At 73.3% G+C, this 114,497-nt stretch carries 98 protein-coding genes and 4 pseudogenes (1 of these 102 running past the window's edge); 51 read left to right on the top strand and 51 right to left on the bottom strand.

Going from position 1 to position 114,497, the window contains the following annotated elements; translation table 11 throughout:
• Positions 1 to 35, bottom strand: the beginning of a protein-coding gene (locus AB0D46_RS03395; RefSeq protein ID WP_362875570.1) for a hypothetical protein. It extends 433 nt beyond the left edge of the window; only the first 35 of its 468 coding nucleotides appear in the window; its start codon is at positions 33 to 35; its stop codon lies off the left edge, out of view.
• 154 nt (positions 36 to 189) lie between these two features.
• Between AB0D46_RS03395 and AB0D46_RS03390 the strand changes: the two genes are divergently transcribed.
• On the top strand, positions 190 to 789 hold the full coding sequence (locus tag AB0D46_RS03390; RefSeq protein WP_362875569.1) for a TetR/AcrR family transcriptional regulator: 600 nt from the start codon (positions 190 to 192) through the stop codon (positions 787 to 789).
• A 114-nt stretch (positions 790 to 903) separates the two neighbouring features.
• Here AB0D46_RS03390 and AB0D46_RS03385 read toward each other — a convergent pair whose 3' ends face one another.
• The gene (locus AB0D46_RS03385) at positions 904 to 2,319 is read right to left on the bottom strand and encodes a lamin tail domain-containing protein (RefSeq protein WP_362875568.1); all 1,416 of its coding nucleotides are present in this window, start codon (positions 2,317 to 2,319) and stop codon (positions 904 to 906) included.
• A 411-nt stretch (positions 2,320 to 2,730) separates the two neighbouring features.
• Here AB0D46_RS03385 and AB0D46_RS03380 point away from each other — a divergent pair, with 411 nt between their 5' ends.
• The gene (locus AB0D46_RS03380; protein WP_362875567.1) at positions 2,731 to 3,564 is read left to right on the top strand and encodes an SDR family oxidoreductase; all 834 of its coding nucleotides are present in this window, start codon (positions 2,731 to 2,733) and stop codon (positions 3,562 to 3,564) included.
• Between the two features lie 25 nt (positions 3,565 to 3,589).
• On the opposite strand, the gene AB0D46_RS03375 is transcribed toward AB0D46_RS03380, so the two are convergent.
• Complete coding sequence (locus AB0D46_RS03375; RefSeq protein ID WP_362875566.1) at positions 3,590 to 3,835, bottom strand: hypothetical protein; 246 nt, start codon at positions 3,833 to 3,835, stop codon at positions 3,590 to 3,592.
• Between the two features lie 186 nt (positions 3,836 to 4,021).
• Between AB0D46_RS03375 and AB0D46_RS03370 the strand changes: the two genes are divergently transcribed.
• From AB0D46_RS03370 to AB0D46_RS03360, 3 genes are read left to right on the top strand one after another with little or no spacing between them, the layout of a single operon-like run.
• Complete coding sequence (locus tag AB0D46_RS03370; protein WP_362875565.1) at positions 4,022 to 4,834, top strand: alpha/beta hydrolase; 813 nt, start codon at positions 4,022 to 4,024, stop codon at positions 4,832 to 4,834.
• Between the two features lie 16 nt (positions 4,835 to 4,850).
• Complete coding sequence (locus AB0D46_RS03365; protein ID WP_362875564.1) at positions 4,851 to 6,140, top strand: SpoIIE family protein phosphatase; 1,290 nt, start codon at positions 4,851 to 4,853, stop codon at positions 6,138 to 6,140.
• Positions 6,137 to 6,493, top strand: coding sequence for an STAS domain-containing protein (locus AB0D46_RS03360; protein WP_362875563.1), 357 nt, complete (start codon positions 6,137 to 6,139; stop codon positions 6,491 to 6,493). The genes AB0D46_RS03365 and AB0D46_RS03360 overlap by 4 nt, the downstream gene beginning before the upstream one ends.
• A gap of 10 nt (positions 6,494 to 6,503) precedes the next feature.
• Here AB0D46_RS03360 and AB0D46_RS03355 read toward each other — a convergent pair whose 3' ends face one another.
• The 9 genes and pseudogenes from AB0D46_RS03355 to AB0D46_RS03315 form a co-directional block, all read right to left on the bottom strand.
• A complete protein-coding gene (locus tag AB0D46_RS03355) occupies positions 6,504 to 7,127 on the bottom strand; it encodes an NAD(P)H-dependent oxidoreductase (protein ID WP_362875562.1) in 624 nt (207 codons plus the stop codon).
• 33 nt (positions 7,128 to 7,160) lie between these two features.
• The gene (locus tag AB0D46_RS03350; RefSeq protein WP_362875561.1) at positions 7,161 to 7,598 is read right to left on the bottom strand and encodes a YjbQ family protein; all 438 of its coding nucleotides are present in this window, start codon (positions 7,596 to 7,598) and stop codon (positions 7,161 to 7,163) included.
• 56 nt (positions 7,599 to 7,654) lie between these two features.
• A complete protein-coding gene (locus AB0D46_RS03345) occupies positions 7,655 to 8,359 on the bottom strand; it encodes a restriction endonuclease (RefSeq protein WP_362875560.1) in 705 nt (234 codons plus the stop codon).
• 92 nt (positions 8,360 to 8,451) lie between these two features.
• Positions 8,452 to 8,892, bottom strand: coding sequence for an ATP-binding protein (locus AB0D46_RS03340; protein ID WP_362875559.1), 441 nt, complete (start codon positions 8,890 to 8,892; stop codon positions 8,452 to 8,454).
• A 113-nt stretch (positions 8,893 to 9,005) separates the two neighbouring features.
• A complete protein-coding gene (locus AB0D46_RS03335) occupies positions 9,006 to 9,368 on the bottom strand; it encodes an STAS domain-containing protein (protein WP_362875558.1) in 363 nt (120 codons plus the stop codon).
• Between the two features lie 26 nt (positions 9,369 to 9,394).
• Positions 9,395 to 9,853, bottom strand: a complete 459-nt coding sequence (locus AB0D46_RS03330) for a response regulator (RefSeq protein ID WP_362875557.1) — start codon at positions 9,851 to 9,853, stop codon at positions 9,395 to 9,397.
• The gene (locus tag AB0D46_RS03325) at positions 9,853 to 11,601 is read right to left on the bottom strand and encodes an ATP-binding protein (RefSeq protein WP_362875556.1); all 1,749 of its coding nucleotides are present in this window, start codon (positions 11,599 to 11,601) and stop codon (positions 9,853 to 9,855) included. Before AB0D46_RS03325 ends, AB0D46_RS03330 begins: the two co-directional genes overlap by 1 nt.
• Entirely contained in the window at positions 11,583 to 12,863 is a 1,281-nt protein-coding gene (locus AB0D46_RS03320) for a SpoIIE family protein phosphatase (protein WP_362875555.1), read from the bottom strand. The genes AB0D46_RS03325 and AB0D46_RS03320 overlap by 19 nt, the downstream gene beginning before the upstream one ends.
• Before the next feature lie 108 nt (positions 12,864 to 12,971).
• Positions 12,972 to 14,169: pseudogene (locus tag AB0D46_RS03315) on the bottom strand (PP2C family protein-serine/threonine phosphatase).
• A 104-nt stretch (positions 14,170 to 14,273) separates the two neighbouring features.
• On the opposite strand from AB0D46_RS03315, the gene AB0D46_RS03310 reads away from it, so the two are divergent.
• Positions 14,274 to 14,771: a MarR family transcriptional regulator gene (locus AB0D46_RS03310; RefSeq protein ID WP_362875554.1), complete on the top strand. Its 498-nt coding sequence runs from the start codon at positions 14,274 to 14,276 to the stop codon at positions 14,769 to 14,771.
• A 42-nt stretch (positions 14,772 to 14,813) separates the two neighbouring features.
• On the opposite strand, the gene AB0D46_RS03305 is transcribed toward AB0D46_RS03310, so the two are convergent.
• From AB0D46_RS03305 to AB0D46_RS03285, 5 genes are all read right to left on the bottom strand, one after another.
• A complete protein-coding gene (locus tag AB0D46_RS03305) occupies positions 14,814 to 16,178 on the bottom strand; it encodes an NAD(P)/FAD-dependent oxidoreductase (RefSeq protein WP_362875553.1) in 1,365 nt (454 codons plus the stop codon).
• A 59-nt stretch (positions 16,179 to 16,237) separates the two neighbouring features.
• Entirely contained in the window at positions 16,238 to 16,843 is a 606-nt protein-coding gene (locus tag AB0D46_RS03300; protein ID WP_362875552.1) for a copper chaperone PCu(A)C, read from the bottom strand.
• Positions 16,840 to 19,152, bottom strand: a complete 2,313-nt coding sequence (locus AB0D46_RS03295; RefSeq protein ID WP_362875673.1) for a heavy metal translocating P-type ATPase — start codon at positions 19,150 to 19,152, stop codon at positions 16,840 to 16,842. The genes AB0D46_RS03300 and AB0D46_RS03295 overlap by 4 nt, the downstream gene beginning before the upstream one ends.
• Positions 19,153 to 19,247: 95 nt before the next feature.
• On the bottom strand, positions 19,248 to 19,541 hold the full coding sequence (locus AB0D46_RS03290; protein ID WP_362875551.1) for a hypothetical protein: 294 nt from the start codon (positions 19,539 to 19,541) through the stop codon (positions 19,248 to 19,250).
• A 67-nt stretch (positions 19,542 to 19,608) separates the two neighbouring features.
• Positions 19,609 to 19,797, bottom strand: a complete 189-nt coding sequence (locus AB0D46_RS03285) for a hypothetical protein (RefSeq protein ID WP_362875550.1) — start codon at positions 19,795 to 19,797, stop codon at positions 19,609 to 19,611.
• A 123-nt stretch (positions 19,798 to 19,920) separates the two neighbouring features.
• Between AB0D46_RS03285 and AB0D46_RS03280 the strand changes: the two genes are divergently transcribed.
• The gene (locus AB0D46_RS03280) at positions 19,921 to 20,043 is read left to right on the top strand and encodes a hypothetical protein (protein ID WP_362875549.1); all 123 of its coding nucleotides are present in this window, start codon (positions 19,921 to 19,923) and stop codon (positions 20,041 to 20,043) included.
• A 155-nt stretch (positions 20,044 to 20,198) separates the two neighbouring features.
• Positions 20,199 to 21,158, top strand: coding sequence for an SDR family oxidoreductase (locus AB0D46_RS03275; RefSeq protein WP_362875548.1), 960 nt, complete (start codon positions 20,199 to 20,201; stop codon positions 21,156 to 21,158).
• Here the strand turns inward: AB0D46_RS03275 and AB0D46_RS03270 are convergent.
• Complete coding sequence (locus AB0D46_RS03270) at positions 21,149 to 22,258, bottom strand: WYL domain-containing protein (protein WP_362875547.1); 1,110 nt, start codon at positions 22,256 to 22,258, stop codon at positions 21,149 to 21,151. The genes AB0D46_RS03275 and AB0D46_RS03270 overlap by 10 nt on opposite strands.
• Before the next feature lie 465 nt (positions 22,259 to 22,723).
• Between AB0D46_RS03270 and AB0D46_RS03265 the strand changes: the two genes are divergently transcribed.
• On the top strand, positions 22,724 to 22,918 hold the full coding sequence (locus AB0D46_RS03265; protein WP_362875546.1) for a hypothetical protein: 195 nt from the start codon (positions 22,724 to 22,726) through the stop codon (positions 22,916 to 22,918).
• Positions 22,919 to 22,963: 45 nt separating this feature from the next.
• Here AB0D46_RS03265 and AB0D46_RS03260 read toward each other — a convergent pair whose 3' ends face one another.
• The gene (locus AB0D46_RS03260; RefSeq protein ID WP_362875545.1) at positions 22,964 to 23,587 is read right to left on the bottom strand and encodes a TetR family transcriptional regulator; all 624 of its coding nucleotides are present in this window, start codon (positions 23,585 to 23,587) and stop codon (positions 22,964 to 22,966) included.
• A gap of 100 nt (positions 23,588 to 23,687) precedes the next feature.
• On the opposite strand from AB0D46_RS03260, the gene AB0D46_RS03255 reads away from it, so the two are divergent.
• Positions 23,688 to 23,873, top strand: coding sequence for a hypothetical protein (locus AB0D46_RS03255; protein ID WP_362875544.1), 186 nt, complete (start codon positions 23,688 to 23,690; stop codon positions 23,871 to 23,873).
• Positions 23,873 to 24,220 (top strand): DUF4190 domain-containing protein, encoded by a 348-nt coding sequence (locus AB0D46_RS03250; RefSeq protein WP_362875543.1) that lies wholly within the window; start codon positions 23,873 to 23,875, stop codon positions 24,218 to 24,220. Before AB0D46_RS03255 ends, AB0D46_RS03250 begins: the two co-directional genes overlap by 1 nt.
• Positions 24,221 to 24,373: 153 nt before the next feature.
• Here AB0D46_RS03250 and AB0D46_RS03245 read toward each other — a convergent pair whose 3' ends face one another.
• On the bottom strand, positions 24,374 to 25,330 hold the full coding sequence (locus AB0D46_RS03245; RefSeq protein WP_362875542.1) for a helix-turn-helix domain-containing protein: 957 nt from the start codon (positions 25,328 to 25,330) through the stop codon (positions 24,374 to 24,376).
• A 116-nt stretch (positions 25,331 to 25,446) separates the two neighbouring features.
• On the opposite strand from AB0D46_RS03245, the gene AB0D46_RS03240 reads away from it, so the two are divergent.
• Entirely contained in the window at positions 25,447 to 26,553 is a 1,107-nt protein-coding gene (locus AB0D46_RS03240; RefSeq protein WP_362875541.1) for a saccharopine dehydrogenase NADP-binding domain-containing protein, read from the top strand.
• A gap of 42 nt (positions 26,554 to 26,595) precedes the next feature.
• Positions 26,596 to 31,284 carry a HEAT repeat domain-containing protein gene (locus AB0D46_RS03235; protein WP_362875540.1) on the top strand — a complete coding sequence of 1,563 codons (4,689 nt, stop codon included), beginning with the start codon at positions 26,596 to 26,598 and terminating at the stop codon, positions 31,282 to 31,284.
• Here AB0D46_RS03235 and AB0D46_RS03230 read toward each other — a convergent pair.
• A complete protein-coding gene (locus tag AB0D46_RS03230; protein ID WP_362875539.1) occupies positions 31,260 to 31,715 on the bottom strand; it encodes a GNAT family N-acetyltransferase in 456 nt (151 codons plus the stop codon). The two genes, AB0D46_RS03235 and AB0D46_RS03230, sit on opposite strands and share 25 nt — an antisense overlap.
• 223 nt (positions 31,716 to 31,938) lie before the next feature.
• Between AB0D46_RS03230 and AB0D46_RS03225 the strand changes: the two genes are divergently transcribed.
• Positions 31,939 to 32,463, top strand: a complete 525-nt coding sequence (locus tag AB0D46_RS03225) for a MepB family protein (RefSeq protein ID WP_362875538.1) — start codon at positions 31,939 to 31,941, stop codon at positions 32,461 to 32,463.
• A gap of 100 nt (positions 32,464 to 32,563) precedes the next feature.
• Positions 32,564 to 33,055, top strand: coding sequence for a flavin reductase family protein (locus AB0D46_RS03220; protein ID WP_362875537.1), 492 nt, complete (start codon positions 32,564 to 32,566; stop codon positions 33,053 to 33,055).
• Positions 33,056 to 33,247: 192 nt separating this feature from the next.
• On the opposite strand, the gene AB0D46_RS03215 is transcribed toward AB0D46_RS03220, so the two are convergent.
• The 5 genes from AB0D46_RS03215 to AB0D46_RS03195 form a co-directional block, all read right to left on the bottom strand.
• Positions 33,248 to 33,520, bottom strand: coding sequence for a DUF4404 family protein (locus AB0D46_RS03215; protein WP_362875536.1), 273 nt, complete (start codon positions 33,518 to 33,520; stop codon positions 33,248 to 33,250).
• Between the two features lie 509 nt (positions 33,521 to 34,029).
• The gene (locus AB0D46_RS03210; RefSeq protein ID WP_362875535.1) at positions 34,030 to 34,296 is read right to left on the bottom strand and encodes a DUF4235 domain-containing protein; all 267 of its coding nucleotides are present in this window, start codon (positions 34,294 to 34,296) and stop codon (positions 34,030 to 34,032) included.
• On the bottom strand, positions 34,293 to 34,781 hold the full coding sequence (locus tag AB0D46_RS03205) for a DUF3618 domain-containing protein (protein WP_362875534.1): 489 nt from the start codon (positions 34,779 to 34,781) through the stop codon (positions 34,293 to 34,295). The genes AB0D46_RS03210 and AB0D46_RS03205 overlap by 4 nt, the downstream gene beginning before the upstream one ends.
• Positions 34,778 to 35,191 (bottom strand): phage holin family protein, encoded by a 414-nt coding sequence (locus AB0D46_RS03200; protein ID WP_362875533.1) that lies wholly within the window; start codon positions 35,189 to 35,191, stop codon positions 34,778 to 34,780. The genes AB0D46_RS03205 and AB0D46_RS03200 overlap by 4 nt, the downstream gene beginning before the upstream one ends.
• A gap of 181 nt (positions 35,192 to 35,372) precedes the next feature.
• On the bottom strand, positions 35,373 to 36,437 hold the full coding sequence (locus AB0D46_RS03195) for a YihY/virulence factor BrkB family protein (protein ID WP_362875532.1): 1,065 nt from the start codon (positions 36,435 to 36,437) through the stop codon (positions 35,373 to 35,375).
• Positions 36,438 to 36,711: 274 nt separating this feature from the next.
• Here AB0D46_RS03195 and AB0D46_RS03190 point away from each other — a divergent pair, with 274 nt between their 5' ends.
• A complete protein-coding gene (locus AB0D46_RS03190; RefSeq protein ID WP_362875531.1) occupies positions 36,712 to 37,194 on the top strand; it encodes an ATP-binding protein in 483 nt (160 codons plus the stop codon).
• A gap of 24 nt (positions 37,195 to 37,218) precedes the next feature.
• On the opposite strand, the gene AB0D46_RS03185 is transcribed toward AB0D46_RS03190, so the two are convergent.
• The 3 genes from AB0D46_RS03185 to AB0D46_RS03175 form a co-directional block, all read right to left on the bottom strand.
• Positions 37,219 to 38,109: a YihY/virulence factor BrkB family protein gene (locus AB0D46_RS03185; RefSeq protein WP_362875530.1), complete on the bottom strand. Its 891-nt coding sequence runs from the start codon at positions 38,107 to 38,109 to the stop codon at positions 37,219 to 37,221.
• A gap of 65 nt (positions 38,110 to 38,174) precedes the next feature.
• Positions 38,175 to 38,996, bottom strand: coding sequence for a DUF1206 domain-containing protein (locus AB0D46_RS03180; RefSeq protein ID WP_362875529.1), 822 nt, complete (start codon positions 38,994 to 38,996; stop codon positions 38,175 to 38,177).
• Entirely contained in the window at positions 38,993 to 39,451 is a 459-nt protein-coding gene (locus AB0D46_RS03175; RefSeq protein WP_362875528.1) for an SRPBCC family protein, read from the bottom strand. Before AB0D46_RS03175 ends, AB0D46_RS03180 begins: the two co-directional genes overlap by 4 nt.
• A gap of 502 nt (positions 39,452 to 39,953) precedes the next feature.
• Here AB0D46_RS03175 and AB0D46_RS03170 point away from each other — a divergent pair.
• Positions 39,954 to 41,156, top strand: coding sequence for a mechanosensitive ion channel domain-containing protein (locus AB0D46_RS03170; protein ID WP_362875527.1), 1,203 nt, complete (start codon positions 39,954 to 39,956; stop codon positions 41,154 to 41,156).
• Between the two features lie 92 nt (positions 41,157 to 41,248).
• Here AB0D46_RS03170 and AB0D46_RS03165 read toward each other — a convergent pair whose 3' ends face one another.
• Complete coding sequence (locus tag AB0D46_RS03165) at positions 41,249 to 42,403, bottom strand: aromatic acid exporter family protein (RefSeq protein ID WP_362875526.1); 1,155 nt, start codon at positions 42,401 to 42,403, stop codon at positions 41,249 to 41,251.
• Between the two features lie 367 nt (positions 42,404 to 42,770).
• On the opposite strand from AB0D46_RS03165, the gene AB0D46_RS03160 reads away from it, so the two are divergent.
• From AB0D46_RS03160 to AB0D46_RS03150, 3 genes are read left to right on the top strand one after another with little or no spacing between them, the layout of a single operon-like run.
• The gene (locus AB0D46_RS03160; RefSeq protein ID WP_362875525.1) at positions 42,771 to 43,436 is read left to right on the top strand and encodes a HemK2/MTQ2 family protein methyltransferase; all 666 of its coding nucleotides are present in this window, start codon (positions 42,771 to 42,773) and stop codon (positions 43,434 to 43,436) included.
• Positions 43,420 to 43,728, top strand: coding sequence for a CDGSH iron-sulfur domain-containing protein (locus AB0D46_RS03155; protein WP_362875524.1), 309 nt, complete (start codon positions 43,420 to 43,422; stop codon positions 43,726 to 43,728). The genes AB0D46_RS03160 and AB0D46_RS03155 overlap by 17 nt, the downstream gene beginning before the upstream one ends.
• A complete protein-coding gene (locus AB0D46_RS03150; RefSeq protein ID WP_362875523.1) occupies positions 43,725 to 44,753 on the top strand; it encodes an iron-containing redox enzyme family protein in 1,029 nt (342 codons plus the stop codon). Before AB0D46_RS03155 ends, AB0D46_RS03150 begins: the two co-directional genes overlap by 4 nt.
• Before the next feature lie 415 nt (positions 44,754 to 45,168).
• On the opposite strand, the gene AB0D46_RS03145 is transcribed toward AB0D46_RS03150, so the two are convergent.
• Together AB0D46_RS03145 and AB0D46_RS03140 are read right to left on the bottom strand one after the other, a co-directional pair.
• Positions 45,169 to 45,609, bottom strand: coding sequence for a hypothetical protein (locus AB0D46_RS03145; RefSeq protein ID WP_362875522.1), 441 nt, complete (start codon positions 45,607 to 45,609; stop codon positions 45,169 to 45,171).
• A gap of 188 nt (positions 45,610 to 45,797) precedes the next feature.
• A complete protein-coding gene (locus tag AB0D46_RS03140; protein WP_362875521.1) occupies positions 45,798 to 46,013 on the bottom strand; it encodes a DUF6243 family protein in 216 nt (71 codons plus the stop codon).
• A gap of 505 nt (positions 46,014 to 46,518) precedes the next feature.
• On the opposite strand from AB0D46_RS03140, the gene AB0D46_RS03135 reads away from it, so the two are divergent.
• Positions 46,519 to 47,655: a phospholipase D-like domain-containing protein gene (locus AB0D46_RS03135; protein ID WP_362875672.1), complete on the top strand. Its 1,137-nt coding sequence runs from the start codon at positions 46,519 to 46,521 to the stop codon at positions 47,653 to 47,655.
• Positions 47,656 to 47,699: 44 nt separating this feature from the next.
• Here AB0D46_RS03135 and AB0D46_RS03130 read toward each other — a convergent pair whose 3' ends face one another.
• Positions 47,700 to 48,572 (bottom strand): LysR family transcriptional regulator, encoded by an 873-nt coding sequence (locus tag AB0D46_RS03130; protein ID WP_362875520.1) that lies wholly within the window; start codon positions 48,570 to 48,572, stop codon positions 47,700 to 47,702.
• A 70-nt stretch (positions 48,573 to 48,642) separates the two neighbouring features.
• Here AB0D46_RS03130 and AB0D46_RS03125 point away from each other — a divergent pair, with 70 nt between their 5' ends.
• Positions 48,643 to 48,996: a nuclear transport factor 2 family protein gene (locus AB0D46_RS03125; RefSeq protein ID WP_362875519.1), complete on the top strand. Its 354-nt coding sequence runs from the start codon at positions 48,643 to 48,645 to the stop codon at positions 48,994 to 48,996.
• A 27-nt stretch (positions 48,997 to 49,023) separates the two neighbouring features.
• Here AB0D46_RS03125 and AB0D46_RS03120 read toward each other — a convergent pair whose 3' ends face one another.
• The 7 genes from AB0D46_RS03120 to AB0D46_RS03090 form a co-directional block, all read right to left on the bottom strand.
• Positions 49,024 to 49,917, bottom strand: coding sequence for an oxygenase MpaB family protein (locus tag AB0D46_RS03120; RefSeq protein ID WP_362875518.1), 894 nt, complete (start codon positions 49,915 to 49,917; stop codon positions 49,024 to 49,026).
• A gap of 287 nt (positions 49,918 to 50,204) precedes the next feature.
• Positions 50,205 to 51,281, bottom strand: a complete 1,077-nt coding sequence (locus AB0D46_RS03115) for a class I SAM-dependent methyltransferase (protein WP_362875517.1) — start codon at positions 51,279 to 51,281, stop codon at positions 50,205 to 50,207.
• Positions 51,278 to 52,519 carry a glycosyltransferase gene (locus AB0D46_RS03110; RefSeq protein WP_362875516.1) on the bottom strand — a complete coding sequence of 414 codons (1,242 nt, stop codon included), beginning with the start codon at positions 52,517 to 52,519 and terminating at the stop codon, positions 51,278 to 51,280. Before AB0D46_RS03110 ends, AB0D46_RS03115 begins: the two co-directional genes overlap by 4 nt.
• Entirely contained in the window at positions 52,516 to 53,349 is an 834-nt protein-coding gene (locus AB0D46_RS03105; protein ID WP_362875515.1) for an alpha/beta hydrolase, read from the bottom strand. Before AB0D46_RS03105 ends, AB0D46_RS03110 begins: the two co-directional genes overlap by 4 nt.
• A 3-nt stretch (positions 53,350 to 53,352) precedes the next feature.
• A complete protein-coding gene (locus AB0D46_RS03100) occupies positions 53,353 to 53,607 on the bottom strand; it encodes an acyl carrier protein (protein WP_281204746.1) in 255 nt (84 codons plus the stop codon).
• Between the two features lie 161 nt (positions 53,608 to 53,768).
• Positions 53,769 to 58,475 (bottom strand): beta-ketoacyl synthase N-terminal-like domain-containing protein, encoded by a 4,707-nt coding sequence (locus tag AB0D46_RS03095; protein ID WP_362875514.1) that lies wholly within the window; start codon positions 58,473 to 58,475, stop codon positions 53,769 to 53,771.
• Between the two features lies 1 nt (position 58,476).
• Positions 58,477 to 65,622 (bottom strand): SDR family NAD(P)-dependent oxidoreductase, encoded by a 7,146-nt coding sequence (locus AB0D46_RS03090; protein ID WP_362875513.1) that lies wholly within the window; start codon positions 65,620 to 65,622, stop codon positions 58,477 to 58,479.
• Between the two features lie 470 nt (positions 65,623 to 66,092).
• On the opposite strand from AB0D46_RS03090, the gene AB0D46_RS03085 reads away from it, so the two are divergent.
• Positions 66,093 to 66,305 carry an I78 family peptidase inhibitor gene (locus AB0D46_RS03085; RefSeq protein WP_362875512.1) on the top strand — a complete coding sequence of 71 codons (213 nt, stop codon included), beginning with the start codon at positions 66,093 to 66,095 and terminating at the stop codon, positions 66,303 to 66,305.
• A 70-nt stretch (positions 66,306 to 66,375) separates the two neighbouring features.
• Here the strand turns inward: AB0D46_RS03085 and AB0D46_RS03080 are convergent, their stop codons facing one another.
• Positions 66,376 to 67,206: an endonuclease/exonuclease/phosphatase family protein gene (locus AB0D46_RS03080; protein WP_362875671.1), complete on the bottom strand. Its 831-nt coding sequence runs from the start codon at positions 67,204 to 67,206 to the stop codon at positions 66,376 to 66,378.
• 288 nt (positions 67,207 to 67,494) lie between these two features.
• Between AB0D46_RS03080 and AB0D46_RS03075 the strand changes: the two genes are divergently transcribed.
• The 4 genes and pseudogenes from AB0D46_RS03075 to AB0D46_RS03060 all read left to right on the top strand — a co-directional run.
• Positions 67,495 to 67,869, top strand: a complete 375-nt coding sequence (locus AB0D46_RS03075; protein WP_362875511.1) for a hypothetical protein — start codon at positions 67,495 to 67,497, stop codon at positions 67,867 to 67,869.
• Between the two features lie 124 nt (positions 67,870 to 67,993).
• Positions 67,994 to 68,740: a hypothetical protein gene (locus tag AB0D46_RS03070; protein WP_362875510.1), complete on the top strand. Its 747-nt coding sequence runs from the start codon at positions 67,994 to 67,996 to the stop codon at positions 68,738 to 68,740.
• A gap of 477 nt (positions 68,741 to 69,217) precedes the next feature.
• Positions 69,218 to 71,401, top strand: a complete 2,184-nt coding sequence (gene helR, locus AB0D46_RS03065) for an RNA polymerase recycling motor ATPase HelR (protein WP_362875509.1) — start codon at positions 69,218 to 69,220, stop codon at positions 71,399 to 71,401.
• 17 nt (positions 71,402 to 71,418) lie between these two features.
• Positions 71,419 to 71,553 (top strand): annotated as a pseudogene (locus tag AB0D46_RS03060) (polyketide cyclase /reductase); the annotation flags it as partial.
• 124 nt (positions 71,554 to 71,677) lie between these two features.
• Here the strand turns inward: AB0D46_RS03060 and htpG are convergent.
• Genes htpG through AB0D46_RS03045 form a run of 3 tightly spaced genes read right to left on the bottom strand, consistent with a single transcriptional unit; the run spans position 71,678 to position 75,900 of the window.
• Positions 71,678 to 73,591, bottom strand: coding sequence for a molecular chaperone HtpG (gene htpG, locus AB0D46_RS03055; RefSeq protein ID WP_362875508.1), 1,914 nt, complete (start codon positions 73,589 to 73,591; stop codon positions 71,678 to 71,680).
• Entirely contained in the window at positions 73,584 to 75,230 is a 1,647-nt protein-coding gene (locus AB0D46_RS03050; RefSeq protein WP_362875507.1) for an ATP-binding protein, read from the bottom strand. Before AB0D46_RS03050 ends, htpG begins: the two co-directional genes overlap by 8 nt.
• Entirely contained in the window at positions 75,223 to 75,900 is a 678-nt protein-coding gene (locus AB0D46_RS03045) for a response regulator transcription factor (RefSeq protein WP_362875506.1), read from the bottom strand. The genes AB0D46_RS03050 and AB0D46_RS03045 overlap by 8 nt, the downstream gene beginning before the upstream one ends.
• 135 nt (positions 75,901 to 76,035) lie before the next feature.
• On the opposite strand from AB0D46_RS03045, the gene AB0D46_RS03040 reads away from it, so the two are divergent.
• Both AB0D46_RS03040 and AB0D46_RS03035 read left to right on the top strand, forming a co-directional pair.
• Positions 76,036 to 76,662, top strand: a complete 627-nt coding sequence (locus AB0D46_RS03040) for a hypothetical protein (protein ID WP_362875505.1) — start codon at positions 76,036 to 76,038, stop codon at positions 76,660 to 76,662.
• 441 nt (positions 76,663 to 77,103) lie between these two features.
• Complete coding sequence (locus tag AB0D46_RS03035; protein ID WP_362875670.1) at positions 77,104 to 77,838, top strand: NPP1 family protein; 735 nt, start codon at positions 77,104 to 77,106, stop codon at positions 77,836 to 77,838.
• Positions 77,839 to 77,862: 24 nt separating this feature from the next.
• On the opposite strand, the gene AB0D46_RS03030 is transcribed toward AB0D46_RS03035, so the two are convergent.
• Both AB0D46_RS03030 and AB0D46_RS03025 read right to left on the bottom strand, forming a co-directional pair.
• Positions 77,863 to 78,366: a cupin domain-containing protein gene (locus tag AB0D46_RS03030; RefSeq protein ID WP_362875504.1), complete on the bottom strand. Its 504-nt coding sequence runs from the start codon at positions 78,364 to 78,366 to the stop codon at positions 77,863 to 77,865.
• A 210-nt stretch (positions 78,367 to 78,576) separates the two neighbouring features.
• Positions 78,577 to 79,713: a glutamate--cysteine ligase gene (locus AB0D46_RS03025; RefSeq protein WP_362875503.1), complete on the bottom strand. Its 1,137-nt coding sequence runs from the start codon at positions 79,711 to 79,713 to the stop codon at positions 78,577 to 78,579.
• 514 nt (positions 79,714 to 80,227) lie between these two features.
• Here AB0D46_RS03025 and AB0D46_RS03020 point away from each other — a divergent pair.
• The 9 genes from AB0D46_RS03020 to AB0D46_RS02980 all read left to right on the top strand — a co-directional run bounded on the left by AB0D46_RS03020 (position 80,228) and on the right by AB0D46_RS02980 (position 93,511).
• Positions 80,228 to 81,454, top strand: coding sequence for an MFS transporter (locus AB0D46_RS03020; protein ID WP_362875502.1), 1,227 nt, complete (start codon positions 80,228 to 80,230; stop codon positions 81,452 to 81,454).
• 245 nt (positions 81,455 to 81,699) lie between these two features.
• A complete protein-coding gene (locus AB0D46_RS03015; RefSeq protein ID WP_362875501.1) occupies positions 81,700 to 85,575 on the top strand; it encodes an amino acid adenylation domain-containing protein in 3,876 nt (1,291 codons plus the stop codon).
• Positions 85,572 to 86,942: an ATP-grasp domain-containing protein gene (locus tag AB0D46_RS03010; protein ID WP_362875500.1), complete on the top strand. Its 1,371-nt coding sequence runs from the start codon at positions 85,572 to 85,574 to the stop codon at positions 86,940 to 86,942. Before AB0D46_RS03015 ends, AB0D46_RS03010 begins: the two co-directional genes overlap by 4 nt.
• Before the next feature lie 2 nt (positions 86,943 to 86,944).
• Positions 86,945 to 87,916, top strand: coding sequence for a peptidase (locus AB0D46_RS03005; protein WP_362875499.1), 972 nt, complete (start codon positions 86,945 to 86,947; stop codon positions 87,914 to 87,916).
• A gap of 38 nt (positions 87,917 to 87,954) precedes the next feature.
• Positions 87,955 to 89,754 carry an asparagine synthase (glutamine-hydrolyzing) gene (gene asnB / locus AB0D46_RS03000; RefSeq protein ID WP_362875498.1) on the top strand — a complete coding sequence of 600 codons (1,800 nt, stop codon included), beginning with the start codon at positions 87,955 to 87,957 and terminating at the stop codon, positions 89,752 to 89,754.
• 9 nt (positions 89,755 to 89,763) lie between these two features.
• Positions 89,764 to 90,585, top strand: a complete 822-nt coding sequence (locus AB0D46_RS02995; RefSeq protein ID WP_362875497.1) for a hypothetical protein — start codon at positions 89,764 to 89,766, stop codon at positions 90,583 to 90,585.
• A gap of 10 nt (positions 90,586 to 90,595) precedes the next feature.
• Positions 90,596 to 91,510, top strand: coding sequence for an aminotransferase class IV (locus tag AB0D46_RS02990; RefSeq protein WP_362875496.1), 915 nt, complete (start codon positions 90,596 to 90,598; stop codon positions 91,508 to 91,510).
• A complete protein-coding gene (locus tag AB0D46_RS02985) occupies positions 91,498 to 92,448 on the top strand; it encodes an AEC family transporter (RefSeq protein WP_362875495.1) in 951 nt (316 codons plus the stop codon). Before AB0D46_RS02990 ends, AB0D46_RS02985 begins: the two co-directional genes overlap by 13 nt.
• 100 nt (positions 92,449 to 92,548) lie before the next feature.
• Positions 92,549 to 93,511 carry a TauD/TfdA family dioxygenase gene (locus tag AB0D46_RS02980; RefSeq protein WP_362875494.1) on the top strand — a complete coding sequence of 321 codons (963 nt, stop codon included), beginning with the start codon at positions 92,549 to 92,551 and terminating at the stop codon, positions 93,509 to 93,511.
• A gap of 19 nt (positions 93,512 to 93,530) precedes the next feature.
• Here AB0D46_RS02980 and AB0D46_RS02975 read toward each other — a convergent pair whose 3' ends face one another.
• Entirely contained in the window at positions 93,531 to 94,550 is a 1,020-nt protein-coding gene (locus AB0D46_RS02975; RefSeq protein ID WP_362875493.1) for a PP2C family protein-serine/threonine phosphatase, read from the bottom strand.
• 178 nt (positions 94,551 to 94,728) lie between these two features.
• On the bottom strand, positions 94,729 to 95,391 hold the full coding sequence (locus tag AB0D46_RS02970) for a deoxynucleoside kinase (RefSeq protein ID WP_362875492.1): 663 nt from the start codon (positions 95,389 to 95,391) through the stop codon (positions 94,729 to 94,731).
• Positions 95,392 to 95,849: 458 nt separating this feature from the next.
• On the opposite strand from AB0D46_RS02970, the gene AB0D46_RS02965 reads away from it, so the two are divergent.
• The 12 genes from AB0D46_RS02965 to AB0D46_RS02910 all read left to right on the top strand — a co-directional run bounded on the left by AB0D46_RS02965 (position 95,850) and on the right by AB0D46_RS02910 (position 110,103).
• Complete coding sequence (locus AB0D46_RS02965) at positions 95,850 to 97,112, top strand: MFS transporter (RefSeq protein ID WP_362875491.1); 1,263 nt, start codon at positions 95,850 to 95,852, stop codon at positions 97,110 to 97,112.
• Complete coding sequence (locus tag AB0D46_RS02960) at positions 97,109 to 99,064, top strand: prolyl oligopeptidase family serine peptidase (protein WP_362875490.1); 1,956 nt, start codon at positions 97,109 to 97,111, stop codon at positions 99,062 to 99,064. Before AB0D46_RS02965 ends, AB0D46_RS02960 begins: the two co-directional genes overlap by 4 nt.
• Before the next feature lie 276 nt (positions 99,065 to 99,340).
• Positions 99,341 to 101,242 carry a RiPP maturation radical SAM C-methyltransferase gene (locus AB0D46_RS02955; protein WP_362875489.1) on the top strand — a complete coding sequence of 634 codons (1,902 nt, stop codon included), beginning with the start codon at positions 99,341 to 99,343 and terminating at the stop codon, positions 101,240 to 101,242.
• Between the two features lie 25 nt (positions 101,243 to 101,267).
• Positions 101,268 to 101,927: a DUF5825 family protein gene (locus AB0D46_RS02950; RefSeq protein ID WP_362875488.1), complete on the top strand. Its 660-nt coding sequence runs from the start codon at positions 101,268 to 101,270 to the stop codon at positions 101,925 to 101,927.
• Positions 101,928 to 102,115: 188 nt separating this feature from the next.
• On the top strand, positions 102,116 to 103,213 hold the full coding sequence (locus AB0D46_RS02945) for an AI-2E family transporter (RefSeq protein ID WP_362875487.1): 1,098 nt from the start codon (positions 102,116 to 102,118) through the stop codon (positions 103,211 to 103,213).
• Positions 103,214 to 103,585: 372 nt separating this feature from the next.
• On the top strand, positions 103,586 to 104,758 hold the full coding sequence (locus AB0D46_RS02940) for a protein kinase (protein ID WP_362875486.1): 1,173 nt from the start codon (positions 103,586 to 103,588) through the stop codon (positions 104,756 to 104,758).
• Between the two features lie 147 nt (positions 104,759 to 104,905).
• Positions 104,906 to 105,331: a DUF6003 family protein gene (locus AB0D46_RS02935; protein WP_362875485.1), complete on the top strand. Its 426-nt coding sequence runs from the start codon at positions 104,906 to 104,908 to the stop codon at positions 105,329 to 105,331.
• Positions 105,332 to 105,891: 560 nt separating this feature from the next.
• A complete protein-coding gene (locus AB0D46_RS02930) occupies positions 105,892 to 107,292 on the top strand; it encodes an ATP-binding protein (protein ID WP_362875484.1) in 1,401 nt (466 codons plus the stop codon).
• A 1-nt stretch (position 107,293) separates the two neighbouring features.
• Complete coding sequence (locus AB0D46_RS02925) at positions 107,294 to 107,701, top strand: roadblock/LC7 domain-containing protein (protein ID WP_362875483.1); 408 nt, start codon at positions 107,294 to 107,296, stop codon at positions 107,699 to 107,701.
• Positions 107,698 to 108,054 (top strand): DUF742 domain-containing protein, encoded by a 357-nt coding sequence (locus AB0D46_RS02920; RefSeq protein WP_362875482.1) that lies wholly within the window; start codon positions 107,698 to 107,700, stop codon positions 108,052 to 108,054. Before AB0D46_RS02925 ends, AB0D46_RS02920 begins: the two co-directional genes overlap by 4 nt.
• Positions 108,035 to 108,658: an ATP/GTP-binding protein gene (locus AB0D46_RS02915; RefSeq protein WP_362875481.1), complete on the top strand. Its 624-nt coding sequence runs from the start codon at positions 108,035 to 108,037 to the stop codon at positions 108,656 to 108,658. Before AB0D46_RS02920 ends, AB0D46_RS02915 begins: the two co-directional genes overlap by 20 nt.
• On the top strand, positions 108,655 to 110,103 hold the full coding sequence (locus tag AB0D46_RS02910; RefSeq protein ID WP_362875480.1) for a cytochrome P450: 1,449 nt from the start codon (positions 108,655 to 108,657) through the stop codon (positions 110,101 to 110,103). Before AB0D46_RS02915 ends, AB0D46_RS02910 begins: the two co-directional genes overlap by 4 nt.
• A gap of 85 nt (positions 110,104 to 110,188) precedes the next feature.
• Here AB0D46_RS02910 and AB0D46_RS02905 read toward each other — a convergent pair whose 3' ends face one another.
• From AB0D46_RS02905 to AB0D46_RS02895, 3 genes and pseudogenes are all read right to left on the bottom strand, one after another.
• Positions 110,189 to 111,220 carry a hypothetical protein gene (locus AB0D46_RS02905; RefSeq protein ID WP_362875479.1) on the bottom strand — a complete coding sequence of 344 codons (1,032 nt, stop codon included), beginning with the start codon at positions 111,218 to 111,220 and terminating at the stop codon, positions 110,189 to 110,191.
• 287 nt (positions 111,221 to 111,507) lie between these two features.
• Positions 111,508 to 111,897 (bottom strand): annotated as a pseudogene (locus tag AB0D46_RS02900) (methyltransferase); the annotation flags it as partial.
• Positions 111,898 to 112,088, bottom strand: a pseudogene (locus AB0D46_RS02895) (aldo/keto reductase); the annotation flags it as partial.
• Positions 112,089 to 112,621: 533 nt separating this feature from the next.
• Here AB0D46_RS02895 and AB0D46_RS02890 point away from each other — a divergent pair.
• Positions 112,622 to 114,367, top strand: coding sequence for a putative Ig domain-containing protein (locus AB0D46_RS02890; RefSeq protein WP_362875478.1), 1,746 nt, complete (start codon positions 112,622 to 112,624; stop codon positions 114,365 to 114,367).
• Positions 114,368 to 114,497: the final 130 nt, after the last annotated feature.

The raw sequence follows: 114,497 nt of genomic DNA, 5'->3' as shown, positions 1-114,497 counted from the left end.
GAGGTGGAGGGGGAAGGGGAAGGGGTCGTGGTCATGGGGCGAATCTCCCTGTGGGCTTGGCTTGTTGGAACGCCGGTGTCCCCAAGCGGAGGAATCTCCGGTTGGCTGGTCGCCACTCTAGGTGGAGAGTTCTCCGATTCTCAAGGGGGAACCGGAGAACTCTCCGCTCCGTCCGTTAGGCTGCTCCGCATGACCGCCCCCACCGAGCGCGCCGATGCCGCCCGCAACCGCCTGCGCATCCTCGACGCCGCCCGGCGGCTGCTCGCCGCGGACGGCTTCGCCGGTCTGTCCCTGGACGAGGTGGCCAAGGAGGCCGGGGTCGGGGTCGGGACGGTCTACCGGCGGTTCCACAACCGCGCCGGGCTCGTCTACGCGCTGATCGAGGACAACGAGACCGCCTTCCAGGAGGCGTTCGCGCTGCGCTGCGCGGACGGGTCCGCCCCGTCGGCCCCCGATCGCCTGCGCGCCTTCCTGCACGGCATGGTGGAACTCGTGGACGACAACCGGGAGTTGTTGCTCCTGGCCGAGGCGAGCGCGCCGGCGGGACGCTATCGCAGTGCCCCGTTCCGTCGGCACCACGAGCAGGTCGTGGGCATGGTCACGGAACTCGCCCCCGGCGTGGACGCCGCCTACCTGGCCGACCTGCTGCTCATGGCGTACACGCCGGGCCTCTTCAACCACCAGCGCACCGAGCGCGGTTGGGACGCGGACCGCGTCAAGCGCGGACTCGACGTGGTCGTCGCGGGCATCGGGGCCGTCGGAGCGGGCGATCCCGACCAGCCGCGGTAGCGGCCGGCCGGCCCGGCGGAGGTCTCCCGGACCAGCGCTCCGCAGCGCCCGCGGGAACGGAGCGGGCCCGGGAGGGCGAGTGATCCACCTTCCCGGGCCGCGAGCCGCGACGGGTCAGCAGGCGAGGGTGCCCCCGCGGAGGGCGTGGCCGCTCGTGTTGCTGTCGTCGGACCAGTGGACGGGCTTGGTACCGGCGACGCATTCGGATGCCGGGGCGATCGCGAAGCCCTCGTTGTTCAGGTTCGACAGGCCGGTGGGCCGGTCGTGGACGGCCGTCGTGGCGAAGGCGCCCGAGGCGTCGACCCGCAGGGTGCGGTGCCGGCCGTCGCAGGTGTCGTCACAGACGGCCCACAGCCGGGAGGCCTGCGGTTCCCACTGCAGTTCCATCACCGCGGACAAGCCGCTGGGCAAGGCCGCCACCCGGGTGTAGCCGCCCGAGTCGGCGAGGACGTAGCCGTAGATCATGCCGGTGCCCTCGACGCCGACGAAGAACACGCCTCCGGAGTGGGCTCCGTAGCGGGCGGGATCGTACGCGGCGCCCGTCGAGGCGTCCTTGAAGCCGGCGCCGGTCAGGTAGCCGTCCGGGACCCAGGTGACCGCTTCGAGGCCGAGGTTGGAGCCGACCGAGGGCAGGTCGGAGGTCAGGTTCCACTCCCGGCCGGCGGTCAGGGTGGCCGCCGAGCCGCTCACGTCGTAGCGCAGGACGGACAGCCGGCTGGTGCCGGAGGCGTCGCCGTTGCGCTCGGAGGCGACGTACACCCCACCCGCGGCGCCCGAGCCGGTGACGGTGACGCCCTCACCGTCCGGCGCGCCCGAGCCGCCGGGGAAGCGCAGGGTCTTGCCGGCGGACCAGCCGCCGGTGGTGTCGGGGGCCCAGCCGCCCGAGCCGTTCGGCACCAGGCGCCACAGCTTCCCGGAATTCTGGGCGCCCCACATCACGGCGCCGTCCTGCTGGAGTCCGCTCAGGTCCTGGCCGAACACGTTGGAGGCGTCGGCGTTCGCCACCGAGGCACCGCCGGGCCAGGCCGTCGGGGTGGTGCCGCCGCCGGTGCCGCAGGAGTTGGCCGCGCCCAGGGTCGGGGCGGCGGCCTTGAACGCTCCGGTGCCGTCGGGGCAGCGCGACCACGACGGATCCGAGTGCTTGCTCCAGGTGAAGCTGTCGACGAGGGTGCTGCCGTCCGGCAGGTACAGGCGCGCCTTGTCGGAGGAGCCGAGACCGAAGGCCGAGTGGACGTCGAAGGAACGGAAGGCCCCGGCAGCCAGGGTCGTGCCCGAGGCGATCTTGTACTTCGAACTGTTGCTGTCGTCCTTGAGGATCCAGCCCGAGACGTCGACGGCGGCGGCGCCCTTGTTGTACAGCTCGATCGAGTCGTCGACGTCGCCGGTCGTCACCACCTCGTTGACGCGGATGTCATCGGCGGGCGCGGCTTGGGCGGGGGCGCCCGTCAGGGTGACGGCCAACGCCGGGGCGGCGACGGCGAGCCGGAGGGCAAGGGTGCGGCGCCGACGGGGTGCGCGCGATGCGGTCACGGTGTACTTCCCGAGGATCGAAGAGCTCGTTCGTGAGCTCAGGACCGCCCGAGGTTCGCGGCCCGGACCGAACAACCGCCCCCCGCGACATGGGCGGATCATGAACGCCGACGGAACGCGTCGTACGGCGGCATGACCCCCGCTCTTCTTCGGGACGGACGCGGCGGACGCCGGCCGGCGCCGTGCGCCCTGACGTGCGCCCGCGCGCCTCCGCACGCCCCCACGGGAGGGATGGCCGCCGTACGCAACCGCCCTGACGATGAACTGCCGTCGCGTTCCGGCCGGCCGGAACGCGACGGTTCGCCTTCGGACGGTTCGCCGTCCGGCGGTTCGCGCGGCACGCCGCGATCCGGCCCGCCGGGCATCGCGGCGCACCACTCCTTCCGGCACCACGACCACGACGGGGGAACGATGGGACGACGCTGGCTGATCACGGGATGCTCCTCAGGACTCGGGCACGCGCTGGCCACGGCCGCCGCCCGGGCCGGGGACGAACTCGCGGTCACCGCCCGCAAGACCGCCGACCTGGAGGAACTGGCCGCCGCCTGGCCCGGCCGCGTCATCCCGGTCCCGCTGGAACTACGGGACGCCGCCTCCTGCGAGGACGCCGTCCGTACGGCGCTGGACCGTCTCGGTGGCATCGACATCCTCGTCAACAACGCCGGCGTCGGACTGTTCGGCGCGGTGGAGGAGGTGTCGGACGCCGAACTGCACGATCAACTGGAGACCCTCGTCGTCGGCCCCTGGCGGCTCACCCGCCTCGTCCTGCCCCTCATGCGGGCGCAAGGACACGGCCACATCGTCAACGTCTCCTCCGTGGTCGGCCGCATGGCCTTCCCCGGCCTGGCCGCCTACGTCGCCGGGAAGCACGCCCTCGAAGGCATGAGCCTGGCCCTCGCCGTCGAGGCCGCCCCGCACGACATCCGCGTCACCGTACTGGAACCGGGCATGTTCGCCACGCGCTACGGAACCTCCATGGCCGAAGCCCGCCACCGGGTCCCCGCCTACGACGCCACCAACCGCGAGATGCTCGAAGGAGCGCGCGGCCTCGCCGACAACCCGGAGACCGGCCGTCCCGAGGACTTCGCGGCGCGGGTACTCGCCATCGTCGCCGCCGACACCCCCACACCCCTGCGCATCCCGATCGGCGACGACGCGTTCGGCTACCTCGACCTGGCGGAGCAGGCCGCCCGCGAGGAGTTCGCCGCGGCCCGCACCCTCGTACAGGGGCCGCCGCCGCCGTGACGACCGTCGCGACGCGCCGGGGCGGTCAGCCCGCGGTCCCGCCCGGGCCCCCGCCCGGCCCCGGGAGCCCCTTCCCGCCCGTCCCGCGGCGCCGCTCGGCCGCCCGCGCCGCCCAGGCGGCCGAGTCGACCTCCGGGCGGGCGCCGCCCTCGCGCTCCGACGCGTCCAGCTGGACCGCCCACACCCACATGACGAAGGCCGCCGGCAAGAAGGAGCCCGCCAACCCCAGGGGCGAATCGATGTCCTCGGACAGGGACTCCAGACCGGCCACCGGCCTCACCTCCTCACCCGATCGGCCCCCGGGCGTTTCCCCCAGGACGGCCTCCCTCCAGCCTGCGTCCCCCACGGCGGCCCTACCGCTCCGCACGGCCGATCGGGTGGGCCCGGGGAGGAACACCGCCTCCACCGCCCCGGCGTCCGTACGACGGGCTGCCCGTGCTCTGGGAGGATGAGCCCCATGGGTGTCCGGAGCAAGAACCATGTGAAGGTCAGCGGCCGCGCGGGGGGCCCCGTCGTGGTGCTCGCGCACGGCTTCGGCTGCGACCAGAACATGTGGCACGCGGTACTCCCGGACCTGGAGCGCGACCACACGGTCGTCCTGTTCGACCACGTGGGGGCCGGCCGGTCCGACCCGTCGGCGTGGAGCCGGGAGCGGTACTCGGCGATGGACGGGTACGTCGAGGACGTACTGGAGATCTGCCGGGAGGCGGCGGCAACCACCCCCGTGGTCTTCGTCGGCCATTCGGTGAGCGCCATGATGGGCGTCCTCGCCGCCGCCCGCGAACCCGAACTGTTCGCGGGGCTGGTCCTGTTGGCCCCCTCGCCGTGCTTCATCGACGACCCGGCCACCGGTTACCGGGGCGGGTTCAGCGCCCCGGACATCGAGGAACTCCTGGAGTCGCTCGACGCCAACTACCTCGGCTGGTCGGGGGCGATGGCCCCCGTCATCATGAGCAACCCGGAGCGCCCCGAGCTGGCGGAGGAGCTGACGAACAGCTTCTGCCGCACCGACCCCGAGGTCGCCCGCGTCTTCGCCCGGGTGACCTTCCTCTCCGACAACCGGGCCGACCTCGCGCGGGTGACCGTACCCACGCTCGTCGCGCAGTGCTCCCACGACGCGATCGCCCCGCCGGAGGTCGGCCAGTACGTCCGGGACCGGATTCCCGGCAGCCGGCTGGTCACGCTGACCGCGACGGGACACTGCCCCCAACTCAGCGCTCCCGCCGAGACCACGGCCGTGATCAGCGCCTTCGTGGACTCCCTCCGCTGATGCGCGGAGCCGCCTGATGCGCGCGGAGGGCGATGCGGGGGCGGACCCCGGGCCCGGGCCCGACGCGTCCGGGAACCCCGAGCCGCAACCGTTCTCCGCCTTCCTGGAGGACAGCGTCGAGGACCTGTACGAGAACGCCCCCTGCGGCTACCTCTCCACCCTGCTCGACGGACGGATCGTCAAGGTCAACGGGCGGCTCCTGAGCTGGCTGGGCCACGCCCGCGAGGAACTGGTGGGCCGCCGGACGTTCTCCGACCTGCTGACGGTGGGCGGCCGGATCTACCACGAGACGCACTTCGCCCCGCTGCTCGCCATGCAGGGCGAGCTCAGCGGGATCGCCCTCGAACTCAAGAAGGCCGACGGCGGCCGGCTGCCCGTCCTGGTCACCTCGACCGTCAAAACGGGCAGCGACGGACGGCCGCTGCTGATCCGCACCACCGTCTTCGACGCCCGCGAGCGCCGCGCCTACGAGAGCGAACTGCTGCGGGCGCGCCAAGAGGCCGACCGGGAACGCGAGCGCCTGAAGCGCCTCAACGCCATCCTCCAGCAGACGTTGCTGCCCCCGGCCCTGGCGAACGTGCCCGGTCTCGACGTCTGCGCCCACTACCACGTGGCCTCCGCCGACGAGGTCGGCGGCGACTTCTACGACCTCTTCCCCCTCGCGGCCGACCGCTGGGGCATGTTCCTCGGCGACGTCTGCGGAAAGGGCGCGGGCGCCGCGGCCGTGACCTCGTTGACGCGCTACACCCTGCGCGCCGCAGCCGTCTACGACTCCGATCCTGCGGGGGTGCTCGGCAACCTGAACACGGTCCTCACCCACGAGTACAACCAGCACGACCCGCGCTTCTGCACCGTCGTCTTCGGTCTCCTGACCCCCGACGCCGCCCGGGGCGGATTCCGGATCACCCTCGCCGGCGGCGGACACCCACCGGCCCTGCTGATGCGCGCCGACGGCGGCGCCGACTACGTACCCACCCCCGGAGGGCAGCTCATGGGCGTCCTGCCGGACGCCCAGATCGTCACCACCGAGGTCCACCTGGCGCCCGGCGACACGCTCCTGCTGTACAGCGACGGCCTGACCGAGGCCCACACCGCCCTGGCCGGTGACCGCCACGGGGACCGGCACGACGACCGCTACGGCGACGAGGCCCTCCTGGACTTCGCCGAGAGCCTGGCGCCCACCACCGCCGACGAAGCCGTCGCGGCGATCCGCGGCCTGCTCGACACGTTCGGCGCCGGGGTGGACGACGACACGGCCGTCCTCGCCGTCCACGTACCCCGACCCACCGACGAAGAGCAGCCGTGAACCAGCTGATCATCCGAACCCGCGCCACCCCCGCCGGCCCGGTCGTGGAGCTGACCGGAGCCCTGGACCACCGCAGCGCCCCCGAGGTACGGGCCCTGCTGCCCGGCCTGGCGCTCGACGCGGGGCAGCAGCTCGTCATCGACCTGTCCGGCCTGACGTTCTGCGACTCCAGCGGCATCACCGTGATGATCGCGGCGCGCAACCACGCGGTGGGAGCCGGCGCCGGCATCGCCCTGGCGGCCGTTCCCGACCGGGTCCACCGCGTCTTCCGCATCGTCGGCCTGGACCGGGTCTTCACCACCTACCCGACGGCGCGGGCAGCCGAGGCCGCGTGGCGACCGCCGGGCTGCTGAAACCCGTCGATCAGGTCGCCGGGTACGGGGCGGCCTTGAGGCGGCGCGCCAGGTGGGCCGTGTTCGCGGCGAGGGTGGCCGTGGTGCCGGTCGTGGCCTCCGGGGTCTTGTCGAGGTCCTGGTAGTCGGTGCCCTGCATGGCTTCGCCGACCCAGTAGGTGACGGCGTTCGGGGCGAGGCTGAACCCGACGTCGTTGAGGCCCTGGAACAGGTCGGCGCTGACCTTGTGGGCGCCGTCCTCGTTGCCGACGACGCAGACCGCGGCGACCTTCCCGTAGGTGAGCAGCCGGCCCTCGTCGTCGGTCTCGGAGATCTCCGCGTCCAGGCGCTCCAGGACCCGCTGCGCGATGCTGGAGGCGTGCCCCAGCCAGATCGGCGTCGACAGGATCAGGATGTCGGCGCCCAGGATCGTGTCCCGGATCCCCGGCCAGGCGTCACCGTCGCCCATGTCGGTCTCCACCCCGGGCTTCACGTCGTGATCCGCGATCCGGATCGTCTTGCCCGTCACCCCGTGCTCGGACAGGGCGGCCATGGTCTGCTCGGCCAGCAACTGGGAACTCGACGGGGCCGGGGACGGGGACAGGGTGCAGACGAGCGCGACAGCGCGCAGCGGGGTGGTTCCAGTGGTGTCCATGGGGCGCGGCTACCCGTGCCCCGGGCAAAGATGTCAGCCGGTGGGGGAGTGCCCCATGAAGGTCAGCCGCACCTGGCGCCGCGGATTGTCCCGGTTGGTGTCGACCAGGGTGACCGACTGCCAGGTACCCAATTGGAGGACCCCGCCGATCACGGGAAGCGTCGCGTGGGGCGGGACGATCGCGGGCAGGACGTGGTCCCGTCCGTGCCCGGCCGACCCGTGCCGGTGCCGCCACCGGTCGTCCGCCGGCAGGAGGGTGCCCAGGGCGTCCAGGAGGTCCTCGTCGCTGCCCGCGCCCGTCTCGATGACGGCGAGGCCGGCCGTCGCGTGGGGCGTGAAGACGTTGAGCAGCCCGTCCCGGTCCGGGGCGACCTCCCGGAGGAAGGAGCCGATGACCTCGGTCAGGTCGAGGACGGTCTCCCGGCCCCCGGTGGTCACGTCGACGGTGCGCGAAACGAAGCTGTCGGCCATGGATCCATCCTCGCGGCAGGGGCCCGTACGCGTACGGAGCCGCGGCCCGTGTCGACCTACGGGGTGCGGGCTTCCCACGGGGGAGGGGCGCTCTGGTCCGTCCAGGCGGCCAGCCCGTCCGCGTCGACGCACAGGATGTCGCACGTCGCGGCGTACTCCGCCGCGGGCGAGGTGAAGGAGCTGGTGGTGACGACGATCGCGACGTCCGCCTCGTGGACGGCGAAACAGGTGCCGCCGAAGCGCTGGAGGTCCTGCGAGCCGACCCGGTTGTCCTCGGCGTAGTGCTTGCACTGGATCACGATCCGCTGCCCGTCCGCGGTCGTGGCGATCACGTCGGCGCCCAGGTCACCGGCCCCGCCGACCACCTCCACCGGGGAACAGCCGTCGCGCGCGCACAGCGCGGCCACCGTGTGCTCGAAGCCGTCGGCGTCGACCGCGGCGTGGTCCAGCGCCTCGCCCCCCACGTCCGGGAGGTCGGCGAGCGGGGCGACGTACGGGTCCGGGCCGTTCGGGAACCGCCGGCGCGGGCGGCGGCGGACGGGTGCCACGCTCCACTTCGCCAGGGCCACGCCGATCACCAGGACGGCGACCGTCGCGACCGGGACCAACGGCAGCCCGGTCCCGGCCGAGGCCGTGGTCTTCAGGAAGACGGCCAGCCCGCCGGCGCATATGCCCAACAGGCCCACCGCGAGCACCATGTCCCGGCCCACGGAAGCGGATCCCCGCACGGACGCCCTCGCGTCCTCCTCAGGTGTCGTCATCCGGAAGTCCCCCCATCTCGATCACGCGCACCAGGAGGGCGCACTTCCTCGTGTGACCGGGAAGCCGCCGCTGAAACGCGGAGGAGGAGGAATCAGCGCAGGTCGGGGAAGTCCGCGGGACGGTCCGCCGCGTCCAGCGGCATGACGACCTCGATGCGCTTGCCGCCCTGCGGCGTCGGCCTGATCGTCACGCTCCGCGTCAGGCGGCGGATCAGGGGCCAGCCGAACCCGCCGGCGCCGACGGAACCGGGCGGCCGGGGCAGCGTGACGGGGTGGTCGGCGTTGGCGTCCGTGACCGCGAGCCGGAGCCCGTCGGGCGCGACGGCGGCATGGAAATCGACGATCCCGCCCCCGTGCCGGATCGCGTTCGTCACCAGCTCCGACGTGACGAGCAGCGCGTCGGTCAGGGTGTCGGCCGCCGCCCCGCCGTCATCCACGATCCCGGACGCCTCGATGAGCGACCGCACATGGTCCCGAGCCTGCATGGCGTTGATCGGTACCGGGTACGGCGGTGTGCCGTTGTCGGACAGCACCGTTCACCTCCTCATCGGGCTCGTCACGGGCGGACCGTGTCCGTCTGCCCCGCACCGGCCCCGGCAATCGCAGAGGCAAACACCTTCGCCGCCGCGCTCGATGCGGACACGGCTCAGCCCCGGCGGGGCGGGAGCGTCACGACCGTCGCCTCGGCCACGCTGGGAGAGGTGGCGAACGCCCGACCGGCGCCCGTGACCTCCAGCAGCCGTGCGAGGCGGCTCGGCACTGTCCCCGCCAGTACGACCGGCCGGTTCAGGGCGGGTTGCAGCATGATGCTGAGGGCGGTCGAATCCACGAAGGTCACACCGGATACGTCCAGGACGAACCGCTCGATGCCGACGACCTCGGGATCCATCGCCGTCCGCAGTTCCCCCACCGTGTCCATGTCGAACTCGCCGGCCATCACGACGATCCGTACGTTTCCGTCGGCCCGCGTCTCCACGTAGTTGCGGGCGTCGCCGCTGTGCGTGTCCATGTTCCCCACTTCCGTTTTCCTCGCTTTCAGATGGCCCGGGGCAACTTCACCACGGTGACGAAGAAATCGTCGATCTGCTGGATCGCCTGAATGAACTGGTCGAGGTCCACCGGCTTCGTCACGTAGGCGTTGGCGTGCAGCTTGTAGCTGCGCAGGATGTCCTCCTCGGCCGCCGAGGTGGTGAGCACGACCACCGGGATGTGGCTCAGCTCCGGGTCCGTCTTGATCTGTTCGAGGACCTGCCGACCGTCGTACTTGGGCAGGTTCAGGTCCAGCAGGATCAGGTCCGGGCGGGGCGCCCCGGCGTGCGCGCCGCGGCGGTAGAGGAAGTCCAGCGCCTCCAGCCCGTCGCGTACGACGTGCAGGACATTGCCGATCTTGTTGTCCTCGAACGCCTCGCGGGTCATGAGTTCGTCGCCGGCGTCGTCCTCGACGAGCAGGATCTCCGCGGGCGCCGTCGACTCCCTGGAGGGGGGTGTGGTCATCAGTTGGTTCCTTCGTCGACTGCGGATTCGGGTGCGGAGGACGGTCCGGTCACGACCTCGTCCGCGGCGAGCACGGGCAGGGTGAACAGGATCCGGGTGCCCGGAGCGTGGGCCGTGTCGATCCAGATGCGCCCCCCGGAGTGCTCGACGATCTTCTTGCAGAGCGAGAGACCGATTCCGGTGCCACCGTACGTCTCCCGGGCGTGCAGTCGTTGGAAGATGACGAACACCTTCTCGGCGAACTCGGCCGGAATGCCGATGCCGTTGTCCGTGACGGCGAAGGTGTGGAAACCCGGCTCCGTCGCGTCCCCTTCGAGCAGCGAGACCTCCACGTGCGGGACGAGCCCGGGGGAGTGGAACTTGACGGCGTTGGCGACCAGGTTCTGCCAGAGCATCGTGAGCAGGGTCGGATCGCCCAGCACCTCGGGGAGCCGCTCCGGCCGGGTGACCTCGGCGGAGTGTTCCTCCACGGCGGCGGCCAGGTTGCGCATGGCCCGGTCCAGGGTGGAGTCCAGGGCGACCGTCTCGCGGGCGTCCTGGACCCGACCCACCCGGGAGAAGGCCAGCAGGTCGTTGATGAGCACCTGCATCCGCTTGGCACCGTCGACGGCGAACGCGATGTACTGGGTACCGCGCTCGTCCAACTGCTCCCCGTAGCGCTTCTCCAGCAGCTGGCAGAACGAGGCGACCTTGCGCAGCGGCTCCTGCAGGTCATGGGAGGCGACGTACGCGAACTGCTCCAACTCGGCATTCGAGCGCCGCAGCTCGCCCGCCTGCGCGTCGAGTTCCGCGGCCGTGCGGTTCAACTCCCGTTCGTTGAGCTGCGAAGCCGTCAGCTCCGTGACGGTCCGCCGGCGCATGGCCTCGACGGCCTCGGCGAGCGAACGCAGATCGGCCGGGCCGCGGACCGGAATCTCCTCGTCGAAGGCGCCGTCCGCCACCCGCTGGGAGGCCGACCGCACCAAGGAGAGGGGACGCAGGACGCCCACGTGGAGCAGGAACCCGAGGCAGGCACCCGCCAGCAGGAACAGCACCACCATCGCCAGCAGGACGCGGTCGCGTTCGGTGCGGGCCTCACCGAAGGTGGTGCGGGCGTCCGTCTGGACCCGGTCCAACCGGGCCTGCTGCTCCGCGAGCCGCACCCGGACCGCGTCGAACTTCTCCTTGCCCACCTGGACCGAGGGCGGCTCGCCGCCGCCGCGCACCGCGGCGATGGCCGGGGTCGCGAACTCGTCCTGCCAGACGCGCACGGCGTCCTGTACGGCCACCAGGTCGTCCCGCACCCCGCCGTCGTCGTCCAGGACCCCTGACAGCCTCCTGCTCGCCTCACGCCCACTCTCCAGGCCGCGGTCGTACGGATCCAGCAGGGCCGGATCGCGGGCCAGCAGGTAACCGCGGACCCCGGTCTCCTGGTCCAGCAGGGCCGCCTCCAGCCGGAGCGCGTCCCGCTGGGCCGGGAGGATCCCGTCGACGAGCCGGTTACCGGCCTCGGTGGTGTTCGACAGCAGGGCCGCTCCGACCATGCCCGTACCGACGACCATGAGGGCCAGCACGGCCAGGACGGTCGTGAGCCAGGCCCGCAGGCTCGGACCGCCGTGACCGGACCCGCCGTCACCGGACCCGGCGGGCGCGGCCCCGGCCGGTGCGGCGCCCGCGGCGGGCGGCTCGGTGACAGGGGTCTCGGCGTCCGGGGTCTCGGCGTCCGGGGTCTCGGTTCGTTCTCGGGCGTTCACGAGGGGGTGTTCCATTCGAGGTGGAGTACGGCGACGTCGTCGGCCAGGCCGCCCCAGTCCGCGGCCGCGCTCTGCGCCGCGTGGATGACGGTGTCGACGAAGGTCTCGGCGGGCAGCCCGGTGTACTGGCGGGCGATGGCGAGCAGACCCGTCTCGTCGAGGCGTTCCGAGCCGGGGCCGACGCGCCCCTCGATCAAGCCGTCGGTGAAGAGCACCACGGCGCCGTCCGGCTCCATGGCGACCTCGGTCACGGGCCAGACCGCGCCCCAGCCGGGCATGATGCCGAGGGCGGGCCCCCCGGGCACCTCCAGCAGGTCCACGCCGGTCGCCGACCTGACCAGGAAGCCGGGGTGCCCGGCGCGCTGCACTGAGATGCCGGTCGCGCCCGGGGAGCGGGTGACGGCGATGAGTGTGGCGAAGATCTCGGGACCGGACCGCTCCGCGAGGAGGATCTCCTCCAGCAGCTTGAGCAGTTCCTCACCCCGTGCGCCCGCCATCACGAAGGCGCGCCAGGCCACGCGCAGGCACACCCCGAGGGCCGCCTCGCCCGGCCCGTGCCCCGAGACGTCGCCGACCACGGCGTGGGTGGCCCCGTCGCGGGTCTGGACGACGTCGTAGAAGTCCCCGCCGAGCAGTGCCTGGGCTCGGCCGGGCCGGTACCGGGCGCACACCGTGACGGCGTCGTCCAGGAGCAGCGGCGTCGGCAGCAGGCCACGCTCCAGACGGGCGTTCTCCTCGGCGCGCAGCTTGCTCGCCTGGAGGGAGACGGCGGCCAGCTCGGTCCGCTTGCGCTGGATCGCGTACCGGATGGCGCGGACGAAGACGTCCGCCTCCAGGCGGCCCTTGACCAGGTAGTCCTGGGCCCCGGCCGCCACGGCGGCGAGCCCCGCCTGTTCCTCGGAGAGACCGGTGAGGACGACCACGGCGGCCTCGGCGGAGGCGGCCAGCACCTTCGTGAGGCCGTCGAGCCCTTGGGCGTCGGGGAGGTGCAGGTCGAGCAGGACGCACTGGGGCGGTTCGTTCTCCAGCAGCGACAGGGCGTCCGCGAGGGACCGGGCCCGGCCGAGACGCAGGTCGACCCCGCTGTCCTCGACCAGTTCCTCGACGAGGAGGGCGTCGCCCTCGTCGTCCTCGATCAGCAGGACGTACGGCGGGAGGCCGCTCCACAGGGCCAGGGACCGGTCCTCCTCGACGGAGGTGGCGGGCCGGGGCGGGGTCGCCGCAGGCGGCGTCTGGCCGGCGGAATGCGTTGATCCCAGGCCGATCGTGCTCCCCATGGCGCGCCTTCCCCTTCTCGCCACGGAGCGCGTGCGTCCGGGGGACGCCCGGTTGCGTCGGGGGTGAGCTTAGAATGATCATTTGCCGTTAGGCAATATTTGAACCGGTCAATTACCCTGTGCGCTGCTCCCGTGCGCCCGCGCGCCGGGGCGGCCGTGCCAGTCGAGGCAGAGGACCAGGGCGTCGTCCGAGGCCTGGATCCCGCCCCGGTGCCCGGCCAGCTCCTCCAGGATCGCCTGGGGCACCTGGGAGGGCGGAAGCAGCCGGGTGTTCATGATGGCCCGGCCCAGCGCCTTCAGACCGTACGGCTCCCCGCCCGGCGAAGCGACATCGTAGACGCCGTCGCTCAGCAGGAAGAGCCGGTCCCCGGGTCGTACGCGGAAGCGCTCGCAGGTGTAGACGGTGTCCTCGAACATGCCGAGCGGGAGCTGGGCCTCCAGCTCGACGCGCTCCACCACGCCCTGCCGGAGCCGCCAGATCCGCGGTGACCCCGCGTCGATGACCTCGACCGCGCCGGTGGCCAGCTCGAAGCGGAGCAGGAGCATGGCCAGGTGCAGGCGCCCCCGGTACTGGCCGTGGATCGCCTGGTCCGCGAGGGAGGCCTGGTCGACGAGGTCGAGGCCGCTCCGGCGGGCATTGCGCACGGCGCTGACGGCGAGGCTGGTCAGCAGGGCCGCGTCGATGCCGTCGCCCATGCCGTTGTTGACGGTCAACGTCAGGTGCTCGGCGGACGCCGACCAGTCGAAACAGTCACCGAAGATCGCGTAGGCGGGCTCCAGCTGGCCCCCCAGCGCGTACTCGGGCCGGGAACAGGATCGGCCGGGCAGCAGCTCCCACTGCATCTCCGCGGCCAGGGTGAGCCGGGTGGCCCGTCTCGCGCGCAGGAACACGTCCGTGTCGCGATCGGCGACGAGGATCTCGTGTCCCAGGGCGTCGGCGACGTCCCGCAGCCCGTCGAGCAGCCCGGGCGCGTACGCGTCCGCCGGGAAGTCCACGCTCAACACCGCGAGGCGGTCGCCCCGCACGCTCACCGGCAGGTGGACGCTCACCTCGGCCCCCCCGGGTGACCACGTGTGCCTCCTGCGAGCCGAAGGCCCGACCCGGAGCGCCCGTACGCACCGACACGGATCGCGCGTCGTCCGGGCCGTCCGAGACGGGTCGCAGGCGGGCCAGGGCGTAGTCCACCATCAGCAGCTCGGCGGCGGACGCGCGGTAGCGACGGGCCAGCAGCTCGCGGACCTCCTCGACCAGCGCGTGCGGCGCGGCACGCCGCAAAATGCCCTCCACGTCCTCGGGTCGTACCACCGTCCTGGATCCTGCCTCTCCGGTGAGCTGTTTAGATGGGGGAGCCACGAAGCCGCCGGGTCCGCCCGTGAAGGGCCGCCAGTACGTCCGGTAGGGAGTGTCACATGAGCCAGGGGCCGAACCACTCCCCCCGCGCCCCGTCGGCGGTCGTGGGGATGAGCGATCTGATCGAACTGCTGGAAATCGTCTGGGAACGGGGCCGCGACTCGGTTTGCGCGCCTCCGGTCTCCTCCTCCCAGGCCAGGGTCCTGTTCCTGATCGAGCGGAACGAGGAGATGAACCTGCGCATGCTCGGCGAACTGCTGGGCGCGGCCCCGCCGTCGGTGACCCGACTGTGCGACCGCCTCCAGGCCGCCGGGTTCCTGGAACGGCACACGCGGGCCGACGACCGCCGCGAACTGCGGCTGGAGCTGACGCCCGCGGGGCGCAGGTACCTCGACGAGCTGCGGGCCCGGCGGGAAGCCGCCCTGACCGAAGCGATGGCCACCATGCCGGCTGCCTCCCGCGCCGCCCTGGCCCTCGGTCTCGCCGACTTCCACGCCGCCGTCGCCGGACCGCTGCGGCTGGCGCCCCCGCAGAGCCCGACGGCCCGGAGCGCCTGACGGCGCGGACCGGGCCGCTCGTCGCGGAGGACCGACGGGGGCTCAGTCGGCGGTGCGCAGGCCCTGGGTGTGCTCCCGTACCTGCGCCGGCGTCAGGTAGCGGTCGGTCCGCTCGAACTCCCGCAGCGTGGGCGGCCGCCCCGACTGGAAACCGGTCCGCACGAAGTCGTCCCCGGCGACCGCGTTGAGCAGCCAGTTGGTCATCACCCGGGTCTTGGCCACGTTCGTACGGAGCGCCGACCAGTGGTACCCCCGCGCCACCGCCTGGGCGGCGATGCCGCGCAGCGGGATGCCGAGCGGCTTGGACACGGCGTCGGTGCCCCCGAGGTCGACCACCAGGCCGAGGTCCTTGTGCACGTACGGCCGCAGCGGCCGGTCGCGCAGCGAGGCGATCACGTTGTCGGCCAGGGTGCGGCCCTGCCGCAGGGCGTGCTGGGCCGTGGGCGGGCAGATCGCGGCGCTCCCGCCCTTGGCGAGGTCGGGTACGGCCGCCGCGTCGCCCAGGGCGAAGACCCCGGGAGCGTTCGGCACGGTCATTTCGGGGGTCACCACCAGGCGTCCCCGCTCGGTCTCCGCGTCCAAGGTGGCGATCAGGGGGCTCGCGGCGACGCCGGCCGTCCAGATCAGGGTCCGGCTGGGCAGGACGCGCCCGTCGGTCAGCGTCAGCTCCTCGGGACCCGCCTTGGCGACGCTGACCCCCAGCGACACCTCGATGCCGCGGCGCCGCAGGATGTCCAGGGCCGCCTGCCCCAACGACTCGCCCAGTTCGGGCATCAGCCGGGGCGCCATGTCCAGCAGGTGCCAGCTGATCTGCCGCCGGTCCAGCCGCGGGTAGCGCTTCACCGCGTGGTCGGTCAACCGCTGGAGGCACGCCGCCGTCTCGGTGCCCGCGTACCCGCCGCCGACCACGACGAAGCACAGCCGGGCCGCCCGCTCGGCCTCGTCCTGGCTGGCGTCCGCCAGGTCGAGCTGCGCGATCACGTGGTCGCGCAGGTACGCGGCCTCCGCGAGGGTCTTCATGCCCCGCGCGTGCTCCAGCAGCCCCGGGATGTCGAAGGTGCGGGTGACGCTGCCGGGCGCCAGGACGAGGTGGTCGTACGCGTGGTCGGTCACCTCGCCGGTGATCTTGCGGACGACGCAGACCTTGGCCCTGGTGTCGATGCCGATGGCCGTCCCCGGGACGATCCGGGTCCGGTGCCGGCTGCTGCGGCGCAGGGAGACGGCGATGGACTGGGGCGTCAGGACCCCGGAGGCCACCTGGGGCAGCAGGGGGAGGTACAGCTGGTAGGAGTTCGGCGTGACGACGGAGATGTCGGCCTCACCGGGGGACAGCTTGCGCTCCAGCCGGCGTACGCATTCCACCCCCGCGAAGCCTGCGCCCACCACGAGGATCCTCGGTCGTGTCACGGTTCGCGTCCTTTCTCGGGGCAGCCGGGTCACCGCACGCCTGCCCAGTCCCACGGGGTTCAGTTGTCGAACGGCACCACGAATGCGACGGCGCTCACGGGACCGCCGCGCCGGAAGTGCAGGACGAACGGGACGGTGTCCCCCACGCGCAGCGGGGTCCGTACCTTCACCACCAGGTCCAGGGAGTTCGGCGTCATGGTGAGGGTGCGGCCCGCCGGGACGGTCACCGACGTCACCGGGCGCGCCCCGTCGGCCCGCTCGCCCGTCCCCGCGTCGACCTGATCGTGGCGGGTCAGCACGGCCTCCTCGGCGGCCGGGGAACTCACGGAGAGCAACTGGTCGGGGGCGTCACCGAGGTTCGTGATCCTGAAGACCGCGGTACTGCGGTCGTCGTCGGCCCGCGGGAGACGCAGGTGACCGACGCCGGCTTCGATCCGCGGCGGGCTGCCCGCCGCCCCCGCCGTGGTCCACGCCGTCAGACCGACCAGCGCCGCCAGACAGACCGTCACGGGGACGACCGCCGCGACCAGACCGTCGCGTACGCGACGGCGGACGAACGGCCGCCCGTCGGTCGTCGGCGTCGAGTCGGGGGAGCCGGTCGTCGTTCCGGGGGAGTCGGTGGTCGTCGCGAGGGGCTCGGTCGTCGTTCCGTGCGGGTCGGTCATCGTCCCAAGGCCTTTCGTACGGGGGCCGGCAGGCGGTGCGGTGTGGGCTGCCAGGCCCGCAGGCGCAAGCTGTTGGCCACGACGAGCAGCGAACTGGCGGACATGGCGGCGGCGGCGACCATCGGCCCCAGCCACCCCACGGCCGCCAGCGGGAGCGTGACCGCGTTGTAGCCGAACGCCCAGACGAGGTTGAGGCGGATCGTCGACAGCGTGCTGCGGGCCAGCCGGACCGCGGCGCCGACCACCTCGACGTCACCCCGTACGAGCGTGACGTCGGCCGCTCCGATGGCCGCGTCCGTGCCGGAGCCCATCGCGATCCCGAGATCGGCCTCCGCCAGCGCCGCCGCGTCGTTGACGCCGTCCCCGAGCACGGCGACCCGGCGGCCCCGCCCCTGCAACTCCCGCACCAGGGCCGCCTTGCCCTCCGGGGAGCAGTCGGCGTGCACCTCGGTGATGCCGAGTTCCGCCGCGACGGCGCGCGCGGCGCCCTCGCGGTCGCCGGTGGCCAGGACCGGTTCCACGCCGAGCGCCCGCAGCCCGTCCACGGCCCGGCGGCTGCCGGGGCGCAGGACGTCGCCCAGCGCGATGAGGGCCTCGTCGACACCGTCCACCCGAACCAGGACCGGGGTCAGCGCGGCGGCCTCCGCTTCGGCCAGAGCCGCCGCCAACGCGTCGGACAGCCCGTCGCCCGGGGCGCGCACCTCGACGCGGTGACCTTCCACGACCCCGGTGACGCCGGCGCCGGGGGTGGCCAGGAAGCCGGTGACGGCGGGCAGCGGGACCCCAGGCAGGGCGCGTCGCGCGTATGCGACGAGGGCGCGGCCCAGCGGATGTTCGGACCCCTGCTCCACCGCCCCGGCGAGCCGGACGACCTCGTTCCCGGCGGTGCCGCCGGCCGGGACGGCCTCGTTCCCGCCGGTCGGGCCGCCGTCGGCGCGCGTGACGCGCACGACCGACAGTCGGCCGGTGGTGAGGGTGCCCGTCTTGTCCAGGACGATCACGTCGACGTGCCGCAGGGCCTCCAGCGCCCGCGGCCCCCGGATCAGGATGCCGAGCCGGGCGCCCCGGCCGGTGGCGGCCATCAGCGCGGTCGGGGTGGCCAGGCCCAGCGCGCACGGGCAGGCGACGACGAGGACCGCCACGGCCGCGGTGACGGCCGCCTGCGGATCCGCGCCGGCGCCGAGCCAGAACCCGAGGACCGTGGCGGCCAGGGCGAGTACGGCCGGGACGAAGACGCCCGCCACCGTGTCGGCCAGCCGCTGCGCGCGCGCCTTGCCCGCCTGCGCCTCCGTGACCAGGTGCGTGATCCGCGCCAGCCGCGTGTCGGCGCCGACCGCGGTGGCGCGTACGAGGAGCAACCCGCCCGCGTTGACCGCGCCCCCGACCACCGCCCGGCTGGGGCCCACCTCGACGGGGTCGCTCTCCCCGGTCACCAGCGAGAGGTCCAGGGCCGAGTTCCCCGCCACCACCACCCCGTCCGTGGCGACCCGTTCGCCGGGCCGGACGACGAACTCCTGGCCCCGCAGCAGCGCTTCGATGGGCCGCCGGTGCTCCTCGCCGCCCTCCCGGACGATCACGTTCTTGGCGGCGAGCCCCGCCAGGGACCGTAGGGCCGCGCCGGTGCCGTGCCGGGCCCGTGCCTCCAGGTGGCGGCCGAGCAGGACGAACAGAGGGACGCCGACCGCCGCTTCGAGGTAGACGTGCGCGACCTCCGACCCCGCCGAGGGGAGGAGGGTGAACGGCATCCGCATGTCCGGCTCACCGGCGCCGCCCAGGAACAGCGCGTACAGGGACCAGCCGAACGACGCGAGGACCCCGAGGGAGACCAGGGTGTCCATGGTCGCCGCGGAGTGCCGCAACCCGCGCGCCGCCCGGCGGTGGAAGGGCCAGGAACTCCACACCGCGACGGGGGCGGCCAGCACCAGGCACAGCCACTGCCAGGAACGGAACTGCAGGGCGGGCACCATCGACAGGACCAGGACGGGCAGGCAGAGCGCGGCGGTGATCAGCAGGCGTTCGCGCTCGGCGCGCGCGGGGTCGTCGCTGCCGTCGCCGTCGCCGTCGCTCTCGCGGCTGTCGGGCGGTGCGGTGGGCGGGGCTGCGGACGCCACCGGTTCCGCGGTGTACCCGGCGCGCTCCACGGCGGCCACCAGCTCCGCGACGGTGACGTGCGCCGGGTGACGCAAACGGCCCCTCCCCGTGGCGAGGTTGACCGTGGCCGTGACGCCGTCGAGCCGCGCCAGCCTCTTCTCCACCCGGCTCACGCAGGCGGCGCAGGTCATGCCCCCGATGACCACGTCGGTGGTCATCGGGGTCGCGCGCGTCGCTTCCGCGCGCGTCGCTTCCCCGGTCGGCGCCGTCGCCGCGGTACCCGCCGCCCCCGTGGTGCCCGCCGTGTTGGCCGTCACCGCTCACCGCCGGCGGAGCCCGTACCGGCCGGGCCCGCGCCGCCCATGTCGCCCTCGTGCGGGACGGAACTCCCGGGGGTGCCGGTGCGGTCCGGTCGGATGCCCGGCGCCACGGGGCCGGCGGCCGCTCCGACCCCGTACGACAGGGCGAACACGGCGAGCAGCAGCAGCACGAACCCGGTCAACGCGGGTGGTGGCGACCACCGTTGGACGCGAGCGGACAACCGGGCTGCCGCTACGGACAGTTGCTCTTCGACCATCGACGTTCCCAGCTTCGAGGACACGAACACGGAGCCCCCACCCGATGGGCTCCGCGCAGGTGGTCGTCCTGTGGCGGCGAGGAGTTCCCGGCGGGGTTCAGCCGATGCCGCGGCCGTCGACGGCCGCGGCGGTGGGATCGGCGATGAACCAGTAGTCGCCCGCGGCGAGCGGCCGCTCACCGCGGCCCGCCTCGCGGGGCAGCCGGAGGGTGACGGCGCGGGTGTCTCCCGGTAGGACGACGGTGATGGCGGTGGGCTGGTCCTCGTACGGCTTTCGTTCCGGCACGCTGTGCTCCTCGGGGACGCAGGAGAGACCCAATGGTCACTCCGGGTGTCGTTCCAGTGTGCGCCCTGTGACTTTCCGTGTCAGTTTGGAGGTCTGGACCACCGGCACACCAAGGAGAGTCCGATGGGCGGCACGCACGACGCGCTCACCGACGACATCGTCGACGACGCCCGGCGTCGCGACGACGACGATCTTCCCCCCGACGACCCGGAGGACGGCGCGGAGGATCCCTACGACGCCCCCTGAGGCGTCCCGAACCGGGTGTCCGGCCGGCGTCGACCACCCGGCCGGGCATCCGCTCCGTCACCCGCGCGGCGGCTCCGGTGTCCCGAGTCGGCGAACCGCCGAACTGTCGAGAATAGGTGACGTGAACTGTCAGCTTTGGCGTTCACCGTGGAGACATGCAGACCCACAAGGACACCCAGCACATCGACGGCCACGGCCCGCTCACCGGCCGGATCGCGCTCGTCGCCGGCGCCACCCGCGGAGCGGGACGCGCCCTCGCCGTCGAACTCGGCCGAGCCGGCGCCACCGTCTACGTCACCGGCCGCACCACCCGCGCGAGCGTCAGCGAGGTCGGCCGGAGCACCGAGACCATCGAGGAGACGGCGGAACTGGTCACGGCGGCCGGCGGCGTCGGCGTCGCCGTCCCCACCGACCACCTGGCCGAGGACCGGGTGCGCGCCCTCGTCGAGCGGATCGACCGCGAACAGGGCCGGCTCGACATCCTCGTCAACGACCTCTGGGGCGGCGAACACCTCCTGTCCGGATCGGTCTTCGGCAAGAAGAGCTGGGAGACGCCGCTCGCCGACGGGCTTCGGATCCTCGAACTCGGCGTGCGCTCGCACGTGATCACCGCGGCCCTCGCCCTGCCGCTCCTGATCCGCTCCGACGCACCGCTGCACGTGGAGGTCACCGACGGCACCGCGGTCTCCAACCGTCGCTACCGGGAGAACCTCTACTACGACCTCGCCAAGAACGCCCCGATCCGCATCGCCTTCGGGCTGGGCGAGGAACTCGCGGAGTACGGGGGCACGGCGGTCGCCGTCACCCCGGGCTTCCTGCGCTCCGAGCAGATGCTCAGTCACTTCGGCGTGACCGAGGCCAACTGGCGCGACGCCCTGGCCCAGGAGCCCGCCTTCGGCATCGCCGAATCACCGCACTACCTTGCGCGCGCCGTCGCCGCGCTCGCCGGTGACCCGGACCGGGCCGCCCGCTGGAACGGGAAGTCCACCTCCAGCGCGGAACTGGCCAAGACCTACGGCGTACGGGACGTGGACGGCAGCCGACCGGACGCCTGGGCGTACTTCGAGGACGTCGTGTACGGCGGCGGGAGCGGCTCGCCGGACGACTACCGCTGATCGGCCGGGTCGGCCGGCTCGGCCGGGTCGGTCGGATCCGCCGGAACCTTCGGATCCGCCGCGTACAGGGCGGTGAGGGCCCGGGCGCGCTCGCGGAAGCGGGCCCGCAGGCCCTCCGGGGCCAGTACCTCCGCGTCCGCGCCCAGTTCGGCCAGCGTGGCGAAGGCGACGTCCTCGGACTCCACCGGCAGATCGAGCGTGACGCGCCCGGCCGGGTCGGGGGCTCCCGCGCCGGCCAGCGCTTCACCGATGCCCGCCGGGTCCGCCACGGCGGGCAGTCGGCGCAGCCCGCGTTCGCTCAGGCGCAGGGTGACGGTCGCCCGCAAGAGCGCCCTGGCGAACCCGGCGGAGTGGGCCTCCCAGTGCGCGGCGAGGTCGAAGGACGGGTCCCGGACGAAGGGCGCGGCAGGATCGGCGGCGCCGGTGGGGGAGGGTTCGGTGAGCGCCGTGGCGCGGTCCACGCGGTACGTGCGCCAGGCGCCGCCGGACCGGCCCGCGCCGGCGCCGTCCGCCTCGTCCGGTACGCGGCCCACGACGTACCAGACCCCCGCCTTCAGGACGAGCCCGTATGGCTCCAGCAGGCGGGTCACCGCGCGGGGCGGTGCGGCGTCCCGGCCCGGCCGGGCGTACGCAAGCTCGACGCGGCGGTCGGACCACACGGCGCGGGCCAGCTCCGGCAGCAGTTCCGGCGCGGCCGGCTCGCGGAACCAGGCGGGCGCGTCGAGGTGGAAGCGGCGTGCCGAGGACTCGGCCGCCGCGCGCAGGGACGGCAGCATGGTGGCCGACAACTTCAGCCGGGCCGTGCTCGCGGCGTCCGACAGCCCGAGATCGCGCAGGGCCGAGGGCAGGCCGGAGAGGTAGAGCGTTTCCGCCTCGGTGGGGTGGAGCGTGGTGAGTCGGGTCCGGTGGCCCGGTGCCAGGTGGTAACCACCCGACCGGCCGCGCTCGGACCGGATGGGGACACCGGCCTCTTGGAGGGCCTGCGCGTCGCGGATCACGGTGCGTTCGGAGACCTCCAGCTCCCGCGCGAGGGCCGCTGCGGTCAGCCCGGGGCTCGACTGGACGAGGAGGGCCATGCGGATGAGACGGGCGGCACGCATGCTCCCCATGATCGTCGAAGTGGGGGCCGGGGGCCGGGGGCGGCCCGGCGCGGCTCGCGGCCAACGCCTCCTGTTCGACGACCGGGGGTCGCCGGCGATGTCCGGGAAGCGGTGCGCGAGCCGATCGGCGACGGACAGCGCAGCCGGGCGTACGCCATCCGGGCGAGGCCGCCGCGCTCCACCGGGAGGCGCCGCTTCGTGACCGTGCCGCGCCCTCCTCGTTCCGCGCACGGTGGCCGGGACCGGACGGCGAACGCGTCCTCCACGACCGGAAGCGGACGCCGGTCGAGTGCCCGCCGGGCGGCGGGGTGGCCCTCGTGCCGGATCGGGGTCCCGGCCGGCGGGTTGTCCCGACCCACCCGCTTGCCCCGCCGGACGGGAGTCGGGCGCCCGTCCGGGCGGTGCGGCGCATATGTCGGACGGTCAGGGGCAAACGGGCGGTAGTGACGGTCGGTTGCTGAGGAGGTGGCGGCGGTGCGCCGTGCGAAGGTGTTGGAGTCCTTTCCCGCCGGTGATCCGTACGGCAGTTGGCCGGCGGAGGAGTACGCGGCCCGCTGTCGATCGCGGGGCGAGCGGGCGAGCGTCGTGATGGATCTGGAGCGGGACGCCTTCCTCGTCGTCGCCGCCGACGTGGACGCGGCGGAAGCGGCGGCCGCGTAGCGAACGAACCCCGCCCCGGTCCTGCCGGGGCGGATCTCTCCTCGGTCAACTCGCCCAGTGCGCCCGTCCAAGGTGGATCAGACGGAGCTGCTTGCGGGCGGTGCCGGTGACGGTCGCCCAGTCCTCGCCGCGCAGTGACGCGGCCAGGCACGCCGAGGCCGTCATGAACATGTGGTCCACCAGGAGCCGCGACAGCATCGTCAAGTCGTCGGCGTTCCAGTCCGAGCTGACCGGATCGGCCGCCAGTGCGGAGCCGATCTCGCCTGCGAAGGCGTCCAGTTGACCGGCGATGGCCTCCCGTACCGCCGTGACTCCACCGTGCCGCTCGCGGACGAGGAAGCGTACGTGCGTCGGCCGGCTGCGGACCAGCTCGGCGACCAGGCGCACCGCGGCATCGCCGCGCTGGTCCGCGTCGCCGGTCGAGTCGAGGATGTCCCGCACCGTCTCGTGCAGGCTGGCCAGCGCTTCCTCCACCAGTGCGATTCCGAGCTCGCCCATGTCCCGGAAGTGGCGGTAGAAGGCCGTGGGGGTGACGCCGGCCGCCCGGGTCACCTCCCGGAGTCCGAGGCTGCTGAGGCTCTGCTCCTCCAACTGCGACAACGCCGCGTCGAGCAGGGCGCGTCGGGTGCGGCGGCGCTGGGCCTCGCGGACACCGGTGTTCTGGCTCATGAGGGTAGTCAACCGCGTCACACTCGCGGTCCGCCGGCATGAGTCGTACTGTACTGGGTAGTCAGTGGACAACTGTTACCTCGAAGTAGGAGGAACTCTCGTGCTCTTCCTCGTAGCCGCACTGCTCGTCATGGGCGTCGCCCTGGGAGCAGTGGCCCACGTACCGGTGCCGGTCAGTTTGGCGGCGGGCCTCGCGATCGCCACCTGGCTCGCCCTCTTCGCCGCCCGCGAGCGCCTGTCGGGCCGCCGACACGGCCGCGTCCGCCACAGCCGAGGAGGTCTGTGATGCACACGGACACCGACATGCACGCGGACGCGGACACGGAAACGCGCCCGGACGCGCGGACCACGGGCGAGGCCCCGGCCGCCCCTCGCACCAGCACCCGCACCCGCTCCCGTGCGCGTGACGCCGACGCGATGGCGGTCACCGCGTTCGTGCTCGGTTTGGCCGGGCTCCTGGTCATGAACCTGATACTCGGTCCGACCGCCGTCGTCCTCGGCTCCCTCGCCCTGTGGCGGAACACCGCACGGCCCGGCCGCGCCCGCCTCGGCATCGCCCTCGGCGTCGCCGACCTCGTGATCCTGGCCTGTCTCGTCACCGCCGACGGCACGTGGTCCTGGAGTCTGTCCTGACCCCTCGCGCCCCCGTGTGCGTCAGGCGCCGTTCCTGAGCCGGTCGCGCTGGACCTGACGCGCGCGAGCGCGCGGCGTACGGGGGCCGCGCCGGCCCGCGAGGGGGTCACTCTTCGATGCGCGAGGGGAGTCGAGCGGTGTCGGAGAGCGGGCTCAGGCGTCGGCCGGGCGGCTCCGCGCGCGGAAGGTGCGGCGGTATGCGTCCGGAGGGACGCCTACCGTGCGGTTGAAGTGCCGGCGCAGCGTGGTGGCGGTGCCCATGCCGGTCGAGTCCGCGATGGCGTCGACGCTCGCGTCGGTGGTTTCCAGCAGCTCCTGCGCCCGGCGGATGCGTTGGGTGAGCAGCCATTGCAGCGGGGTCGTCCCCGTCGCCACCTTGAAGTGCCGGCCCAGGTTGCGCGAGCTCATCCGGGCCCGCCGGGCGAGGTCCTCCACGGTCAGCGGCCGGTCGAGCCGCTCGATCGCCCACGGGAACAGCTCGGTCAGCGGGTGGTCGTCCTGGGCGGGTACCGGAGCGGTGACGAACTGGGCCTGGCCCCCGGCCCGGTGCGGGGGTACGACCAGTCGCCGGGCGACCTTGTTGGCGACCGCCGAACCGTGGTCGAGGCGCACCAGGTGCAGGCACAGGTCCATCGCGGCCGCCTTGCCGGCGGAGGTGAGGACCCTGCCGCTGTCCACGTAGAGCACGTCCGGATCGACCTCGACGCGGGGGTGGCGGGTTGCCAGGACCTGCGTGTGCGCCCAGTGCGTGGTCGCACGTCGGCCGTCCAGCAGCCCGGCGGCGGCCAGCACGAACGCTCCCGTGCACAGGGAGGCCACCCGCGCACCCGCCTCGTGGGCGGCGCGCACCGCGTCGACCAGATCGGCGGGCGGATCCACGTCGACATCGGCCCAACCCGGGACGATCACCGTGTCCGCGCGGGCGAGTCGGTCCAGCCCGTGGTCCGGCTCCAGCCGGAACCTGCCGAACCGGACCGGGCCCGGTCCGCAGACCGTGACGTCGTACGCGGGGTCGGCCGCGCCGGCGGAGTCGGCGCCGAAGACCTCGTAGGCAACGGAGAGTTCGAAGTGCAGCATCCCGTCGGTGACGGCCAGCGCGACAGTGTCCATGTCCGAAAGTGTACGGGTCACGGCGTTCCGGACACTGGTGGAGGATCATCCCCGGCGAGAGGATGTTGACAGTTGAACAAGCGGGACCGGGCGAGCGAGAACAGTGGGAGAACGCGATGGGATCGAGTCACACGGTTGCGGTGTTCGGCGCCTACGGGCACACCGGACGCTTCGTGGTGGCGGAGTTGCTGGACCGGGGATTCGTCCCCGTCCTGACCGGACGGGACGCGGCCAAGCTGCGCGCCTTCGCGGCGTCCCTCCCGGGGCCGGAGGCCGACGTCCGACCGGCCGCGGTCGACGACCCGGCCGCCCTCGACCGGGCGCTGGCCGGAGCCGCCGCGGTCATCAACTGCGCGGGGCCCTTCGCCTCGACCGCCGCCCCGCTGATCGAGGCGGCGCTGCGCGCCGGGATCCCGTACGTGGACGTGGCCGCCGAGATCGAGGCCAACCTCGACACGTTCGCGCACTTCGCGGACCGGGCGAGCGCCGCGGGAATCGCCGTCATCCCCGCGATGGCCTTCTTCGGCGGCCTCGGCGACCTGCTCGTCACCGCCGCGATGGGCGATTGGACGACGGCCGACGAGGCGCACATCGCGTACGGGCTCAGCGGTTGGCACCCCACCGCCGGAACCCGCACCGCGGGCACGGTGTCCCGGGAGCGCCGGGACGGCCGACGCCTCGTGTACGGCAACGGGCGGTTGGAGTACCGCGACGACGCCCCACCGATCCTGCGGTGGGCGTTCCCCGAGCCGATGGGAGTCCGCTCCGTGATCGGGGAGTTCACCATGGCCGACGTCGTCACCGTCCCCAGTCACCTGGCCATCCCCGAGGTGCGCACCTACATGACGGTCGAGGCGGCGCGCGACCTGGCGGCTCCGGAAACACCGGCACCGGCCGCGGTCGACGACCACGGGCGCTCCGCCCAGACGTTCCTCGTCGACGCCGTCGTCCGCTCGGGCGGCGAGGAACGACGCGCCGTGGCCACGGGGCGGGACATCTACGCCGTCAGCGCGCCCCTCGCGGTGGAAGCGCTCCACCGGGTCCTCACGGGCCGGACCAAGGCGGTCGGCGTGGCCTCCGCCGGCGCGATGTTCGACGCACCCGCCTTCCTCCGCGCCCTGGCACCGCACATCACGCTCGCACCGCCCGGGGTGACCGGTGCCGCCGACCCGGCCGGGTCGATCGCCGACCTCCCCTCCACCGAGGCGTCCGAGGCGCCGTGAATCTCGCTGGTGGGGCCCGGCACCCCCGGCTAGCATCCGACGATGATCACGCCGGAGCACGGACCCTTCCACGACGCGGTGTGCCGAGCCGACACCAGCCGGCTGACCGACCACCTCGATCCGCGGCTCTGCTCGCCGGCCGCCTTCGAGACCCTCGTACGGCACGAGGACCCACACGTGCGGCACCTGGGGCTGGTACTCCTCGCCGAGCGCGTCGCCTCCGGCAGCGCCGGCGGTGAACGGGAGGCGGTCGAACTCGCGGAGCTGCTGCCCGCGCAGGTCGACGGACCGCCGGAGGCCGCCCTCGTCCTGGCGCGGCTGCACGAACGACTGTGGCCGTACCTCCCGCCGGAGCGCCGGCCGGCATGGCGCACGGCCGATCTGCCGGCGCGGGTACGGATGGCGTGGCTGCGCGCCGAGTTGCTGAACGAGCCGACCGTGCTCCGCCGGGAGCCGCCGAGCGAGCTGCTGCACCAGGCCGTACGGGAAACGAAGGCCACCGAAGCCCGCCGACCCGAGCAACTCGTCGGCGAGCTGCTGGCGACCGGCGATCCCGAACTGCACGCCGCGGCGCTGCGGCTGGCCCGGGAGGGGCTGCACGCCGGAGTGCTGGGTCCCGCCCTGGTCCGCGGCCACCTGATCGGCCTGCTCGGCGCCGACGGCGCATCCCTCGTCGTCGCGGCCCTGAATGAACTCGCCGAGCCGTGGGCGGTGTTGGAAACCCTGCCGGCCGGGCTCCTGTTGCCCCTCCTCGAGGCCGACGCGGTGGCCGCACGCCCCGAGCCGGCCGCCGCAGCGCTCGTGGCCGCGGCCCGGCACGGGCACAGCGAGCTGCTGTGGCAGGTCATCGAGGACACGCAGTCGCCGCCGGCGCTCCGTCGGCGCGGGATGGAACTGCTGGGCGACCTGGCGGACCGCGGTGACATCGACGCGTTGACGGCCGTCGCCGCCCGCGATCCGCTGTTGTTCGGCGGCCCCGCGCTGACCTGTCTGCGCGGGCTCCACCGGCGCGGGCACTTCCCCGACGCGCCGCACGTCCCGTCCCTCATCGACCTGGCCCTGGCCGACCACTCGATCCCGGCCCAACAGGTCGCGACGATCCTGTTCACCTGTCGACGGGCGCTGTTCCAAGCCCTGGTGGAGGCGCCCGCGGACGACCCGAACTGGCCCCGCCGACTGGACCTGTTGGTGGCACTGGCGGGCCAGGGGACCGGCGAGCTCCCGATCGGGGACGCGATCACCCGACTCCTCGCCTCGGCGCCCGCGCCCGTACCCTTCCTCCGTGCGATCCGCGCCGTACGCCACACGGACGCCGAGGACGCCGTGATCGCCCTCCTGCCGACAGCGCCTGCGGCGTCCCTGGACGCCCTGGAGGCCATCGGCGGCGACCGTACGGTGACGGCGCTGCGCGACGGACTCGGCCTGACCGCGCAGGACGGCGCGGGCGTGATCGCGCCGCACCTGCGCACCGTCCGCAACCGGGCCCTCGAAGTGCTGTGGCACCTGACCCACGAACCGGCGCAGCGACGCGCCCTCCTCGTACGCCTCGATCCCACCGACCTCCCGGTACGCGTCGCGGCGGACCTCGCAGGCCCCGATGAGCGGGAACTCGCCCTCCTCAGCTCCCACTTGGACCCGGACGAGCCGGTGGCGTCCCTGTGTCGACTGGCCGCCCACGGCAGCGCCGCCACCCTGCCCGCCATCGCGGACCTGCTCCTGCGCGTCGTGACCGAACTGGCCGCCGCCGCGGAACCCGGAGCGAGCGGACTCCCGCGCCCCGAGAACGGCGCGCCCGCCGGGGAACCGGTCGTACCCCGGGAGATCGTGGACGCCGTCCACGGCCTCGGACGCCGTCTCCACGACCGGGGACGCGTCAGGCCGTCCTGCCTGCTCGACGTGTCGACCGCGCAGGAGGCCGGACACGCGCTCGTCGCGACGACGGCCCTGGACCTGCTGGACCGGCCCGGACTGACGAACGCCGAGCAGGCGATCCTGTGCGAACTCCTGCTCCGCGCCCCTTGGACGGGCACCCGGGCGCGGGCGCACCACCTCCTGCGCCACCGCGACCGCCACGTGCGCAAGCACGTCATCGCCCTCCTCGCCCGCGACGCCGACGGGGACGGCGCACAGGCACTGTCGGCGTCCCTGATCGCGCTCACCGCCGCCGGCGACATCCAGACCGTCCGGCAGGCGCTGTGCGCCCTCGGGCAGGCAGGGGCCCGCTGGGCCGCCGGCGCGATCGCCGCACGTCTCGACCACCCGAACATGAACATCAAGAAGACCGCCGCCGAGGTCCTGGTCCACGCGGGAGCGCCCGACGCGGTACCGGCACTGCTCCGGGCGCTCGGACGATACGACAATCCGGCTCTGCGCGACGCGCTCGTCAAGGCACTGCGCGCCGTCCTCGGTCCCGCGTACCCGGCGACCGTCCTCGCCGCCGCCGAACACGGCGAGGGCGGCCGCGGTCGTGAACGGCTGCTGGAAGGACTGGACGGCGCACTGTCGGCCCGGGCGGTCCTCGCCCTGCACCGCCAGGCGTCCCCGGTCGCCCCCGGTCTGCTCGCCCTGGTGGCCGAAGCCCGGCTCACCCTCGCGTCCGGGAGGGTCGAGGAACTGTCGACGGCCCTGGCCGGGCACGGGATCAGCAGGCCCGCCGCACCGTGGACGGCCCCGCGCTGGGCAGCGGACCCCGACGTCGACTCGCTACGGACCGCGGGTTGGGATCCGCTCATCGCCCTCCGCATCGCCGCGAGGGACGAGCTGCCGCGTTCCGGGCGGCTCTACGGGCTGCGGGACATGCTGGCGGACTGCCTCCGCCTCGCCGCGTCCGAACCCCTGACCCGGGGCCGCGTACTGCGCCTCACGCTGCGGCTCTGCTCCGCACCGTGGACGACGGACGAACTGGCGGCCTTCGCGCGGCGCGTCGGCGTCCTCCTCGACGGACTCGCCGAGGCCGGGGCCGCCGACCGGGACGACCTCGTCGCCGTACTGGAAGCGGTCGCGCCGACCCTGCCGGCGGTCGCGCGGCCGGCCGTCGTCGAAACGGTACGCGCGTTGCCCGCCGTACCCGGGGCACGCCGGTCCACCCTGCCGCTCCTGCGCGGCCTCGGCGCCGTACTGGTCCGCGCCGACCTGGACCGGGCCCTCGCCTCGGCCGCGCTGGACACCGACCCCCGGCGGGCCGGGACCGCCGTGCTACGGGAGGCGTTCGCCACCGCGCAGGAGACCGCGCAGGAGACCGCGCACGCCGGGCCCGCCCCGGCCGAGGCCGACGCCGCAGCGGCCGCCCGGACTCGGGCGTGGCGGGCCGCGCTGGCCGGCGCCGCGCGCACCCCCGCCGCCCTGGAGGAATTCCGTCGCACCTGCCGCCCGGGGGAACAGGACGAGGTCCCGGGCTCCAGGGACCGCCTGGCCGCCCTGATCGAGGCGCACGGCTCCGCGGGCCCCGAAATCCGCTCCGCCCTCGTCGACTGGATGACCTCCCTCCAGCCCCTCGACGCACCACCCTGGACCCTCACCGAGCCCGTCCGCGCGCCGGCCCGCCGACCTCGTACCGTGCACATCGACGACCTGGACCAACCCCGATCGACCGCCCTGCGGGAGCGGCTGCTGGCCATGCTCCGGGCACCCGACCCGGACCGCCGGCACACCGCGGCCCGGACGCTCATGGAGTGGCCCGAGCCCGCCGCCGGGCTCCCCGTGCTCCGGGCGTTCCTGCGCGGCGACATCGACGTACCCGTCGGCGCCGACCTCGCCCGCCACCTGCACGCCATCGGCGAAGCCGAACTCCGCGCGGACGGCGTCCTGCACGACAGGGTGGCCCTCGTGGCGGGTCACCTCGACCCGGAAGACCTCGAACCACTGGTCCCGCTGCTGCTGCAATGGTGGGAGTCCGACCCACCGGCCACCGGCGCCGCCGCCGGCCTGGCCCTGCGCCAAGTACCCGCCGACGCGCTGGCCGAACACCTGCGGCCCCGCATCGACGCCGGCGCCCGGGGACTCCTCGACCTGCTCCGCGGACGCCCCCTGCTGCGCACCCCCGCGCTGACCCGGACCTGCCGGCGGCTGCGCGCCGAGGGCCGGGACGACCTCGCGGACGGACTGCTCCTCGTCGACGGCCCACTGCGCCACCCGGACTCCGCCCGCCAGGACGCCGCCGCGCAGGCCGCGCTCCGGGACCGGACCGCGGCCGCCTCGGCGGCGAGCCGACAACCCCCCTCCCGGCAGGAGCTGTTCGAGCTGGCCCGCACGGGCGACCCGGTACGGATACGCCGCGCGCTCACGCGACTGGCCGAGGGACACAGCGGCCCGGACGCCGACCGGGACCCCGAACTGCGCGAGCTGATCGGCGTGTTGCTGCGGCACCCCCAAGCCAAGGTGCGCGTGCACGCGCACCGGACCTCGCGGGCCATGCTCGATCGGCCGACCCACCTCCACCACACGTCGATCCTGCTGGACGATCCCCGACCGGATCTGGTGCGCACCGCGATCCGCACCCTCTGCCACGCGACGTGGGAACCCGCGATCCCCGCCGTGACCGGGCTGCTGGACCACCCGCATCCCGTCGTGCACAAGGCCGCGGCCGAGGGACTGGTCGCCCTGGGCGGGCCGGCGGTCCCCGCCCTTCGCTACGCGGTGGACCACGCCCGTCCCGACAAGCGGCCCCGCTACACGGACGTGCTCGACCGGATCACGGGCGCCGAGGATCAGACGCCGGGAGTCATGTCGTAGGTGACCCCCATGGTCCGCGTGGCCACCTGGTCGTACTTCGACCGCGCCCGGTGGTTGTCGTCGGCGGTGATCCAGCGCACCACGCTCCAGCCGCGCTCGGCGGCGATCCCGCGGAGCGCGCCGAGGAGCAGGTCGGCGGCGCCCGAACCGCGGTGTTCGGGCGCCACGAACAGGTCGTCGAGGAAGCCGCCCACGGTCGCCGACAGCGGCCGGGCGTACGGACGGAAGTGGGCGAGTCCGAGGAGCCGTCCGTCGGCGTCCTCGGCGACGAGCGCCTCGACCTCGTGGCCGGGATCGTTCACCCACGACCAGACCGTCCGGGCCGCCTCCTCGGTCTGCTCCACCCGGTAGAAGTCCGCGTAACCGCGGTACAGGGCGCGCCACTGCGCGAAGTCCTCGGATCGGACGGCTCGGACGGTGATCTGCGGCATGTGCGGGGCTCCAGGTGGGACGGGTGGGGCATGACCTCCCCTTCGGCAAGGGCAATCGATCATCCTGCAATCGGTGTGCCGCCGGATGTGCCACGGTGTCGAAAGGCCGCCCGCGCAAGCACCTGAATGGACAGGTGAGGGGCCCCTCCCGCGGTGTCGTCGACCGTCCCGCGCGTCAAGGTACCCGGCCGTCGGGCCCCACACCGGATGGCAGGATGGAGGGATGCCGTCGAACCCGCCCTGGACAGGAATCCACGACGACTTGATGGAGGCGAAGTCACGGGTGTACGACCCCGGTGGCTTCACCTGCTCACCGCCGGTGTCCGAACCGGAGGGCGCCGAGTACGCGGCCCGGGCCTTCACGCTCGACGGGCTGGCGGTGAGGTTCCGCGTGGCCAGGACCACTCCGACGAAGGCAGGCCAGTTCGTCACCGTGTGGGTGAGGTCCGTCGAAGGACCGATCCGGCCCTTCGACGCCGAAGACGGAGTCGATCTCGTCGTCATCAGCTGCCGGGACGGGGGCGGCTTCGGACAGTTCGTGTTCCCGAGGGACGTGCTGTGCGAGCGCGGCGTCATGTCGCGGAACCGCATCGGCGGCAAGCGGGGCTTCCGCGTCTACCCGCCCTGGGTGACGACGACCAACCGCCAGGCCGACAGCACTCGGAGTTGGCAGGTGGAGCACTTCCTGGACCTCGGCGGACAGGGCCCCGCCGACCTGGTACGTGCCCGGAGTCTGCACCGGTCGTAGCCACGTGCCCCAACGCTCCTCACGCCCCCGGGGTTCGGCGGGGAGGCGCGGGGTAGGCAACGCCCGGCGGGGCGGAGCGGTGCGGACGGAGGGATCGGTCATGGCGCGGACGCGGCTCGACGCATTCGCCGAGGTCCTGGACGGTCCCGTGTACGTGGTCACCGTCGCCTCGGCCGGCGAACGGTCCGGGTGTCTGGTGGGCTTCGCCTCGCAGTGCTCGATCCGCCCGCCGAGGTTCATGGTGTGGCTGTCCACGCTCAACCACACGTTCCGCGTGGCCCGCGGCGCCTCCCACCTGGCGGTGCACGTTCTGGACCAGGACCAGCGCCCGCTCGCGGAACTGTTCGGTGGCGAGACGGGCGACGCGGTGGACAAGTTCGCCGGAGTCGACTGGCGCCCCAGCGCCGACGGAAGCCCCCTGCTGGCCGACGCCTGCGGCTGGTTCGTCGGCCGGATCGAGTCCCGGATCGACGGGGGAGACCACGTGGGCTTCCTCCTGTCGCCCACCGAGGTGTCCGAGCCGGCCCCGACCGCGCCGACCCTGCTGCGCTACGGCGACGTGCGGGACATCGCCCCGGGTCACCCCGCCTGACAGCGCCCCCACCTGCCGGCGGGCGCTGCTCTCGGCTCCACAGGGGCTCCGTCGGCTTCTTCCACCTCGCGGGGTGCTGCGACTCGTCGTGGGACAACGGGCCCAGGAGCGCGCCACCGAACACGACGACGCCGACCCCGACGAGCCAGGACGTCGGCATCCGACCGCCCCGGGCCCGGCGTCGGAAGGGGCTCAGATACCGATGTTGGCCAGGCTGACGCCGAGGTTGCGCAGGGCGGCCGACAGCGAGGGGTGCTTCACCTCGAACCGTTCGGCGCTCTGGTTCAGCGACTCACCCACACCCGTGTGGCTCGCTTCCCGGTCCGCTTCTCGGTCCGCCTCCAGCTTGTCGAGGAGGGCTTCCAGGTGATCGCGTTCCTGCGGGGGGAGGTGGGGGCCCGAGGTCAGGAGTTCCGCGCGCAGGGCCCTCAGCCGCTCGTCCGTCGTCATCACGTGCTCCGACACGGTGTCTCCTCGTCGTTCTCCGCCCGTGCGACGGGGTCTGTCCCCGGGGCGGCTACGGCTCGCATGCCCCGTCGCGGGGTCCGCACGCGCGGCCGGCCCGTACGGATCACCCGGCGGCCGGGGTCGGGGCCCGTGCGGGTCAGGCCGCCGTCCGCGCCCGGGCGTACGCCGTCGCAGGCACGCCGACCAGGGCGATCGGCCAGGAGTTCACGCCCGGCAAGGACGGCGGGCGCGCACTGGACGCTCCGGGGACGGAGAGGGGTCCCACCGCCAACAGGTGAAGATGTTCGCGGAACCCTTCCGGGCGCCGACCGGAGGGACGGCGCATGGGCGCGCGGACGGGGCGGAATCGCTCGCCCCGTAGGGCGGAGGGTGCGCGCCGGTCCGGGCCCGCGCGGGTTCGGCGGCGTCCGGGGGCCGGCCGACAAACGGCCGCGCGCCGGGGCCCCGGCCGGGCGCGCGGGCGCGTGTGCGTGCGCCCGCGTCCCGGCGCCCTCCGTCGCGTCCGGTCAGCCCGGCCAGGTTCCCGTCACGCGCCGGGTGGCGACGGCGCCCGACCGGTCGACGGCGGCCTTGACCACCGCGAAGATCGCGCCCTGGATCGCGGCGGCGATCAGGATCTCCTGCCAGCTGCGGTCCTCGTCGGTGGCGTCGGGGGCGTCGCCCTCCCCTTCGATCAATTTCCAGGCCTGCTTGAAGGCCATGCCGGCGAGCATGCCGCTGACAGCGCCCAGGGCCAGCCCGACCGGACGGTAAGCGATCTTCGTTGCGTTCACTTGCGGCCCCGGCCGCGGCGGATCAGCAGGAACACGACGACAACGGCGCCGACGGCGAGCAGCGGGGTCCTATTGGCCCGCACCGTCGTCGCGGCGTGACCGGCTCGTTCGAGGATGGGATCGGGCGTCTTCTCGGACGCCAGCGCGCCGGCCCGGGCCGTGGTCTCGCGGACCTGCGCGGCAGCCCGGGAGGCCTTCTCCAGGATCGGGTCGGGCGTCTTCTCCCGTACGAGGTCCGCGGCCTGCTCGGCCTTCTCCCGGATCTGTTCGGTGACCAGTGCCGCCTTCTGCGCCGCCTCGTGCTTCACCGCCGCCGTCTTCTCCTTCGCCTGGGCCTTCACGTCCGCCTTGGCCGCCAGGGCCTCGACGGTCTGTCCCAGCTCGTCGCGCGTGTGCGCGATCTGCTCCCGCAGCTCGGCGGGGGTGGGAGCGGCGGTCGTGGTGGGCTCGTTGTGGGCCTGTGCCCGGTCGAACTCGTTGCTCATCGGTGTGCCTTCTCCCTGATCACGGCCACATCGGCCTTGACGCTGTCGATGGTCTGTTCCGGCGCGGCCGGGACGGCCCGCGCGATCTGCTTCTTGCCCGCCAGGCCCAGCACGGCCGCTGTCGCGGCCAGCACCACGGCGACGATCAGGGCGGAGAGCCACCAGGGCATCACCAGGGCCAGCGCGGCGATGCCCGCCGCCACCAACGCCTGCGCCGCAAGGATGCCGAGGAGGCCGGCCCCGCCGAACAGGCCGCCGCCGGTTCCGAACCGCTTGCCCTTCTCCGTCATCTCCGCCCGGGCCAGGCGCATTTCCTCCCGGACCAGTTCCGAGATCTGCTGTGAAGCCCGCGAGACCAACACGCTCACCGACGGATCGGCGGCGTGTGCCCGCTGTTCGGTCGTAGTCACGATTCGTCCCTCTCGTCCTCGTCTTGTTCCGGCCCCGTTCGACCGCCGGACGGTACGGGCCGAGGGGCGCGGGGTGGTGCGTTGCGTTCATGTGCCTGTTCATCACGCGGCTACCCGGTAACCGGGCGGCCATCCGTCCGGTTACCGGCAGGTGCGGGTGCATCGCCGGCTGGCTCGCCGGTCACTCCATGCGGCGGCGTTGCGCGTCGCTCCACGCGGCGGTGTCGCGGGGCCGTACGTAGGGCTCCTCGTCCGCGGGCAGCCCGCCCGCGATGGCGCGCTGGCGGGCCAGCTCCGCGTCGAATTCGAGGCCCAGGAGAACGGCCAGGTTGGTGATCCACAACCAGACGAGGAAGACGATGACGCCGGCGACCGTGCCGTACGTCTTGTTGTAGGAGGCGAAGTTCGCCACGTAGAAGGCGAAGCCCGCCGAGGCGAGCATCCAGATGGCCAGGGCCAGGAAGCTGCCGGGGGTCACCCAGCGGAATCCCCGGCCCTTGGCGTTCGGGGCCGCCCAGTACAGCAACGCGATCATGATCGTGACGAGGAGCACCAGGACCGGCCACTTGGCGATCGACCACACCGTCAGCGCGGTGTCGCCGATGCCCAGGGCGGAACCCGCCCGCCGGGCCAGACCGCCGGTGAAGACCACGATCAGCGCGGCGGCGCAGGCGAGCAGCATCAGGGTCACCGTCAGCGCGAGGCGCAGCGGCAGGACCTTCCACACCGGCCGCCCCTCGGGCACGTCGTAGACGGCGTTCGAGGCGCGGATGAACGCGGCGATATATCCGGAGGCCGACCACAGGGCGACGACCAGGCCCACCACGGCCATGAGCGAGCCGATGCCGCTGCGGCCCTGCAGCTGCGTCACCGCGTCGCTGAGCACGTCGTTGACCGAACCGGGAGTCAACTGCTGCACGTTGTCGAGCACCTGCTGGGTCGTGGACTCGCCGGCGATGCCCAGCAGGGACACCAGGACCAGCAGGGCCGGGAAGAGCGCCAGCACCCCGTAGTACGTCAGCGCCGCGGCGCGGTCGGCCAGCTCGTCCTCGGTGAACTCCTTGACCGTCCCCCGCAGCACGGCGCGCCACGACCGTTTCGACAGTGAGGTCGGCTCGTCGGGAGCCCGGCGTTCGATCTCGTCGTCCGGCCCCGCGCCGGTGCTCCCGGCGGTGTCCCGGTCCGCGCCTGCGGTGTCCCGGTCCGCGTGTTCGCCACCGCGGCCTGTCTGCGAGATGCGTGTCATACCGCGCGGCTGTCCACCATCTCGCCACTCATGCCGCCCGGCGGAGCCCCGAACGTGCCGCGCGGGCTCGGGCACCGCCGCCATACACCCGTACGGGGAGACCCGTGAAGCCGACGGTGTTCGGGCGGCCAGGGCGGGCATACGCGGTCCGGGGACGACGGTCACCCGCGACGGCCGCCCCGCGGCCCGCGGACGGAGCCGCTTCCCCGCACCGAACGGCAACTCAACGCACACAGCAACGCAACCGCACACAGCAACGTCAACGGTCGGGGTGATGAGAGTGAACACGACGGGAGCAGCCAAGGGCGGACCTCCGGGCACGGTGGTACCGGTCATGGGCCAGAGCCGCAGGCTCACCCTGTGCAGCATCCGGGGCGCGGTCGGCAAGGGCCGCGACTTCACCCGGCGGACCCTGCGGGACTGGGGGTGGGACCACGAGGAGAGCGCCGAGGACGCCCTGCTCGTCGTCTCCGAATTGGTGGCCAACGCCACCCTGCACGCCGGTGGCTGCCACGAGCTCGTCCTGACGGCCGGCGAGACCCTGCGCATCCACGTGGTCGACGGTGCGCCGGTGCCGCCCCGCCCCCGTCCCGTGGCCCGGCCCGGCGTACCCGGTGGGCACGGCCTGCGCGTCGTGCAGGTGCTCTCCGACCGGTGGGGTTCCTACCGGCACGGCAGCGGCAAGGTCGTCTGGGCGGAGATCGACGGCTCCCGGTTGGCCGGCGGCCGGGGCCGGGCGGTGCCGGCCCCGGCGTGAGCCTCGGGAGGTCGCCCGAGGGGTTCAGGCGGCCCGCTGGAGGACTTGCGGCGTCCGCGCGCGTTCGGCGTTGAACTGGGCTCCGGTGAGCAGGGCCAGGTTGGCGAACCAGAGCCAGACCAGGAACACCACGATGCCGGCCAGCGAGCCGTAGAGCCTGCCGTACGTGCCCAGCTCCGTGTAGAGCGTGAAGAACCCCGAAGCGGCCAGCCAGAGCAGCGCGGCCAGGACGCCGCCGGGCAGTCCCCGCCGGGTACCCCGGCTCTGGGCCGGGCCGGTCCGGAAGAGGATCAGCACCAGGAAGGTCACGACCACCAGCAGCACGGGCCAGCGCAGGAACGCGATGACGTGCGGACTGTCCCCGCCCGTGGCCCGCACCACCCAGCGGCCCACCGGCCCGGACACGACCAGACCCACGGCGCCGGCGACGAGCAGCACCAGCAGCGACAGGGCGTTGACGATCAGCATGTGGGCGGCCCGCAGCGGAGGCCGCGTCTCGGGGACCCGGTGCATGGTGTGCAGGGCCCGACGGAACACCGCCAGGTAGCTGCACGCCGACCACACCGAACTGACGAGACCGCTGATCAGCAGCGCCACCATCGAGGAACGTTCCGCCAGCAGACCACTGAGGGCGTCGCGCAGCACCTGCGCCGATTGCGGCGGTGCGTACGAGGTCAATCCGGTGATGAGCCGGTCCGTCGTGGCCCCGCCCAGCAGCCCCACCAGGGAGACCGCGATGGCGAGCGCGGGCAGCAGCGCGAGGACCGCGTAGTACGTGAGGGCGGCCGCGTGGTCGGCCAGGTTGTCGTTCCAGACACGGACGGCCGTGCGCCGCAGCTCGGCGCGGGTGCGCGCCGCGAGGCCGGCGGTGGGCCGGCCGACGGGGCGCGGGGCGGTGCGGGGGATCTCGGTCACGCTGCGCAGGTGCCCGACAGGGCCCCGCGCATGCGTCCGGTACCGGGCCCGCGCCGCCCCGGGGATCAGACCTCGCGCCAGCGGGCCATCGCCCAGGAGAACACCCCGAAGAGCATCAATCCGAGAGCGACCGCCACCAGCAGCCAGGGCCCCGCCGCGGTCTGGGTGAACGACCTCAAGGTGTCGTCCATCCCCTTGGCCTGCGACGGGTCGTAGCGGACCGCCGCGTACACGATGAAGCCGCCGACGGCCGTGAACACGGCGCCCCGGGCCAGCCCACCGGCCACGCCGACGAAAATGACGGCCTTGCGCACGCCCGGCGACACGCCGGTCATGGAGAGGTGCTTGCGGAAGTGACGCCGGGCCGCCTGCACCGCGATGACCACGCCGGCGATGGCGATGCCGAGTCCGGCCGCGCCGACCAGCCACTGACCGGCGGGCAGGTCGAGCGCCTTGGCGGTCACATCGCGCGACTGCTGGTCCCCGTTGCTGCCGCCGCGGCCCACCGCGAACGCCAGGACGGAGAACGCGACGACCGCGTAGAAGACCGTCCGACCGGCTGACGCCAGTCGCTTCGTCGCCTTGCCGCCGTCGGGTCCGGCGGCGCCGAACACCGCCTCGGACAGGCGCCACAGCATCATTCCGACCAGCCCGATGCCGATGGTCCAGATGAGGACGATGCCGAAGGGCTTCTCCGCGAGTTCCTGGAGGGCGCCCTGCCGGTCGGCTTCCTGGCCTCCGTCACCGAAGGCCACGCGCAGGGCCAGCAGCCCGATCAGCGCGTACAGCACCCCGCGCGCCACCAGTCCGCAGCGCGCGGTGACTTCCCTGCCGCCCCCGCCGCGAGCGGCGGTGCGCAGGCCCTTGTTCGCCGTGGTGTTTCTCATCCCTGTCGGACCTCGCCCCGCCATGCGCCGGTTTCGGTTCCGCGCGCTTCGATGAACATCTTGAACCGCTTGAGATCGCCGGCCACCTGCCGCTTGACGACGCCGAGCTTGTCGGCGGCGGTCTCGGCGAGCCCCTCCGGCATCCAGGTCATGTGCAGGACAACCTTGGTGGTGGTCGCGTCGATCGGCTGGAAGGTGACCATGCCGGCCTGCCGCGGTTCACCGTCCACCGTCATCCACGTGACGCGCCGGTCCGGGAGCTGGTCGGTGATCTGTGCGTCGAACTCGCGGTGCACCCCGTTCACGTTCGTCACCCAGTGGGTGAGGGTGTCCGTGTGCTGCTCGACCCGCTCGACGCCTTCCATGAAGGCCGGGAACGCGTCGAACTGCGTCCACTGGTTGTAGGCCGTGCGTACGGGGACGTTGACCTCGACGTACTCCTCGACGTGCGACATGCGCACCCCTTCCGTGTCGTCGGCGACCCGCACCCGTGGTGCGGACAGTCGCGCTGAGGGTCCTCTCAAGGCCCGGCTACCCGTCCCGGTCCGCCGCATGCGCAGGTGGCGGGCCTCCGGGGCCCGGGTCGGCGTACCGGCGACGTACGTGCCCGGAACGCAGGACGGCGGCCGCACGCGGTGCCCGGGGGGACGGGACACCGGCGTGCGACCGCCGATCTCGGCGACTCGCCGCCCCGCTCGAGCGGTGACTCGCCGACATCGACCCGTATGGCCCCGATCCGCGGGGCCAAACGGCGGCACGGAAAAAAGATTTCGTGCCGATCTCCGCCTGATCCGCCGCAGTCCTCGCGCGCGGAGGGGCGTCCGCACCGTGTCGCGGCGCCCGCGGGCCGCGGCCGGACCCCCGGTATCGGCTCCGCTCGGACCGCCCCCCGGTGTCGGCCGCACTTGGTGGGGCAAGCGCGTGGAAGTCCATGCCGCCTACATTCGCTGAGGAGATATGAACGACGCTCTTCGCCTGCTGACCGTCCTGGGGGGCTCGCTGCTGCTGACCTTCGTGGCCGGCTGGGCCGTCGACCTGCTGCTGCGCCGAGCCGACGGGCGCCACCCCGAAACACCCCTGTGGAACCTGCTGCGCCGCTGCCGCCGCTCCCTGCAGATCGTGCTGCTCGCCGCCCTGCTCCGGGGCGCGTACCGGCAGATAGCCTGGCCGCCGCTGCAGGACAACGCCGCCACCGTCGGCCGGATCCTCTCGCTCACCCTGATCGGCGCGGGCGCCTGGTTGATCGTGGCCATGACCTCCGCCGTCGTCGAGTCGGCCTACGTCCGCTACGCGACCAGCACCCGTGACCCGGCCCGGGTACGCCGGGTCCGCACCCAGGTGACGCTGATCATGCGGGTCGTGACGGTCGTCGTGGCTGTCGTCGCCATCGCCGCGATGCTCCTCACCTTCCCGAGCTTCCGCGCGCTCGGCACCTCGATGCTCGCCTCCGCCGGAATCATCGGCATCGTGGCCGGCATCGCGGCCCAATCCACCCTCGGCAACCTGTTCGCCGGTTTCCAGATCGCGTTCGGCGACATGGTCCGCATCGGGGACACGGTCGTGGTGGCCGGTGAATGGGGCGTGGTGGAGGACGTCACCCTCACCTTCCTCGCCGTACGGACCTGGGACGAACGCCGGATCACGATGCCCGTCTCGTACTTCACCACCCGCCCGTTCGAGAACTGGTCACGGGGCGGCGTCCAGATGACCGGCACCGTCTTCTTCCACTGCGACCACTCGGCACCGGTCGACCTCATGCGCGACAAGGTGCACGAGATCCTGCACCACTGCCCGGAGTGGGACGGCCGAGGCTGGGACGTCGCCGTCACCGAGACGACCCCGTCCACCATGGTCGTGCGCGCGATCGTCACGGCCAAGGACGCCGACGACCTGTGGACGGTGCGCTGCGCGGTCCGGGAACAGGTGATCACCTGGCTCACGGAGAAGCACCCCGACGCCCTGCCCCGCCTGGCCTTCGCGGCGGCGCCGCGGTCCGGCGACGCGCCGCTCGACGGTTCCTTCGACGGACGGTCCGCGGATCGGTCGGACGGCGGGTCCGACGGCCGCTTCGACAGCCGGTTCGCGGAACGGTCCGCCGGCCGGTTCGAGGAACGGTTCGACGGGTCGGCCGCGCGCGGTGCGAAGGGCGGAAAGGCCTGACGCGTTCCGCGCACCACGGAGGAGGGGCAGGGGTCCGACCGGACCCCTGCCCCTCCTCCGTCAGTGCGCGGACCCGTCGGCGCGGACCCGGTTCAGGACACCTCGGCGAGGGCCTGCCGGCCCGAGCGGAGGTCGGCCAACAGGCGCGCGGCGTCCGTGAGCAGCGTGCCCTGCACGGTATGGACGACCGGCGAGGCGTTCGGGGAGGTCAGCTCCCGCCGGGTCACCACGTCGAGTTCCTCGGCCGCCCCGTCGATCCTCTCGTCGAGCCGGCCCGGGTCGGTGGGGGACGTCTGGCCGATCTCCCGCATCGCGGCGGCCAGCGCGCGCAGCACCGTGCCGTAGCCGGGCCGGAAGGAAGCCGGCAGGCCGCCGAGCTCCCGGCTACCGAGGGCGTGGTGCAGGGCCCGGGTCATCGAGCGCAGGTGATCCGTGGCACGTTCCGCGATGGTGATCGCCTCCCGCGCGCGGGTCAGCGCCAGGTTCGCGCCGTCGATGCTGCGCCGCGGGTTCAGGTGACCGTTCTCGATCTCGGCCTCGATGCCGTTCCGGATGCGCTCGCACTCGGCGGACAACAAGTGCCCGTCCCGGCGCCACCGGCCCAGCCGCTCCCGATCGGGGTCGCTCGCTTCGAGGGCGTCGGCCAGGTCGTCCAAACGCTCGCTCATGGTGGCGTAGAGGTCCGCGACGGCCTGCTGCCGGTGACGCGCGTGCCGGGCCGGAGCGAGGACGAAGTGCGCCGTGAGACCGCAGAGCGCGCCGATGCCCACGGACCCGGCCAGGTGGCCGATGTAGCCGATCTGACCCTGGCCGGACGAGAACGCGAAGAACCCGACGATGGCGACCTGGGTGCCCTGCCGCCCCAGCCGTTCGATCCGCCCGACGCACAGCGCGAGCAGCGTGAGCAGGCCGAACGACCATCCGTGGATGCCGGCGACCGCAGCCAAGGTGGCGGCGAGCAGCGCACCGGCCGCCACCGCCAGCAGGTACTGGACGCAATCGCGCACCGAGCGGTACACGGTCGCCTGCAACGCCAGCAGCGCGGTGAACGGTGCGAACGTCGAGACCGCCGGCGGCAACAGGTACCGCGCCGACACCCAAGCGGCCATCGCCGCGACGACCGTCTTGGCGCCGAGGATCAGCTCGTCCCGTTCGCTCCCCGCCGCGCGCACGGCGCGCCGTACGTACCCCGCCCGATCCGCGGCAGCCGCCCTCAATCGATCCCGCACATCCACCCACTCGGGCAAGACGGACCACCTCCACGGGCCCGTATGCCCCGCACCCCGGAGGGAAACGTCGGGCGGCGGCGCACGACCCCGGTGTGCAGGACGTCACGCTCCTGAACGGGAGGTCCCCGAGTTCCGGGACGCCGTCCAGCTCCCGGCCCCGGTGCTGCCCGGGCTGCTGAGCGGACTGAACGGACGGGGGCGGGACGGAACGACCTGTGGGAAACGAGGTAGTCCAGCTGCTGCTTCGTCTGTTCCTCCGAAGATCGACGCGCGCTGGGTGATGTGCCCCGCGGAGGGCAGTCGCAGGGTGTCGCCCATCGCCGCGGCCCGCTCGGCGGGCCGCATACGCACCCGGAGGTACGCGGTGTCCGGTACGGCTCTGCCCTTGGCCACGCTCCCCGTCGGTCTGCTGGCCCTCCCCGGCGTCTACCAACCGCAGGCGGACACCCGGCTCCTGGCCGAAGCGCTCACCAACGAGGACCTGGGTCCCCACAAGCGCGTCCTGGAAATCGGTACCGGCACCGGGGCGCTCGCCCTGCACGCCGCGGGCAGGGGAGCACGCGTCACGGCGGTCGACGTCTCCTGGCGCGCGGTGGCGACGGCGCGGCTCAACGCCCTGCGCCGACGGCTCGCGCTGCGCGTGCTGCACGGGGACTTCGAAGCACGCGCCGCGGGCCACCGCTACGACCTGGTGATCAGCAACCCGCCGTACGTCCCCGCTCCCCAGGCCCGGCTGCCGTCGCACGGCCCGGAGCGGGCCTGGGACGCCGGTCTCGACGGACGCGGGGTCATCGACCGGATCTGCGCGGGCTCCCGGGACCTGCTGCATCCCGGAGGCGTCCTGCTGATGGTCCACTCCGCGATGTGCGGGGCGCAGGAGACCGTCGACCGACTGGCCCGCACCGGGCTGTACGCCGAGGTCACCGCGACGGCGACCGTGCCGTGGGGCCCCGTCCTGCGCTCCCGACGCGCCTGGCTGGAGCAGCAGGGCCTCGCGGCCGAGGCCGAGCAGTGGGAAGAGCTGGTGGTGATCCGTGCCCAGTACCTCTGACAGCGCCCCGAGCGGAACCGGTGGCAACCCGGCCCGTGACGCCGTCCCGCACGAGGCGCGCCGAGCCCCCGCGGACGGACGGGCCCGCCGGGTGTCGGTGGACCCCCAGGGCCCGGTCCTGGTAGAGGGGCCGGTCGAGATCGTCCTGGACGACGGGACGGTCGCCCGGTCCGACCGCTTCATGGTCGCGGTGTGCACCTGCCGCCGCAGCCGCACCTACCCCTGGTGCGACACCAGCCACCGCCGTCGCGAGCGCGCCGCCGCGACCCCCGACGACAGGAACGCCCGATGACTCCTCCCGCCCCGAGCACGACGGCGACCGCCGCCGGCCCCCGTCTCGTCGAGGGGCGGGGTGAGCTGTCCCGGGCCGTGATCGACGCCCTCCGATCGGGCGGGTCCCCGACGTACACCCCCGGGTCCGTAGGGCGGGCCGACCCCTGGGGCGACGACCTCCAGCTCGCCCTCTACCTCCTCTACGAGCTGCACTACCGGGGCTTCGACGGCGTGGACGACGAGCGGGAGTGGGACCCGGACCTCCTGCGGCTGCGCCGGGAGCTGGAGGACCGCTTCCGGCACGCCCTGCGCACCGAGCTGTCCGACGTGCCCCGCTCGGTCGAGGAAGCCTTCGCCCCCCTGCTCGTCGAGCCCGTCGACCTCTCCGGCAGCCTCAGCCGCCACCTCGAAACCGACGGCGAGCTGTGGCAGCTGCGCGAGTACGCAGCCCTGCGCTCGCTCTACCACCTCAAGGAAGCCGACCCCCACGCCTGGGTGATCCCCAGGCTCACCGGACGGGCCAAGGCCGCCATGGTGGCCATCGAGTACGACGAGTTCGGGGCCGGCCGGGCCGACCGCGTCCACGCGCGGCTCTTCGCGGAGCTCATGACCGACCTGGGACTCGACCCCACCTACGGCCACTACCTGGACCAGGGGTCGGCCCCGCTGCTCGCCACCGTGAACCTGATGTCCCTCTTCGGCCTGCACCGGGCGCTGCGCGGAGCCCTCGTCGGCCACTTCGCGTGCGTCGAAGTCACCTCTTCGCCGGGATCCAGGCGGCTGGCCAACGCCATGCGCCGCTGCGGGGCCGGACCGGCCGCCGAACACTTCTACGCCGAGCACGTGGAAGCCGACGCGGTCCACGAGCAGATCGTCCGCCACGAGGTCATCGGCGGCCTCCTGGCCACCGAACCGGAACTGGAAGCGGACGTCGCGTTCGGCTGCGCGGCGACGGTGTTCCTGGAGGACCGCCTCGCGGACCACATCCGTGGCGCCTGGGACCAGGGACGCAGCGCCCTGCGCACGCCCCTGCCCGAGCACTGACGGCCCCTCCCGAAGAGAGACGTCGGCGGCGCCCGGGGCTCACGCCCGGAGCGCCGCTTCGACGTCCGGCGTGCTGGACGAGGAGCCCGAGCAGACCGGAGTCGGCGTGGACGATGCCGGAGACGTCGACGATCGTCCGCGGGGCCGGCGCGGACCGGGCGGCGGCAACGGCCCTGCGCAGCGGCGCCACGGCGCCAGAACGAGCACGCGGCAGCCGTCCGCGCGGCTGGGCAACCGGGTCACGCCCGTCCCCCCGCGCACGGCGGCCCGCCAGGACCGGAAGGTCGGCCCACCGCCCCGACGGGGGCGCGCGGCCCGGCCGGGGCGGACGCCCCAGCGGAACCTCATCGTGCACCCGCTCCCACGGAGCCGGCGCGGGCCTGACGGAGAGCCCCGCCGGCATCCACCGTCGACGTCATCGGGGAGCCGCTCCGTGGCCGAACCAGTGACCACGACGCCGAGGCTCCTCCGCCACCGGCTCGCCGGTCGCGGGACGGACGTCGTCGCCCGTCCCGGTCATGGCGCGGGCCTCGTCACGCTGCTTGATCAGGTCTTCACGCTCGCGGTCGACGACGACCGACTCGCGCCGGGACGCGCCGAGCTCACGTCGGGCACGCGCACGGCGGGCCGAACGCCGGGCACCGAGCATCACCAGCGCCAGGCCCAGGAGGGCCGCGGCTCCCACGATGATTCCGATCAGGAACAGGGATCCGGTCGAGCCGGTGGCGTGGTAACCGAGGATCGAGAAATCACCACCGGCGTCGAGCGCGTGTCCCGCGCCGAAATTGCCGAAGATTCCGATCAGGCCGACGATGGCGGCCACGATCAGGATGATGAGTCCGAGGATGAGGATCATGAAGGTGCTCCTTTGATCCGTGCCCGGTAGGGGGCCGTACACGGCTGGCGCCTACCCCTGCTGTGCACGGTCAAGCCAAACCCGGCCCCGGATGCGGCGGCGGGGCCCGACACGGCAGCAGGGCCCGGACCTCGCGTCGTCGAGGTCCGGGCCCTGCCCCGTGCGGTGCCGCTCGTGGCGGCGCCACGTCAGCTCTGTGCGGTGTCGTCACCGGTCTGCTCGGCGCCCTCGGTCACGCCCGCCTTCTCGCGCATCTTGCGAACCAGCTCCGCCTTCTGGTCGGCGGCGTTCTTGCGGTCGAGGTTGCGGTGCGGACCGTTGTTCTGCCGCTCGGCGCGGGACAGCTTCTTGCGCTGGCCGCCGCCCTGGCCCACGGGGTTGTTGATGTTCTTGCTGTCGGTCACGGGTTCTCCCGGTGATGCGGTGAAGTGATCTGGGGATTCATCGGTGGGGGACGGGCGCGGCGACGTCGAAGGGCGTCAGCAGGGGCCCATCACGCGCTCACTCGTACATCGGGTTTTGGAAGAACATGACAAAGACATTACCCGTTCCCCCCGGCCCCGCACGCCACCCAGAACCCGTCGGAGCCCGCCCTCCACCCGGCCTCCCACTCCTTGGGGAGCCCCTACGGCAGCGTCGAGAACCCACCACTCCTCGACCCCCGGCACGACGCGAATGTCGTGGGCCCGTCACGGTCCCGAGCCCGGCCCCCCACCCGTGGTCAGGCGGGCGAGGCGGCCCGCGCGGCGTGGTGTGTGTACAGTCGGCTCGCCCCTGCGCCGGACGGACGTCAGGGCGTGCGAGCCCGGCGACCGGTGAGGTGGAGTGATGACGAGCACATGTAGCGAATCAGAAGGAGCCGGAGTGTCGGCCGCGCCCGCCCCGGGGTCGGACGACGCGAAGCAGCGGATGCGGCGCCGCCTCGAAAGACTGATCGGCATCGCCGCCACCGAGGGCAACTCCCTGGTCGTGCTGCGCAACGGGGACGAGATCTTCGCCGGGATGCTCGCCGCGATCAGCGCCGCCGAGCACACCGTCGACATGATGACGTTCGTGTACTGGCGCGGGGAGATAGCCCGCCGCTTCGCCGAGGCCTTGGCCGACCGGGCCCGTAGCGGGGTCCGGGTGCGCCTGCTGCTGGACGGCTTCGGCAGCCGGCTGATCGAACAGGACCTGCTGAAGATGATGGAGGACGCCGGGGCCGAGGTGACCTGGTTCCGCAAGCCGCTCCAGCTCTCCCCGCTCAAGCAGAACCACCGCTGTCACCGCAAGGTGCTGGTGGTCGACGAGGAGACGGCCTTCACCGGTGGCGTCGGCATCGCCGAGGAATGGTGCGGCAACGCACGGAACGCCGACGAATGGCGCGACACCCACGTCCAGGTGCGCGGTCCGGCCGTGGACGGGATCGCCGCGGCCTTCGCCCAGAACTGGGCCGAGTGCCACGACACCCTCTTCGACGACCGGGACCGCTTCACCGAGCACACCCCGTGCGGCGACGCGGTCGTCCAGGTGGTCCGCGGTTCGGCCAGTTTCGGCTGGCAGGACATGCAGACGCTGATGCGCGTCGCCATCGAGTCCGCCCAGCACCGGTTCCGCCTCGCCACCGCCTACTTCGCCCCCGACGCCTACTTCATCGAACTCCTCTGCGCCGCCGCCCGCCGCGGAGTCGAGGTGGAGATCCTGCTGCCCGGCCCCCACACCGACAAGCGCGTCTGCCAGCTGGCCGGTCAGCACTTCTACGCCGACCTCCTCGCCGCCGGAGTCAAGATCTTCCAGTACCAGCCGACGATGATGCACGCCAAGGTCATCACCGTCGACCGGATCGCCGCGCTGACCGGCTCCACCAACTTCAACCGCCGTTCCCTGGACCACGACGAGGAAGTCATGCTCGCGGTCCTGGACGAGACGTTCACGGCCACCCTCGACGGCCACTTCGACGAGGACCTCCAGGCCAGCGTCCGCATCGACGAGGCCCGCTGGAGCCGTCGCACCCCGGCCCAACGACTGCGCGAACTCGCCGTCACCCCCATCCGCCGCTTCCTCTGACGCCCACGGCGCTTCCTCGGGGCGGACGGTGCGGGGGAGCGGTCTCAGGGGACGAGTGCCGCGCGCAGGCGGGCCAGCGTCAGGCGGGCGGCGGGGGAGCGCAGGTCCGGGCGGATGGCGAGGCCGAGGCAGGCGTGCGTCGCCGCGTCGGTGATGGGCAGGGGGCGCATGCCCTCGTCGGCCCCCGAGGACGGACTCAGGACCGCGACCCCGGCCCCTCGTCGGGCCAGTCCCAGCAGCGTCAGTGGGGAACTGGCCTCGACGTCCACCCGCGGTTCGATCCCCGCCCGCAGGCACGAGCGTTCGTACGCCTCGCGGATGCCCGTGCCGTGCGGTAGGCAGAGCACCTTCTCCTCCTGGACGTCGGCGAGCCGCACCGGTGTCCGGCCGAGCCGGTGCCCCTCGGGCACCACCACGGCGATCGGCTCGTCGATGATGACGCTGACGTCCAACTCGGGCTCGGGCCGCCCGGCGAACGCGATCAGGGCGAGGTCGAGGGAGCGTGCGAGCACCTGGGACCGCAGGGCGCGGGAGTCGCCCTCGTGCAAGCTGAGGACGATGCCGGGGTGGGCGCTGCCGAGCTCGGCGACGGCGTCCAGGAAGCCGGGGATCGAGCAGCCCGTGATCATGCCCAGGCGCACCCGTCCCCGAGCGGCCTGGGCGAATGCGGCCGCCGTGTGCTCGATGCTGTCGAGCGTCGTCAGGGCCTCCCGGGCGAGTGGCAGCACCGCTTCGCCCGCGGCCGTCAGCCGTACCCTTCGCCCCGAGCGCTCCAGCAGCTGCTGCCCCAACTCCTTTTCGAGCTTACCGACTTGAGTGCTGATGCCCGACTGGCTGACATGCAGTCGCGCCGCCGCGGCCGTGAACGTGCCCTCGTCCACCACCGCGGCGAGGTACCGGAGCTGATGGATTTCCATAAGCAGTGATGATACTGCACATCGCAACCATCTATTGGACGGATGGGACGGGGTCCACCAGCATGGACCCATGACGACTCCGGCACAGCTTTCCGAGACGTACTTCTCCGCGTGGCAGGCGGGCGACTTCGACACCTTGCGCGCGATCCTGGCCGACGACGTCGAATTCGTCGGCACGCTCGGCCGCGCCTCCGGCGTCGAGGACTGCCTCGGCGGCCTGCGCGGCCTGCGCCGGATCCTGGAACGGATCGAGGTGCACGCCCGGGTGGCGAACGACACGGACGTGATCACCTGGTTCGACCTGCACACCGGGGGTGCGCAGCCCACCCCGACGGCGAACTGGAGCCACGTGGAGAACGGGAAGATCAGCAGGATCCGGGTCACCTTCGACCCGCGGGAGCTGCTCGCGACACTCGAACGGTGACCGACCGCCGCCGGGCGGGCGACGCCCTCAGGGACTCGGTGGCGGGGCCGGTGGTGGGGCCGGTGGTGGGGTCATCGCCCAGCGGATGACCTTCGTCAGCGCGTGGCCGCTCGGGCGCACGCAGAACCGCTCGGCGCGGGGGGCGTGGGGCAGGTCGAGGGGGAGGCGGGCCCAGAGCGGCAGCAAGGAGACCGCGTTCACGGCCAGGAGGGCGTACGGCGCTCTGACCGGCCAGGGCAGCGGGGGCTCGCGCAGGATGAAACGCGCCGCGTCCCGGGCCTCGGGGGTGGCCCGCAGCTCGGGCCGGTACGCCGTCAGGCGGGCGGCGAGCTCCGCCCGGTCGCACGGGGGATCCGGTACGCCGAGCGCGCGGGCGACGCGCGCCGTGTCGGCGAGGTAGCCGTCGCAGCCCTCCGCCGTCAACGGGTGGGCGCCGAAGCGCTGGTGGGCGCGGAGGAAGCTGTCCACCTCCGCCACGTGCACCCACCCCAGGAGGTGCGGATCGGCGGCGTGGTACGGCTCGCCGGAGGACGTCGTCCCGCGCACGCGTTCGTGCACGGCCCGCACCCGCGCAACGGCCTCCTCGGCGTCGCGGGCGGTGCCGTACGTGGTGACGGCCAGGAAGGTACTGGTGCGCTGGAGGCGGCCCCAGGGGTCGCCGCGGAAACCCGAGTGGGCGGCGACGGCGGCCATCGCGAGCGGGTGCAGCGACTGGAGGAGCAGCGCGCTCAGCCCCCCGATGAACATCGAGGCGTCGCCGTGGACGGTACGGATGGGCCGTTCGGGCCCGAACCAGCGCGGTCCGGGAGTGCCGTGGATGCGGGCACGGGTGGCGGGGCCGGAGGGGCCGGCCACCCGACCGAAGAGGCCCGCGCCGATCCGCTCCCGCAGGTTGCGGACCGGGGACACGGACGCGTTCATGCCCCCATGGTGCCTCCACACCCGCACCCCGCGCGGAGACATGCCAGTGATCCGCGACGAGGAACCCGGGCGCGGAGCGCGGAGAGGAAAACCGGCGGACCGTTTCCTGTTCCGTGAGACATAGACTGTCTCACTGCCGAACAGCCGAAAATCCATCTCGGCCGAAGTGCATATTCGCCGGGTCCGTAGCTACGGCGTCGGCGCCGCAACGACAGCCGCCGACCGCCTGACGGCGCCGCGCCGCGCCGCGAGGGCCCGCCGGGCCCGGGCCGTCCCGGCCGTCGGCGCTACTCCTCGCGCCTGGCGATCAGCCGGTACGCGTTCGTCAGCCGTAGCCGGCCCGCCAGTGGGCCCGCGGCCACCCGGTCCAGCAAGGTCGCCGCCAGCAGCAGCGGCACCCCGGCGAGCAGCACGGCCGTACGCAGCACCCGCCGCCCGGCCCCGGGCGGCGGAGACAGCCACGGGAGGTCCTCGCGCGGGGCGACCGAGTCCAGCGCCACCCACGCGGCGGCCACCAGGTCGACCGGGTCGTGCGCCTCGGCGTGTTCCTCGGCCAGGACCGTGAAGCCGGTCTCCGTCAGCCGCCGGCGCAGGCCCGCCACCGGCATGAGGTGCAGGTGTTGTGGCTGCAACCAGGGCAACCACCAACGGCCCAACAGTCGCGCGAACCTACTCTCGGGATCCGGCACGTCGATGACCAGCAGACCACCCGGCCGCAACACGGCGCGGGCGGCGTCCAGTTCGCGCTGCGGGACGTCGCAGTGCTCCAAGTAGTGGAACATGCTCACCACGTCGTACGAGCCGGGCAGCCGATCGGCCAGCTCGGGGAACGACCCCCGGCGCCCCAGGCGCACCCGACCGGCCCGTTCGGCGAGTTCCGCGCCGTCGGAGCGGTCGAGCCCGTCGAACGTCACCGCGGGGAGCACGGCGCGGGCGCTCTCGCAGAAGTGGCCGTGTCCGGTGCCGACGTCCAACCACTCGGCGGGCCCCACGAGGTGCCTCCGTACGGACAGCGCCCGGGACCGGTAGGAGCCGCTGCGGCCGCCGAACACGCCGCCGAGCCGCTCCTCGCCGAGGCCGTCGTAGAAGTCGCGGTAGTAGAAGGCGAGTCCGCGCTCGTTCAGCCGCGGGTTCTGGAACAGGTGCCCGCAGTCGTGGCAGCGGTCGAGGGCGAAGTCACCCGGCTTGTGCTGGAACAGGTCGGTGGTGCGCAGGTGCCCACCGAGCCGCGCCGAGCCGCACCAGGGGCACCGGTGGGCGCGCGGCGCGAAGAACGCCTCGGTGCCGTCGGCCAGTTCCTCGCGGTAGGCGGCGCGCAGCTCGGCCACCCGGAGCGTACGGGCCTTGCGGGATGCGGCGCTCATGTCTCGTCCTTCCGACCGTCGGCGAGTCGTTCCAGGTGGCGGGCGGCGGCCAGGGCGCCCCCGGCGCCGCGGAAGGCCCGCGCGATGGTCCGGGCCGCCTCCCGGGGGCCCGGGTCCCGCAGGACGGTGTCGACGGCCGCTCCGATGGCGTCGGCCCCGGCCCGCGCGAAGCGGATCCGTACGCCCGCCCCGGCGTCGGCCACCTGTCCGGCGATCACCGGTTGGTCGTCGCGGATGGGCGCGACCACCAGCGGGACGCCGTGCCACAGGGCCTCGCACACGGTGTTGTGCCCCGCGTGGCAGACGACGGCGTCGGCGCGGTCCAGCAGCTCCAGTTGGGGGACCACCGGCAGGACGATGACGTCCCGGTCCGCGGGATCCGCACCCGACCCCGATCCGGCCCCCGCCCCCGCCCCCGCCCCCGCCCCGAGCGTGCCCTCCGGGTCGACGACGACGGCCTGCACCCGGTCGGCCCGGGCCCGCAACGCCTCGGCCGACCGCGCCAGGAACCGGGCCCCCGCATCGGTGTTCGCCGTCCCCAAGGTGACCAGGACCAGCGAGCGCCCAGGATCGAGCCGCTCCCAGGGGAAGGGGGCGGACGGGCGGGCGGTCAGCGACGGGCCGACCCAGCGCACCCGGTCGCCGCCCCGCACGGCCCGCCCCGCCAGCTCCGGCGTGCTGAAGGCGAGCACGAGGTGCGGGGAGAAGCGGGGGTCGCCGCTCCCCGCCGGATCACCGATCCGGGAGCGCAGGTCACGCAGCAGGGTTTCGTTCCAGGCGGCGACCCGGGGCATGGTCGCCAGGACGTCCGTGAACTCCGCCGACGTCGTCGCCGAGGTCGCCCACGGCAGCCGCAGGTCCTCGGCGACGAGGGCGCCGGCCAGCGCCTGTTGATCGGCGACGACCACGTCCGGCCGGAAGGCCGCGACCGCCTGCCGCACCCCCGGCGCCATCGCCTCGGCGAGCGGTACGAGGAAGCGCTCCCACAGGAACCGCAAGGCCTCCGGCCCCCGGATGTCCGCGGGCCGGGCGACGGCCGGCTCCCCTCGCGGCCCGCGACCCGCGCCGGGGGGCGGGCAGGGATGGACGACCGCGTCCGGGCCCGCGAGGCGGCGTACGAGCGCGGGCTCGCCCGCCCACGCCACCCGGTGGCCCCGGGACACGAGGGCGGCGGCGACCCCGACGGCCGGGTTGACGTGCCCGACCAGCGGCGGCACCACGAACAGGAAGCGGCTCACCGGGCACGCACCCCGGGACCGACGGCCGGCCGGGAGTGCCGGCCGACCCAGTCCAGCACGAGGTCCCGTACCCGGCCGGGCGCCTCCACCAGGACCGAGTGCCGGTGGCCGGGCAGCAACTCGGTCGCGCAGTGCGGGAGCAGCGACCGCATGCGGGGTGCCTGCGCGGCGAGGTCGGAATCGGCTCCGTACACGGCGAGGACCGGGCAACGGATCGCCCGGATGTCGTCGTCGTCCAGTACCGCGCTCGCCGGGATGTCCCGGGCGAGGGTGGTGTCGCGCACGAGCCGTCCGGCGGACTTCGCCAACCGGGCGGTGTGGCCGCCGTGGTGGGTGGCGATCCAGTCGAGGGCAGCGTCCTCGTTCACGTCCATCTCGTGGCGGACCCGCTCCAGCAGCCCGGCCAGCTTGACCGCCCAGGCCGCGGTGGCGGGTTCCGACTCGATCACCACCATGCCGGCGACCCGCTCCGGCCGGCGCAGGGCCTGGCCGAACGCGACGGTCCCCCCGTACGAGTTGCCCACCAGGTGCACCGGGGTCCGTATGTCGAGCCGGTCCAGGAGCGCGTCCAGGTCGTCGACGAACGTCCCCAGGGTGTACCCGCGCCGCGGCCGGCCGCTGCGGCCGTGGCCGCGGTGGTCGTACATCACGACGTCCAGACCGGCCGCGGCGAACGCCGGGGCGACGGTGAAGTAGTAGCTGGCCAGGCTGTCGGTGAGCAGGCCGTGGAGCAGTACGACGGTGGCGGCCGGGGTCGGCCCGGTGCCGGTGGGGCGGGCGGGCAGGCGCTGGACGTGCAGCCGGACGTCACCGGTGTCGACGATCGCCATGGCTCAGTCCCGTCCCGCGGCCTTCAGGCACAGGCAGACGTACTCGACGAGCCGGCCCACGCTCAGTTCGATGATCTCCTCCAGCTCCATGGAGGCCACGAACTCGGCGAAGTTGACCAGACGGCCGTAGCGGTCCTCCAGGAGGCCGGCGAGGGTGACCAGGTCGATGCTCTCCAGTTCGAGGTCGCGGCCGAACCTGGTCTCCATCCCGATCTCGGTGTCGTCGAGTCCGTACTCCCCGAGGACCTGTTCGATCATGCCCGTCAGGTCGGCGAGGACCGACGCCTCGTCGGCGCGCACGGCGTCCCTGGGCGAGGGGACCACGGGCACGGGCGGGGAATCGGCGCGCACGCCGTCGGCGGGCCAGGGGTCGGCGGGCGCGGGGTCGACGGGCGCGGGGGCGCCGGGCCGGGTGGTGGTCACGTCTGGTTCCCTTCGTTGCGGATGGTGCCCGCCGCCGGCTGGTCCGGTTCCGGGCCGGTGGTCCAGGCCACGACGTACGCCCGGGTCGGCAACCCGGGTGGGTTCGCGACCCGCTCGCAACTCACCCCGTACGTCCGGGCGGGCGCGGGCGGTCCGGCCGGTGGGCCCGGTCGGCGCACGGTCACGGTCAGCCGGTCCGCCCGCGCGGCCGTCACCGCGAAATCGCGGGGCCGGCCGGCCAGGCCGGTGCCCTCGGCCTTGGCGACGGCCTCCTTCGCGGCCCAGAACCGGGTGAACCACACGGCCGGTGAGTCCTCGCCGCCGGCGGTCACGGTCGCCAACAGCTCCCGTTCGGCCGACGAGAGCGCGGTGGCGACGGTCGCCTCGGCGGGCGCGGAGATCTCCTCGATGTCGATGCCGGGGCCACCCCGGACGTCACCGTCGCGGGGCCCGGCGCCGCCCGCCCGGGGCCGGGCGAGGGCGACGCCCGCCTCGGCGCGGTGCGCGATCGACACGTCCAGCGGCGGAAGCTCCCGGCCGTGGCGCCCGGTGACGTACGGCCGACCCGACTCCTCGTTGCGGACGAGCAACTCGGCGGGGTAGACGGGCCCCTCGCCACCCTCCCAGAGCAGTCGGCGCACCGCGTCCTTGGCGGCGATCCGGCCCAGCAGCCACTGCCGACGACCCCGGGGCGGCCGCCGCGCGTACGTCGTGCGTTCCGGGCCGCCCAGCGCGTTGCGCATGATCAGCTCCCGGGAGGCGAGGTCCGGCCAGCGTTCGTACACCAGCGACCAGCCGCCGGGCCTCGCGGCGGAGAGGGTGTTGCGGTCCGGGAACCGTTCGACCGGTCGGGTGGTGGGATCGTTGTCGAAGCGGCGGTCCTGCCAGCCGGAGAGCCGGGCCCACACCCGGCCGGAGACGGTGAGCACCGCGTCCGCTTCGAGCACCGCGTCCGTCAGGGACACGATCCGGATCACGCACTCCACCGGTGTGCCGGGGGCCGGGTGCGGGCCGAAGAAGCGCATCTCCCGCATCCGTACCGGGAAGACCACGGTGCGCTCGGTGTGCGTGGCCATGATCCAGTAGCCGAGGACCTGCCCCACGTTGTCCAGCAGCGCGCCGGGCGCCGACGGGGTGGTCAACGTGGCGCGCACGTGCCGGTCGCCGATCGCGGACAGCCGGCTCATGCCCCGGTACGCCGGGCCGTGGAACATCCACCGCTCGCGGTAGACCTGCGCGGCGGTGTGCGCGGGCACCCGCTCGGAGCCGGGGTCGGGAGGCAGCGGCGCGGCGGGTGCCGGGGCGTGGCGCTCGGCGAGCTCCACCACGGCGCGGGCGTCGGGGCCGAACGACACGGCGACCCGGTCCGGACCCCGCGGGGTCACGGTGACGGGGACGTCGACGGGGTCGGCGGCCGTCAGCCAGCGGTCGAAGCAGGCGTCGTGCACCGCCACCGCCACGTGCCCCGGCGCCGAGCGCTCGGCCGCCGCCATCAGGTGGGCGACGATCGTGGTGGCGGGCACCACGGGCCACCGGTCGGCGACGTCGGGCCAGCCTGCGCGCTGCGGGAAGAAGCAGTGGTCGAGCAGGTACGGCATGCCGTCCACGCCGATCCGGACGGTCTCCTGCCGGACGCGCGCCTCCGCGGCCCGCGCCTCCGCGGCCCGCGGCGGCGGTGGGTCCGCGGCCACCGCGCGTCGGGGTGCGGGGCCCGCCGAGCCGGTGGGTCGCGGCGCCGGCGGGCGGCGCGGCGCGGGAGCCCGCCCCGCCGCGGCGGCGATCAGGGTCGCGGCCGTCCGCGCGGTCTCGTCCAGCAGGGCCGACAGTTCGGCCGCCACCGGTGAGGCGGACGCGGCCGACCCGAGGACGGCGACCGGATCACGGGTCAGTGCCGCCACGAGCGCGGGATCGGGCGGCAGGTCCACCAGCGCCGCGCCCAGGTCGAGACGGACGCCCCGCCGGGCCGGCCCGCCCGAGGGCGCGGAGCCGGCCGGCACCGACAGCCGTCCCGTACCGTCGTCGAGCCCGCCCCCGGGCCCGTCCAACACCCGGGGGTCGGTCTCCGCCCCGGCGGTCCACAGCGCGGTGGCCACCCGCCGGAGCTGCGCCAGGCCGCTGCGGTGCGGGGAGTTGGCGGCGACGACCAAGTGGTCGCGCCCGGCCAGGGTGTCACCCACGAGGGAGCCGAGCTGCCCCGGACCGGCCTGCACGAAGGCGCGGAAACCGGCCGCGTACAGGGCCTCCGTCAGCGCGCGGAAACGCACCGGTTCGAGGAGGTGCCGGACGAACAGGGCGCGGACGGCGGCCTCCTCGGAGGGGAAGGGGGCCGCCGTGGTCCCCGACCAGACGGGGACGTGCGGGGCCCGCAGCCGCATCCGGTCGGCGGCCTCCCGGAACGGCGCCAGGCACGGTTCGAACATCGGGGTGTGGAAACCGGACCGGAACGGCAGTACGCGCACGAGCACCCCCTCGGCACGCAGTCCGATCGCGAACGCCTCCACGGCCTCCGGAGGCCCGCACACCATCGACTGGTTCGGAGCGTTGTCGTGGGAGAGGACGACGGACGGGTGCCCGCCGCCGGCCAGCACCCGGGCCACCCGGTCGGCGTGGGCGCCCACGGCGGCGTACGCGAGGTCGGCGGCCCGCACCGCCTCCGGGTCGAGGGCCGCCATGAAGGCGTCCACGGCCGCCTCCTCGTACAGTCCGCCGACGACCATCGCGGTCCATTCGCCGACGCTGTGCCCGGCGACCGCGTCGGGGACGACGCCGATGCGGCGCAGGGCCGTGTCGAGCAACCGGCCGACGGCCACGACACCGAGCCCGTGCCGGCCGAGCCCGCCGGTCCCCTCGTCGGGGAGCGGCGGCCGGGGCAGCCCGAAGTGGTCGGCGACGTCGTCCACCCGGGGCGCGAACTCCCCTTCCAGCCCCGGGAACAGGAACGCGGTCCGGCCCCCCCGCGCGCCGCCCAGGAGCGGACGCGGGCTGAAGAAGACATCGCTGCGCCCCTGCCACGCCTCGCCCTTGGCGACCACCCGCCGGGCCAGCGCGAGCCGCTTGGGCGTGGGACCGACGATGCCCAGCCGTACGGGCCCGCCGACGCCCGGCGACGAAACCGGGTCGGGGGCGTCCAACAGGGCGGCGAGCGCCTCCGGCGTCCGCGCGCCCAGCAGCAGCACCCGTTCGCTCTCCTCGACCACCACCCGGCGAGTCGCCGGGGCGGGCCGGGACGCGGCCGCGCGGGAGGGGTGGTCGCGACCGACGGGGGCCTGTTCGAGGACGACGTGCGCGTTGATGCCCCCGAACCCGAACGCGTTCACGGCGGCGCGGCGCGGCCGGCCGGGCCCGCTCGTCCAGGGCTCCGCCTCGGCCAGCGGACGGAACCGGGTGGCGGCCAGCGCCGGGTGCGGGTCCTCGCAGTGCAGGGTGGGCAACAGCGTGCCGTGGTGGACGGCGAGGGCGGCCTTCACCAGGCCGGCCACCCCGGCCGCGGGCATGGCGTGCCCGATCATCGACTTCACCGAGCCGATCACCGGCCGGTCCGCCGGACCCGCCCCGGACGCCGGCGCCGGCCCGAACACGTCCAGTAGGGTCGCCAGTTCGGCTGCGTCACCGGCCGGAGTGGCCGTGCCGTGGGCCTCCAACAGCCCGAGGGACCCGGGCTCGGCGGGATCGAGGCCCGCCGCCCGCCACGCGGCCCGCACCGCCCGGCTCTGCCCGGCGGGATCGGGATTGACCAACCCGGACGCACGGCCGTCGCTGCTGACCCCGGTGCCCCGGATCACGGCGTACACCCGGTCGCCGTCGCGCTCGGCGTCGGCGAGGCGCTTGAGCACCACCACGCCGGTCCCCTCACCGATGAGGATGCCGTCGGCGCCCCGGTGGAAGGGCCGGATGCGCTCGCTGGGGGAGAGGGCGCGCAACTGTGAGAAGACGCTCCACAACGTGATGTCGTGGCAGTGGTGCACGCCCCCGGCCAACATCACGTCGCAGCGTCCCGAAGCCAGCGCGGACACCGCCTGGTCCACCGCGAGCAGCGACGAGGCGCACGCGGCGTCGAGGGTGTACGCCGGGCCGCGCAGATCGAGCCGGTTCGCGACCCGGGACGCGGCGAGGTTGGGCACCAGACCGATCGCGTCCTCCGGCCGATCGGGCCCGAGCCGCTCGGTGAACGCCGCCCGGACGCGCTCCAGTTGATCCGCGTCCAGACCCGGCACGAGGTCCCCGAGGGTCCGGACGAGCTGGCGCGCCGTACGGACGCGCTGGTCGAGCCGGACCAACCCCGGCGTGAGGTAGCCGCCGCGCCCCAGCACGATCCCGACCCGGTCGCGGTCGGGCAGCCGCCGCGCGCCGCCCGCGTCCGCGAGGGCGCTCGCCGCGACGTGCAGGGCGATCAGCTGGTCCGGTTCGGTACCGGGCACCGAATGCGGCACGATCCCGAACCGGGTCACGTCCACCTCCGCGACGGCGTCGACGAAGCCGCCGCGCCGGCAGTACACCCGGTCGGCCGCGGCAGGCTCCGAAGCGCTGCCCGGGTGGTAGTAGTCGCGGTCCCAACGCCCCGCGGGTACCTCACCGATCACGTCGACGCCGGCCCTCAGGTTGTGCCAGTACGTCGCCAGGTCGGGCGCACCCGGCAACATCACCGCCATGCCCGTGATCGCGACGGGGGCGTGGGCGGCGCCCTCGTGGGAAGGGAGGGTCATCTCACCACTCCGAGGCGGTGTGGACGACCGCGCGGACGCTCTCCTCGCCCCAGGCGAGCTCCCGCAGCAGGGCCAGGGCGCCTTCCTCGGGGTCGATGAGCGCGATCCCGCGCTGCGCGTAGTGCCGCGCCAACTCGGGGCCGACCATGCCGGTGTGGTCCTCGGACGGAGCCCACGGCCCCCAGTGGACGGTCAGCGCGCGGCCCCCGGTCCGTGCGGCCCAGGCGGAACCGAGCGCCTCCAACGCGTCGTTGGCCGCCGCGTAGTCCGCCTGACCCCGGTTTCCGAGGACGGCGGCGATACTGCCGAACAGCACCACGAACGCGGGCCGCCCGGGCAACTGGTCCACGGCGGCGAGCAGCGCCGCGGCGCTCTCGGTCTTGGTGCCGAAGACCCGCTCGAACGAGGCGACGGACTTCTCCTCCATCAACCGGTCCTCGATGACCCCGGCGGCGTGCACCACCCCGTCGACGCGCCCGTACTCGGCGTGGATCTCCTTGACCGCCTGCAGCACGGCGGGCGCCTCCCGGCAGTCCACCCTGCGGTAGCGGGCCCGACCACCCGCCGCGTGCAGCGCGTCCAACGTCGCCGTCACCTCGCGCCGGGCCAGGACCAGGTCGGCGGCGCGGTCGACCTCGGCGGGAGCGCCGTAGCGGCCCGTGCCCGCGAGCACGGCCCGCAGGGCCGCCCGGTCGGCGGCGCCGGCGGTCTGCGGATCCTCGGGCCCCTCAGGCGCCGGAGTGCGGCCGAGGAGCTCGATCCGGCACCGGGAGGCGGTCGCGAGGGCGACCGCACACCGCGCGGTGATCCCCCGGGCACCGCCGACGAGGACCACGACGCTCTCCCGGTCCAGACCCAGGGCCGCCACCTCGGCCGCGCCCTCCCCGGCCGGCCCCGCTCCCGTGCTGCCCAGGGCGCCCAGCGGCGCGGCGGTCAGCTCCGTCGTGAACCGGCCGGTCACGGTGCGCAGCACCACGGGCGCGGCGTCGTCCGCGAGGAGTTCGGCCACCAGCGCGTCCGCCGCGCCGGCCGGTGACGCGGCGGCGCCCAGGTCCAACCCGACGCCGCGCACGCCCACGGCCGGGTATTCCCGGGCCGCGGAGCGCACCAGGCCGTCCACCCCGGCGGCCCGGATCCCGGGCACCGCGTGGGCGAGGAGCAGCCGGCGGGGTCCGCCGCGCAGGAGGTCCCGCACCAGCGGGAAAGCGGCCGGCAGGAACGGTGCGCCGTCCTCCCCGAGGGCCGCCAGCACGACGACGCCGTCCACCGGCCCGTTCGCTTCGTCCGGAACCTGCTCGGCCGCGAGCACCACCGGCTCGGCGCCGAGCGCGGCCAGCCGGGCGGACAGGTCCGCCGCCAGCCCGCGGAAGGCGCCGGTGCCGTCGCCGACGAGGGCGTACCGTGCTCCGGCGAGCGCGGCCCGTCCTGGCCCGGGCGCCGGCTCGGGCAGCGGGACCGGCAGCATCCGGAACCGGCGGGGGGCGGCGACCAGGAGCGGCCCGGCCGCCGTCGGCGCCTCGTGAGACGCCGGTACCGGCTCCGGCTCCGGCGTCGGCGGTTCCGGCGCCGGCGTCGCCGGTGCCGCCGTCGCCGCGACGTCGGAGGGGGCGACGACCCGGGTGACCAACCAGTGCGCGATCGCCGAGGCGGTCCGGGCGCGGGTCAGTTCCTCCAACTCCGCGTCGTCCAAGGCGAGCGCGGCGGACCCGTCGAGAGCGCCGCCCAGGCGCCGGGCCAGCTCACCGGCGATCTCGGCGCGCTTGATGGAGTCGACACTGAGGTCGGCCTCCAGATCGAGGTCGGGCTCCACCATGTCCAGGGGGTAGCCCGTGCGCTCGCTGATGAGCTCCATCACCGTCCGCAGCACCCCCTCCTCGGTGAGCGCCCCGGACCCCTCGGAGCCGGCCGCGACCCCCGCCGGGACCACCTCCACCACGGCCGGCGTCGGCGGTACGGACCCGGCGTCCGGCACGGCGTACGCCGTGGGGGCCGCCGGGAGCTGCGGCGATGCGTGCGGCACCGAGTGCTGCACCGCCTGTGGCGCCGTCCCGCCCACCAGGGGTCCCGCCTCCGGGGCGGTCCCGAAGTAGGCGAGCAGCACGTCGCGTTGCGCCGCGATCATGTCCCGACTGGTCCGGAGGAACTCGGCGACGAGGGCGTCGGCCGTACCGGGCGCCGGCTGACCGGGGTTCGTTGTCACGGGGATCTCCACGACTCGTCGGGCGGGCGCGAGGGCGCCGGGGAGGGTGTCGCCGGCGGCGGTGCGTACGAGGTGTCCGTCCACCGTCCAGCCGGGCCGGCGCGGTGCGGCCGTCCGGTCGATGTCGACGGCGTCCCGGCCCCGGAACATCCAGTCCGTGACCACCGGCAGTCCGGCGACGGCGAGCCGGGCGAGCGCCTCCAGCAGGTCCGGGAGGCCGCTGCCGGGCCGGGGCTCGCAGGCGACGACGCGGTGCGGGCGCTCGCCGAGGATGTCGGCGACGAGTCGGGTCAGGACCCGGCCGGGACCCACCTCCACGAAGGTGCGCGCACCCGCCTCGTACATCGCCTCGATCTGTGCCACGAAGCGCACCGGGGAGCCGATCTGCGCGGCGAGTTCGTCGCGCACGGCCTCGGCGCCGGCCTCGTACGGGCGGGCGGTACGGTTCGCCCAGACCGGGAACTCCGGCTCATGGAGCGGTTGTTGCTGGAGCACCTGGCGGAATGCGGGGCCGGCGGAGGCGAGCAGCGGGCTGTGGAAGGCGCACGCGACCGGCAACCGCTTCGCGCCGAGACCGGCGTCGCGCAGCGACCGCAGCGCCGCGTCGAGGGCGTCGGTGGGGCCCGAAAGGACGCTCTGCCGAGGGGCGTTGTGGTTCGCGAGGACGAGTCCCTCCGGCAACCGCGGGCCGAGGACCCGCTCGATCTCCTCGGGTGTGGCCGCGACGGCGGCCATGGCGCCGGGATCGTCACCGGCCGCGCCGAGCACGGCGGCCGCGCGGGCCGCGCTGAGGTCGGGCAGGGCGTCGGCGTCGATGACGCCCGCGGCGCACAGGGCGACGAGCTCGCCGTAGCTGTGACCGGCGGCCAGGTCGGGGCGGACACCGGCCCGGGCGAGGACGTCGTACACGGCCAGTTCCACGATGCCGAGGGCCGGTTGGGCGGCCCGGGTGTCGGTCAGCGCCAACCGCGCCCGCTCCCGCCCGGCGTCGTCGAACGAGGCCGGCGGGTGCAGGGCGGCGGGGACGTGCCCGCCGCCACCCGTGTCCAGCAGCCGGCCGAGTTCCGGAAAGGTGGTGAACAAGTGCGCCGACATGCCGGGGCGTTGGCTGCCCTGACCCGGGAACAGGAACGCCGTGCGGCCGGGGTCCTCGCCCGCCCGCTCCGCGAGGTGGACCTCCGGCGACGGCCGACCGGCGGCGCCCACCGGAAGGCCTGCCGCGTCCGGGGCGGCGGTCGCGTCGGACGGCACGTCGCCCGGGGCGTCGGACGGCTCGTCGTCGAGCGCGTCGAGGGCGTCGAGCGCGGCCCCGAGCCGCCGGCGCAGATCGGCCGTGTCGTGCGCGACGAAGGCGGCCCGTACGGGTCCCTGGGCGCGGACGGCGCGGTGCGAGGCGGTGGCGGCCAGGTCACGCAGCCGCCACGGAGCCGTCCCGGCGTCGACGGCGACGACGAGGTCGAGCAACTCGGCGACCGCGCGGCGGGCCCCGTCCGCGGTGACGCCCCGGAAGGTGAACAGCTCCGCCGGCCAGAGGTCCCGTGAGTGGACCGGCGGCGGCCCGTCGCCGCCGTGCGCGGCGAGCACGACGTGGAAGTTGGTGCCGCCGAAGCCGAAGGCGCTCAACCCCGCGAGCCGCCGCTCGGCCGGGCCGGGCCACGGCAGCGCCTCCCGGTGGAAGACGAACGGGCTCCCGCCCTCCTTCCAACCCGGGACCGGCCGCTCCAGGTGCAGCGTGGGCGGCCGGACACCGGTGTGCAGGGCGAGGGTGGTCTTGATCAGCCCGGCCAGCCCCGCGGCGCACTTGGTGTGCCCGATCTGCGACTTCACCGACCCCAGGACGCACGCGCCGCTCACCGCGCCCGCTTCGGCGAACACCTCGGTGAGCACGCCCAGTTCGGTACGGTCGCCCACCACGGTGCCGGTGCCGTGCGCCTCCACCAGGGCGACCTGCGCGGGCGAGACCCCCGCGTTGCGGTAGGCGCGCTCCAGCGCCGCGCGCTGCCCCTCCGGACGGGGCGCCGTCAGCCCGAGCGAGCGGCCGTCGCTGGAACTGCCGACGCCCTTGATGACCCCGTACACCCGGTCACCGTCGCGCTCGGCGTCCGCGAGCCGCTTGAGGACCACGCAGGCGACGCCCTCCCCGAGGACGATGCCGTCCGCGCCGGCGTCGAACGGACGTGACCTGCCGGTGGGCGAGAGCGCGTGCACGGAGGTGAACAGGGCGTAGTCGTTGATGCCGTTGTGCAGGTCGGCGCCCCCGCACAGCATCAGGTCGCTGGTGCCCAGCACCAGTTCCTTGCAGGCGGCGTCGACGGCGGCCAGCGAGGAGGCGCAGGCCGCGTCGACGGTGTAGTTGGCGCCGCGCAGGTCGAGGCGGTTGGCCACCCGTCCGGAGATGACGTTGGCGAGCATGCCGGGGAAGGTGTCCTCGGTGAACCGCGGCAACTGCTCGTCGAGTTCGGCGGGGACGTGTCCGTAGTAGGAGGGGAGCACCGCCCGCAGGGTGGTGGCGTTCGACAGGTCGCTGCCCGCCTCGGCGCCGAAGACGACACCCGTCCGCGTGCGGTCGAAGGCCCGGCCCGCCTCACCGTACCCGGCGTCCTCCAGGGCGCGCCGGGCCGATTCGAGGGCCAGGAGCTGTACGGGCTCGATGTTGCCCAGCGAGGCCGGCGGGATGCCGTAGCGCAGCGGGTCGAAGGGGATCCGGGGCAGGAAACCGCCCCACTTCGAGGCGCTCGCGGCTCCCGGTTCGGGGGAGTGGTGGACGGCCGGGTCCCAGCGCTCCGGGGGGACTTCGGTGACGGCGTCCCGGCCGTCCAGCACCAGGGCCCAGAAGGCGGCCAGGTCCGGCGCCTGCGGGAACATGCAGGCCATGCCCACGATCGCCACGTCCAGCGGTGCGGGTACGGACTCGGCGGCGGCGGTCTCCGCGCCGGCCGGGCGGTCGGCGCGGAGTGCGGTGGAACGCCGGCCGAGGAAGGCGGCGGCCCCGTCGGTGACGGAGGCGTGCAGCGCGGCGACGGTGGTGGTCGTGTCGCGCAGCGCCGCCACCTCACCGGCCATGAACATGCCCTCGGCGTACTGGCGTTCCTCGTCCACCAGCGTCAGGACCCCGTCGGCGTCGCGTGCGACGCCCTTGCTGGCGATGCGCAGCCGGCCGACGTTGAGCCGCTCCAGGCGCTCCCAGATCTCGCGTCCGGGCACTCCCTCGGCGCGCAACCGGGCCTCCACGTCGCGGAAGCCGTCGCTGAACGGGCTGGGCACGCACCGGGTGGCGTGCCCGGGGGCGGTGCGCAGCAGCGCGGTCCGCTCCGCGGCGAGGACCTGCCGTTGGAAGAGGGGGCGTACGGCCCCGCAGGCGACGGCTTCCTCGGTGAACAGGTAGGCGGTGCCCATCAGGACACCCACCGCGCAGCCGCGAGCGGCGAGCGGGGCGGCCAGTGCGGCGACCATGGCCGCCGAGCGGGAGTCGTGGACGCCGCCGGCGAGGAACACCTCGATACCCGCCGCATCGCCCTGGCCCTGCTCCCCGGCCCCGTTCCGGTCCATCCAGTCGCCGATCACGGCGAGTTGGGCCTCCCAGAGCGGGAAGCTGTTGCGCGGCCCGACGTGGCCGCCGCATTCGGCGCCCTCGAAGACGAACCGCCGGGCGCCCTGCTCCAGGTACTGGCGCAGCAGCCCGGGGGAGGGCACGTGGAGGAAGGCCTTGATGCCGTCGGCGTCCAGCGCCCGTGCCTGCGAGGGTCGGCCCCCGGCGATGATGACGTGGGTGGGCCGGTGGGCGCGTACGGCCTCCAACTGGGCGGTACGGGTCTCCTCGGGGGCGAACCCCAGGACGCCGACCCCCCAGGGCCGGCCGGCCAGCGCGGCGCCCGCCTCGGCGAGCAGGGCATGGGCCTGGTCGCGTCCGGCGAGGGCCAGGGCCAGGAAGGGCAGGGCTCCGCCGTCGGCGACGGCCAGGGCGAAGTCCGTACCGTCGCTGACCCGGGTCATGGGGCCCTGGGCGATCGGCAGAGGGGTGCCCAGGGCCCGGCTCATGGGCGATCCGGGCAGCAGGACGTCCGCCGCGGCGTCCCCCTCAACGGCGGCCGACACCGCTTCGGACACGGCGCGTACGGCGCCCGCCGCGTCGCCGAAACGGTCCGCGAAACGGGCCGCAAGGAAACCGTCCTGGCCCACGGGCAGCAGCCGCGTGTCCGGGTCCCGGCCGCCGAGGAGAGCCGCCAACCGCCCGGGTTCGTCGGGTAGTTCGTCCACGGTCCGGGACCCGGGGGTGCGGCGGTGCAGGAACCGGTGGCCGGCCAGGACGGTGGTCTCGGAGCCGTCCATCCCCCGCAGCACGGCGGCGACGGATTCGGGAACCGCCGACTCGGCCAGGAGCGCGAGTTGGGTGTCGAGCACCACGCCCGCGGCCCCGCCCACCACGGCGGCGGCGGCCGTACCCGGCGCCATGCCGCCACAGGCCCAGACCGGTGGACCGTCGGGGCCGACCATCCGGAGCAGCTGTTGGAGCAGGACGAAGGTGCCGAGCTCGCCGATGCGGCCCCCGCACTCGCTGCCGCGCGCGATCAGACCGTGAACACCCCCGGCCAGCGCGGCCCGGGCCTCGTCCGCGCCGGTCACCTCGGCCAAGACGCGCACGCCGGACGGCAGCGCCTCGGGACGCCACGGCGCGCCGACGCCGAGCACGACCGTGTGGGGCGGCGCGCCGTCGCGGGCGAGGGCGTCGAGGGGTAATCGGCAGTGCGGACCGACGCGGACCCCGTGCCGGCCGGGCAGCCACCCGCGCAGGTCACCCCACTCCTTGCGGGCCGCGCGGTCCCCGCTCCCGAGATCCAGCACGCCGAGCCCCCCGCCGCGCGTCACCGCGGCCGCCAACCGCGCGTCGGGCTCACCGAAAGGAGTCATTCCAATGACCAGGTCCAGGACGTGCTCTGCCGACGTCATAATTCTCCGAATGTGCGATGCATTACCCGGGGGGAAATTTCGGTCAAACGAAAGCGCCGAAGGAAGGCATGGGGTCGCGCGCGCCCGCAACAGGAATTCGGGCAGTTCGGTGGACGTAGCGAAAGTAGCGGCAAGTTACTGAAGGGTCAACGCTGCGGCCCTGATCCGCAGGGGGCTCCAGGTCGCGGGCCCGCCCCCGCAACGCGTCCCATTCCGGAAATCGACGGTGCGCGTGTCATGCGACAGCAGGAATCAAAGGCGTGAATTCAACGGGCATCCGACTCGGGCACGACGCCGAAAGTACTGGTCAGTAGGGCTTTCGTCCGAGCATGATCGCATGGCGCCGTTCCGGACACCTGTCCGATTACCGTTCCCCGCCGGCCCGGGCCCGACCGCACACCGTCCGACACGGCGCCGCGCCGCCGGAGCCGGCGGGCATCGGAAGGGGGGAGCCGGGGCAGGAGGGACCCATGACCTCCTCCGCTGTCCCCGCCACACCTGACGAAGACCCGGCGTGCTACGTCGGCCTCGCATCGGCGGAAGCCGAACGCCGAGCCCGCCTGAACGGCTGGTCGCCGCTGCGCCTCCTCCCGCCGGGCTCGCTGGTGACCCTGGAGTACCTGGAAGGGCGCCTCAACTTCGAGGTCGAGGACGGCAGGGTGCGGCGCGCCTGGAAGGGCTGACGGGGCAGACGCCGGCCCGGCCGAGGGCCGCCCGCGCTCCGGTCGGGTTCGAGTCGCCTTCCGTCACCGTTCAGTCGAGGTCCAGGTCGGCGTGCACCATGTCGTGGTCCGAGTACCGGCTGGGGTGCACGCGCTGAGCCTGCGCGGTGACGTCCCGCAGGAAGACGTAGTCGAACTTGCTGCGCCAGTCGGTGGTCGGCTCGCACCCCTGGTCCGGCGACGGGTGGCACCGGAGGTCGGCGTCCGAGGCGAGCGCCCACATCCCGCCGAGTTCCGGGGCGTCCGGCACGGCGTTGAAGTCACCGAGGACGATCGCGCGGTCGTACCGGGCGACCTCCGCGGCGAGCACGCCGATCTGGTCCGCCCGGACCGCTTCCTGTCGCCGCTGGGCGAGGTGGGTGTTGAAGACGCGGACGGACCGACCGTCCACGGTGGTGGTGACCGCCATGTACCCACGGTCCTCGGAGCCGCCGTCGGGGTATTCCGCTTGCTTGTGATCCGTCATCGGCGCCGCGGAAAGAATCGCCTGACCGAAGGCACCCGGGCTCCACGGCAATCCCCCGCAACGGTTCCGGTTCTGCAGAACCATGCCGTACTCGACGTGGTAGTCGAGCCCGTGGAAGTTCCGCAGGTACTGCCGGATCTTCTCGACGTCACGCACGCACGCCTCCTGCAGGCCGATGACCTGAGGCGCGTACGTGGCGATCTCCGCCGCCCGGCCCAGGTTGTGCCCCACCCGACCGCACGGGTTGCAGATGTTCCACGTGACCACGCGGTGCGGTACGACGTCCTCGGCGGCATGGGCGGGCAGCGGCCCGGCGACGAGGGCGCTGCTCGGCGCACTGGGCCCCAGCAGCACCGCGCACACCGCGGCCATGGCGCCCGCGACCCACCACCGCATACCGGTTCCCCTCACCACGACCTCCTCGGCACGGATGCGCGCGGCGTCACCGGTGCCGGGCATCTCGTGAGCCGAGGGTAGGGGACGGGTCGCCGCCGACGCGTGCCCGCCCGGGGGTGAGGCGCACGCGCGCGACGGCCGCCGGGCACGTACTCCCGTGCCCTCCGGTCCCCGCACCGGAACTGAGCCGCCGTCATACAACCGATCGTCCTGGTTCCGCGTCCTCCTCACAGAACCGTTCCTCTTCCTCCCGGCTCCCGGGACCCCACCTACCTGCAAGGACCCTTCATGGCGCGCTCGCTCGACGGCCTCACCTTCGCCCCCACCGCCGACCAGGCTCCCGGGCAGGTCGGCCGGCAGACCCTGTTCGCGTACCACGAGAGCGACGGACAGGTCTGGGCCGAGTACGCCGGCGGCGACGTGGTGCGGGGCCACCTGGTCGGCACCCGGGCCGGCGACGGCATCGACTTCCGTTACGTCCAGCTCCGCACCGACGGTACGACCGCCTCCGGGCACTGCGTCTCCCTCGTCACGGAGCTTCCCGACGGCCGCCTGCGGCTGGAGGAGACGTGGACGTGGGAGTCCCGGCCGGGAAGCGGCACCAGCACGGTCGAACAGCTCGGGTCCGGCAGCGGGCGGGGCGGGACCCAGGACAGCGGCTGACCGGCAGCGGAACGCGACGGGCCCCCGCGGGCCCGCCGCCGCCCCGACCCGCGGCCTGCCGGCCGGGGCGGCGGCCGATATCCTGAGGTCCTCGCTCGGGGCTCTCCCCACGAAGGACAACGCGATGAACGGGCAGACCAACCGGTATCGGTGCCTCGTGTTCCTCGCGGCTCCGCTCCTCGCCTCCTCCGTCGCCCTCACCCCCGCCCCGGCGGCTTCGGGCAGCACGGTGGCGCAGCCGAGAGCCGCGCCCGTGGCGCCCGCCTGCCAACTCCTGCCGAACGGCAACGGCGGGACGGGCGGCGCACCCTCCTACAAGCTCCACCTCGGCGGATTCCCCGCGAACCAGGCGGTGCGGGTGGAGGGGCCGAAGACGTCCCTGCAGGTCAAGGTGAACGGCAAGGGCGTACTGGACCGGCAGGGTCTGCGTCACGGCGCGTACAGCGTGAGCTACAAGGCCGCCGGATCCCAGCAGGCCAAGCGCGTCACCTGCGCCACACCGCCGGCGCAGAAACCGGGCGGCGGCACGAAGGACGTACGGGTCACCCACGTCGAGGTGGTCATCCTGACGCCGGCCGGAAGCGTCATCGACTGCGCCAAGGGCACCACGGCCGAGTTCGACGGCAAGATCACGGCCACCGGAACCGGCAAGGTCCGCTACTACTGGACGTTCGCCTCCAGCTCCACCCCGGTCTCCCCGGGCTCCGTCGACTTCGCCCCGCCCACCACCGGCCACGCCCTGTTGCACGTGGTCCAGGTGCCGCCCCGGCCGAACGCCACGACGGTGAGCACCTTCGTCACCCTGCACCTGCCGGACCAGAAGATGAGCGCGCGGAGCGGACAGGTGACCTTCACCTGCGACAAGAAGTGACCGCGCGCGGCGGTGCTACTGGCTGGTGAGCCGGCCGCCTCCCCGCTCACGGCCCCCGCGGTCTGTCCGGCCATCAGTCACACGGGTGCCACGCGCAGCACGGTGGACGCCGCCCGGCGCGCGCGGGAAGCCGGGGCCGAGGCGGCGCTGCGCCGCTCGGCGGCCGACGTCACCGTCGACCACTCGTACTGACGGGGCCGAGGGCGGGGCGGGGGCTCCCCACCGGAGGGCCAACAACAAAGGCAAGGAGGGGATACGCACTCCTTGCCACTCTCAAGTTATAGCGCGCAGGGGGGCTTGCGGCAAGGCCCCCGGGATGCAGCAAAATCACCGGTCCGAGCCCATGGGCACGGGCCGGGGGACGCGATCGACCGACCGAAGCCGTCGGCATCGCATCCGCGTCCCCGCACTCGCACACCCCCCACCCGCCGCGCAGCAAGGTCGCGAGCGCGCGACCCCGAGATCGGAGCCGTATCCGTGCACCCGCTGACCACCAGCGTGTTCGACCTCCCCGACCACCTCTCGGCCAAGGCCGACCCCCAGCTGACCGCCGGGGACGAACAGCACTTCGCGGCCGTCGCCGAGGGCCTCCGGCAGACGATCGCCGAGGTGTCCGAGCGACTCGACGCCGCGCGCAGGGCGCCCGGCGGCATCGGCCGAGGGGCGATGGACCGGGACAGCGAAATCCACCGGCTGACCGCGCGGCTGCGCGTGCTGCGCCGCTTCGGGTGGGACCTGTGCCTCGGCCGCATGGTCGGCGCCGACGACGGCCGGCCCCTGTACGTCGGACGGTTCGGTCTCACCGACGGCGCGGGCGACCGCCTGCTCATCGACTGGCGGTCCCCGGCGGCCGAGCCGTTCTTCGCCGCCACCCACGCCGACCCGATGGGTCTGTCCAGCCGCCGCCGGTACCGCTGGACCCGCGGCCGGATCGGCGACTACTGGGACGAGGTGTTCACCGCCGAGGGGCTGGAAGGACATGCCGCGCTCGACGACCAGTCCGCGTTCATCGCCACTCTGGGCGGCGACCGGTCGTCCCGGATGCGGGACGTGCTCGGCACCATCCAGGCCGATCAGGACGCCATCATCCGGGCCGGATCCCGCGGCGCGCTCGTCGTCGACGGCGGCCCGGGAACGGGCAAGACCGTCGTCGCCCTGCACCGCACCGCCCACCTCCTCTACTCCGACCCCAGGCTCGGGCACCGCCGTGGCGGCGTGCTGTTCGTCGGTCCGCACCGCCCCTACCTGGCCTACGTAGGGGATGTCCTGCCCAGCCTCGGCGAGGAGGGCGTGCAGACCTGCACCCTCGGGGACCTCGTGGCCGAAGGTGCCGCGGCAGCGGTCGAGAGCGACCCCGAGGTGGCCCGGCTGAAGTCCTCCGCGGACCTGGTGAAGGCGGTCGAGGCGGCCGTCAGGATGTACGAGGAGCCGCCCGCCCGGGGCATGACGGTCACCACCCATTGGTCCGACATCCCGCTGACCGCCGACGACTGGGCCACGGCGTTCGAGGCGGTGGAGCCCGGCACCGCCCACAACGAGGCCCGCGAGCAGATCCGGACGGAACTGATCACGATCCTGTTCGACAAGCACCGGTGGGACAACGACGGCGACGAGGAGGACGTCCCGCCCGAGCTGTTCCGCACGTCGCTGCTGCGGAACCGGGAACTGACCGCCGCCCTCGACCGGGCCTGGCCGACGCTCGAACCGGCCGAACTCGTCGCGGACCTCTGGTCGGTGCCCGCCTTCCTGCGCAGGTGCGCTCCCCACCTCAGCCGGGAGGAGGCGCGGACGCTCCAGCGGGCGGATGCCCACCGCTGGACGGTGTCCGACCTGCCGCTCCTCGACGCGGCACGCCGGCGGCTCGGCGACCCGGGGGCGTCCCTGCGCAAGCGCCGCCACGACGCGTCCGTCGCCGCCGAACGCGAGCGCATGGCCGGGGTCATCGACAGCGTGCTCGCCGCCGACGTCGACGGCGAGGGCGCGGTGACGATGCTGCGCGGCAAGGACCTCCAGGACAGCCTGATCGAGGGGACGGCGCCGGGCGACACCGACCGGGACCCGCTCGCCGGGCCGTTCGCGCACATCGTCGTGGACGAGGCCCAGGAACTGACGGACGCCGAGTGGCAGATGCTGCTGGAGCGTTGCCCGTCCCGGAGCTTCACCATCGTCGGCGACCGGGCACAGGCCAGGCACGGATTCACCGAGTCCTGGCGGCAACGGCTGGAGCGGGTCGGCCTGGACCGGATCACGATGGCCTCGCTGAGCGTCAACTACCGCACCCCGGAAGAGGTCATGGCGCGGGCCGAGCCGGTCATCCGTGCCGCGATCCCCGACGCCAACGTCCCGACGTCCGTCCGAAGCAGCGGACTTCCGGTCGTGCACGGATCCGTGACGGAGCTGAAGTCGGCGGTCGACAACTGGCTCGCGGCGCACGCCGAAGGGGTGGCCTGCGTCATCGGCGCCCCCGCGTTCCGCGAGACCTCGCGCGTCCGCTCGTTGACCCCGGCCCTGGCGAAGGGCCTTGAGTTCGACCTGGTCGTCCTCGTCGACCCCCAGGACTTCGGCACGGGTGTCGAGGGCGCGGTGGACCGCTACGTCGCGATGACCCGGGCGACCCGACAACTGGTCATCCTGACCACCCCCGGGCAGCCCGCGCGTTAGAGGGTGTCACGGAACCTATTGCCCTTCACCACCGCGGAGTCGGCGTCGACCCCGACGCACGCGTCCGGCACCGGGCCGAGATCCTCATCGACGCGCCGCTGCGCACCGTCTGGAAGATCCAGACCGACATCGAGCGCCGGCCGTCCTGGCGACCTCAAGGCCACCGCCGAGGCCACCGCGCGCCCGCGGCCGTGATGTCGCCTCCTGGGGCGCCCGGCCCGCGACGGGACCGGGCGACGGGGTGCGGCCCGTGGCGAGCGGGCCGCACCCCACCGGTCACAGGCCGCGGGTCAACCGCTCGGTGAGGAGCCGGGTGAAGCGGGCCGGGTCGGGCAGGTCGCCGCCCTCGGCGAGCAGCGCGCTGCCGTACACGAGCTCCGCGATCTCCTTCAGGGAGGCGTCGTCCGCGTTCGCGCCGTGCGCCGCGCGCAACGCGGTGATCAGCGGGTGCGTGGGGTTGAGCTCCAGGATCCGCTTGACCGGGGGCATCTGCTGACCCATCGCCCGGTACATCTTCTCCAGGGTCGGAGTCATGTCGTCGGCGTCACCGACCACGCACGCGGCCGACGTCGTGAGCCGTGACGACAGGCGGACCTCCTTGACCTCGTCCGACAGCGCGGCGGTCAGCCAGGGCAGCAGGGCGGCGAACTCCTCGTCGCGCTTCGCCCCGGACTCGGCGTCCTCGTCGTCCCCGGTGGACCCGCCGAGGTCGACCTGACCCTTGGCGATCGACTGCAACCGGTGGCCGTCGAAGGCGGGCACCTGGTCCGTCCAGACCTCGTCGACCGGGTCGGTCAGGATCAGCACCTCGTAGCCCTTGGCGGCGAACGCTTCCATGTGCGGCGAGTTCTCCACCGTGGTGCGGTTCTCGCCCGTCAGGTAGTAGATGGTGTCCTGACCCTCCCGCATGCGCTCGACGTAGGCGCGCAGGGTGGTGGTCGTCCCCTTGTCGTGCGTGGAGTCCGCGGACACCAGCTCCAGCAGGGCCTCGGTGTTGTCGACGTCCTCCAGCAGCCCCTCCTTCAGCACCCGACCGTACTGGCCCCACAACTCCGCGTAGCGCTCGGCGTCGTTGTCGCGCACGGTCTTGAGGGCGCCGAGCACCTTCTTGACCAGGCGTCGGCGCACGCTGCGGATCTGCCGGTCGTGCTGGAGGATCTCGCGGGAGATGTTCAGCGACAGGTCGTGGGCGTCCACCACCCCCTTGACGAAGCGCAGGTAGTTCGGCATCAGCGCTTCGCAGTCGTCCATGATGAACACGCGCTTGACGTACAGCTGCACCCCGCGCTTGCTCTCCCGGGAGTACAGGTCGAACGGCGCCCGCGACGGCACGAACAGCAGGGCCTCGTACTCGAAGTTGCCCTCGGCCCGCATGTGAATGGTCTCGGCCGGATCCTGCCAGTCATGGCTGATCTGGCGGTAGAACTCGTGGTACTCGGCCTCGGTCACCTCGCTGCGCGGCCGGGCCCAGATCGCCTTCATCGAGTTGAGCGTCTCGACGTCGCTCGTCGTGACGTCCTCGGCGTCGGTCCGCTCGACCGTCATCCGGATCGGCCACCGGATGAAGTCCGAGTACTGCTTCACGATCTGCCGGATCTTGTGCTCGTCCAGGTAGTCCGCCAGCCCGTCCTCACCGTCGACGGGCTTGAGGTGCAGGGTCACCGAGGTACCCACGGGCAGACCGTCGACGGACTGGATCTCGTAGGTGCCCTCACCGTCGGACTCCCACCGGGTCCCCTCTTCGCCGCCCGCCCGCCGGGTGTGCAGGGTGACCCTGTCCGCGACCATGAACGCCGAGTAGAAGCCCACGCCGAACTGCCCGATCAGGCTCTGCGCCGCGGCGGCGTCGTCGGCCTCCTTGATCTTCTCCAGCAGGCCGGCGGTGCCCGACTTGGCGATCGTGCCGATCAGCTCCACGAGGTCGTCGCGGGTCATGCCGATGCCGTTGTCCCGGACGGTCAGCGTGCGGGCGTCGGGGTCGGTCTCCAACGTGATGTGCAGATCGGAGGTGTCCGCGCCGAGATCGGCGTCGGTCAGTGACTCCAACCTCAGTTTGTCCAGGGCGTCCGAGGCGTTCGAGATCAACTCGCGCAGGAAGATGTCCTTGTTCGAGTAGATCGAATGGATCACCAAGCGAAGCAACTGACGCGTCTCGGCCTGGAATTCGAGCGTCTCGACACTGCTACCCACTCTGGGAGCTCCCTTCTTTCCGGTTCCCTCGCATGATAGACGCGCCGCCGGCCCTCCCAAGGCCCGTCGGCGCGACCGGCAGCCGCAGGACCAGGCGGGCGCCGTGCGCGGCGTCCTCGGCGGTCAGTGTGCCGCCGTGATGGGCCGACAGGTCCCGGGCGATGGCGAGGCCCAGGCCCGCACCCCCGTGATCGCGGCTACGGGAGTCGTCGAGCCGGGTGAAGCGCTCGAAGACCCGCTCCCGGTCGGCCGCCGGGATGCCGGGACCGTCGTCGGTGACCTCCAGCACGGCCGTACGCGGGCCCGGGCCGCCCGTGGTGCGCAGGGTGATCTCCACCCGCCGGTCCGCGTAACGCTGCGCGTTGTCCAGCAGGTTGGTGACGATCCGGCCGATCCACAGGGCGCTGCCCGTGATCCGCACGCCCTCTTCCAAGCGCCGGCGTACGGGAACCCGGTCGCCCGGCCGCACCCCCACGGCTTCGTCCACCAACGCCGTCAGATCGAGATCGGCGGCGGCCACGGGCTGCGCCGCGTCGATGCGGGCCAACAACAGGAGGTCGGAGGCCAGGTGCTGCAGCCGCTCGACGTCCTGGAGGGCACCACCGATGAGCTCCGGCCACAGCTCCGGGTCCCGTACGGCCAGCGCCACCTCCAACTGCGTGCGCAGCACGGTGATGGGGGAACGCAGTTCGTGCGAGGCGTCGGCGATGAACTGCCGTTGACGGGCCCCGGAGGCCTCCAGCCGGTCCAAGGTGGTGTTCATGGTCTGCGCCAGGCGGGCGACCTCGTCGCGGGTGGCCGGGACCGGCACCCGGCGGTGCAGATCGCGGTCGGAGATCTCGGCCACCTCGGCGCGGATCGCCTCCACGGGCCGCAGCGCCCGGCCGGTCACCCGCCACGTCACCAGGGCCACGGTGGCCAGCAGCAGCGGCATGCCCATCACGAGGGCGGCGGTGGTCGTGTCGTCGGCGGCGTCCGCGTCGCGCAGGGACGCCCCGGCGTAGACGACGGCCGGGCCGCTGGGCGTGTCGGTGACCACCTGGACGACCCGCTGCCGGTGGTCGCCGCCCAACGGGCGCACCCGCCAGGTCTGGAAGCGGACCCCGGGCGGGCCGGGGTTCGCCGTGGAGAACGCGGTGAACGCGGGGACGTCGATGAGGTTGGGCGTGGCGAACAGCACGCGTCCGTCGGCGCCCACGACCTGGACGAACTCGACGCCGCGGGCCATCGGTCGGACCCGGTCCAGTCGGCCGGCCGCGGCGAGCTGCGCCACGCTGTCGGCCTGCCGGCGCGCGTCGTTCTCCGCGTTGCGCAGCAGGTTGGCCTCCAGCAGGCCGAGCAGGGCGAACGAGGCCAGCGACAGGGCCGCCGCCACGACGAGACACGCCCCCGCGGTCGCCCGGGCCCGCACCGTGGTGGGCCACAGCCGCCGCAGCCCCGGCCACCGCAGCAGCGCCGCGCCGCCGAGCGCGCGTACGCCGACGGCCGGGCGACCGTTGCGGAGCCGGTGCCGCAGGACGCGCCCGCGCGCCATCGACCCGTGGCCGAGCAGATCACGGAACCGGAGGCCGCGCGGCCGCAGGCCGCGTACCGCCAGCGGACCGCGGGGATCGGCGCCGGCGGGGGGACGCTCAGCCACCGTCGGCCGCCAGTCGGTAGCCCGCCCCGCGCACGGTCTCCAACGCGGCCCGCCCGAACGGCGCGTCGATCTTCCGCCGCACGGCGCTGACGTGCACCTCGACCACGTTGGGGTCACCCTCGAAGGCGCTGTCCCACACCTGCTCCAGGATGTCGCGCTTGGGCACCACCTCGCCCGAGCGCCGGGCCAGGCACTCCAGGACGGCGAACTCCCGGGCGGTGAGACGTATGTCGGTGCCGTCGCGGGCGCACGAACGCCGGGCGGGGTCGATCACCAGGTCGCCGCAGCGCAGCACCTGCGGGCTGCGGCGGCCCGTGCGCCGCGCGAGGGCCCGGAGCCGGGCGACGAGGACCAGGTAGGAGAACGGTTTGGACAGGAAGTCATCGGCGCCGGTGTCCAGCGCCTCCGCCTCGTCGTACTCGCCGTCCTTCGCGGTGAGCATCAGGATCCCCGACTCGTTGCCGGCGGCGCGCAGCTTCGCGCAGACGCGGTAGCCGTTCAGGCCGGGCAGCATGATGTCGAGCACGATCAGCTCGTAGTCGTGCTCCGTGGCCATCCACAGGCCCTGAAGGCCGTCGTGGGCCACGTCGACCGTGAATCCCTCGGACTGAAGCCCCCGCTGCAGGGCCACGGCCAGCCGCCGTTCGTCCTCCACCACCAGTACGCGCATGCCGAACAGGGTCTCAGGCCCGGGCCGCGGGAGGCTGAAGAGGTCTTCAGCCGGCTTCAGCAGGGCTTCAGGATCGGCTCGGCATGCTCGGGAACCCGCCGGGTGAAGCGCCCGGTTGTCCTGAGGAGCAACGGTATGTCTGACTCGTCCATCCCGCCGTCCGCGCAACCCGAACCGTCCGGGAGGCCCGGCCCGTCCGGCCCGTCCGGCCCGTCCGCGCCGGAGGACGGCGCACCGGCCGCCGGCTCCCGGGGGCGTGCGGCCGTGGGCCGGCTGGTGCCCCGGGGCAACGGCGCCCGCTGGGCCGCGGTCGGCATCGCCGTGGTGGTCGTCGGTGGGGGAGTGGCGGCCCTGGCGGCGGCCGAGCACCACCACGACCGCCAGGACGGGCCGCGCCTGATCCGGACCGCGCCGGGCCCCGGCGGGCCGGGGGAGTACCGGGCCGAAGGCGCCCCCGGTCGCGGTCACCGGGCGGGCCCCGAGAAGCACGGGGCGTTCGGCGGCCCGGCGGCCCCGGGCGGGCGGGGCGGCGCCGCCCAGGCGGCCCCGGCGCCGCTGCCCTCCCTGGCCATCGGCGACGCGGCCGCGAAGGCGGCGGCCGCGGTGACCGGCGGGAAGGTGGAGAGCCTGCGCGTGGTCGCGCAGCAAGGCGGGGGCAGCGCCTGGCTGGCGGTGGTCCTCGGCCCGGACGGCGTCCGCCACTCCGTCACGGTGTCCGGCACGGACGGAGCCATCACCGGCAACACCCCCGTGGACCGGTAGGGCGAGGGCGGCAGGCCCCGGCCGCGGCGCGTGGTGGACGACTGCGACCGGGGGCCCGACCGCCCCGCGCGGTGGACGGGGTCGGGCGCCCCCGACGGAGGAGGACCGCGGTGGATCGTGCCGGCGCCCGTGCAGGCCTCGGAGGAGTACCTGGCGTGGCCGTGAAGGAGACCACGCAGCGGTGGCGACGATCGGGTGACCCTTCTGGTCGCGGGCGCGGTGCTACGGGGGAGCGGTGCGGCGGCAGGGGGCTGTTGAGCACCAACTCCGCGCACCTGTAGGGCAGTTCACTGGACGCACACCCTTGCCGGATGGGGCTGCGTGACCAATGATGCTCCGGGCGTTCGGATTTCGGCTCGGGACGGACCCCGTGCTCACGCCCGCGCCCGGCCGGCCAGGAGGCGTACCGTGCGGACGTACCGTCGTACGAGCAGATCGTTCGTGGTCGCCGGCGCGGCCCTCGCCCTCGTGGTCGGGGTCTCCCCACCGGCGTTCGCCGCGCCGCCGCCGGGCCTACCGGTCAACGCCGACGCGATCGAGCTGACGTACCAGCCCGCCTTCGACTACGACACCGACGGCTGCTACCCGACGCCGGCCATCGGCTCCACCGGAGCGCTGAACGGCGGACTCAGTCCCACCGGCGCCCTCAACGGCAACTGCCGGGACGCCTCGGACCTCGACAACACCAACAGCTACTCCCGATCGACCTGCAACAACGGTTGGTGCGCCGTCGTGTACGCGCTGTACTTCGAGAAGGACCAGGCGATCCCCGGCATCAGCCTCGGCGGCCACCGCCACGACTGGGAACACGTCGTGGTGTGGATCCAGGGCAACGAGGCGAAGTACGTGGCGACGTCGGCCCACGGGGACTTCGTCGTCCACGCGCGGGACCGGATCCGCTGGGACGGCAACCACGCCAAGGTCGTCTACCACAAGGACGGCATCGGCACCCACTGCTTCCGCGCGGCGAACACCAACGACGAACCGGCCGAGAACCACGAGCGCACCTGGCAGTTCCCGGCGCTCGTCGGATGGAACGGCTATCCGCCCGGCCTACGGGACACGTTGACCCGGGCCGACTTCGGCAGCGCCCACTTCGGCCTCAAGGACGGCTCGTTCTCCTCGCACCTGGCCAAGGCCAAACCGGCCGGCATCCCCTTCGACCCGAACGCGTAGGGCGTCCGCGCCCGCCGGCTGCCGTCACCGCTCCGAAGACGGGCGGCAGTAACGGCGTACGAGTGCGGCGTGCTGGGGGAAGCGGCGCAGCAGGTCGGCGGTCCGGCCGAGGGTCATGTCGGCGTAGTCGAACCCGGGGGCGACGGCCTCGCTGATCAGTGCGTGGTCCCCGGCGGTGAGGTGCGACGCCTTCCACACGCCGCCGGGCACCGCGAGGGTGAGGGACTGCCCCCGGCCGGGGTCATGGCCGAGGACCTCGGTGGTGTGCCGGCCGTCCGGGTGGATCAGGTGGTAGGTGATCGGTTCGCCGTGGTGGTGGAAGTGCAGGATGTCGGACTCGTTGAGGTGCCAGTGCCCGACGGGTGACCAACTGGTCAGCAGGTAGTGGATCGAGGTCAGGGTGTAGCGCTCACCGCGGGGCGTCCTGGTGCGCGGGCGGTGGTCGGCCTGGAAGGTGCGTCGGAAGTACCCGCCCTCCACGTGCGGTTCCAGGCCGAGGGTGTTGATCCAGTCCCGCGCGGTGGGCATACGGCCTCCTTCGATCGGTCGGCCTCCTCCACCGCGCCCGGCCGGCGCGAGCACCGCGCCCGACGGCGCGAGCCGGGGCCCGTCGCACGAACCCTACGGGGCCGCGGTGAAAGGCCACCGCGGCCCGCGATCACCGGGCGGCGGCCGGCCCGGCCCGGCGCGCCGCCGACGGCGACGGCGACGCGCCCGCGCCCGGGGCGGCGCACCGCGTCAGCCGCCGTCCCCGGTCGTGATGCGCGCGCACTGTCGTACCACCGCTGCCAGGCTGCCCTCCGCGCGCAGCAAGGAGCGTTGGACGCGGGCCCCGTTGCCGCGTTCCAGGAGCTCGGCGATGCCCGCCCGGACGAGGTCGTCGTCGCCGAGGTCGACGAGTGCTTCGCGGACGTGCTGGTAGAGCGCCTCGACGGCGGCCTCCGCGGCGGCCTCCCGCATGGTCTCCGGGTGGAGGAGGGGCCCGTCGAGTCCGGAGCGGCCGGCCTGCCAGGAGGCCAGCCGCAGCAGGCTGGTGCTGATCCTCGCGGGAGGGTCCCCGGCCCGCCAGGCGCGGGCGGCGGTCTCCACCAGTCCCCGTGCCAGCGCCGCCAGGAGGACCGGGGTGGAGGCGTGCAGGGCGACGTCCGCGACCCTGATCTCCACGGTCGGGTACGAGGCCGACAGTCGGGCGTCGAAGTAGATCATCCCGGTGTCGTGGAGGACACCCGTGCCCACCATGGCAGCCACTTCTTCGTGATAGCGGTCCGCGGAACCGAACACGTCCACCGGGCCCGCGGAGGGCAGTCGGTTCCAGACCCGGCTGCGGTAGCTCGCGTACAGGCTGTCCTCGCCCTGCCAGAACGGCGAGTTCGCGCTCATCGCGGTGAGGACGGGCAGCCACGGCCGGATCCGGTCGAGGACGGCCACCCCCTCCTCGTCCGACTCGACCGACACGTGCACGTGGCAGCCGCAGGTCAGTTGCTCCTGCGCGGTCATGCCGAACTGCCGCGCCACCCATTCGTAGCGCGGTCCGGTACTGAGGGACGGCCGTACCGCCAACGGCGAGGTGCCGACCGCCACGACGAGCCCGCCGGCGGTGGCGGCGTGCCGGGCGGCTTCGCCGCGCCAGCGGACGATCTCCTCGTGGAGCTCGCCCATCTCCGTCACCGGCTTGGTCGCGAACTCGACCTGCTCCTTCTGGAGCTCCGCCTCGAAGGTGTGGCCCTCGGCCGCGTCCCCGCCCGTGCGGCCCTCCCCGTCGGCGGGCGCGCAGGCACGGTCGGCGGCGGCGAGCACCGCCCCCGACAGGGCCCGGGCCTCGCCGCTGTCGGCGTCCACCAACAGCAGTTCCTCTTCGACACCTACGCTGCGCATACGACCGCCTGTCTCGTCATGGATCGAACCGATCTCCGCCTGCCCCGCTCGCGGCCCGGTATACCCGAGAGACAGCGTTCCGTTTGTCGGCCGGTTCTCGCCGTCGACCCGCGGTCGATCCGTGGTGGACGTGCGGTGGACCCCTCGGTCGGCCCGTGGCCGACGCGCCCTCGACCAAAGCCGGCGCCCTCGTGGCGTGGCGCTCGCGCCACTACCGGCGAGTAGTGCGGACGTTCGCGACATTGCTCCGGATGATTTCACCAAGAATTTACCGCCCTCTCGGGGCGCTATTCGTGTGTGACGAGCGCCACAAGTAATTCTCTGGACGCACCACGTCGGCACTGTCTCTAATGGGTCTTCGTGTCCGGCCGACGATCTTGGCCGGGTATCTACGGGGGAAATTCCCGAATCTTGTCGTTGGCAATGGTGCTGAACGAGAGGTCGGAGCGGTGTCAGTGATCCTGGCGGGCGAGAAATGGTCCGGACAATTCAATTCGAGTGACGTGGTACGGCAATGCTGACCCGGTTGCTCCCGAAGCGCGGCCCTGCCCGCACGCTCACCGGCGTCACGCTGGTGCACACCCTCGGACAAGGCATGTGGATGGCGCTGAACGCCATCTACGCCACGTCCGTCCTGAAGCTCTCACCCGGCGAGTTCGGCATCGGAGTCGGTGTCGCCGCGGGCGTCGCGCTCGCCTTGAGCACTCCCAGCGGCCACCTGGCCGACCGGATCGGCCCGCGGGCCGTGCAGATCTGGTCCTTCCTCGGCCTCGGACCGCTCACCGCCGCCCTGCTGTTCGTCGACGGGTTCCGCCAGTACCTGCTGGTGCTGTCCCTACAGGCCGTCGCGTACAGCGCCAGTCGCAGCGCCCGGATGGCCATGGTCGCCGGACTGATCCCACCCGAGGACCGGGTCTCCGTCCGCGCCTACCTGCGGGCCACCAGCAACGTCAGCGTCTCCGTCGGGGCCGCCCTCGCCGGCCTGGCGCTCGTGGTCGACACGCCCGCCGGCTACCGGGCCGCCGTCGTGCTCAACGCCGCCACGTACCTGGCCACCGGCCTGCTCACGCTGCTTCTCCCGGCCGTGCCGCCACAACCGGCCCGACCCGGGCCCGCCCTGGTCGTCCTGCGCGACCGGCCCTTCCTCACGTTCGTCGTGCTGGACGGCCTGCTCTCCATGCACAACCTGCTGCTGGACGTGGTCCTGCCGCTCTGGGTGCTCCACCACACCGGCGCGCCCCGCTGGATGATCGCCGTCATCCTCATCACCAACACCGTCGCGGTCGTCCTGCTCCAGGTCAGAGCCGCGCGCGGAACCGACGAACCGGGCGCCGCGGCGCGGGCGTCCCGGGCCGGGTCACTGTGCCTCGGCGTCGCCTGCGTGATCTTCGCCCTCACCGAGGGCGCTTCCGCGGCCGTCGCCTGCGCCCTGCTCGTCGCCGGCGCGCTGGCGCACGTCCTCGGCGAGATCCGGCAGTCGGCCGGCAGTTGGGGCATGTCCTTCGGCCTCGCCCCGGAGCACGCCCAGGGCCAGTACCAGGGCACGGCCGCGATGGGCGCCGACCTCGGCAAGATGATCGCGCCCGCCCTGCTCACCTGGCTGGCCATCGAGCACGGCGCCGTCGGGTGGCTGATCATGGCCGTCGGCTTCGCCGCGGTCGGAGCCCTGATGCCGCCCGTCGCGCGCTGGGCCGACCGCGTCGGACGATCCGCGCGCACCCGCGAGCCCGCCGCCTCGTAAATCCCGGCTGCTCTTCCCACCCTTTCGGACATTGCTCCGCCATTCCACCATCCGGTCCATCCGACATTTCACGCCGTGCACGCCCGCCCGGTTCCCGGGTTCCGTCGGCGTGCGCGCATTCCGGAAGGTCTGCGCACCGATCCGGACGGCTTTTCCGTGCACCGCACCGCGCGGGAATACCGCTCCTCATTGCCCGCAGTCCTGAAAAGCGCCATCGAACGAGGGGAATCACGTCCGTGGGCGAAATGCCTGCCGCCACATCCGCCGCGCCCGAAGAGACGCCGCACGCGGCTCCGGCCCTCCAGCTCCCCGTCCGGGACGACGCGGGCGGCGCGTCGCCGTCGCCATCACAGCTCACGCACTCCTGGACCGACCACGCCTTCCAGCCGCTGAGCGAGTTCGTCGAGGCCCGGGGGCTCGACGCGGCCGACCTGTTCAACGCGGCGTTCACCGTGCTGCTGCACCGCTACAGCGGCCAGGACGACCTCGTCCTGGCCCGCGCCGGCGGCCCGAGGGACCCCGACCGGGTCCATCCCGTCGCCGTCCGCTCCCGCATCGGGGACGACGTCACCTTCGTGACCCTCACCGCCGCGCTCTCCGCCCGCCACCGCGCCGCGACGCGCGACGCCGAACGCGCCGACGTCCCCGCCGACCTCGGCACCGGACTGCGCGTCGGCTTCCTCAGCCGCGACACCCCGGACCGGACCGGGGCGGCGGCCCCGCGGCCCGACGGCCTCGACCTCCTCCTGGAGGTCGAGCAGACCCCCGACACCGTCCGCTTCGCCCTGACGTACGACGCCGCCCTGTTCACGGAGGCGTTCGTCTCCCGCATGGCCGCCAACTACCGCACGCTCCTCCTCGACGCGTGCCGCCGTCCCACGGCCCCGGTGGGCGAGCTGGCCGTGATCTCGCCGGCGGAGACGCGCCACCTGCTCACGGAACTCAACGCCACCGCCCGCCCCTACCCCCACGACACGACGCTCCACGCGCACGTCGAGGCCCAGGCCGCCCGCACCCCCGAGGCCCCGGCCGTGGAGTGGCGGGGCGCCACCTTGACCTACCGCGAGCTCGACGAGCAGGCCAACCGGATCGCCCGCGCCCTGCTGGCCCACGGTGTCGCGCCCGGCTCGCGCGTCGGCGTCTCCGTCGCCCGCACCCACCGCACCGTCTGCCTCCTCCTCGCCGTCCACAAGGCGGGCTGCGCCTACGTCCCCCTGGACCCGGCCTACCCCGCCGACCGGCTCCGCGACATCGCGGCGACCGCCGACATGGCCGCCGTGGTGTACGAGGACGCGCCCGGCACCCAGGCGGCGACCCCGGCCGCCTCCGGACCCGCGCCCTGGCTCGACACCGTGCCCGCGGCCGCCCTGCCCTGGGGCGAACTGTGGGAGAAGGCGGGCGCCGAACGCCCCGACCCGCCGGAGGTCGACGTCGACCCGGCCGCCACCACCCACCTGATCTACACCTCCGGCTCGACCGGCCTGCCCAAGGGCGTCGTCATCAGCCACCGCAACGTGGCCGCGTTGCTCGCCTGGGCCCGCGACACCTACCGACCGGCGGACCTGGCCCGGGTCCTGTTCGCCACCTCCCTCAACTTCGACCTCTCGGTGTTCGAGCTCTGGGCCCCGCTCACCACCGGCGGTCGGGTCGTCGTCGTCGACAACGTCCTCGCCCTCACCGAGGACGACACCCTGCGCCCGAGCCTGGTCAACACCGTCCCCAGCGCCCTGAACGTGCTGCTCCAGCGGTCGGCCGTGCCCGCCTGCACGACGGTCCTCAACGTGGCCGGTGAACCCCTGGCGAAGGAACTCGTCAACGCCGCCTTCGCGACCACCGGCGTCGAACGGCTCCACAACCTCTACGGACCGTCCGAGGACACCACGTACTCGACCTGGAAGTGCTTCACCGGCCCGGTCACCGGCAGCCCGACCATCGGCGTTCCCGTCCACAACACGGTGGCCCACCTCCTGGACGCCCGCGGGCAGTTGGTGCCCCGTGGCGTGGTCGGTGAGCTCCACCTCGGCGGGGCCGGCCTCGCCGACGGGTACATCAACGACCCCGGGCGCACCGCCGCCGTGTTCGTCCCCGCCCCGCCGCACCTACCAGCGGGTACCCTCTACCGCACCGGCGACCTGGCCTGCTGGACGGAGGACGGCGAACTGCGGTTCATGGGCCGCAAGGACAACCAGGTCAAGGTCCGCGGCTTCCGCGTCGAACTCGGCGAGATCGAGTCCGTGCTCCGCGAGGTCGTGGGCCTGCGGGACGTCGCGGCCCTCGCCGTCCGCACCGACGACGACACCCGGCTGGTCTGCTGGGTCGGTCTCGAAGGCGCCCACGTCCCCGTCGAGGCGATGGCCGACCACCTGCGCCGCAAGCTCCCGCACTACATGCAGCCCGCCAGGATCCTGGTCGAGGAACGGCTCCCGCAACTGCCCAACGGCAAGGTCGACCGCAAGGCCCTCGCCGCCCGCGCCGTCGACTGGAGCGCCCACGAGGGCGCCGACCGCGCCTTCACCACCGACGACCCCGACGAGGCCGCCGTCGCCGCCGTCTGGACCGACCTGCTCGGCGTCGCCCAACTCGGCGCCGACCGCGACTTCTTCTCCGTCGGCGGCCACTCGCTGCTGGCCAACCTGCTCGCCGCCCGACTCGGCGACGCCGCCGGCCGCACCGTGCGCGTCGCCGAGATCTACGAGCACCGCACCCTGACGGCCCAGGCCCGACTGCTGCGCCACAAGCGCGAACAGACCCCCGTCGCCACCGCCGAGCAGGGGGCCGAAGCACGGCTCACCGCCGTCGCCGAGACCCTCCACGCCTCCGGCCTCGGCCACGGCGTCCCCGGTGCCGCCGCCGCCGTGTACGTCGACGGCACCCTACGGTTCGTCCACCACGGCGTCGACGACGTCGAGACCGGCGCCCCCCGCGGCGAGGCCTCCCGCCAGCGGGTCACCTGCATCACCAAGCCGATGCTGGCCTTCACCGCCCTGCGTCTGGTCGACCGCGGTCTGATCGGCCTGGACGAGTCCCTCGCCACACTGCTGCCGCGGGCCTTCCGACGGAGCGACGGCCGCACCGTCGACGTGACGCTGCGTCAACTCCTGTCGCACACCAGTGGGATCGACGACTCCTACGAGGTCTGGCACGACACCGACCTCCCCGACCTCGACCGCTACCTCGACACCTTCTCCGGGTACGGTCAACTCTTCGAACCGGGCGAGGTGTTCGCGTACTCGGCCTGCGGCACCTCCATCGTCGCCGCGCTCATCGAGAAGCTCCTCGGCGTCCCCTGGCGCCGCGCCGTCAACGAGCTGATGCTGACCCCCCTCGGCATCAAGGAGATCCCCGAGACCTTCACCGAGGGCGGCCACTACGGGGACACCGTTTCCGCCGGCTACCTGTGGAGCGAGGCGGGACAGCGCTACGTCCGCCACGACCCGCCGCCCCAGACCATCGCCGACGACGCGGCCGGCTCCTTCTCCGTCTGCCTCACCCTCGACGAACTCGCCAGGATCGCGATCCTCGCCCTCCACGACGGCGTCGCCCCGAGCGGGGAGCGGCTGCTGTCCGCCGACCTCGCCGCGCAGATGCGCACCCCGCAGATCGACGTCCCCGGACACCACTTCATGCACGCCTGGGGCCTGGGCTGGCTGATGTTCGGACCGACCGCCTTCGGCTTCAACTCCAACGGCAGCGGCCACCACAACTTCGTCCAGATCTTCCCCGAGCAGCGCACCTTCCTGATCCTGCTGGCCAACGCCTACCCCGCCTTCGGCCTCTACGAGGACCTGCTGCGCGCCCTCACCGGCGAGGGCCTCATCCGCACCGGCCGCCCCTTCGAACTGGACCTCGACGCGTGCGCCGGCCAGTACGACTCCGACGGCTACCGGCTCACGGTCCTGCCCGGCCGCGAACACCTCGGGTACGAGTACTCCGAGCGCGGCCGGGACGGCCGGTGGCAACGCCTCGACGAGGGCGACCTCGTCCTCTCCGGCGCCGGCGGCTTCAGCTCCATGTCGAAGAAGAACGTCCTCGCCGGCTCCATCTCCTTCATCCCCGCCCCCGGAACCCGCCTCCCGGCCTTCGTGCGGATCGGCCAGAGGTTCGCCAGGAAGGTCCGATGACAACGCCCCGCGCAACCCGCGAACACGCGACGGCCACAGCCGTCACTCCCGAAGAAGTCACCCCCGTACAAGTCGCTCCCGCAGAAGTCGCTCCCGTACAAGTCACCGCCAAACACGTCCTGTTCGTCACCTGGAAGACCGGCAACGCACCCGCGTTCGAAGCGGCCAAACGCCTCGGCCACCAGGTCACCCTCATCCGCTCGCTGCGCATGGAGAAGTCCCAGAACATCGACTTCGACGCCTCGCCCTACGGCGCGTTCGTCGACTCCGTGCACGTCCTCGACGACGCCACCGACCACGAGGCCCTGCGCGCCTGCGTCCTCGACGTCCACCGCCGCCGGCCCGTCGACGGGTTCGTCGCCACCGTCGACGCGCTCGTCGTACCGGTCGCCGAGATCGCCGAGGAGATCGGCGTCCCCTTCACCGCGGTCCGCGGCGCCCGCGCGGCCAAACTGAAGCACCGCTGCCGGGAGGTCCTCGCCGCCGCGGGCGTCGACAGCACCCGGCACACCGTCGTCACCGGCTTCGACGAGGCCGCCGCCTTCGCCGCGACCACCGGCTACCCCGTCGTCGTCAAACCCGCCCGCGGCTCCGCCAGCGAGGGCGCCCACGTCGTCCCCGACGAAGCCGCGCTGCGCGAGACCGTGGCCCGCGCCGTCGGCGACGAGGTCACGTACGAGGCGGGCATCCTCGTCGAGGAGTACCTCACCGGCCGTTTCGTCTCCGCCGAGATCGGACTCTCCCGCGGCCGCTTCCTCCCGCTGGCCGTCAGCGAACGCTCGACCTGGGACCGCCACGAGGCCCTGGAGACCGGCACCACCATCCCCGCCGCCATCGGCGCCGCGGACCACGCGGCCGTCATGGCCTTCGCCGAGGCCGTCGTCGGCGCCCTCGACCTGCGCCTCGGCATCTTCCACGTGGAGATCATGCTCGGCGCCGACGGTCGCCCCCGGCTCATCGAACTCAACCCGCGCATCATGGGGTCCTGCCTGCCGAACCTCTACCGGCTCGCCGGTGGCGGCGACATCTTCGACCTGCTGGTCCGCGTCCACCTCGACGAGGAGATCGAACCCCGCACCCCCACCTTCGACCGGTACGCGACCGTCCGCTGGTTCGGCGCCGCGGACCCGGCCCCCCGCCCCGACCGGTGGCCCGCCCTGGACTGGGCCGCCACCGACTACGGGGACTCCCTGCACGCGCTGACGGTCCGCTTCCCGGACGGCGACGTGCTGCCCGCCTGCCGGGGCAACCTCGGCAACTTCGGCGAGGTACAGGTCGTACACGCCGACCACGCGACATCGATCGGGATCGCGGAGCAGATCGTCGAACGGACGGCGGACCTGCTCGGCATCGAGGTGACGGGATGACCATGACCACACCCACCACGGCCCCCGCGGCGGCCCCCGCACAGGCCGCGCCCAGCCGGCCCTTCTTCGCCGAGACCCGGGCGCAGCTCGCCGGCCTCGGACTCCCGGACGCCGACCCCGCCGCCACGGAAAGCTCGGGCAAGACCTTCGAAGACGGCTGCCACTTCCGCGTCGAGGTGCCCACCGTCAACTCCGTACAGGCCGCCGAGACCCTCCTGTCGCAAAGCCGCCGCCGGGGCTTCACCATCAACCGGATCACCGAGACCCGCGGCATGTACCGGCACACCGCCCGGGAGATCGGCGAGTACGTCGCCCTCGGCCGGGAGTACGGGGCCGAGATCCTGATGTCGGTCGGCCCCCGCGCCAGCTACGACACCGGTGGCAGCGTCCAGACCCCCGAGGGCGTCCGGATCGGCTACCGGCTGCGCGGCCAGGAACAGATGGTGCGGGCCGTCGAGGACGTCAAACGCGGTCTCGAACTCGGCGTACGCGGCTTCGTGATCTACGACGAGGGCCTGCTGTGGGTGCTGAACCGGCTGCGCGCAGCCGGTGAACTCCCCCCGGACATCCACCTCAAGGTCTCCGCCCACTGCGGCCACGGCAACGCCGCCTCCGCCCAGATGCTGGAGATGCTCGGGGCCGACAGCTTCAACCCGGTCCGCGACCTGACCCTGCCCATGATCGCGGCGCTGCGCCAGGCGGTGTCCATCCCGCTCGACTGCCACGTCGACAACCCCCGGATGTCCGGCGGCTTCGTCCGTACCTACGAGGCACCCGAGTTCGTCCGGGTGGCCGCCCCGATCTACCTCAAGACCGGCAACAGCGCCCTGGAGGGGCACGGCGTCAGCCCCACCCTCAACCAGCTCGACGACATCCTGCGTCAGGTCGAGATCGTCACCGAGTTCCTCGACCGGCACCACCCCGAGGCCCGCCAGAGCCCCTCCGGCCTCCACCTGACGCCCGTCGGCCCCTGAGCCCGGCTCCCCACAGCACACAGACAGAGGTCACCAGCATGTGCCGCATCTACGGCCACTTCGGCGGGGAACCCGTCGAACGCGACGTCCTGCACGCCGTCGCACGGGCGATGCACCACGGCGGTCCCGACGACCGGACCGTCCACACCGCCGCCACCTGGGCGCTCGGCAACAACCGGCTCGCCGTCCAGGGCATCGACCACGGACGGCAACCCTTCGTCCTCGGCGACATGACGTGCGTGTTCAACGGAGAGATCTACAACCACCGCGAACTGCGCGCCGAACTCGTCGCGGCCGGCCACACCTTCGAGGGCGACTGCGACGGTGACGTCCTGCTGCCCCTGTACGAACGCCACGGGGACGCCTTCGTCGCCCGGCTGGAGGGCATGTTCGCGATCGCCGTCGTCGACCGCCGCGCCGAGCCCTGCCTGAAGCTCTTCAACGACCACGCCGGCATGAAATCCCTGTACTACTACCTGTCCGCCGACGGCCGCCGGCTCTGCTTCGCCTCCGAACTCCAAGCCCTCTCCCGCTTCCCCGACTTCCCCGACGCCCTCCACCCCCTCGCGATCGACCGCTACCTCGGCGGCCGGGCCCTCTGGGGCCCCGACACCGCCTACGCCAAGGTCCACACCATGGTCCCCGGCACGACCCTGCGCTTCGCCGACGGACGGCTCACCCTCACCCGGGCCCCGCTGTCACCCGCCGAACCCGATTGGCCGACCACGGGTCCCGACCTCGGCGCGGCCGCCGAGATCCTCGACGCGACGCTGCGCCACGAACTCACCCGGATGCTCGACGCCGACGTCCCCGTCTGCGTCATCACCAGCGGCGGACTCGACTCCAGCTACACCTCGGCGATCGCCGCCTCCCTCGTACCCGACCTCGCCTCCTTCAACGTCGCCTACCGCGGCGACTGGCCGGCCGACGAACGCCACTTCGCCGCCGAGGCCGCCCGGCACAGCGGCACCCGCCACCACCAGGTCCTGCTCGACCCCGCGGACTTCCCCTCGCTCGTCGACCGCTTCGTCCGTCACCTGGACCAACCGAACAACGCCCCGCACAGCCTCAGCACCTTCGCCCTGTTCGAAGCCATCCACGAGGCCGGGTTCAAGGTCGCCCTCACCGGTGACGGGGCCGACGAACTCTTCGGCGGGTACACCCGCTTCGTCAAGGCCGCCCGCGACGACTCCGCTACCTGGCACCGCGGCTACCAGGACACCATGGCCGCCATCGGCACCAGCACCCTGGAGCGCCTCTACACCCCCGCCCACCGGGCCCACCTCGCCGCGAACGGCGGCCTCTTCGGCGACCGCGTCGGCGACGAACTCGACCGCCGGGCGCGCACCGGGAAACTCGACAAGCTGGAAACGCTGCTGCGCTACGACCAGTTCGAACGGTTCCCGTACTACATCCTGCGCCGCGTCGACCACCTGAGCATGGCCCACTCCGTGGAGGCCAGGATCCCCTTCCTGCAGCCGTCCGTGATGCGCCTCGCCCACGCCCTGCCCACCGCGCTCAAGGTCGTCGGCGACACCGTCAAGGCGCCGGTCTCCGAAGCCGCCCGCCGCTGGGTGCCGCGGAGCGTCATCGACCGGCCCAAGCAGCCCTTCACCCTCCCCATCGCGGCGATGATCAAGCCCGGCGAGGCGCTGCACGAGCTGATCGGCGACACCCTCCTCGCCCCCGGCGCCCGCTACCGCGACCACGTCCGTCAGGACGTCGTCCGGGACCTGTTCCGCATGCAGTCCGAGAACCCGGGCGCGCACACCGCGGAAGTCCTCTGGTCCCTGCTCATGCTCGAAACCTGGCTCTCCGCCAGGAACCTCACCCCGTAGGAGACAGACATGTCCCAGTCCACCCCGCCCATCCGCTCGCTGCTGGCCGGCGTCACCAAGGACGACATCCGCCGCGACCCGTTCCCGCACATCGTGATCAGCGACGCGCTGCCCCAGCCCCTGTACGACGCGCTGGCCGCCTCGATGCCCGACGTCGAGTACATCGGCACGCGGATCGGCAAGGAGATCACGTCCAACGAACGCTACAACTACATGTCCGAACCCATCCTCCGGGACGAGGCGATGGCCCAGGTGTGGAAGGACTTCGTCACCTACCACGCGTCGCCCGAGTTCTACGCCCAGTTCCTCGACCTGTTCCAGGACGACCTGCTCGCCAACCTGCCCGACGCCGAGAAGCAGTGCGGCCCCCTGCGCGACCTGCGCGTCGGCCGCCGCAACCGGGACGGCTTCGACACCCACGACATCCTCATGGACTGCACCGCCGTCATCAACTCGGCCGTCACCGGCCGGCCCTCCGCCTACCGCGGCCCCCACGTCGACAAGCCGTACAAGCTGTTCGGCGGACTCTTCTACATGCGCCTCGCCGAGGACGACGCCATCGGCGGCGACCTCGTCCTCTACAAGTACCGTGAGGGCGCCCACAAGTTCACCACCAGCGCCTCCGAGTACGGCGACAACCGGTTCGACATCGATCCGCGCTACGTCGAGGAGGTCGCCACCGTCCCGTACCGGAGCAACACGCTCGTGATGTACCCCATCAACCCGCTGGCCCTGCACGGTGTGTCGGTGCGCAGCCTCACCCCGCACCAGCGGCGCTTCGTCGCCCTCGTCGGTGATCTCCAGAACCCGCTCTTCGACCTTGCGCTCTGAGGTGCCCCCCTTGATTCCCTTCGACCAGCGAACCGGCCACATCTGGCTCGACGGCCGCCTCGTGGACTGGGCCGACGCCACGCTCCACGTCCTCACCCACGGCCTGCACTACGCCAGCAGCGTCTTCGAAGGCGTCCGCGTCTACGGCGGCGCCCCCTTCATGCTCCGCGAACACCTCGCGCGGCTGCGGACCTCGGCGCGGATCCTCGACTTCGACCTCGAACACGACGAGGAGACCCTCCACCGGGCCACCCTCGACGTCATCGCCAAGGCCGGCATCACCGAGGGCTACGTCCGTGTCAACGCCTGGCGCGGCTCCGAGGTCATCCAGACGGCCGCGCTGCGGACCTCGGTCCACACCTCCGTGGCCGCGTGGGAGATCCCGGCGGGCTACTACGCGGCGGCCGACGCCCTCCGTACGGGCATCTCCCTCGTCACCGCCGAGTACCGCAGGCCCTCCCCGCGCCACGCCCCGGTAAAGAGCAAGGCCGCCGGCAACTACATGATCGGCACGATCAGCAAGAACCACGCCCTGCGGGCCGGCTTCGATGACGCCCTGCTCCTCGACGACGAGGACCACATCGTCGAGGCCACCGGCGCCCACGTCTTCTTCACCCGGGGCGGCGTCCTCCTCACCCCGACCACGCGGTGCACCATCGACGGCATCACCCGGGCGTGCGTCCTGGCGATCGCCGACCACGAGGGCATCCCGTACGAGATCGGCGACCTGGACGCGGGCTTCCCCGCCGAGGCCGACGGCGCCTTCATCTGCGGCACGGCCTGCGAGATCCTTCCCGTCGCCCGCATCGACGACCACCACTACGACCTGAGCGGAAACGACGTGATCGGACGGCTCATCACCGGCTACCACGACCTGATCGCAGGCCGGAGCCAGGTGAAGGTGCCGAACGCATGGGGGCGGTAACCGCCCTGGAGAAGCTGCTGCCGGTGGTCCTGGCCTTCGGCTGCGGCGTCCTCCTCGCACGACGCAAGGTCGTACCGGCCGAAAGCTCCAAGGTCTTCGCCGACTACGCCTTCCTCTTCGCGGTGCCCTGCTACCTGTTCGGGAACATCTACGCGAGCGACCTGGCCGCCCTCTTCGACTGGCGGGCCATCGGCGGCTACGCGGCCACCGCCGCCTGCGCGGTGGTCGTCGTGGGCACCGCGGCCCGGTTGTTCGGCGTCCTGGACCCCCGGGGCGTCGCCCTGCGCATCATGGCGGGCGTCCAGGTGAACACCGCGTACTTCGCCGTACCGGTCTTCATCATGCTCTTCGGCAACGCGGCGCCGATCTTTCCGGTGCTGCTGTTCCAGGTCTGCGTGCTGTCGCTCGTCGTCATCTCGATCATGGAGCTGGGCCGGCCGGAGCGCACCGGCGGGCCCGGCGCGCGCCTGGCCCGGGCCGTCGGCGCCTCGCTGGTGACGCCCGTCGTCCTCGCCTGCAACGCGGGCATCCTGCTGAACCTGCTCTCGGTGCACCTGCCGCGGGCGGTCCTGGACGGCTTCGCGTTCGTCGGCGACAGCGCCTCCCCGGTGGCCCTGTTCGCGCTCGGCCTGCACCTGGGCGGCGCCGGCCTCAGGCTGCGCGGGACCACGCCGGAAGAAGTGTGGCTCGTCGCCTTCAAGTGCCTGGTCTTCCCCCTCATGGCGTGGGCGGTGTGCCGCTACGTCTTCGGCGTCGAGGGGGACTGGCTCGCCTACCTGGTGCTGATCGCCGCGATGCCGGCCCCGCAGAACCTCTTCATCTTCGCGCAGCGCTATGACGTCGACGTGGCCCTGTCGGCGGAACTCGTCGTCAAGAGCTCCCTCGCGTCGCTGCTCGTGCTGCCCCTGTGGGTGCAGTGGACCGTCCACTTCGGCTGAGGCCGCGGCGGTCGGTCCCGTCCCGACGCGTCCTCCCCGCCCGCGCAGTCCCTTCCCCTTCACCTTCCCCTTCACCACCATCCGAAAGGTGGGCCCGACCGTGACCCAGACAGTACGGACCAGCCGGATCACCGTCCGGCAGACAGCCGGACACATAGGCGCCGAGATCTCCGGCGTGGACCTGCGGGAGGATCTCGACGACGCCACCGTCGCCGAGATCCGCCGGGCCGTGCTGACGCACCGCGTCGTCTTCTTCCGCGGCCAGCACCTCGACCACGCCCGCCACGTCGCCTTCGGCCGCCGCTTCGGCGCCCTCACCCGCCGCCCCGGCAAGAAGCACGGCGTCTCGCCCGACGGTTTCCCCGAGATCCTCACGGTGGACGCCAAGGCGGACGTCGAGCGGTACGGGAAGAACTTCGAGGAGCACTACCGGCGCAAGTGGGTCTCGCCCATCGCCGGCTGGCACAGCGACCTCACCCAGGCGGTCAACCCGCCCGACCTGTCCATCCTGCGCGCCGAGACCACCCCGCCGTTCGGCGGCGACACCCAGTGGACCAACACCGTCGCCGCCTACGAGGCCCTCTCGCCGCAGCTGCGCGACCTCGTGGACACCCTCAGGGCCGAGCACGCCTTCTTCACCGGCGTCCACCTGCGCCACTCCGACGCCCGTGACCGGGAGATCCTCGACATCTACTGCCAGGACCCGCAGGCCGCCGTCCACCCCGTGGTCCGCGTGCACCCCGAGACGGGGGAGCGGGCGCTGTTCGTCAGCCCCGGGTCCACCACCCGGATCGTCGGGTTCAGCGAGATCGAGAGCCGCCACCTGCTTGACCTGCTGTTCCAGCACATGACCAGCACCGAGTACACGGTGCGCTTCCGCTGGGAGCCGGGCAGCATCGCCTTCTGGGACAACCGGAGCACCTGCCACTTCGCCCCCACCGACTTCGGCCACCTCGACGTCGACCGCGTCATGCACCGGGTGACCGTCCTCGGGGAGCCCGCCACCGGCCCGGACGGGTTCACCTCGCAGCTCGTCGCGGGGGACCGGCTGGAAGCCTGGTAGCGCTCCGCGGCGGGCCGGCTCAGGGCAGCCGCAACCGTACGGCGAGGGCGGCGACGTCGTCGTCGAGGCGTCCTCGGCTGTAGCGGAGGAGGTCGCGGTGCAGGGCCGTGAGCAGCTCGCGGGGCGCCGCCGGGGGTTGCCCGCGCATCCAGGCCGCCAGCGGGAAGAACTCGCCGTCGCGGGCGCGGGCCTCGGCGATCCCGTCGGTGTACAGGAGCAGCAGGTCACCGGGCGCGAAGTCGAACGTGTCCACGTTGTAGTGATCGCCGATCAGTTCCGCGAGGCTGAGCAGGGGCGAGGGAACGGCCGACTCCAGGACGCGGAGCCGGCTACTGTGCAGGAGCAGTGGCGGGGGGTGTCCGCAGTTGAGGATGCCGATGCGCCCGCCCTCGTGCGGGATCTCGACGAGGAGGGCGGTGGCGAAGCGCTCCATCGGGCCTTCCGGGGGGAAGGCGGAGTTGTAGCGGGTGCTGCTGGCGTCCATCCTGCGTGCGACGTCGACCATGTCGGCCTCGCCGTAGGCGGCCTCCCGGAAGGCGTTGACGATCGCCGCGGCCGCCCCCACCGCCGGCAGCCCCTTGCCCCGCACGTCACCGATGAGCAGCCGGACCCCGTACGGCGTGTCGACGACCTCGTAGAAGTCCCCGCCGATCCGGGCCTCCGCGGCGGCCGCGAGGTACAGGGACTCGATCTCGATGTTGCGGAACCGGCGCGGCAGGGGGCTCAGCACCACCTGCTGCGCCGCTTCGGCGACGAGCCGCACCTGAAAGAGGGTGCGCTCCCGCTGGAGCCGCAGGTGGCTTCCGTACGCGGCGGCCACGGTGACCGCGACGATGCCGGCGGCCGTCCACCACGTGCCCAGGTCGGGGAAGACCATGCCCAGGCCGATCATCAGGCACAGGCACACCGTGCCGAGCAGGACGGTGGGCAGGACCGGCCACATCGCGGCCGCGAGGGCCGGCGCCGCCGGCAGGAGGCGGCTGAAGGCCATCTCCGGCGGGGTGGCGTAGGCCAGGCTCGCGATCACGATGGTCAGCATGATCGGAGACAACCGCACGAGCGTCCCCCGGCCGTAGCGCCGACGGGGCCGCGGCCGTCCAGACTCGATCACCCTCCCACCATAGGTGCGGGGTGCTGCCGCGGCCTCCGGTGGAGGGGGCTCGGGCCCACCCCCGCACTTGATGGGAACGCACGTTCGATGGGTGGGGTGATGGGACTCAGGCGACCCGTCGGGCCGCCTCCAGGGCGGCCTTGACCTGCTGGGCCACGCGGGCCGCGTCCTCGGGGTCGTTCACCACGTCCGTGTGGCTCATGTCGACGACGAGGACCTCGCTCGCCGAGTAGTGCCCGTGCACCCATTCGTCGTAGCCGGACCACAGGGTCCGGTAGTACTCGACGAGGCCCGCGTCCTGCTCGAAGTCGCGCCCCCGCAACCCGATGCGGTGCAGGACCGTCTCGAAGTCGGCCTTGAGGTAGACCATGAGGTCGGGTGCCTTGCGGTACGGCAGGCCGTCGATCTCGCGCATCATCTCGTCGAGCAGCCCCTCGTACACCCGCATCTCCAGGGAGCTGATGCGGCCCAGGTCGTGGTTGACCTTGGCGAAGTACCAGTCCTCGTAGATGGACCGGTCGAGGACGTTGTCGCCCTGCTTGTACGCCTCCTTGATCGAGGCGAACCGGGTCCGCAGGAAGTGCAGCTGGAGGAGGAAGGGGTAGCGCTTGGCCTGGATCTCCTCAGGGCTCGCCGTGTAGAAGAGCGGGAGGATCGGGTTGTCCTCCACGCTCTCGTAGAAGACCCGGCTGCCCAGCTCCTTGGCGAGCAGCTCGGCCACGCTGGTCTTGCCGATGCCGATCATGCCTCCGACGCAGATCACTGGCATACCTCACTTCTCCCGGGGGTCTTCGATTCGCCGGCGGGTGGGTGGCTCGGTCGCACCACGTCACCGGGAGGCATGCCGGCGGTCACTCGATTCCCCAAGATCTTCATGACCGGTGTCACGGGTCTGTCGTCCGGATCGACGAGCCACTGTCCCGCGGCCGCCATGAATCATAAATGACGACCCGACCCTGGAGGCCCGGGCGCAGGACCACCGGCCGTGCGGCGCCAGGCGTCCGCCCGCCCGGGCGGCGGCCCGCCCTTTCCCCGGGGCGCGAACCGGGCGCCTCTCGAACCCGGAAAACCCCCGTTCCTTGATCAAGAATTCCATTCGAACGCGGGTGTTGTGACGCGTGTCTGCGTTCGATACGATCGCAACCCTCAACGGCCGTACGTCCACATATCAACGGGGGGTATTGTGGGTTCGTTCGTGTCAGCAATACCCTCAGGGCGGGATTCCTGATGGGGGAGGCCGAGGAGAAATTACAACCCTCCGGCCCTTTATTACCCGAAGTTCATGACCGGGCCGGCTCCCCGTTGCTCAGTCGGGATTTCCTGTTCTTCTGGATCGCCGGAGCCGTCGACGGTCTCGGCACCTGCGCCTCCTCCCTCTTCCTTCCGCTGATCCTGCTCGGCGCCGGATATTCGGCCGGCCTCGCCGGCCTCGTCGCGTCGGTGGCACTCGTCAGCGGACTGGTGGTCTCGCCGGTCGCGGGAGTGTTCGCCGACCGGTGGCCCCGCAAGCCGATGATGTACACGGCGGCCCTGGTCGCGGCGGGCGCCATGGGATCGGTGTTCGTGGCCGTGGCCCTCGGGCACGTCGTCCTGGTCCACGTCCTCGTCGCCGCCGCCGTCGAGCAGGCGGCCAGCGCCGCCTACGGGGCGGCGGCCTCCGGGACCATCCGCCGGCTGGTGCCGCCCGAGGGGTACACCCGGGCGATCGGCTACCTCCAGGCACGGGACCAGGCGGTGCAGATCGTCGGGCCGACCCTGGGCGGCGTGCTCTACCAACTCTCGCGCTGGGTGCCGCTCCTCGCGGACGCCGTGTCGTTCCTGTTGGTCGCGCTGCTGAGCAGGGCGATCCGTACGGACCTGACACCCGAACGGGAGGGCCCGGCGGCGCCGTTCACCCGTGAACTCGCCGAAGGACTGCGCTTCGTGTGCGCCGAACCCTTCCTGCGCTTCGTCGTGGTGTGGACGGCCGGGATCAACGCGCTCCTCGGCGCGCTCTACTTCCACGCGGTGTTCGCCTCCCACGCCCGGGGCGCCGATCCCGCCTCGATCGGGCTCATCCTCACCCTGGCCGGCGTCGGCGGACTGCTGGGCGCGCTCGCCGCCCCGTGGCTGGTCCGACGGGTCCCGGCCGCCCGGATCGTGACGGCCGCGTCGTGGGCCATGGTGCCGACGGCGGCCGGGCTCGCCTTCGCCTCGCGGACCTGGGCCTACGGCCTGCTGCTCGGCGGGGTGTCGCTGATCGTGCCGTCCGTGGCGGTCGTGCTCCAGACCCGGGCGGTACTGGTCACCCCCGACCGGCTGCTGGCCCGCATGGGCACGGTCCTGGGCACCGCCGGCCAGGGCGTCGCGGTGCTCGCCCCGGTCGCGGCCGGTGTCCTGGTCGCGGCGTACGGGGGCCGCGCCGTCGCCCTGGGCTGCGCGGGCGCGTTCGCCGGGCTGGCGCTGTACACGACCTCACGAGCCGGCCTCGTCGTCCGGGAGGCGCCGTGACCCGGACCCGCCCGCCGCGGGCCACGCGAACGTACGGCGTCTACCGGCCGGTGCTGCCGGTCACCAGCCCCCGCAACCCGGACCGGATGGTGTACACGGGGGACGCCGACGGCCTGTGCGAGATCTTCACGTGGGACCGCTCCGTCGGCACCGCGAGACAGCTGACGGACCGTCCGCACGGCACCCTGCTGTGCGCCATCGACGACGACGAGGCCGTCTGGTGGTTCGACGAGGACCGGGACGGCAGCGGCGCCTGGCGCACCCAGGACTTCGACGGCGGCCCCGACCGCCCCGCCCTGCACGGCGTCCCCACCGGGCGGCCCGCCGGGCTGGCGCTGGCCGCCGGGGGCGCGGTCGCGGTCGGCATCCGGGGTCCCGAGGGATTCGGCGTCCACCTGGGGCGGCGCGGCGCCGCCGCGACACAGGTCCTGCGCACGACGGAACCCGGGACGCTGTGCGACCTGGCCCCGGACGGGGCCCTGTTGGCGGTTTCCGGACCCGCGCACTCCACCCGCGCGGTGACCCTGCTGGCGCCGGACGGGACCACCGTCGCGGTGCTCTCCGGCGCCGAGGAACGCACCTGGGCGCTCGGCTTCGCACCGGCGCGCACCCCGCTGTCCGGCACACCGCCGTTACCCGGTACGGCACTGTTACCGGGCACGCCACTGTTACCGGGCACGTCACTGATGCCGGCCACGGCACTGTTACCGGGTACGCCACCGTTACCCGGTTCGGGGCCCTTGCCCGGCCCCGCCCCGACGCCCGGCAGCCCCCTGCTGCTCGTCCTGCGGGAGCGGGCCGGCCGCTACCACCTCGGCACCTGGGCCCCCGACCGGGGGCTGGAACTGCTGCCCTGGTGCTCGTTCGACACCGAGACGACCGCCCGCTGGTACCCCGGACCGGGCGGCGCGCGGATCCTGGTCCGGCAGGACCGGCACGGCCGCAGCCGGCTGTTCACCGCCGACCTGGACCGCGCTGAACTGACCCCGGTGCCCACGCCGGAGGGCAGCATCCTGGACGCGGCCCCCGCCGCCGACGGTGACGTGCACTTCATCTGGACCGACGCCGTGAACGTGCCGCGCGCGCTGTCCCTGTCGGGCACCCCGCTCCCCGGGCAGAGCCAGTGGCGCCTTCCCCGGTTCGGCCGCCGCCAGGACCTGTGGACCCCCGGGCCCGACGGCCCGCTGCACACCCTGGTCACCAGCCCCGCCGACCGCCCCGCCCCGCACCCGCTGGTCCTCCTCGTCCACGGCGGCCCCGCCGACCACGACCGCGACGCCTACGACCCCATGGTGCAGGCCCTCGTCGGCTCGGGGTACGCCGTGGCCCGCGTCAACTACCGCGGCTCGACCGGCTACGGGCCGCGCTGGCGCTCAGCCCACTCCGAGGGCGTCGGCCACACCCAGGTCGCCGACCTGGTGCGGGCCCGGGCCGAACTCCTGGACCGGGGCATCGGACGCGAGGGAGCCGTGGGCCTGTGCGGCACCTCCTGGGGCGGCTACCTCACGCTGCTCGCCATGGGAACCCGTCCGGACCTGTGGGACGTCGGGGTGGCCGTCAAGCCGCTCGCCGACTGCGCCACCGCCTTCCGGCACTCCACGCCCGCCCTCCAGGCGCTGGACAGCGCGTTGTTCGGCGGCACCCCGGACCAGGTGCCCGAGGCCTACGCCCACGCCTCGCCGTCCACGTACGCGGCCGCCATCCGCTCCCCGTTGCTGGTCGTCGCCGCGCGGCGGGACGCCAAGTGCCCGCCGGAACAGGTCGAGGCGTACCTGGACGTGCTGCGCGCGGCCGGGGTGGCCCACGAGCTGATGTGGCTGGACTCCGGCCACGACGGCTACGACGGCGCCGACCACCTGGCCGTGATCACGCGGTCCCTCAGATTTCTCGGTCGCGGGCTGCCCCAGGCACCCGTGCGGGCCGAGCCGTCCCCGCACCCGGAGAGGAGGTGAACAGCATGCAGAAGGACATCATCCACGGCGACCCGCTGGAGGGCGACGAGGAGAGCCGCAAGCCCGGCGTCGGTGTCGTCGTCTACCTCCGCTCCGCGGAGGAGATGGAGGACGAGGACAAGTAGTCCGGCGGCCACCGGCCGCCCAGCACCAAGGTGCCGGTCCCGCGCTCCACGCGGGACCGGCACCCACCCGGCCGGGGCGCCCGAAGGCTCCCGGCCGGGTGCCTTGCCGATGACCGTTTCCGCGTACTGCTCCCATGAGAAGAGGCCGGCCATGCGCGTACTCCTGGTGAACATGCCCTGGGCCCCGATCGATCTCCCGTCGCTGGCTCTCGGAATTCTCAAGCGCAGCGTGGACGAGCGCGTTCCGAACGCCACGGCGGACGTTCTCCACGCCAATATCGAATATGTGGACTGGATCACCAAGAACACGGAATTCACCTTGGAGGACTACTCCTATTACGCGCTCGGTTCCTATTTCCTGGGATGCGGCGACTGGGTCTTCTCCTCCGCCCTTTACGAAGACCCCGAGTGGCGGGTCGAAGAATTCACCGAGGCGATGCGGACCCGGGTGCGCGGGCCCCGCATGGAGATGACGAAGGCGCTGCACGAGACCGCGCCCGATTTCGTCAGGCACATCGCCGAGCGCATCGTCGAACTCGCGCCGGACGTGGTCGGATTCACCTCGACGTTCCAGCAGAACACGGCCGCCCTGGCCGCCGCCAAGTACGTCAAACGGCTCGCCCCACACATCGTGACGGCCATGGGCGGCGCCAACTGCGACGGCAAGCAGGGCGAGAGCGTCCACCGCAACTTCCCCTTCGTCGACCACGTCCTGCGCGGCGAGGGCGAGGTGTCGTTCCCCGCGCTGCTCCGGGCCCTGGACGCCGGGGAGCCGCTGTCCGAGGTACCCGGGCTGTGCTGGCGCGACGCCGACGGCACCTCCGTGGTCAACGCGATGAGCACGAAACCGCTGCCGCCCGCCTCCATCCTGCCGCCCGACTACTCCGGCTACTTCGAGCGGCTCGCCTCCTCCCACGCCCGGCACTGGGTCGAGCCCAAGCTGGTGGTCGAGGGCGCGCGGGGCTGCTGGTGGGGCGAGAAGCACCACTGCACCTTCTGCGGACTCAACGGATCCTTCATGCAGTTCCGCAGCAAGAGCCCGGACGTGTTCTACGAGGAGATCATCGAACTCGCCCGCAAGCACCGGGTCCTGGACATGTACGTCGTCGACAACATCCTGGACATGGGGTACGTGAAGACGGTGCTGCCGCGCATCATCGACAGCGGGTTCGACCTGCGCATGCACATCGAGATCAAGTCCAACATGCGCCGGGGCCAGCTCCAGACCCTCGCCGACGCCGGCCTGATCTTCGTCCAACCGGGCATCGAGAGCCTCAACAGCCGGGTGCTGACCCTGATGGACAAGGGCGTGACCGGCGGCCAGAACGTCCGGATGCTCCGCGACGCCGCCACCGTCGGCCTCTCCGTCGCCTGGAACTACCTGCACGGCTTCCCCGGCGAGGACGTCGAGGACTACACCGACGTGGTGGCCCAGATGGCCGCGCTGGAACACCTCAACCCACCGGTGGGACCGTCTTCCCGGATCGCCATCGAGCGGTTCAGCCCCTACTTCAACAACCCCGGTCTCGGGTTCTCCGAACTGCGCGCCGCCGAACCGTACCGGCTCACCTACGACCTCCCCGACGCCGAGATGTTCGACCTGGCGTACGTCTTCGACGTGCCACCGCGCGGGATCGGGGAGGACGTCGTCGACCGCCTCGACGAAGCCATCTCGCACTGGAGGCGCAACTACGCCGGCAGCCGGCTCACGCACTGCGACCTGGAGGACCGGATCGTCCTCGTCAGCAAGCGCCGCGCCTTCGACTGGACGCACCTGGAACTGACCGACCCGTTCGAGCTGGCGCTGTTCCGGCTGCTCGACCAGCCGCACACGGTGAAGGCGGCCGCGCGCAAACTGCACGAGGCCCACCCCGTGGGCGAGGACGCCCTGCGGCGGGTACTGGCGCGGTGGCGGGCGCTCGGGGTGGTCTTCGAGGACAGCGGCCAGTTCGTGCAGATCGCGCCGCCCGCGCTCAACGAGGAGTTCCTGCGGATCGACTTCATGCGGCACACCTCGGCCCGCGACACCGAACTCGCCGCGACGACCGCCTGACACCCGCCGGACAAGAGGGACGACGATGACTCCAGCACTCACCGGTACCGCGCCCTTCACGGTGACCGCCTCACGTGACTACGACCCCGAGGTGGGCGCGCTGCCCAGCATGTACCTGGGCCGCTACGAGATCGACCTCACCGGCGGTGAGGCCGCCCGCCGGCTCTTCGCCGCCGGGGCCCGGCACGTCACGCTCCCGCGCCCGGTCGACGTGACGGACACCGCCGACGCCGCCTGGACGGTCCGCGCGCTCAGCTTCGTGGGCGACCTCTCCAGCCTGGCCATCTCGGTGGATTGGCAGCTCCACACCGGCCCGGACCCCGACGCCTGGCGCCACTACGGCCACCTCCACCCGCCGACCGCCGTCCTCGGCACCGCCGACCCGGCGGCGACGGCGCTCGCCTGGCGCACCGCGTACTACATCTGCAAATGCGTCTTCCGCTACGGCCCCGGGTTCATCCAGGTGCGCGACCGGCGCTACGGCGAACTGCGCCGCTTCACCATCGACGAACCGGACTACCACGAGGCCATCACGGCCCTCACCGACGGCGCCCGCGTCGACGCCGTCCCGGGGCCGGTCCTCGACGACCTGATGGGCGAGACCCTCGCCCTCCGCTTCGGCGACCACCTGTGGTGGGCTCCCTACCGGGTCCGCCGCTGGTCGGAGGCACCACTGGTGATCTGACGCCCGCCCGGCGCCGGCGCCCCGAACACCGCCGGACCCCGGCGGTGTTCCACGCCCACGCCCGCGGCCCGCCCCCGTCCCGCGCCGGCGCCCCGCCCGACACCGGGGACCGATCGCCGGGCGCCGGCGTGCGCCGGCCGTGGGGCCACCGCATCCGGTATCGCGTCGCGGTGCTTAAGGTGACCCCCATGTCTGTCACTTTGAGCTCGGGAAGAGCCGCCGCCGCTCTTCGTACGTCGGCACGCGTCAGTGCCGAGTCGTTGGTGGTGCTGGCCATGGCGGCGGTCACCCTCTGGATCCTCGGCCGGATGTGGTCGGTGGTCTGGCCGCTCATAGTCGCCCTGTTCCTCACCACCTTGACCTGGCCCCTGGCCGCCTTCCTGCGGCGGCGCGGATGGCGGCCCGCGCTCGCCGCGAGCGCGGTGACGCTGCTGTTCCTCCTCGTGGCGGCGGGCATCGTCGCGCTGATCGCCGTCCCCGTGGCCTCCCAGTCGGGCGAGTTGGTGGAGGGCGTGCGCCAGGGCATCCAACAACTGCGCGAATGGGCCGCCGGGCCCCCGTTGAACATCGGCGACGACCAGCTCACCGGCGCCTTCGACGCCGCGATCGGCCGCCTCCAGAACAGCGTCGGCAGCGCGGTCTCCACCGTCGTCACCGGGGTCAGCACCGTCTTCAACGGGCTGGTCACCGCGGTCCTGGCGTTGTTCCTGATGTTCTTCTTCCTCAAGGACGGCCCCCGCTTCCTGCCGTGGCTCACCCGCCAGCTCCCCGGCCGGTTCGCCACCGACGTCCCGGTCGTGGCCTCGCGCGGTTGGGAGACGCTGGGATCGTTCGTGCGCTCCCAGGCGTTCGTCGGGCTCCTCGACGCCGTGTTCATCGGCCTCGGCCTGTGGATCGTGGGCGTGCCCCTGGTGCTTCCCCTGGCGGTACTGACCTTCGTGTCCGCGTTCGTACCGATCGTCGGCGCCCTGTTCGCCGGCCTGGTGGCGGTGCTCATCGCACTCGTGTCGAACGGGCTGACGGACGCGCTGATCGTGCTGGCGATCATCATCGTGGTGCAGCAGCTCGAAGGGAACGTGTTCCAGCCCATGATCCAGAGCCGCGGCCTGGGCCTGCACGCGGCCGTGGTCCTGCTGGCCGTCACGTTGGGCGGCAGCCTGGCCGGCGTCGTGGGCAGCCTGCTCGCGGTGCCGGCGGCCGCGCTCATCGCGGTCTTCTGGAACTACCTGCGCGAGCAGCTCACCGAAGCCGAACCGCCCACGGCGGAGCCGGCGCCGGCGGGCTGAGCCGCCGGCGGGGGAACCGGCTCCGGCTCCCGGCTCAGGGACTCCAGCACGCGAAGCCCCCGGTACGAAGGGCCCCGGCCACCCGGCCGGGGCCCTTCGCCGTTCCCGGCGCGGGCTCCCGATGCCACCGAGCCTCGTTCCGTCCGGCCCGCCCCGCCCCGCGGGAGCCGGCAACAGCACCGAACGAGCAGACGACACGGACACGACCGCGCAGCGACAGGGCGCCCCCTACGAGACCAGTTGCCACGGCGTCACGCCGCAGCCGGGGAAGGCCGAGACCCGACAGCCGCCATCCCCGCCGGGTCCATGGGGTGTTGGGCCCGCGGGACGGGGTAGGCGCGCCACACCGCCCCCAGTGGAGGAGGACCCCGCATGCCGGCCCGGCTCGTCCCCGCGTACGGAGTACAGCCCGGACACGACACCCTGCTCGCCGGCCGCTACCGACTCCGAGCGGCCATCGGATCCGGCGGCACGGCCGACGTCTTCCGGGGCACGGACGAGGTGCTGCGGCGCGACGTGGCCGTCAAGGTGCTGCGGGCCGGCCCGGACACGGCCACCGTCGACCGCTTCTGCGACGAGGCCCGCACCCTGGCCCGGCTGTCCCACCGGGCGCTCGTGACGGTCTACGACGCGGGTCGTCACGGCGCCGGCGCCTTCATGGTCACGGAGTTGATCGATGGCGGCACCCTGCGCTCCCGCATAGAGGACGGCGGCCTCAGCACCGCCCAGGCCACCCGGCTCGGCGCCGAAATCGCCTCGGCCCTGGACCACGTCCACTCGCGCGGCATCATCCACCACGACGTGACGCCCTCCAACGTCCTCCTCCGCGAGGGCGCGGCCCCCTGCCTGGCCGACTTCGGACTGGCCCGGGCCGTGGACGACCGGCCCCGCGACGAGCCCGGAACCCTCGTCGGCACCCTCGCCTACATGGCCCCCGAACAACTCCTGGGCCGGTGTGCGACCACGGCGAGCGACGTCTACGCCTTCGGCCTGACCCTCCTCGAAGCCCTCACCGGTCGGCGCGAGTACCGGGGGACACCCATGGAGGTCGGTACCGCCCACCTCCTGCACCCGCCGCGGGTCCCCGCCGGGCTCCCGGGCGAGCTGGGCCGGCTGCTCAGGGCGATGACGGACCGGGACCCTCAGGCACGCCCCGACGCCGCCGGCGTCCATCGCGGTCTGCGGGATCTGGTGGCCGCGCCCGCCTCCCGCACCACCGCCTCCCGCACCGCCGTCCCGCACGCCGCCGGCACGAACGGGACCCGCGCCGGCACCCCCACGCACCGGACGGCGTCCCCCGCGGCCGCCCGCCCCCACGCGCGGCCCGTGCCCGGGGCGCGCAAGCCCGCCGGCCACCGACGCGCGACCGCCCTCGGCCTCGTGGCGGCGACCGTCGTCGGCGCCTGCGCCCTGCTCACGGGCGGGGCTCCGGCGGGGGACGGCACGCTCCCCGACGCGACGCCCCGCCACCGCCCGCCCGCCGCCCCGGAGGCGGCCGGGGCGGCCGACCGCGTCACCTTCCACACACCCGACGGCGCACCGTAGGGCCCGCGGCCCCGACGCCCGCGCGCGCCCGGCGCCGCGTGCGCGAGGTCGAGTACTCCGTCCGCGCGACGCCTGCTTGACGCCGTGGGCGCGGGGTAGGCGGTGGGCGATCAGAGCAGCCCCTGTGTGTCAGGAGAGTGACCCCCGATGACGGACGACGCCTACTTGTTCCTCGCGACCCCCGACTTCGGCTGGCAGGGGACGCCCTTGGCCCTCGTCGGACCGTTGGAGTGCTTGGACACCCCCGCCGTGCAGGCCTGGTTCACCGCCCAGAACGTCAGCCCCGCGTCCCCCGAGGTCCACGTGGTTCCCCCGGAGCAGACCGGCCTGATCCCCGAGGGCGCCGAGCGGCTCCCGGTCCCGCTGGGCGCCGAGGAGCTGGAACGGGTCCGTCGCGCCGTGGCGACGGAGACCGTGGCGAACGTCGAGGAGGACCTCCTCGCGTTCCGCGACAGCGAGGACAACCGGGACGAGCTGCTGCGCCGCGCGCTCGCCGCCGGTGTACCGGCCCACCGGATCGTCGAACTCTCCGGAGTGGACCCCAACACCCTCTCCACCGTCTCCCACAGCTGAACGGGGTACCGCCGGCCCCGGGGGCGACCCGGGCCGGCGGTCGCGGTGAGGTGCCGGAGGCCGGATCGGCCCTCAGTGCACCGACCGGGCAGGCGTACGGGGGCCGGGACGGGACCGGTCCGAACGGACGTCAGAACGTGATCACTTGATGACGCATCAGGTCTGCGATTGGCCGTTTCTAGGCCCGTATTAACCGGTGCGGGCTGTCCTTACCGCAAGGTCACATGGCGAACCCGAACTGACTATGCTCCCCGATGTGTTGCGCTGCGCTCACAGCGAGTCATGGACGCCGTGGGTGCTGCGGAAGGACCGTGGCCGCACGGGGGAGTGACATCGGCGCGCTCCCGGGGCGACCCGTCGGGACGCATCGACCGCGTGTACGAGCGCGGGTGGAGTCCGTTGTCCCTTTCGGCGCATCGCATCACCTCAGTCCGCTCATATCAGACCGGTAGGGGACCTTGATGGTTCGTGCAGGCGCAATTTCCAGATCCCGGCCCACCGCAGTCGTCCGGGAATGGCTGCTTCCGCCCGGAGTCCTGGCCGCGGCCACCGCGATGGCGTTGCTCCTTACCCCTGCCCACATATGGACGACGGTCGCCTGGTGCGGAGTCGCCGCGATCCTCCTGACGGTCATCACCTCGGCCGAGACCGTGCGCCGCCTGCGCTCCGCCGAGGTGGCCCGCCGGGCACAGGCACGCGCCGACGCGGAAGCCCAGTACGGGCAACGCGAGGCCGCGTTGCTCGGGCGCCTCGCGGACCAGCGGGCGACCACCGTCTGGCTCGCCGAGCAACTGCTCCCGGCCGCGGTCGCCCGGCTGCAGAAGGGCGATTCGGCGTCCGAGATCCTTCAGGCCGTCAGCTTCGGGAGCCATCTGGACGCCGAGTTCACCGAAGCGCTCGAAGGGGCGCTCCAGACGCTCCTGGAAGCGGTGGAGGCCGAGGAGAACACGCGGGACGCCTCCCAGCGCGCCCTGGTCGCGGTAGCCCGCAGGGTCCAGTCGATCGTGCACCAACTCGCCAGGGACCTGCGGTCCATGCAGATCATGCACGGTACGGACATCATCGTCTCCCGGGGCCTGCAGGACATCGACCACCGCAACGCGCTGATCGGCCGCCTCGCCGCCAGCATCGCGGTGCTGGGCGACGCCCGCCCCGGACGCCAGTGGTCGAAACCGATCCCGCTCTACGACGTTCTGCGCGGTGCCATGTCACGCATCGTGGACTACCCCCGCGTACGGCTCCAGGCGGTGGCCGAAGTGGCGGTGGTCGGCCCGGGCGCGGAGCCCCTGATCCACCTGCTCGCCGAACTCCTCGACAACGCGACGACGTTCTCCCCGCCGCACACCCCGGTGGAGGTCACCGCGAGCGAGGTGCCCTCCGGCATCGCGATCGAGATCGAGGACCGCGGCGTCGGACTCACCGAGGAGGTCCGCGAACACGTCGAAGGCGTCATGGCACGGGCCGTCTCGGGCATCAACCTGGCGGGCTTGGGCGAGGTCACGCAGCTCGGCCTGCCCGTGGTCAGCAGGCTGGCCCACGAGCACGGCTGCGAGGTCGACCTGCGCACCTCCGCCTACGGCGGCGTACGGGCCGTCGTGCTCGTGCCCAGGCGGCTGATCACCACGGTGCCGCCGTCCGCCATCCGCAGGCCCCAGGAACCCGTGCGCAAGCGCCAGGGCGGCCCCGCGCTGTCGCGCCCGATGCCGGTGCGCGACGCCGCGGCCGATGCCGCCGAGGTCAAGAAGACCGTGGGCGGTCTCCCGCAACGACGGCGCGAGTCACCCGTCCCGACCCCGGTCGTCATGGCCGCCCCCACACCCCCCGTCGCTCCGGTCATCTCCTGGGGCGCCGCCGGCCCCGCCCGTCAACCGGGGCTGATGTGGGAGGCGTTCAACGGCGAGAGGCGATCGGGCGCCGAACCTTCCACTTCCCCCAGCGAGCCGTCAGATGAGGTTGAGTAACATGCAGCCACTGCCCAACATGGACTGGATGCTCAAGGAGCTCGTGGGCGGTGTTCCTTACGTGCGGCACGTGGTCGTCCTGTCGTCGGACGGCCTGTGCATCGGGCAGGCGAACACGGTGCCCGACACCGCCGACGCCCTCGCCGCCGCCTGCTCCGGCATCCAGAGCCTGGCCCGGGCCGTCGCGCAGATGTTCCCGCACGGGGACGGCTCGACGCGGATGGTCGGCATCGAGGCCGACGGCGGCTACTTCTCCTTGATGGCGGCCGGCCCCGGAGCCGCTCTCGCGGTGCTGGCCGACGAGGAGGTGGACGCCGGACTGCTCGGTGACCGCATGCGGACGCTGGTGGTCCGGATCGGTCAGCACATGACCAGCCCGCCCCGTGAGGACGTCGGGCAGGCGATGTGACATCAGAGAATCAGAATCCGTGGGATGAGGGCACCCCCGTTCCGTTGTACGTCATCACCGGCGGCCCGGCCTCCGCGGCGAAGACCTTCGACCTGGTCACCCTCATCGCGGCGAGATCCGAGCCCGACCCCTCGATGCAGCCCGAACAGGCGGCGATCCTCTCGCTGTGCAACTACCCGCTCTCGGTGGCCGAGCTGTCGGCGTACCTCGGCCTCCCGTTCAGCGTCGTCACCGTACTGCTGTCCAAACTCGTCGAAGAAGAGCGGCTCGAAGCCATCGCACCCGTACCGGTGGCTGCCTTCCCCGAACGCGGCCTGCTGGAGGCGGTGATCCATGGACTACGCAAACTCTGAAGCACTCGGCGCCGCCCGGCGGGACGCGGGCATGCTGCTCTCCCACGGCGCCAGGGGAGTCAAGGTGGTGGTCGTCGGCGGCTTCGGGGTGGGCAAGACGACCATGGTCGGCGCGGTGAGCGAGATCCCGCCGCTGACCACCGAGGAGACCATGACGCAGGCGGGCGTCGGCATCGACCACAACCCCGGCGTCTCGGGGAAGAACACCACGACCGTCGCCCTCGACTTCGGCCGGATCAGCATCAACCAGGAGTTGATCCTCTACCTGTTCGGCACCCCCGGACAGGAGCGGTTCTGGTTCCTGTGGAACGGCATCTTCGAAGGCGCCCTCGGCGCCGTGGTCCTCGTCGACACCCGCACCATCGAGGTCTCCTTCGAGGTCATCACCCGTCTCGAAGACCGCCGCGTCCCGTTCGTCGTCGTCGTCAACACCTTCCCGGAGGCCCCCCAGTACCCCCTGCCCGACCTGCGCACCGCCCTGGCCCTCAGCGACTCCGTACCCATCGTCACCTGTGACGCACGGGACCGGGCGTCCTGCCGCGACGCCCTGCTCTCGCTGATGGTCTACCTGTGCAACCTCGCCGCCGCCCAGGAGACCGCATGACCTTCCCACCCGTTGAACACACCACCGAGTACGGCGGTTCGGTCCCGCCCCCCGGCTGCCCGGCCCACACCGCCACGGGACCCGACGGAGCCACCCGCCTCTACGGGCCCGCCGCGGAGACGGACCCCATGGGCCTGTACGAGGAACTGCGGGCCACGCACGGCCCCGTGGCGCCCGTCCTGCTCGACGGGGACGTCCGCGCCTGGCTCGTCCTCGGCTACCAGGAGAACCGGGACGTGGCCAGCCGCCCCACCCAGTTCTCCCGCGACCCCCGCGTGTGGCACGGCTGGCGGAGCGGGGAGATCGACCCCGCCACCTCCCCCCTCGTCCCGATGATCGGCTGGCGCCCCGACTGCGTCTGCGCGGACGGCGAGGAACACCAACGCCTGCGCGGCGCGGTCACGGCCGGCCTGAGCCAGTTCGACCACCGCGGGGTCCGCCGGCACATCACCCGCTTCTCCCACCAGGTGATCGACACGTTCAGCGAGAGCGGCGAGGCGGAACTGGTCGGCCAGTTCACCGAGCACGTCCCCATGCTGACCCTCACCCACCTGCTCGGCATGTCGGACGAGGACGGCCCCGGGCTCGTGCACGCCGCCCGTGACCTCTTCAAGGCCACCGAAACCTCGCTGGCCAGCAACGCCTACGTGCTGCGGAGCCTGGAACGGCTCGTCATCGCCAAGCGGACCCGCCCGGGCCAGGACATCGCCTCCGCGCTGCTCGCCCACCCCGCCCGCCTCACGGACGAGGAGGTCCAGCACCACCTGCGCCTCATCCTGCTCGCCGGGTACGAGACGACCGCGAACCTCATGTCCAACGTCCTGCGCATGGTCGTCACCGACCCGCGGTTCCGCGGTTCGCTGGCGGGCGGCCAGATGACCCTCCCGGAAGCCGTGGAACAGGTGCTCTGGGACGAGCCGCCCCTGATGGTGTGCCCGGGCCGCTGGGCCAACGGCGACACCGTCGTCGGCGGCCGGCAGATCAGGGCGGGGGACATGCTCCTGCTGGGGCTGGCCGCGGGGAACGTGGACCAGTCGATCCGCAGGGACCCCTCGACCCCCGTGCACCACAACCGCGCGCACCTGGCCTTCAGCGCCGGCCCCCACGAGTGCCCCGGTCAGGACATCGGCCGCATCATCGCCGACACGGGCATCGACATCCTGCTGACCCGGCTGCCCGACATCGCCCTCGCCGTCCCCGAGGAGGCCCTCACCTGGCGCTCCTCCACCTGGGCCCGGCACCTGACGGCGCTGCCCGTCACCTTCGCGCCCCGCGCCCCGAGGCCGCAGGACGCCCCGGCCCCGCTGCCGGCCGCTCCCGTCCGCAGTGCCGGCACGCCCCCCGCGGCGCCGCCGCGACCCGTGGCCGACCCGGTCGTCTCGCACCGGCTCCCGTCCCCCGCCCCCTGGTGGGAGCGCCTCACCCGCTGGGTACGGGGGCGGTAGGCGCGACGGCCCCGGTACCGGCGCGGAACGCGGGGGAGGGGTGCCGAAGTCCATCGGCACCCCTCCGCCGCCGGCCGGGCGGCCCTCATGCGGAGCAGGGCTCGTCCGTGGAGGCGTACCGGGGCGCCCCCGTGTACCAGGCGTGCAGACCGGAGAGGAAGCCGCAGGCGCCCCCGAGCCACCTGTCCAGCTCGGCCCGCTCCTCGCGGTGCAGTCCGACCCGTTGGACGAGCTGGGCGAGGTCGGTCCGTCGGAGGTGTTCGAAGTCCCGCAGTCGGGCGTTGACCAGGTTCAGGGCGCCGGGCACGGCCTCGTGCAGACCGATGCCCAGGGACGAACCGACCACCACGACCAGGTTGTTGACGTCGCGTTCCTCGTGCACCTCCCGCTCGTAGGACGCGAGGTCGTTGGCCAGCCCCATGAAGTCCATGAAGGCGTCGAGCAGGGCGCGGACGGTCCGGCTGTGCCGTATCTGCTCGGGTATTCGCGCTCCGGTGGCCAACTCGACGGAGTAGGGCGCGGTGTGCGCGGCGAAGCTGTCGCGCCGGAAGGCGGGGTAGTCGATCAGATGCGGCACCCGGCTGCTGAGACTGTTCGCGAGTTCCTCGACTCCCGCGTCGACGTACCGGACGAGGTGCTGGTTGAACGCGCGCCGCCAGTGCGCCAGTCCCGGCGGGAACAGGCACTGCTGAAGGTCCGCGATGCCGCGCTCGACGGCGTTCGTCGGTTCCGGCAGCCGAGCCCCCGGCTCCGGTCGCAGGAACTCGTGGAGCCGGGCGGTGAACACCACCGCGCCGGCGAGGTCGCCCGTCTGCTTGAAGGTGGTGGCGAAGTGGTCGTCCCAGGCCAGGGCCCACACGTTGAAGCGGTGATTGAGCCGCAGGTCGGCGAGTGAGGCGTCGGGGAGGGTCCAGGCGGTCAACTGGTCGACGGTCATGGCGTGGAACTTGGGCCGGCTCCAGATCGGGCGCGCGGGCGACGGCCCGTCGCGGCCTTCCAACATGCCCATCTCGCGCGCCCAGGACTCGTTCTCCGCGTGCAGGGCCGGCAGGTGCGGATTGACTCGCAGCGGATAGGGCATCCACAGCTGGGGGAGCTCCACGGTACGCACGGTCATGGGGACCAGACTCCTTCTCTCTCCGGCCCGCACGGCTCTGCGGACCACCGCACGGGCGGCCGACCGGCGGGGCCGGGTCGCCCGGGCGTTCTCACCTGGCTGCTGGAACCGGAGCACGCCCTTCGGGCGGCACGGCGGAGGGATGCGGGACGCCCTACTTGTGCCCGCAAGTGGTCGAAACGTCCCTTCTTGAGGCCGGATCGTGTCGATCCTGAAGCTCTCCACCCCTGCCCGCCGCGAACGACCGGCAACCCCACAACCGTGCCTGACCTGCGGTCAGGACGTGCTCAGCGCCCGAACGGAACGAATTCCCCAGGCGAGACTTTTCGGACATCCGCACGTTCCGCCCTGCGGGCGTGCAGGGTGTGCGCGCCGAGGGGGAGGGGCGTGTGGCCGACGAGCCACAGGCCGCAGCCCGCCGGCAGCCGGGCGTAGTGGTCGGCGGTGCGTTCCCGGCCGCCCGTGTTGCACATCATGTGGAGGTCCCAGGCGGTGGCGAGCGAGGGAGAGCCGTCCGCCGGCAACAGGCGCTCGACGATCAGGAGGTCGGCGTCCGGTGGCATCGCGTCGGCGCAGTACCGCAGGATGTCGCGGCACCGCTCGTCGTCCCAGTCGTGCAGGACCCGGGTGAGCAGGTAGACGTCACCGCCCGGCGGGACGTCCGCGAAGTCGCCGGCCGGGATGCCGCTGGACGCGATCGCCCGACCGACGGCCTCCTCGTTGCCGTAGGCGGCGCGGTGTCCAACGACCGGTAGCCGGCGGCGAGCGCGTCGCCGACGGCCCGCTCGGTCTCCTCGGGCGGGATCCGGTACACGCCGAAGCCGAGGACGGGCATCTCGACGCCGCTGTTCAGGGTGACGTTCTGCATGTGGGGGTCCTGGTCCTTGTCAACGTCGGGGATGGGCGGGCAACGCGGTGACGGGTGGGCAACGCGGTGACGGGTGAGCGATGCGATGACGGGTGGGCAACGCGGTGACGCGTGGGCAACGCGGTGGCGGAAGCCGACGCGCTCCGCCGAGGGGTCCCTCGCCGTCCGCACGGTTCCGTACCCGTCCACCCCTACCCGTTTGTGGGACGCCGCCTCCCGGCCGGTACTCCACGCGGGTCGGCCGGTACCACCGAGCCGCGCCCGCGCCGGCTCCCTGATGTGCCCGGCGCGACGCAAGGGATCTCCCCGCTGTTCACCGCCGTCGCCGACCCCCGAGGCTGTGGCCAGTCCCGAACGGGGCCATCGGCCGACCCGGCGCCGACCGGCCCCACGGGACACCGCGCCCGCGACCCACCAGGTCGGCGCGCGGTGTCGCGGGCGGCCGTCGCCCGCCGACCCGAGCGGTGCGGCCCTCCGGCTTCCCACCCCGGTGCCCTCCACACCGGCCCCCTTCGCGAAAGGGAAAGACCCCCATGCGCTCCGTACGAAATCAGCACGTCCTCACGGGAGTTGTCGCCGCCACCGTCCTGATGGCACTCGGGGCGCTCCCCGCCCACGCCGGCTCCTCCCCGGGCACGGTGCCACCGGCTCCGGCGGCGTCCGTGCCGGCCGACGTACGGGCCGCGATGGCCCGCGACCTCGGCCTGTCCGAGGAAGGTGTCCGCGGTCGGATAGCCGCCGAGCAGGCGGCCGAACGGGTCGCCACGGCCGTCCGGGCCACGGTGGGCGACCGTGTCCCGGGAGTCTGGTTCGACGCCGTCGACGGCCGGTTGCACGCCGCGGTCACCACCCCCGCCGACGCCGACGCGGTCCGCCGCGCGGGAGCCGTCGCCGAGCAGGTCGACCACTCCGCGGACCAACTCGACACCGTCGCCCGGCAGATCGGCGCGTGGGCCCGAAACGCACCGGGCCTCCTCTCCTGGGGCACCGACGTCCGCTCCAACCGGGTCGCGGTCGTCCTCGACCCCACCCGCGCCACCACCGCGCTCCGGAACCGCCTCGCCGGCGTCGAAGACCTGGTGGACGTCACCGAGTCCACGGACGGCCCGCGCCAGCAGGGCGGCAACGTCGTCGGCGGGGAGAAGTGGGTGCCCGGCAGCGAGAGCCCCTGCTCGATCGGCTTCCCCGTCACCCGTACCAGCGGCGGCACCAAGGCCTTCCTGACCGCCGGTCACTGCACCAACGACGTGGGCCAGGCCGCCTACGGCAAGGACGGCACCCGCGTCGGAACCTCCAACAGGAACGGCACGGGCAGCGTCAACGCCGCGGAGGGCGACTTCGGCATCGTCGACGTCGATCAGGCGGGCTGGGAACTCGCCCCGACCGTGTCCGGCTGGGGCAAGGGCGACGTCACCCTCACGGGGACGGCCGAAGCCGTGGTCGGCACCGCCGTCTGCCGGTCCGGCCAGACCACCGGCTTCCAGTGCGGCGAGGTCACCAAGATCAACCAGAGCGTCGACTACGGCAACGTCGTCATCAACGGCCTCTCCTACTCCAGTGCCTGCTCCGCCGGCGGGGACTCCGGCGGCAGCTACGTGACCGCGACCGGCGGCAAGGCCGTCGGCCTGCACTCCGGCGGCGGAAGCGCCACGTGCAGCAGCGGGAGCGGTGAGAAGTTCACCATCTTCCAGCCCGTCAACGAAGCCCTCGCCACGTTCGGCGCCGGCCTGGCCACCTCCACGCCGCAGCCCGGCGGGGTCACCGTCGCCGCCGTCTCCGCGAAATCCCACCCCACGGGCAGCCCCGTCGAGCTGAGGAACAGCGCCGAGGGCGGAACGGCCCCCTACACCTGGTCGGCGACCGGCCTCCCGGCGGGCCTGTCCATCGCCCCGGCGACCGGCACCGTCTCGGGAACCCCGACCACCGCGGGCGCCCACCCGGTCACCGTCACCGCCACCGACAGCGCCGGCAAGAAGGGCAGCGCCTCCTTCACCTGGACCATCACCTCCACCGGGTCGGGCGCCCCGACCCTCACCGGGCCCGGCAACCAGAACCTCTACGTCGGACGCCCCGTCAACCTGCCGCTGAGCGCCACCGGCGGGACCACTCCGTACACCTTCACCGCGAGCAACCTGCCCGCCGGCCTCACGCTCCACGCGACCACCGGAGTCATCTCCGGGACCCCCACCGGATGGGGCTTTCGCAACGTGACCCTGACGGTCACCGACGCGGCAGGCAAGAAGTCGACGGTCACGGCCGCCTTCACCGTCTGGTCCTGACCGCCGCGAGCGGCCCGCGGTCCCGCCGGTGGGGACGGGACCGCGGGCCCGGGGGCGGGGGGGGCGGGCCCCCCCCCCCCCCGGGGGGGGGCGGGCGGGGGGGGGGGGGGCGGGGGGGGGGGGGGCGGGT

Source organism: Streptomyces sp. NPDC048383, from assembly GCF_040651775.1.
Lineage (GTDB): Bacteria > Actinomycetota > Actinomycetes > Streptomycetales > Streptomycetaceae > Streptomyces.
This window is presented reverse-complemented; position numbering and strand designations above follow the sequence as displayed.

Bases quoted from the DNA above. Each gene is read 5' to 3' on its own strand.
- AB0D46_RS03390 (WP_362875569.1), top strand. From the start codon at position 190: ATGACCGCCCCCACCGAGCGCGCCGATGCCGCCCGCAACCGCCTGCGC.
- AB0D46_RS03380 (WP_362875567.1), top strand. From the start codon at position 2,731: ATGGGACGACGCTGGCTGATCACGGGATGCTCCTCAGGACTCGGGCAC.
- AB0D46_RS03370 (WP_362875565.1), top strand. From the start codon at position 4,022: ATGGGTGTCCGGAGCAAGAACCATGTGAAGGTCAGCGGCCGCGCGGGG.
- AB0D46_RS03365 (WP_362875564.1), top strand. From the start codon at position 4,851: ATGCGCGCGGAGGGCGATGCGGGGGCGGACCCCGGGCCCGGGCCCGAC.
- AB0D46_RS03355 (WP_362875562.1), bottom strand. From the start codon at position 7,127: ATGGACACCACTGGAACCACCCCGCTGCGCGCTGTCGCGCTCGTCTGC.
- AB0D46_RS03350 (WP_362875561.1), bottom strand. From the start codon at position 7,598: ATGGCCGACAGCTTCGTTTCGCGCACCGTCGACGTGACCACCGGGGGC.
- AB0D46_RS03345 (WP_362875560.1), bottom strand. From the start codon at position 8,359: ATGACGACACCTGAGGAGGACGCGAGGGCGTCCGTGCGGGGATCCGCT.
- AB0D46_RS03335 (WP_362875558.1), bottom strand. From the start codon at position 9,368: ATGGACACGCACAGCGGCGACGCCCGCAACTACGTGGAGACGCGGGCC.
- AB0D46_RS03330 (WP_362875557.1), bottom strand. From the start codon at position 9,853: ATGACCACACCCCCCTCCAGGGAGTCGACGGCGCCCGCGGAGATCCTG.
- AB0D46_RS03325 (WP_362875556.1), bottom strand. From the start codon at position 11,601: ATGGAACACCCCCTCGTGAACGCCCGAGAACGAACCGAGACCCCGGAC.
- AB0D46_RS03320 (WP_362875555.1), bottom strand. From the start codon at position 12,863: ATGGGGAGCACGATCGGCCTGGGATCAACGCATTCCGCCGGCCAGACG.
- AB0D46_RS03310 (WP_362875554.1), top strand. From the start codon at position 14,274: ATGAGCCAGGGGCCGAACCACTCCCCCCGCGCCCCGTCGGCGGTCGTG.
- AB0D46_RS03300 (WP_362875552.1), bottom strand. From the start codon at position 16,843: ATGACCGACCCGCACGGAACGACGACCGAGCCCCTCGCGACGACCACC.
- AB0D46_RS03295 (WP_362875673.1), bottom strand. From the start codon at position 19,152: ATGACCACCGACGTGGTCATCGGGGGCATGACCTGCGCCGCCTGCGTG.
- AB0D46_RS03280 (WP_362875549.1), top strand. From the start codon at position 19,921: ATGGGCGGCACGCACGACGCGCTCACCGACGACATCGTCGACGACGCC.
- AB0D46_RS03275 (WP_362875548.1), top strand. From the start codon at position 20,199: ATGCAGACCCACAAGGACACCCAGCACATCGACGGCCACGGCCCGCTC.
- AB0D46_RS03270 (WP_362875547.1), bottom strand. From the start codon at position 22,258: ATGCGTGCCGCCCGTCTCATCCGCATGGCCCTCCTCGTCCAGTCGAGC.
- AB0D46_RS03260 (WP_362875545.1), bottom strand. From the start codon at position 23,587: ATGAGCCAGAACACCGGTGTCCGCGAGGCCCAGCGCCGCCGCACCCGA.
- AB0D46_RS03250 (WP_362875543.1), top strand. From the start codon at position 23,873: ATGCACACGGACACCGACATGCACGCGGACGCGGACACGGAAACGCGC.
- AB0D46_RS03245 (WP_362875542.1), bottom strand. From the start codon at position 25,330: ATGGACACTGTCGCGCTGGCCGTCACCGACGGGATGCTGCACTTCGAA.
- AB0D46_RS03240 (WP_362875541.1), top strand. From the start codon at position 25,447: ATGGGATCGAGTCACACGGTTGCGGTGTTCGGCGCCTACGGGCACACC.
- AB0D46_RS03235 (WP_362875540.1), top strand. From the start codon at position 26,596: ATGATCACGCCGGAGCACGGACCCTTCCACGACGCGGTGTGCCGAGCC.
- AB0D46_RS03230 (WP_362875539.1), bottom strand. From the start codon at position 31,715: ATGCCGCAGATCACCGTCCGAGCCGTCCGATCCGAGGACTTCGCGCAG.
- AB0D46_RS03225 (WP_362875538.1), top strand. From the start codon at position 31,939: ATGCCGTCGAACCCGCCCTGGACAGGAATCCACGACGACTTGATGGAG.
- AB0D46_RS03220 (WP_362875537.1), top strand. From the start codon at position 32,564: ATGGCGCGGACGCGGCTCGACGCATTCGCCGAGGTCCTGGACGGTCCC.
- AB0D46_RS03205 (WP_362875534.1), bottom strand. From the start codon at position 34,781: ATGAGCAACGAGTTCGACCGGGCACAGGCCCACAACGAGCCCACCACG.
- AB0D46_RS03195 (WP_362875532.1), bottom strand. From the start codon at position 36,437: ATGACACGCATCTCGCAGACAGGCCGCGGTGGCGAACACGCGGACCGG.
- AB0D46_RS03190 (WP_362875531.1), top strand. From the start codon at position 36,712: ATGAGAGTGAACACGACGGGAGCAGCCAAGGGCGGACCTCCGGGCACG.
- AB0D46_RS03180 (WP_362875529.1), bottom strand. From the start codon at position 38,996: ATGAGAAACACCACGGCGAACAAGGGCCTGCGCACCGCCGCTCGCGGC.
- AB0D46_RS03175 (WP_362875528.1), bottom strand. From the start codon at position 39,451: ATGTCGCACGTCGAGGAGTACGTCGAGGTCAACGTCCCCGTACGCACG.
- AB0D46_RS03170 (WP_362875527.1), top strand. From the start codon at position 39,954: ATGAACGACGCTCTTCGCCTGCTGACCGTCCTGGGGGGCTCGCTGCTG.
- AB0D46_RS03150 (WP_362875523.1), top strand. From the start codon at position 43,725: ATGACTCCTCCCGCCCCGAGCACGACGGCGACCGCCGCCGGCCCCCGT.
- AB0D46_RS03145 (WP_362875522.1), bottom strand. From the start codon at position 45,609: ATGATCCTCATCCTCGGACTCATCATCCTGATCGTGGCCGCCATCGTC.
- AB0D46_RS03135 (WP_362875672.1), top strand. From the start codon at position 46,519: ATGCGGCGCCGCCTCGAAAGACTGATCGGCATCGCCGCCACCGAGGGC.
- AB0D46_RS03130 (WP_362875520.1), bottom strand. From the start codon at position 48,572: ATGGAAATCCATCAGCTCCGGTACCTCGCCGCGGTGGTGGACGAGGGC.
- AB0D46_RS03125 (WP_362875519.1), top strand. From the start codon at position 48,643: ATGACGACTCCGGCACAGCTTTCCGAGACGTACTTCTCCGCGTGGCAG.
- AB0D46_RS03120 (WP_362875518.1), bottom strand. From the start codon at position 49,917: ATGAACGCGTCCGTGTCCCCGGTCCGCAACCTGCGGGAGCGGATCGGC.
- AB0D46_RS03115 (WP_362875517.1), bottom strand. From the start codon at position 51,281: ATGAGCGCCGCATCCCGCAAGGCCCGTACGCTCCGGGTGGCCGAGCTG.
- AB0D46_RS03105 (WP_362875515.1), bottom strand. From the start codon at position 53,349: ATGGCGATCGTCGACACCGGTGACGTCCGGCTGCACGTCCAGCGCCTG.
- AB0D46_RS03100 (WP_281204746.1), bottom strand. From the start codon at position 53,607: ATGATCGAACAGGTCCTCGGGGAGTACGGACTCGACGACACCGAGATC.
- AB0D46_RS03095 (WP_362875514.1), bottom strand. From the start codon at position 58,475: ATGACCCTCCCTTCCCACGAGGGCGCCGCCCACGCCCCCGTCGCGATC.
- AB0D46_RS03090 (WP_362875513.1), bottom strand. From the start codon at position 65,622: ATGACGTCGGCAGAGCACGTCCTGGACCTGGTCATTGGAATGACTCCT.
- AB0D46_RS03085 (WP_362875512.1), top strand. From the start codon at position 66,093: ATGACCTCCTCCGCTGTCCCCGCCACACCTGACGAAGACCCGGCGTGC.
- AB0D46_RS03080 (WP_362875671.1), bottom strand. From the start codon at position 67,206: ATGCGGTGGTGGGTCGCGGGCGCCATGGCCGCGGTGTGCGCGGTGCTG.
- AB0D46_RS03075 (WP_362875511.1), top strand. From the start codon at position 67,495: ATGGCGCGCTCGCTCGACGGCCTCACCTTCGCCCCCACCGCCGACCAG.
- AB0D46_RS03070 (WP_362875510.1), top strand. From the start codon at position 67,994: ATGAACGGGCAGACCAACCGGTATCGGTGCCTCGTGTTCCTCGCGGCT.
- AB0D46_RS03045 (WP_362875506.1), bottom strand. From the start codon at position 75,900: ATGCGCGTACTGGTGGTGGAGGACGAACGGCGGCTGGCCGTGGCCCTG.
- AB0D46_RS03040 (WP_362875505.1), top strand. From the start codon at position 76,036: ATGTCTGACTCGTCCATCCCGCCGTCCGCGCAACCCGAACCGTCCGGG.
- AB0D46_RS03030 (WP_362875504.1), bottom strand. From the start codon at position 78,366: ATGCCCACCGCGCGGGACTGGATCAACACCCTCGGCCTGGAACCGCAC.
- AB0D46_RS03025 (WP_362875503.1), bottom strand. From the start codon at position 79,713: ATGCGCAGCGTAGGTGTCGAAGAGGAACTGCTGTTGGTGGACGCCGAC.
- AB0D46_RS03020 (WP_362875502.1), top strand. From the start codon at position 80,228: ATGCTGACCCGGTTGCTCCCGAAGCGCGGCCCTGCCCGCACGCTCACC.
- AB0D46_RS03015 (WP_362875501.1), top strand. From the start codon at position 81,700: ATGCCTGCCGCCACATCCGCCGCGCCCGAAGAGACGCCGCACGCGGCT.
- AB0D46_RS03010 (WP_362875500.1), top strand. From the start codon at position 85,572: ATGACAACGCCCCGCGCAACCCGCGAACACGCGACGGCCACAGCCGTC.
- AB0D46_RS03005 (WP_362875499.1), top strand. From the start codon at position 86,945: ATGACCACACCCACCACGGCCCCCGCGGCGGCCCCCGCACAGGCCGCG.
- asnB (WP_362875498.1), top strand. From the start codon at position 87,955: ATGTGCCGCATCTACGGCCACTTCGGCGGGGAACCCGTCGAACGCGAC.
- AB0D46_RS02995 (WP_362875497.1), top strand. From the start codon at position 89,764: ATGTCCCAGTCCACCCCGCCCATCCGCTCGCTGCTGGCCGGCGTCACC.
- AB0D46_RS02985 (WP_362875495.1), top strand. From the start codon at position 91,498: ATGGGGGCGGTAACCGCCCTGGAGAAGCTGCTGCCGGTGGTCCTGGCC.
- AB0D46_RS02975 (WP_362875493.1), bottom strand. From the start codon at position 94,550: ATGCTGACCATCGTGATCGCGAGCCTGGCCTACGCCACCCCGCCGGAG.
- AB0D46_RS02970 (WP_362875492.1), bottom strand. From the start codon at position 95,391: ATGCCAGTGATCTGCGTCGGAGGCATGATCGGCATCGGCAAGACCAGC.
- AB0D46_RS02965 (WP_362875491.1), top strand. From the start codon at position 95,850: ATGGGGGAGGCCGAGGAGAAATTACAACCCTCCGGCCCTTTATTACCC.
- AB0D46_RS02955 (WP_362875489.1), top strand. From the start codon at position 99,341: ATGCGCGTACTCCTGGTGAACATGCCCTGGGCCCCGATCGATCTCCCG.
- AB0D46_RS02950 (WP_362875488.1), top strand. From the start codon at position 101,268: ATGACTCCAGCACTCACCGGTACCGCGCCCTTCACGGTGACCGCCTCA.
- AB0D46_RS02945 (WP_362875487.1), top strand. From the start codon at position 102,116: ATGTCTGTCACTTTGAGCTCGGGAAGAGCCGCCGCCGCTCTTCGTACG.
- AB0D46_RS02940 (WP_362875486.1), top strand. From the start codon at position 103,586: ATGCCGGCCCGGCTCGTCCCCGCGTACGGAGTACAGCCCGGACACGAC.
- AB0D46_RS02935 (WP_362875485.1), top strand. From the start codon at position 104,906: ATGACGGACGACGCCTACTTGTTCCTCGCGACCCCCGACTTCGGCTGG.
- AB0D46_RS02925 (WP_362875483.1), top strand. From the start codon at position 107,294: ATGCAGCCACTGCCCAACATGGACTGGATGCTCAAGGAGCTCGTGGGC.
- AB0D46_RS02915 (WP_362875481.1), top strand. From the start codon at position 108,035: ATGGACTACGCAAACTCTGAAGCACTCGGCGCCGCCCGGCGGGACGCG.
- AB0D46_RS02910 (WP_362875480.1), top strand. From the start codon at position 108,655: ATGACCTTCCCACCCGTTGAACACACCACCGAGTACGGCGGTTCGGTC.
- AB0D46_RS02905 (WP_362875479.1), bottom strand. From the start codon at position 111,220: ATGACCGTGCGTACCGTGGAGCTCCCCCAGCTGTGGATGCCCTATCCG.
- AB0D46_RS02890 (WP_362875478.1), top strand. From the start codon at position 112,622: ATGCGCTCCGTACGAAATCAGCACGTCCTCACGGGAGTTGTCGCCGCC.